104 protein-coding genes, 1 tRNA gene and 1 pseudogene (1 of these 106 cut by a window edge) are annotated in these 101,533 nt (G+C 64.4%); 57 read left to right on the top strand and 49 right to left on the bottom strand.

Annotated features, from left to right (window positions below):
- Positions 1–934 carry the 3' portion of a citrate synthase/methylcitrate synthase gene (locus tag HZB49_RS24900; RefSeq protein WP_291616209.1) on the top strand. 161 nt of this gene lie to the left of the window's left edge, so 934 of the gene's 1,095 nt are visible here — the last part of the coding sequence; its start codon lies beyond the left edge, outside the window; its stop codon occupies positions 932–934.
- Between the two features lie 112 nt (positions 935–1,046).
- Here the strand turns inward: HZB49_RS24900 and HZB49_RS24905 are convergent, their stop codons facing one another.
- The gene (locus HZB49_RS24905; protein WP_291616211.1) at positions 1,047–1,685 is read right to left on the bottom strand and encodes a DnaJ domain-containing protein; all 639 of its coding nucleotides are present in this window, start codon (positions 1,683–1,685) and stop codon (positions 1,047–1,049) included.
- Between the two features lie 104 nt (positions 1,686–1,789).
- Between HZB49_RS24905 and HZB49_RS24910 the strand changes: the two genes are divergently transcribed.
- From HZB49_RS24910 to HZB49_RS24920, 3 genes are all read left to right on the top strand, one after another.
- Positions 1,790–2,065: a BolA family protein gene (locus HZB49_RS24910; RefSeq protein ID WP_291616213.1), complete on the top strand. Its 276-nt coding sequence runs from the start codon at positions 1,790–1,792 to the stop codon at positions 2,063–2,065.
- Positions 2,066–2,218: 153 nt separating this feature from the next.
- Positions 2,219–2,659 (top strand): hypothetical protein, encoded by a 441-nt coding sequence (locus HZB49_RS24915; RefSeq protein ID WP_291616215.1) that lies wholly within the window; start codon positions 2,219–2,221, stop codon positions 2,657–2,659.
- A gap of 28 nt (positions 2,660–2,687) precedes the next feature.
- The gene (locus HZB49_RS24920; RefSeq protein ID WP_291616217.1) at positions 2,688–3,005 is read left to right on the top strand and encodes a hypothetical protein; all 318 of its coding nucleotides are present in this window, start codon (positions 2,688–2,690) and stop codon (positions 3,003–3,005) included.
- A 37-nt stretch (positions 3,006–3,042) separates the two neighbouring features.
- Here the strand turns inward: HZB49_RS24920 and HZB49_RS24925 are convergent, their stop codons facing one another.
- Together HZB49_RS24925 and HZB49_RS24930 are read right to left on the bottom strand one after the other, a co-directional pair.
- Positions 3,043–3,240, bottom strand: coding sequence for a Trm112 family protein (locus tag HZB49_RS24925; RefSeq protein ID WP_291616218.1), 198 nt, complete (start codon positions 3,238–3,240; stop codon positions 3,043–3,045).
- A gap of 55 nt (positions 3,241–3,295) precedes the next feature.
- Positions 3,296–3,841, bottom strand: coding sequence for a TetR/AcrR family transcriptional regulator (locus tag HZB49_RS24930; protein WP_291616220.1), 546 nt, complete (start codon positions 3,839–3,841; stop codon positions 3,296–3,298).
- Positions 3,842–3,945: 104 nt separating this feature from the next.
- Here HZB49_RS24930 and HZB49_RS24935 point away from each other — a divergent pair, with 104 nt between their 5' ends.
- Positions 3,946–4,296 carry a hypothetical protein gene (locus HZB49_RS24935; RefSeq protein WP_291616222.1) on the top strand — a complete coding sequence of 117 codons (351 nt, stop codon included), beginning with the start codon at positions 3,946–3,948 and terminating at the stop codon, positions 4,294–4,296.
- Between the two features lies 1 nt (position 4,297).
- On the opposite strand, the gene HZB49_RS24940 is transcribed toward HZB49_RS24935, so the two are convergent.
- A complete protein-coding gene (locus HZB49_RS24940) occupies positions 4,298–4,972 on the bottom strand; it encodes an LON peptidase substrate-binding domain-containing protein (protein ID WP_291616224.1) in 675 nt (224 codons plus the stop codon).
- Positions 4,973–5,006: 34 nt separating this feature from the next.
- Positions 5,007–5,927: a thioredoxin gene (gene trxA / locus HZB49_RS24945; protein WP_291616226.1), complete on the bottom strand. Its 921-nt coding sequence runs from the start codon at positions 5,925–5,927 to the stop codon at positions 5,007–5,009.
- Between the two features lie 272 nt (positions 5,928–6,199).
- Between trxA and HZB49_RS24950 the strand changes: the two genes are divergently transcribed.
- Positions 6,200–6,274 (top strand) — tRNA-Gly (locus HZB49_RS24950).
- Positions 6,275–6,405: 131 nt separating this feature from the next.
- On the opposite strand, the gene HZB49_RS24955 is transcribed toward HZB49_RS24950, so the two are convergent.
- A complete protein-coding gene (locus HZB49_RS24955; protein ID WP_291616228.1) occupies positions 6,406–6,594 on the bottom strand; it encodes a hypothetical protein in 189 nt (62 codons plus the stop codon).
- 456 nt (positions 6,595–7,050) lie between these two features.
- Between HZB49_RS24955 and HZB49_RS24960 the strand changes: the two genes are divergently transcribed.
- Both HZB49_RS24960 and HZB49_RS24965 read left to right on the top strand, forming a co-directional pair.
- The gene (locus tag HZB49_RS24960) at positions 7,051–8,310 is read left to right on the top strand and encodes a PQQ-dependent sugar dehydrogenase (protein ID WP_291616229.1); all 1,260 of its coding nucleotides are present in this window, start codon (positions 7,051–7,053) and stop codon (positions 8,308–8,310) included.
- 165 nt (positions 8,311–8,475) lie between these two features.
- Complete coding sequence (locus tag HZB49_RS24965; protein WP_291616232.1) at positions 8,476–9,060, top strand: c-type cytochrome; 585 nt, start codon at positions 8,476–8,478, stop codon at positions 9,058–9,060.
- A gap of 8 nt (positions 9,061–9,068) precedes the next feature.
- Here HZB49_RS24965 and xerD read toward each other — a convergent pair whose 3' ends face one another.
- Together xerD and HZB49_RS24975 are read right to left on the bottom strand one after the other, a co-directional pair.
- Positions 9,069–10,025, bottom strand: a complete 957-nt coding sequence (gene xerD / locus HZB49_RS24970; RefSeq protein ID WP_291616234.1) for a site-specific tyrosine recombinase XerD — start codon at positions 10,023–10,025, stop codon at positions 9,069–9,071.
- A 16-nt stretch (positions 10,026–10,041) separates the two neighbouring features.
- The gene (locus HZB49_RS24975; protein ID WP_291616236.1) at positions 10,042–10,188 is read right to left on the bottom strand and encodes a histidine kinase; all 147 of its coding nucleotides are present in this window, start codon (positions 10,186–10,188) and stop codon (positions 10,042–10,044) included.
- A 164-nt stretch (positions 10,189–10,352) separates the two neighbouring features.
- On the opposite strand from HZB49_RS24975, the gene HZB49_RS24980 reads away from it, so the two are divergent.
- The 3 genes from HZB49_RS24980 to HZB49_RS24990 all read left to right on the top strand — a co-directional run bounded on the left by HZB49_RS24980 (position 10,353) and on the right by HZB49_RS24990 (position 13,526).
- Positions 10,353–10,967, top strand: coding sequence for a shikimate kinase (locus HZB49_RS24980; protein WP_291616238.1), 615 nt, complete (start codon positions 10,353–10,355; stop codon positions 10,965–10,967).
- On the top strand, positions 10,964–12,106 hold the full coding sequence (gene aroB / locus HZB49_RS24985; RefSeq protein WP_291616240.1) for a 3-dehydroquinate synthase: 1,143 nt from the start codon (positions 10,964–10,966) through the stop codon (positions 12,104–12,106). The genes HZB49_RS24980 and aroB overlap by 4 nt, the downstream gene beginning before the upstream one ends.
- A 67-nt stretch (positions 12,107–12,173) precedes the next feature.
- Positions 12,174–13,526: a hemolysin family protein gene (locus HZB49_RS24990; RefSeq protein ID WP_291616242.1), complete on the top strand. Its 1,353-nt coding sequence runs from the start codon at positions 12,174–12,176 to the stop codon at positions 13,524–13,526.
- A gap of 35 nt (positions 13,527–13,561) precedes the next feature.
- On the opposite strand, the gene HZB49_RS24995 is transcribed toward HZB49_RS24990, so the two are convergent.
- Positions 13,562–14,800: a ubiquinone biosynthesis hydroxylase gene (locus tag HZB49_RS24995; RefSeq protein ID WP_291616243.1), complete on the bottom strand. Its 1,239-nt coding sequence runs from the start codon at positions 14,798–14,800 to the stop codon at positions 13,562–13,564.
- A 155-nt stretch (positions 14,801–14,955) separates the two neighbouring features.
- Between HZB49_RS24995 and tesB the strand changes: the two genes are divergently transcribed.
- Positions 14,956–15,819, top strand: a complete 864-nt coding sequence (tesB, locus tag HZB49_RS25000; protein ID WP_291616245.1) for an acyl-CoA thioesterase II — start codon at positions 14,956–14,958, stop codon at positions 15,817–15,819.
- A gap of 1 nt (position 15,820) precedes the next feature.
- On the opposite strand, the gene HZB49_RS25005 is transcribed toward tesB, so the two are convergent.
- A complete protein-coding gene (locus HZB49_RS25005) occupies positions 15,821–16,696 on the bottom strand; it encodes a DUF4339 domain-containing protein (RefSeq protein ID WP_291616247.1) in 876 nt (291 codons plus the stop codon).
- Between the two features lie 251 nt (positions 16,697–16,947).
- Here HZB49_RS25005 and HZB49_RS25010 point away from each other — a divergent pair, with 251 nt between their 5' ends.
- The 6 genes from HZB49_RS25010 to HZB49_RS25035 all read left to right on the top strand — a co-directional run bounded on the left by HZB49_RS25010 (position 16,948) and on the right by HZB49_RS25035 (position 23,674).
- Entirely contained in the window at positions 16,948–17,286 is a 339-nt protein-coding gene (locus tag HZB49_RS25010) for a P-II family nitrogen regulator (RefSeq protein ID WP_291616249.1), read from the top strand.
- Between the two features lie 84 nt (positions 17,287–17,370).
- Entirely contained in the window at positions 17,371–18,666 is a 1,296-nt protein-coding gene (locus tag HZB49_RS25015) for an ammonium transporter (RefSeq protein WP_291616251.1), read from the top strand.
- A 299-nt stretch (positions 18,667–18,965) separates the two neighbouring features.
- Positions 18,966–19,304 carry a P-II family nitrogen regulator gene (locus tag HZB49_RS25020; RefSeq protein WP_291616254.1) on the top strand — a complete coding sequence of 113 codons (339 nt, stop codon included), beginning with the start codon at positions 18,966–18,968 and terminating at the stop codon, positions 19,302–19,304.
- Positions 19,305–19,341: 37 nt separating this feature from the next.
- Positions 19,342–20,784 carry an ammonium transporter gene (locus HZB49_RS25025; protein WP_291616256.1) on the top strand — a complete coding sequence of 481 codons (1,443 nt, stop codon included), beginning with the start codon at positions 19,342–19,344 and terminating at the stop codon, positions 20,782–20,784.
- A gap of 257 nt (positions 20,785–21,041) precedes the next feature.
- Positions 21,042–23,258 (top strand): acetate--CoA ligase family protein, encoded by a 2,217-nt coding sequence (locus tag HZB49_RS25030; RefSeq protein ID WP_291616258.1) that lies wholly within the window; start codon positions 21,042–21,044, stop codon positions 23,256–23,258.
- Positions 23,259–23,272: 14 nt separating this feature from the next.
- Entirely contained in the window at positions 23,273–23,674 is a 402-nt protein-coding gene (locus tag HZB49_RS25035; RefSeq protein ID WP_291616260.1) for a GFA family protein, read from the top strand.
- Between the two features lie 134 nt (positions 23,675–23,808).
- Here the strand turns inward: HZB49_RS25035 and HZB49_RS25040 are convergent, their stop codons facing one another.
- The gene (locus HZB49_RS25040) at positions 23,809–24,594 is read right to left on the bottom strand and encodes a GGDEF domain-containing protein (protein WP_291616262.1); all 786 of its coding nucleotides are present in this window, start codon (positions 24,592–24,594) and stop codon (positions 23,809–23,811) included.
- A gap of 295 nt (positions 24,595–24,889) precedes the next feature.
- On the opposite strand from HZB49_RS25040, the gene HZB49_RS25045 reads away from it, so the two are divergent.
- The 4 genes from HZB49_RS25045 (at position 24,890) to HZB49_RS25060 (ending at position 30,485) form a co-directional block, all read left to right on the top strand.
- Entirely contained in the window at positions 24,890–26,116 is a 1,227-nt protein-coding gene (locus tag HZB49_RS25045) for an aminotransferase class I/II-fold pyridoxal phosphate-dependent enzyme (RefSeq protein WP_291616264.1), read from the top strand.
- Positions 26,117–26,136: 20 nt separating this feature from the next.
- Positions 26,137–28,584 (top strand): DNA translocase FtsK, encoded by a 2,448-nt coding sequence (locus tag HZB49_RS25050; protein ID WP_291616266.1) that lies wholly within the window; start codon positions 26,137–26,139, stop codon positions 28,582–28,584.
- A gap of 153 nt (positions 28,585–28,737) precedes the next feature.
- Positions 28,738–29,517, top strand: a complete 780-nt coding sequence (locus HZB49_RS25055) for an outer membrane lipoprotein carrier protein LolA (RefSeq protein ID WP_291616396.1) — start codon at positions 28,738–28,740, stop codon at positions 29,515–29,517.
- A 152-nt stretch (positions 29,518–29,669) separates the two neighbouring features.
- On the top strand, positions 29,670–30,485 hold the full coding sequence (locus HZB49_RS25060) for an exodeoxyribonuclease III (protein WP_291616268.1): 816 nt from the start codon (positions 29,670–29,672) through the stop codon (positions 30,483–30,485).
- 35 nt (positions 30,486–30,520) lie between these two features.
- On the opposite strand, the gene HZB49_RS25065 is transcribed toward HZB49_RS25060, so the two are convergent.
- Positions 30,521–30,964: a cyclic nucleotide-binding domain-containing protein gene (locus HZB49_RS25065; RefSeq protein ID WP_291616270.1), complete on the bottom strand. Its 444-nt coding sequence runs from the start codon at positions 30,962–30,964 to the stop codon at positions 30,521–30,523.
- Between the two features lie 50 nt (positions 30,965–31,014).
- Entirely contained in the window at positions 31,015–31,701 is a 687-nt protein-coding gene (locus HZB49_RS25070) for a response regulator transcription factor (protein WP_291616272.1), read from the bottom strand.
- Between the two features lie 236 nt (positions 31,702–31,937).
- Here HZB49_RS25070 and HZB49_RS25075 point away from each other — a divergent pair, with 236 nt between their 5' ends.
- Both HZB49_RS25075 and HZB49_RS25080 read left to right on the top strand, forming a co-directional pair.
- Complete coding sequence (locus HZB49_RS25075) at positions 31,938–32,507, top strand: L,D-transpeptidase family protein (RefSeq protein ID WP_291616273.1); 570 nt, start codon at positions 31,938–31,940, stop codon at positions 32,505–32,507.
- Positions 32,508–32,531: 24 nt separating this feature from the next.
- Entirely contained in the window at positions 32,532–33,317 is a 786-nt protein-coding gene (locus tag HZB49_RS25080) for a hydratase (protein ID WP_291616275.1), read from the top strand.
- 24 nt (positions 33,318–33,341) lie between these two features.
- Here HZB49_RS25080 and HZB49_RS25085 read toward each other — a convergent pair whose 3' ends face one another.
- Positions 33,342–34,028, bottom strand: a complete 687-nt coding sequence (locus HZB49_RS25085; RefSeq protein ID WP_291616277.1) for a YggS family pyridoxal phosphate-dependent enzyme — start codon at positions 34,026–34,028, stop codon at positions 33,342–33,344.
- A gap of 109 nt (positions 34,029–34,137) precedes the next feature.
- Between HZB49_RS25085 and HZB49_RS25090 the strand changes: the two genes are divergently transcribed.
- Positions 34,138–35,829 carry a diguanylate cyclase gene (locus tag HZB49_RS25090; RefSeq protein WP_291616278.1) on the top strand — a complete coding sequence of 564 codons (1,692 nt, stop codon included), beginning with the start codon at positions 34,138–34,140 and terminating at the stop codon, positions 35,827–35,829.
- Positions 35,830–35,877: 48 nt separating this feature from the next.
- On the opposite strand, the gene HZB49_RS25095 is transcribed toward HZB49_RS25090, so the two are convergent.
- Complete coding sequence (locus HZB49_RS25095; protein ID WP_291616398.1) at positions 35,878–36,870, bottom strand: GGDEF domain-containing protein; 993 nt, start codon at positions 36,868–36,870, stop codon at positions 35,878–35,880.
- Between the two features lie 307 nt (positions 36,871–37,177).
- On the opposite strand from HZB49_RS25095, the gene leuS reads away from it, so the two are divergent.
- The 3 genes from leuS to holA are packed head-to-tail and all read left to right on the top strand — an operon-like array spanning position 37,178 to position 41,374.
- Positions 37,178–39,802, top strand: coding sequence for a leucine--tRNA ligase (leuS, locus tag HZB49_RS25100; RefSeq protein WP_291616280.1), 2,625 nt, complete (start codon positions 37,178–37,180; stop codon positions 39,800–39,802).
- Positions 39,789–40,340: an LPS assembly lipoprotein LptE gene (lptE, locus tag HZB49_RS25105; protein WP_291616282.1), complete on the top strand. Its 552-nt coding sequence runs from the start codon at positions 39,789–39,791 to the stop codon at positions 40,338–40,340. Before leuS ends, lptE begins: the two co-directional genes overlap by 14 nt.
- A gap of 5 nt (positions 40,341–40,345) precedes the next feature.
- Positions 40,346–41,374: a DNA polymerase III subunit delta gene (gene holA / locus HZB49_RS25110; RefSeq protein ID WP_291616284.1), complete on the top strand. Its 1,029-nt coding sequence runs from the start codon at positions 40,346–40,348 to the stop codon at positions 41,372–41,374.
- On the opposite strand, the gene HZB49_RS25115 is transcribed toward holA, so the two are convergent.
- The 13 genes from HZB49_RS25115 to hemJ all read right to left on the bottom strand — a co-directional run bounded on the left by HZB49_RS25115 (position 41,375) and on the right by hemJ (position 54,674).
- Positions 41,375–42,022, bottom strand: a complete 648-nt coding sequence (locus HZB49_RS25115) for a class I SAM-dependent methyltransferase (protein ID WP_291616286.1) — start codon at positions 42,020–42,022, stop codon at positions 41,375–41,377.
- Entirely contained in the window at positions 42,003–42,140 is a 138-nt protein-coding gene (locus HZB49_RS25120) for a hypothetical protein (RefSeq protein WP_291616288.1), read from the bottom strand. The genes HZB49_RS25115 and HZB49_RS25120 overlap by 20 nt, the downstream gene beginning before the upstream one ends.
- Positions 42,133–43,899 (bottom strand): hypothetical protein, encoded by a 1,767-nt coding sequence (locus HZB49_RS25125; RefSeq protein WP_291616290.1) that lies wholly within the window; start codon positions 43,897–43,899, stop codon positions 42,133–42,135. Before HZB49_RS25125 ends, HZB49_RS25120 begins: the two co-directional genes overlap by 8 nt.
- Positions 43,900–43,915: 16 nt before the next feature.
- A complete protein-coding gene (locus HZB49_RS25130) occupies positions 43,916–44,686 on the bottom strand; it encodes a class I SAM-dependent methyltransferase (protein WP_291616292.1) in 771 nt (256 codons plus the stop codon).
- An 84-nt stretch (positions 44,687–44,770) separates the two neighbouring features.
- On the bottom strand, positions 44,771–45,832 hold the full coding sequence (locus HZB49_RS25135) for a glycosyltransferase (RefSeq protein ID WP_291616294.1): 1,062 nt from the start codon (positions 45,830–45,832) through the stop codon (positions 44,771–44,773).
- A 143-nt stretch (positions 45,833–45,975) separates the two neighbouring features.
- Positions 45,976–46,866: a ParB/RepB/Spo0J family partition protein gene (locus tag HZB49_RS25140; protein WP_291616297.1), complete on the bottom strand. Its 891-nt coding sequence runs from the start codon at positions 46,864–46,866 to the stop codon at positions 45,976–45,978.
- 145 nt (positions 46,867–47,011) lie between these two features.
- Positions 47,012–47,863 (bottom strand): ParA family protein, encoded by an 852-nt coding sequence (locus tag HZB49_RS25145; RefSeq protein WP_291616299.1) that lies wholly within the window; start codon positions 47,861–47,863, stop codon positions 47,012–47,014.
- A gap of 15 nt (positions 47,864–47,878) precedes the next feature.
- Positions 47,879–48,550: a 16S rRNA (guanine(527)-N(7))-methyltransferase RsmG gene (gene rsmG / locus HZB49_RS25150; RefSeq protein WP_291616301.1), complete on the bottom strand. Its 672-nt coding sequence runs from the start codon at positions 48,548–48,550 to the stop codon at positions 47,879–47,881.
- Between the two features lie 18 nt (positions 48,551–48,568).
- Positions 48,569–50,452: a tRNA uridine-5-carboxymethylaminomethyl(34) synthesis enzyme MnmG gene (gene mnmG, locus HZB49_RS25155; RefSeq protein ID WP_291616304.1), complete on the bottom strand. Its 1,884-nt coding sequence runs from the start codon at positions 50,450–50,452 to the stop codon at positions 48,569–48,571.
- 140 nt (positions 50,453–50,592) lie between these two features.
- Entirely contained in the window at positions 50,593–51,930 is a 1,338-nt protein-coding gene (gene mnmE / locus HZB49_RS25160; protein WP_291616306.1) for a tRNA uridine-5-carboxymethylaminomethyl(34) synthesis GTPase MnmE, read from the bottom strand.
- A gap of 245 nt (positions 51,931–52,175) precedes the next feature.
- The gene (locus tag HZB49_RS25165) at positions 52,176–52,748 is read right to left on the bottom strand and encodes a hypothetical protein (protein WP_291616308.1); all 573 of its coding nucleotides are present in this window, start codon (positions 52,746–52,748) and stop codon (positions 52,176–52,178) included.
- Positions 52,748–54,013: a transcription termination factor Rho gene (rho, locus tag HZB49_RS25170; RefSeq protein WP_291616311.1), complete on the bottom strand. Its 1,266-nt coding sequence runs from the start codon at positions 54,011–54,013 to the stop codon at positions 52,748–52,750. Before rho ends, HZB49_RS25165 begins: the two co-directional genes overlap by 1 nt.
- Before the next feature lie 238 nt (positions 54,014–54,251).
- Positions 54,252–54,674, bottom strand: coding sequence for a protoporphyrinogen oxidase HemJ (gene hemJ / locus HZB49_RS25175; RefSeq protein WP_291616313.1), 423 nt, complete (start codon positions 54,672–54,674; stop codon positions 54,252–54,254).
- Positions 54,675–55,088: 414 nt separating this feature from the next.
- On the opposite strand from hemJ, the gene HZB49_RS25180 reads away from it, so the two are divergent.
- From HZB49_RS25180 to dnaQ, 4 genes are read left to right on the top strand one after another with little or no spacing between them, the layout of a single operon-like run.
- Complete coding sequence (locus HZB49_RS25180) at positions 55,089–55,928, top strand: pyruvate, water dikinase regulatory protein (protein ID WP_291616315.1); 840 nt, start codon at positions 55,089–55,091, stop codon at positions 55,926–55,928.
- A 10-nt stretch (positions 55,929–55,938) separates the two neighbouring features.
- Positions 55,939–56,547 carry a Maf family protein gene (locus HZB49_RS25185; RefSeq protein WP_291616317.1) on the top strand — a complete coding sequence of 203 codons (609 nt, stop codon included), beginning with the start codon at positions 55,939–55,941 and terminating at the stop codon, positions 56,545–56,547.
- Positions 56,548–56,565: 18 nt separating this feature from the next.
- Positions 56,566–57,165, top strand: coding sequence for a dephospho-CoA kinase (gene coaE, locus HZB49_RS25190; RefSeq protein ID WP_291616319.1), 600 nt, complete (start codon positions 56,566–56,568; stop codon positions 57,163–57,165).
- An 18-nt stretch (positions 57,166–57,183) separates the two neighbouring features.
- Positions 57,184–57,906, top strand: a complete 723-nt coding sequence (dnaQ, locus tag HZB49_RS25195) for a DNA polymerase III subunit epsilon (RefSeq protein ID WP_291616400.1) — start codon at positions 57,184–57,186, stop codon at positions 57,904–57,906.
- Positions 57,907–57,908: 2 nt separating this feature from the next.
- On the opposite strand, the gene secB is transcribed toward dnaQ, so the two are convergent.
- Complete coding sequence (secB, locus tag HZB49_RS25200) at positions 57,909–58,394, bottom strand: protein-export chaperone SecB (RefSeq protein ID WP_291616321.1); 486 nt, start codon at positions 58,392–58,394, stop codon at positions 57,909–57,911.
- A gap of 421 nt (positions 58,395–58,815) precedes the next feature.
- Between secB and HZB49_RS25205 the strand changes: the two genes are divergently transcribed.
- Genes HZB49_RS25205 through HZB49_RS25215 form a run of 3 tightly spaced genes read left to right on the top strand, consistent with a single transcriptional unit; the run spans position 58,816 to position 61,602 of the window.
- Positions 58,816–59,517, top strand: coding sequence for a Tim44/TimA family putative adaptor protein (locus HZB49_RS25205; protein ID WP_291616324.1), 702 nt, complete (start codon positions 58,816–58,818; stop codon positions 59,515–59,517).
- A 55-nt stretch (positions 59,518–59,572) separates the two neighbouring features.
- Complete coding sequence (locus HZB49_RS25210) at positions 59,573–61,021, top strand: MltA domain-containing protein (RefSeq protein WP_291616402.1); 1,449 nt, start codon at positions 59,573–59,575, stop codon at positions 61,019–61,021.
- Positions 61,018–61,602: a Smr/MutS family protein gene (locus tag HZB49_RS25215; RefSeq protein WP_291616326.1), complete on the top strand. Its 585-nt coding sequence runs from the start codon at positions 61,018–61,020 to the stop codon at positions 61,600–61,602. Before HZB49_RS25210 ends, HZB49_RS25215 begins: the two co-directional genes overlap by 4 nt.
- Here the strand turns inward: HZB49_RS25215 and HZB49_RS25220 are convergent.
- The 5 genes from HZB49_RS25220 to hslV all read right to left on the bottom strand — a co-directional run bounded on the left by HZB49_RS25220 (position 61,599) and on the right by hslV (position 65,915).
- Positions 61,599–62,723 (bottom strand): hypothetical protein, encoded by a 1,125-nt coding sequence (locus HZB49_RS25220; RefSeq protein WP_291616328.1) that lies wholly within the window; start codon positions 62,721–62,723, stop codon positions 61,599–61,601. The genes HZB49_RS25215 and HZB49_RS25220 overlap by 4 nt on opposite strands.
- Before the next feature lie 197 nt (positions 62,724–62,920).
- Complete coding sequence (gene hslU / locus HZB49_RS25225; RefSeq protein WP_291616330.1) at positions 62,921–64,222, bottom strand: ATP-dependent protease ATPase subunit HslU; 1,302 nt, start codon at positions 64,220–64,222, stop codon at positions 62,921–62,923.
- A 41-nt stretch (positions 64,223–64,263) separates the two neighbouring features.
- Entirely contained in the window at positions 64,264–64,866 is a 603-nt protein-coding gene (locus HZB49_RS25230; RefSeq protein ID WP_291616331.1) for a DUF2585 domain-containing protein, read from the bottom strand.
- Positions 64,863–65,351, bottom strand: a complete 489-nt coding sequence (locus HZB49_RS25235) for a GNAT family N-acetyltransferase (RefSeq protein WP_291616332.1) — start codon at positions 65,349–65,351, stop codon at positions 64,863–64,865. Before HZB49_RS25235 ends, HZB49_RS25230 begins: the two co-directional genes overlap by 4 nt.
- Positions 65,352–65,357: 6 nt before the next feature.
- Positions 65,358–65,915, bottom strand: coding sequence for an ATP-dependent protease subunit HslV (gene hslV / locus HZB49_RS25240; RefSeq protein WP_291616334.1), 558 nt, complete (start codon positions 65,913–65,915; stop codon positions 65,358–65,360).
- A gap of 184 nt (positions 65,916–66,099) precedes the next feature.
- Here hslV and hisB point away from each other — a divergent pair, with 184 nt between their 5' ends.
- The 7 genes from hisB to coaA all read left to right on the top strand — a co-directional run bounded on the left by hisB (position 66,100) and on the right by coaA (position 70,803).
- Complete coding sequence (hisB, locus tag HZB49_RS25245; protein WP_291616335.1) at positions 66,100–66,693, top strand: imidazoleglycerol-phosphate dehydratase HisB; 594 nt, start codon at positions 66,100–66,102, stop codon at positions 66,691–66,693.
- Between the two features lie 25 nt (positions 66,694–66,718).
- On the top strand, positions 66,719–67,246 hold the full coding sequence (locus tag HZB49_RS25250) for a DUF2628 domain-containing protein (RefSeq protein ID WP_291616336.1): 528 nt from the start codon (positions 66,719–66,721) through the stop codon (positions 67,244–67,246).
- On the top strand, positions 67,243–67,893 hold the full coding sequence (gene hisH, locus HZB49_RS25255; protein ID WP_291616337.1) for an imidazole glycerol phosphate synthase subunit HisH: 651 nt from the start codon (positions 67,243–67,245) through the stop codon (positions 67,891–67,893). Before HZB49_RS25250 ends, hisH begins: the two co-directional genes overlap by 4 nt.
- Positions 67,881–68,630, top strand: a complete 750-nt coding sequence (gene hisA, locus HZB49_RS25260; RefSeq protein WP_291616338.1) for a 1-(5-phosphoribosyl)-5-[(5-phosphoribosylamino)methylideneamino]imidazole-4-carboxamide isomerase — start codon at positions 67,881–67,883, stop codon at positions 68,628–68,630. Before hisH ends, hisA begins: the two co-directional genes overlap by 13 nt.
- Positions 68,631–68,643: 13 nt before the next feature.
- Positions 68,644–69,420, top strand: coding sequence for an imidazole glycerol phosphate synthase subunit HisF (hisF, locus tag HZB49_RS25265; RefSeq protein ID WP_291616340.1), 777 nt, complete (start codon positions 68,644–68,646; stop codon positions 69,418–69,420).
- Positions 69,421–69,501: 81 nt separating this feature from the next.
- Positions 69,502–69,828 (top strand): phosphoribosyl-ATP diphosphatase, encoded by a 327-nt coding sequence (locus HZB49_RS25270; RefSeq protein WP_291616341.1) that lies wholly within the window; start codon positions 69,502–69,504, stop codon positions 69,826–69,828.
- An 18-nt stretch (positions 69,829–69,846) separates the two neighbouring features.
- Positions 69,847–70,803 carry a type I pantothenate kinase gene (gene coaA / locus HZB49_RS25275; protein WP_291616342.1) on the top strand — a complete coding sequence of 319 codons (957 nt, stop codon included), beginning with the start codon at positions 69,847–69,849 and terminating at the stop codon, positions 70,801–70,803.
- A 3-nt stretch (positions 70,804–70,806) separates the two neighbouring features.
- Here coaA and HZB49_RS25280 read toward each other — a convergent pair whose 3' ends face one another.
- The 3 genes and pseudogenes from HZB49_RS25280 to HZB49_RS25290 form a co-directional block, all read right to left on the bottom strand.
- Entirely contained in the window at positions 70,807–73,053 is a 2,247-nt protein-coding gene (locus HZB49_RS25280) for an ATP-binding protein (protein WP_291616343.1), read from the bottom strand.
- A 129-nt stretch (positions 73,054–73,182) separates the two neighbouring features.
- On the bottom strand, positions 73,183–73,650 hold the full coding sequence (locus HZB49_RS25285) for a hypothetical protein (RefSeq protein ID WP_291616344.1): 468 nt from the start codon (positions 73,648–73,650) through the stop codon (positions 73,183–73,185).
- Positions 73,651–73,745: 95 nt separating this feature from the next.
- A pseudogene (locus tag HZB49_RS25290) lies at positions 73,746–75,191 on the bottom strand (YifB family Mg chelatase-like AAA ATPase); the annotation flags it as partial.
- A 266-nt stretch (positions 75,192–75,457) separates the two neighbouring features.
- Between HZB49_RS25290 and HZB49_RS25295 the strand changes: the two are divergent.
- Together HZB49_RS25295 and HZB49_RS25300 are read left to right on the top strand one after the other, a co-directional pair.
- A complete protein-coding gene (locus tag HZB49_RS25295; RefSeq protein ID WP_291616346.1) occupies positions 75,458–77,086 on the top strand; it encodes a recombinase family protein in 1,629 nt (542 codons plus the stop codon).
- 20 nt (positions 77,087–77,106) lie between these two features.
- Positions 77,107–78,051: a ParB/RepB/Spo0J family partition protein gene (locus HZB49_RS25300; RefSeq protein ID WP_291616348.1), complete on the top strand. Its 945-nt coding sequence runs from the start codon at positions 77,107–77,109 to the stop codon at positions 78,049–78,051.
- Between the two features lie 803 nt (positions 78,052–78,854).
- Here HZB49_RS25300 and HZB49_RS25305 read toward each other — a convergent pair.
- The gene (locus HZB49_RS25305; RefSeq protein WP_291616349.1) at positions 78,855–79,070 is read right to left on the bottom strand and encodes a hypothetical protein; all 216 of its coding nucleotides are present in this window, start codon (positions 79,068–79,070) and stop codon (positions 78,855–78,857) included.
- Positions 79,071–79,287: 217 nt separating this feature from the next.
- Here HZB49_RS25305 and HZB49_RS25310 point away from each other — a divergent pair, with 217 nt between their 5' ends.
- Positions 79,288–79,854 carry a hypothetical protein gene (locus HZB49_RS25310; RefSeq protein WP_291616350.1) on the top strand — a complete coding sequence of 189 codons (567 nt, stop codon included), beginning with the start codon at positions 79,288–79,290 and terminating at the stop codon, positions 79,852–79,854.
- A gap of 256 nt (positions 79,855–80,110) precedes the next feature.
- Here HZB49_RS25310 and HZB49_RS25315 read toward each other — a convergent pair whose 3' ends face one another.
- The 4 genes from HZB49_RS25315 to rsmI form a co-directional block, all read right to left on the bottom strand.
- On the bottom strand, positions 80,111–81,094 hold the full coding sequence (locus HZB49_RS25315; protein ID WP_291616351.1) for an MBL fold metallo-hydrolase: 984 nt from the start codon (positions 81,092–81,094) through the stop codon (positions 80,111–80,113).
- A gap of 158 nt (positions 81,095–81,252) precedes the next feature.
- The gene (gene gshB / locus HZB49_RS25320; protein WP_291616353.1) at positions 81,253–82,200 is read right to left on the bottom strand and encodes a glutathione synthase; all 948 of its coding nucleotides are present in this window, start codon (positions 82,198–82,200) and stop codon (positions 81,253–81,255) included.
- 35 nt (positions 82,201–82,235) lie between these two features.
- Positions 82,236–82,619: a YraN family protein gene (locus HZB49_RS25325; protein WP_291616354.1), complete on the bottom strand. Its 384-nt coding sequence runs from the start codon at positions 82,617–82,619 to the stop codon at positions 82,236–82,238.
- Positions 82,606–83,559, bottom strand: coding sequence for a 16S rRNA (cytidine(1402)-2'-O)-methyltransferase (gene rsmI, locus HZB49_RS25330; RefSeq protein WP_291616356.1), 954 nt, complete (start codon positions 83,557–83,559; stop codon positions 82,606–82,608). The genes HZB49_RS25325 and rsmI overlap by 14 nt, the downstream gene beginning before the upstream one ends.
- Before the next feature lie 206 nt (positions 83,560–83,765).
- Here rsmI and HZB49_RS25335 point away from each other — a divergent pair, with 206 nt between their 5' ends.
- Positions 83,766–84,986: a penicillin-binding protein activator gene (locus HZB49_RS25335; RefSeq protein WP_291616357.1), complete on the top strand. Its 1,221-nt coding sequence runs from the start codon at positions 83,766–83,768 to the stop codon at positions 84,984–84,986.
- 106 nt (positions 84,987–85,092) lie between these two features.
- Here the strand turns inward: HZB49_RS25335 and hemW are convergent, their stop codons facing one another.
- From hemW to rph, 3 genes are read right to left on the bottom strand one after another with little or no spacing between them, the layout of a single operon-like run.
- The gene (hemW, locus tag HZB49_RS25340; RefSeq protein WP_291616360.1) at positions 85,093–86,247 is read right to left on the bottom strand and encodes a radical SAM family heme chaperone HemW; all 1,155 of its coding nucleotides are present in this window, start codon (positions 86,245–86,247) and stop codon (positions 85,093–85,095) included.
- Positions 86,237–86,872, bottom strand: coding sequence for an RdgB/HAM1 family non-canonical purine NTP pyrophosphatase (rdgB, locus tag HZB49_RS25345; RefSeq protein ID WP_291616362.1), 636 nt, complete (start codon positions 86,870–86,872; stop codon positions 86,237–86,239). The genes hemW and rdgB overlap by 11 nt, the downstream gene beginning before the upstream one ends.
- Before the next feature lie 7 nt (positions 86,873–86,879).
- On the bottom strand, positions 86,880–87,593 hold the full coding sequence (rph, locus tag HZB49_RS25350; RefSeq protein WP_291616364.1) for a ribonuclease PH: 714 nt from the start codon (positions 87,591–87,593) through the stop codon (positions 86,880–86,882).
- Between the two features lie 148 nt (positions 87,594–87,741).
- Here rph and hrcA point away from each other — a divergent pair, with 148 nt between their 5' ends.
- Both hrcA and grpE read left to right on the top strand, forming a co-directional pair.
- Positions 87,742–88,830, top strand: coding sequence for a heat-inducible transcriptional repressor HrcA (gene hrcA / locus HZB49_RS25355; protein WP_291616366.1), 1,089 nt, complete (start codon positions 87,742–87,744; stop codon positions 88,828–88,830).
- Between the two features lie 110 nt (positions 88,831–88,940).
- Complete coding sequence (gene grpE, locus HZB49_RS25360; RefSeq protein ID WP_291616368.1) at positions 88,941–89,567, top strand: nucleotide exchange factor GrpE; 627 nt, start codon at positions 88,941–88,943, stop codon at positions 89,565–89,567.
- Here the strand turns inward: grpE and pncA are convergent.
- Together pncA and HZB49_RS25370 are read right to left on the bottom strand one after the other, a co-directional pair.
- Positions 89,564–90,277, bottom strand: coding sequence for a bifunctional nicotinamidase/pyrazinamidase (gene pncA / locus HZB49_RS25365; protein ID WP_291616370.1), 714 nt, complete (start codon positions 90,275–90,277; stop codon positions 89,564–89,566). The two genes, grpE and pncA, sit on opposite strands and share 4 nt — an antisense overlap.
- 168 nt (positions 90,278–90,445) lie before the next feature.
- On the bottom strand, positions 90,446–91,387 hold the full coding sequence (locus HZB49_RS25370) for a hypothetical protein (protein ID WP_291616372.1): 942 nt from the start codon (positions 91,385–91,387) through the stop codon (positions 90,446–90,448).
- A gap of 432 nt (positions 91,388–91,819) precedes the next feature.
- Between HZB49_RS25370 and dnaK the strand changes: the two genes are divergently transcribed.
- From dnaK to HZB49_RS25410, 8 genes are all read left to right on the top strand, one after another.
- Positions 91,820–93,724, top strand: a complete 1,905-nt coding sequence (gene dnaK, locus HZB49_RS25375; RefSeq protein WP_291616373.1) for a molecular chaperone DnaK — start codon at positions 91,820–91,822, stop codon at positions 93,722–93,724.
- 142 nt (positions 93,725–93,866) lie between these two features.
- Complete coding sequence (dnaJ, locus tag HZB49_RS25380) at positions 93,867–94,997, top strand: molecular chaperone DnaJ (RefSeq protein ID WP_291616375.1); 1,131 nt, start codon at positions 93,867–93,869, stop codon at positions 94,995–94,997.
- Between the two features lie 97 nt (positions 94,998–95,094).
- A complete protein-coding gene (locus HZB49_RS25385; protein ID WP_291616377.1) occupies positions 95,095–95,697 on the top strand; it encodes an rRNA adenine N-6-methyltransferase family protein in 603 nt (200 codons plus the stop codon).
- Between the two features lie 50 nt (positions 95,698–95,747).
- Positions 95,748–96,326: an NAD(P)H-dependent oxidoreductase gene (locus tag HZB49_RS25390; protein ID WP_291616380.1), complete on the top strand. Its 579-nt coding sequence runs from the start codon at positions 95,748–95,750 to the stop codon at positions 96,324–96,326.
- A gap of 6 nt (positions 96,327–96,332) precedes the next feature.
- Entirely contained in the window at positions 96,333–97,040 is a 708-nt protein-coding gene (pyrF, locus tag HZB49_RS25395) for an orotidine-5'-phosphate decarboxylase (protein ID WP_291616382.1), read from the top strand.
- Positions 97,041–97,059: 19 nt separating this feature from the next.
- On the top strand, positions 97,060–97,362 hold the full coding sequence (locus HZB49_RS25400) for a DUF1330 domain-containing protein (RefSeq protein ID WP_291616384.1): 303 nt from the start codon (positions 97,060–97,062) through the stop codon (positions 97,360–97,362).
- Positions 97,363–97,428: 66 nt separating this feature from the next.
- Complete coding sequence (dapB, locus tag HZB49_RS25405) at positions 97,429–98,241, top strand: 4-hydroxy-tetrahydrodipicolinate reductase (RefSeq protein WP_291616386.1); 813 nt, start codon at positions 97,429–97,431, stop codon at positions 98,239–98,241.
- 23 nt (positions 98,242–98,264) lie between these two features.
- On the top strand, positions 98,265–98,888 hold the full coding sequence (locus HZB49_RS25410; RefSeq protein ID WP_291616388.1) for a 2,3-bisphosphoglycerate-dependent phosphoglycerate mutase: 624 nt from the start codon (positions 98,265–98,267) through the stop codon (positions 98,886–98,888).
- A gap of 94 nt (positions 98,889–98,982) precedes the next feature.
- Here the strand turns inward: HZB49_RS25410 and HZB49_RS25415 are convergent, their stop codons facing one another.
- A complete protein-coding gene (locus tag HZB49_RS25415) occupies positions 98,983–99,882 on the bottom strand; it encodes a bifunctional helix-turn-helix domain-containing protein/methylated-DNA--[protein]-cysteine S-methyltransferase (RefSeq protein WP_291616404.1) in 900 nt (299 codons plus the stop codon).
- A 110-nt stretch (positions 99,883–99,992) separates the two neighbouring features.
- Positions 99,993–100,517 carry a DUF2244 domain-containing protein gene (locus HZB49_RS25420; RefSeq protein WP_291616406.1) on the bottom strand — a complete coding sequence of 175 codons (525 nt, stop codon included), beginning with the start codon at positions 100,515–100,517 and terminating at the stop codon, positions 99,993–99,995.
- Between HZB49_RS25420 and nth the strand changes: the two genes are divergently transcribed.
- Positions 100,516–101,274: an endonuclease III gene (gene nth, locus HZB49_RS25425; protein ID WP_291616390.1), complete on the top strand. Its 759-nt coding sequence runs from the start codon at positions 100,516–100,518 to the stop codon at positions 101,272–101,274. The genes HZB49_RS25420 and nth overlap by 2 nt on opposite strands.
- Positions 101,275–101,533 lie beyond the last annotated feature (259 nt).

Here is a 101,533-nt window from a genome sequence, read left to right on the forward strand (position 1 = left end):
GCTGTGGAGCGGCGCCACCGGCCGCGTGACCGACGAGGCGCATGTGCGCGCCAGCCTGGGCGCAGCACGCGAGCGCGCCTTCGCCCGCCTGCCCGATCTGTTGCCGGCCACGCGCGGCATGTCCGTGGTCGACGGCTTTCGCGCCGCCATCGCGGGGCTGCGCGCCGAGAGCGGGCTCGAGCACGAGGCGACAATTGTCGGCGCGTTTCCTGTCATCGCCGGCGCGCTGGTGCAGCGAGCGAAAGGCGCCGATCCCGTGCCGCCTGATCCGAACACAAGTCACGCCGCCGATACACTGAAGATGCTGCACGACAAGCGGCCCGAGCCGCGCGAGGTCGCAGCCCTCGACGCCTATCTCGTCACCGCCAGCGATCACGGCATGAACGCATCGACCTTCACTGCGCGCGTGGTGGCCTCGACGCAGGCCGACCTGTTCGCGGCGATCACCGCCGGCTATTGCGCGCTGACGGGGCCGCTGCATGGCGGCGCGCCGGAACCGGTGCTTGAAATGCTGGACGCCATCGGCACGCGCGAGCGCATCAAGCCATGGGTCGACGATGCGCTGGCGCGCGGCGAACGCCTGATGGGTTTCGGCCACCGCGTCTATCGCGTGCGCGATCCCCGCGCCGATGTGCTGAAGGCCGCGATCGAGCGCCTGGCGGGCGAAGGCGCCGATCTTCCCTTTGCGGGCGAGGTCGAATCCTACATCCGCGCCGCGCTGCGCAGGAAGAACCCGGACCGGCCGCTGGAAACCAATGTCGAGTTCTTCACCGCGATCCTGCTCGATGCGCTGAAGATCCCGCGCCAGGCCTTCACGCCGATCTTCGCGGTCGCCCGCGCCGCCGGCTGGACCGCCCACGCGCTGGAGCAGCGGCGGACGGGACGGCTGATCCGGCCGAGTTCGTCGTATGTCGGAGCGAAGCCCGCGGCGTAGTGGAAGAAACGTAGGATGGGTAGAGCGCAGCGAAACCCATCATTTCGAGGCGAAGAGCGATGGGTTTCGCTTCGCTCTACCCATCCTACACATTACATTCGCGGTGAGGGGCTTACGCCTCCTTCACCACCGTCTTCAGATAATTATACGCCTTGATAATCTCGATCAGGCGGTCCTCGGTCGAGCGGTCGCCGCCATTGGCGTCGGGGTGATGCTGCTTCACCAGCGCCTTGTACTTGGCCTTGACCTCTACGATCGTTGCGCCCGCAGTGAGCCCCATCACCTGCAGCGCCTTGCGCTCGGCGTTCATCACCTTGCGCGTCTCGGCCTTGGCCTGCTGCGCGCCCGGGCGCCAGCGGCCGCGGCCGTTCAGCTCGGCGAACATCTGGAAGGGATCGGCGGCGCCGTCGAAGGTGCCCTCGCCCTGCCCCTTCGCACCTGAATTGGCGCCCATCTTCCAAGTCGGGCGATGGCCGGTCAGCGCATCCTTCTGGTAGCGCGCGACGTCCTCAGGATTCATGCCCTGGAAGAAATTGTAGGACTGGTTGTACTCGCGGACATGGTTGAGGCAGAAATGCCAATATTCGCGCGAGTTCTCGCGGCCCTTCGGCGCGCGATGCGGGCCCTTGTTCTGGCAGCCTGCCCATTCGCACATCATCGATTCTTCGCGGGCACGCGCCTGCGCCTTCGCGCTCAGCTTGTTCGGCTTGATGCGAATGGAGTCGAAGAACTTCGATGAATCGATTGCCATGACCGACTATGACTACGCAATGCGAGAGGCTTCAAGACTTGACATTGCGATTCCTTCGTATCCCGCCATTGACGAAACACGGGTACGGACGTAATGCCGCCTCCATGAGCACCAGGGACGCTATCATAAACAAGTTGCGTGAAGCTTTCTTGCCGGAAAGCCTCGACGTCGCCGACGAATCACATTTGCATGAGGGTCATGCCGGCCACAGGCCCGGCGGCGAGACGCATTTCAGGGTCTATATCGTGTCTCCCTCCTTCGAAGGGAAGAGCCGGGTGGAGCGCCATCGCATGATTAATGCGGCGCTCGCGGCGGAACTGGCCGGCTCGGTGCACGCGCTCGCCATTCATGCACAGGCTCCCGGGGAAAAACGGGGTTAACCGGCCAAGATCGGCAGAGACGGTTTGCCCGTTTTCATTTATGTAGGGAACGAGGCGACCGACGTAATTCCCGGATTTACTGGCGGGCAAGGGCCGGGCTGGCCCTGACATCGGCGCCGATTGATGGGGGCGTTCCCGATGCAAGTTGGGCCGTTGTTTCGAATTCGCCTGATCGCAGCCATTCTGTTTGTGGCCGGATTCGCCGGTGCGCCGTCTTCGGCTTCCGCGCAGGGCATGCCGAGCCCCTTCGTGCAGGAGGTGCTGGTCAAGAGCATCCTGGTGACGCTGTCGGATGCGGTCGCCTACGACAATTTCACCGTCCTTCACGCCAAGATCTCAAAGCCCTTTCGCGAGCAGTTTCCGCCGGAGAAACTGCGCGCCGTGTTCAAGGATTTGATCGACAAGCGCGCGGTGTTCGACGCCATCGTGGCCAAGCCGATCGTGCCCGACGGCGAGGCGAAGATCGACGAGAACGGCGTGCTGCGCCTGAAAGGCCGTTTCGAAACCACCCCGAAGCAGGTGAAATACCAGCTCGGCTTCATCCCGTCGGACGGCCTGTGGAAGCTGTCCGCCGTCACCATCGATATCGAATGACCTGCAATCAATGACCGAGGAATGACCCATGCGTAACCGCTTCATCGCCCTGTTCGTTCTCGCCTCCTGCGCTGCCGCCCAGGCGACATCGCTGTCGCCGGCCGACAAGGCGGCGCTGCTGAAGGGCACCAACGATTCCTGCCTCGAGAACCAGGTCAAGGACACCACCAACAAGGCGATGACGGTCGGCCAGTTGCAGACCTATTGCGACTGCTACGCGCGCGCCTTCTCCGACTTCATGCAGGTCGAGGACCTCGACAAGAACAAGGACACGCTGACGCCGGAGACCATGAAGAAGGCCGGCGAGTTCTCGCAGAGCTGCGCCGCGAACACGCTGAGGAAGTAGGGCGGGCGGGGCCGGATTCTGTCCGGGATGTCGAAGCTCAGTCGATCTTGCGCGCCTCTTCCGGCAGCATGATCGGGATGCCGTCGCGGATCGGATAGGCGAGCTTGGCCGAGCGCGAGATCAGCTCCTGTTTCGCCGCGTCGAATTCCAGCGGGCCCTTGGTCAGGGGGCAGACCAGGATTTCCAGCAGCTTGGGGTCGACGCTGGATTCGGAGCGCTCGGGCTGCGCGTTCATGAGACAGGTTCTCCGGTTCGCGGGCCACGCTCTAGCACATCCCGTTGCAACAGGGCTAGCGCGCGACGATCCGCAAGAGTTCGTCGAGCACGGCCTGCTGCCTGTCTGGCGGTAGCGGCTGGTCTGCCAGGGCATACCCGAAGAACGCCCAGAACAGGATTTGCGCCCGGGCGCGGGCGACGTCTTCGGCGAGGCCGGCGTGCCTGAGCAGTTCCTCGATATAGTCGAGCCGGCGGCGGTCGACCGCCACCACGGCGGCGCGCGCGCGGCTGTCGTTCGCGGCCCAGCTACGCACCGCCTTCTCCAGCACGAGCTTGCTGCCGAAGGTCAGCTTGAGCAGCACGGCGAGCGGGTCCTCGTCCTTGCTCCTGCCTTTGGCCGCCTCGACGCCGGCGATGATCTGCTCGGTGGCGACCTCGCGCCAGCGTTCGAGGATCGCCGCGTGGAAGGCGCCGATGTCGGCAAAGTGCCAGTAAAAGCTGCCGCGCGACACGCCCATCGCCTTGGCCAAAGGCTCGGCCTTCAGCGCCGTGAAACCGCTCCTGGCCAGCGTCTTCAGCCCCAGATCGACCCAATCCTGCGCCGAAAGCTGATCGGCCATGGTTCCCCGCCTCGCGACACCCCACCATACACAACTGTATTGACAGGCGCCAGCGCACCGTCCTACAACCATACAGTACTGTATGGTAACCGATGGAGGTTCCGATGCGCGATCTCTTGCTGCAGGGCGCCGGCGTCATTGCAATCCTCGTCAGCATCGCCCATGGCGTGATCGGCGAGACGAAAGTGTTCGCGCGCGGCACCGTCGAACCGCCGCGGCTGCGCACGCTGCTGCGGCTGGTCTGGCAGGCCGGCACCGTGGCATGGATCGCCTGCGGCGTGCTGCTGGTCGCCGCTCCCTGGATGGGATCGGACGTCGCGCGGCACTGGATCATCGCGACATCGGCGGCGGTGTTCGGCTTTGCCGCGATCGCCAATGCCCTGGCGACGCGGACGGTGCATCTCGGCTGGATCGGGATGAGCGCCGCGGTGGCACTGGCGGTCGCGGGCTACTAGCTCACTGCAGCCCCGGCTCGCCGCTGGTGCGCTTCTTCGCCAGATCCATCTCGGTCACCGCGATCAAGATCTCAGCGCGGGTCTTGAGGTCGGGGGCTTCCAGCATCGCCTGCTTTTCGGCGGGGCCGTAGGGCGACATCATCGCGAGCGCATTGACCAGCGCTTCGTTGGGCGCGCTCTCGATGCCCTCCCAATCGACCTTGAGGTTGTTGGCCTTCAGGAAATCGGTGAGCACGTCGAGCAGGGCCTGGCGGTCGACCGCCTCCTCGCCCTTGCGCGCCGTGAAGTCGTCGGCAAAGGCGAAGAAGTCGACCTTGCATTGCCGGTAGGGCGTGAGCACCGACAGTTCCTCGATCACCCTGAAGCGCGACACGCCCGTCAGTTCGAGGATGTAGCGGCCGTCGCCGGTCTCGGCGAGCTGGGTGATGCGGCCGACGCAGCCGACGCGAAACAGCGCCGGCGTCTTCTCGCTCGGCGAATGCGTGACGTCGGGCTGGATCATGCCGATCAGGCGGTGGCCGTCGCGGAAGCAATCGTCGACCATCGCGAGATAGCGCGGCTCGAAGATGTTGAGCGGCATCTGGCCGCGCGGCAGCAGCAGCGCGCCGGGCAATGGAAACACCGGGATCACTTCCGGCAGCTCGCCGGGTCCGCGATATTCGGCATTGATCGGCATGAGCGAGCAGTCCCCGGCGCTTTGCCCTTGAGTCTCAGGAGAACAGGATCGTCGACAGTCGCTTTCGTCCCTCGACGGTCGCCTCATCGGCGCCGCCCCACGCCTCGAAGAACTGCACCAGCTGCCTGCGCGCGCCGTCGTCGTTCCACTTGCGGTCGCGCTTGACGATCTCGAGCAGCTGCGCGGTCGCCTCGCTGCGCTTGCCTGCCGCGTTCAGCGCGGTGGCAAGATCGAAGCGCGCCTGATGATCGAGCGGGTTTGCGGCGACTTTCTGTTCGAGCTCGGCGACCGGGCCGACCGATTGGGCCTGTTCGGCAAGCTCGATGGCGGCCTGCACGGCCTTGACGCCGGCGTCGTTGCGCTTGGATTCCGGCACCATGGCCAGCGTCTGCTTGGCCTGCTCGATCGCACCCGTGGTGACGTAGCATTTGGCGAGGCCCGCAAGGGCTGCGATGTTGGTCGAATCGAGCGCCAGCACCTCGGCATAGATTTGCGCCGCACCCGCCGCGTCGCCATCGGCCAGCACCGCTTCGGCTTCGCCCAGGATCTCCGCGATGTTGGGTTCGCCCGCCGCCGGCACGCCCTTGGTCAGCTTGTCGATGAAGGCGTTGACCTGGCTTTCCGGGATCGCGCCCATGAAACCATCGGCCGGCTGGCCGTTGACGAACGCGATCACGGCGGGAATCGACTGGATGCCCATCTGGCCGGGGATCGCCGGGTGTTGGTCGATGTTCATCTTGACCAGCTTGACCCGGCCCTTGGCGGCACGGACCGCCTTTTCCAGGATCGGCGTGAGCTGGCGGCAGGGTCCGCACCACTCCGCCCAGAAGTCGATCAGCACGGGCTGTCGCTTCGACTCCTCGATGACGTCCCTCACGAAGGTCTGGGTGGTGGTTTCCTTGATGAGATCGGGCGCCGCCTGCGGCGCGCCGCCGCCCTGCTCCATGATGGTCACGATGTCCTCGCCTTGGTCTTTCGGAAGTGGGCCCCTTCTAGCACGGCCGGGCCCGATTAAGTGTGGGGTGGATTTGCCCTAATTGGAGCCGACCTTTGGTCTTTTCAATTGCCGGGAACCGGCCGAGGGTTGATTTCGGGGCATTTGGCGACCATTTCGCGATAAATTGCCTCATGGGGTGCGGATTTTAACGGTTCGCAGAACTGTTGCATTCACAGTGCGCATTTGGCATAGGTTCGCCGTTGCCGGCGACCAGTCGCCGCCATCCGGATGCGGGTGTAGCTCAGTGGTAGAGCACGACCTTGCCAAGGTCGGGGTCGAGGGTTCGAGCCCCTTCGCCCGCTCCAATCTCTTCAAACAAGCGCAATGACTTGGTCACTCCCTGCGGGGAGAACGGCTGTCGCATTTCGTGCGCGGGGTTGTTTCGCCGGGCCCTAGTAGGCGGACGCGCTGACGCGACCGCAAGGCGGATCCGGGACTAATCGGACGCCGCGCTATGGGCAGCCAAGACCGCTTTGCGATATTCGTCCCCTGCGCCGACGAGCGCGAGCGCTGAATCGGCGCGATGCCGCAACGTCGTTTTGCCATCGCGGTCGGCGATCAGGCGAGTGGTCAGCTTCTCACGGAAATCGTCAATGATCTTCCGGTCGTTCGGTGTCAGGGCCATGCGAATCGTCCTTGTCTGCGACAGCGGGAAATCCCGGTGCGGCGCAGATGTGGATCGAATCTGAAAAGCCCCGCCGCGATCGAGAGCCGCAGCATCAGCAGGCCGTAAAAGTCGCGCCCGGTCGCAAAACCTTCCGCGCGTCAGGCAAGGCCCGCGAAGTCCCACCAAGGGCGAGGACGTAAACGGGATCGTTCCTCTTGTGGCAGCACGCCCACTCGTGCGGGCATCATTATTGCGCTGCAATGCTTGCACCACAAAATTGTCTCAAAGCGAACTGCCGCGCCAGACTCAATTCAGTCTGGTCATCGCCGCGCAGCGATAGGCGAGCCTCGCGCTTCTCACGCGCTAGGGATGTGATAGGCTTTTGCGGTCTGACGCTCAGCCAGACCCACTGACGTTTCGTCCCGACTTCAAAACAATAACGCCGGCCTTCCGGCCGCACAGGGGAGTGACGCGATGAAATCGGCTATCAACGGATGTGTACTTGCGCTTGCGGCGGCCTTCACGGTCGTGATGGCCGGTGAGGCCACAGCCCAGCAAAAGGCGCTCAAGAAATACGAATCCGGCACCAAGGAATTCTGGGCCAACCCGCCGCCCGACTGGTTCCTCGGCGACGAGAACGAGGCGCAGAGGGGACAGGCGCCGCCCTCCGGTCCGCCGACCGGCGCCTCGGACGCGGAGCTCGCCAATATCGTCAAGAAGATCAAGCTGCCGGCCGGCTTCAAGATCGAGGTCTACGCCTCCGGCGTGCTCGCCGCGCGGCAGATGGCCTGGGGCGACAAGGGCACGCTGTTCGTCGGCTCCTTCGGTCTCGGCAATGTCTACGCAATCAAGGACAGCGGCGGGAAGAAAGAGGTCAAGACGGTCCTCAAGGGACTGAAGATGCCGACCGGGCTCGCCTTCCAGGATGGCGCGCTCTACGTCATCGATATCGACAAGCTGATCAAATACGAGAACGCCGAGGCCAATCTCGACAACCTCGGCCAGGGCAAGGTGGTGTATGACGACATGCCGTCCTATGTCGCGCATGGCTGGAAATACATCGCGGTCGACAAGGATGGCTGGTTCTATCTGCCGTTCGGCCCGCCCTTCAACATCGGCATCCCCCCGACCAGCGTGTCGCAGATCCGCCGCGTCGATCCCAGGACCGGCAACGCCGAAATCTGGGCGCTCGGCGTGCGCAACAGCGTCGGCGGCGACGTCGATCCGCGCAGCGGCAAGTACTGGTTCACCGAGAACGCCCGCGACTGGATCAGCGACGACATGCCGAGCGACAAGCTCAACATGATCAACCGGATCGGCGAACACTTTGGCTATCCCTATTGCCATCAGGGCAACATGCCGGATCCGAAATTCGCCATGGGGCACAAATGCTCGGAGTTCACGCCTCCGGTCGTCAATCTCGGCGCGCATGTGGCGCCGCTCGGCATGAAGTTCTACACCGGCAGCATGTTCCCGGCCGACTACAAGAACAACATCCTGATCGCCGAGCATGGCTCCTGGAACCGCAAGAAGTACCAGGGCGCGCGGATCAAGCGCGTCATCGTCGGCCCTGACGGCAAGAACCCGAAGTCGGAAATCTTCGCCTCCGGCTGGCTCGAGGGCGATACGGGCTATCTCGGCCGTCCGGCCGATATCGTGCTCGCCAAGGACGGCGCGATCCTCGTCGCCGACGACTGGGCCGGTGCGATCTATCGCATCAGCTACAGCAAGTAGGCGTGGAACCATCGGAGGCTGCGGTTGCTTGAAGGAGCAGCCGCGGCCTCTTGCTTTAGCCTGTCATTGCCGGGCTTGACCCGGCAATCCATCGTACTTCACGAGATTCTGACGAAGCAGGATGGATGCCCGGGCCATGCCCGGGCATGACGAGGAGAGTTTGAAATGCGCAGTCTGCCTTTCGGAATCGCCGTCGCGGCAGCAGCCTTCGTCGGCGCTGCTCCCGCCCGCGCCGCCGACATCGCGGCCGGCAAGGAAAAGGCGCAACTCTGCGTCGGATGCCATGGCGAGAACGGCATCTCGCAGATGGAGAACGTTCCGTCGCTGGCCGGTCAGCTCGACCAGGTCATCCAGTGGCAGCTGGTCTATTTTCGCGCCGGCGCGCGTAAGAACGAGCCGATGCAGCCGATCGTCGATCAGCTCAGCAACGAGGACATCCGCAATCTCGGCGCCTATTTCGCCTCGCTGCCGCCGCCGAAGCCGGAGCCGGACGATGACCCGGACCTGTCAAGGAAGGGGGCGCAGGCGGCCGCCGGCCGCCGCTGTGCGTCGTGCCACACCGACAGCTATGCCGGCGCCAAGGCGGCGGCCCGCATCGCCGGCCAGCGCGAGGACTATCTGCTGAAGGCGCTGCGCGACTACAAGAAAGGCGTGCGCTCCGGCGGCGGACAGGCGGCGATGGCCGAGGTTGCCTACCCCCTCAGCGAGGAAGAGATCGTCGCACTCGCGCATTATCTCGCGCATCTCTGAGGCGGAGACTATTTCTCTGCCAGCGGGTGCAGGTCGCGCACCAGGCTCTTCAGCCGTTCTTCCACCACATGGGTGTAGATCTGCGTGGTCGAGATGTCGGTGTGACCGAGCAGCGTCTGCACGATGCGCAAGTCGGCGCCGTTGTGCAGAAGATGGCTGGCGAAGGCATGGCGCAGCACATGCGGCGAGACCAGCCGCGGCGCGAGGCCTGCGGCGGCGGCCAGTTCCTTCAGGTCGCGGGCAAAATGCTGCCGCGTCAGATGGCCGCTCTCGCCGAAGGAAGGAAACAGCCATTTCGAGCCGGCGACGCTCTTCTTCTTCGAAGCAGGCAGCGCCTGCATCGCGGCGAGATAGTCCGCCATCGCCTGCCGCGAGGCGTCGTTGAGCGGCACCAGCCGCTCCTTGTCGCCCTTGCCGCGCACCACGATCATGCGCGCGTCGCGCCGCGAGGCCGACAGCGGCAACGATACCAGCTCGGAAACGCGCAGGCCTGTGGCGTACAGTACTTCGAGCAGGCAGTAGAGCCGCAGCGCGCGCAGCCGCTGCAGGCTGGAAGGGTCGGAGGCCTGGGCCAGCTCCCGCGCCCTGGTCAGCATCCGGTCGACGTCCGATATCGACAGCACCTTGGGCAGGCCGCGGCCGCGCTTGGGGCCGGACAGGATGGCGGCGGGATCGTCACTGCGGACCCGTTCGTTGAGCAGGAAGCGGTAGAGATGGCGCATCGCCGACAGCCGGCGCGCCACGCTCGAAGACTTGAAGCCGCGGGTGTCGAGGTCGGCGAGATAATCGCGCAGTCTTTGCGTGTCGGCGGCCACGAAGGTCTGGCCGGCATGGCCCAGGAATTCGGAGAAGTCGGTGAGGTCGCGGCGGTAGGCCTGCAGCGTGTTGTCGCCGGCGCCCTGTTCGGCCGCGAGCATGTCGAGGAACAGGGTAATCAGCCTGGCATCTGAGGGTTTGGTCCGCATCCCCCGATCCTAACCCCTATTTCTTGAGGAACCTGTCCGGCGGGATGGTGACCGTCATTTCCCGCGGCTTGGGGTTGACGAGATTAGCCAGCACAAACACCACCCCATAGCCGATCCCGGCGATGATGCCGACAACCGTCAGGAAACGGAACAGACTGGGCATTTCAGCGTCTCAGGCAACGAATTAACCATCAAGTCAGGCCGGGCGGGCCGGTCAGGCCTTACCAGCATGTTTCGCCCTTTCCTTGCAAGAGTCTCTGGCATGGGCATCTGCGGGGGTAGTATAGGTGGCGCCAAACGCGGCAATTTCGCGATACGAGCCGATTGATGTCTGAAACCGCCTCGCAGGCAGCCTCAAGCCTGTCCCATGACGCCGAGATCGCTGCGGCGCTGGGCAAGCGCTGCATTGTGCTGATCGGCATGATGGGCGCCGGCAAGTCGACCATCGGCCGGCGCATCGCGGCCCGGCTGCGGCTGCCGTTCACCGACGCCGACACCGAGATCGAGGCGGCGGCGGGCATGTCCATCCCGGATATTTTCGAGACCCATGGCGAACCGCATTTCCGCGACGGCGAGGCGCGGGTGATCGCGCGCCTGCTCGATAGCGGCCCTGCGGTGATCGCAACCGGAGGCGGCGCCTTCATGCGCGAGGAGACCCGCAGCCGCATCCGCGACAAGGCGGTGTCGATCTGGCTCAAGGCGGACGCCGACGTGATCATGAAGCGGGTACGCCGCCGCTCCGACCGGCCGCTGCTGCAGAATGCCGATCCCGAAGGAACCGTCAGCCGGCTGCTCGGCGAGCGTGAGCCGGTCTACGGAACTGCCGACCTGACCATCCTGTCGCGCGACGTTCCGCACGACAAGATCGTCGATGAATGCCTCGCGGCGCTGCGCGCAAAGCTTTGCGCCGCCACACCGGACAAGATAGACGCCACGCCATGACCGCGCCCATCAAGCACTCCGATCCCATCATTGTCGACGTCGCGCTCGGCGAGCGCGCCTATGACATCGTGATCGGCCGCGACGTGCTGCAATCGCTGGGGCCGCGCATCGCCGCGATCCGCCCGGGCGTGCGCACCGCCATCATCACCGACCGCACCGTGGCAAGGCACTGGCTGGCGCCGGCCGAGGCGTCGCTGGCGCAGGCGGGCATCCCGAGTTCGGCCATCGTGGTCGAGGAGGGCGAGGGCTCGAAGAGCTATGCCGGGCTCGAGAAGGTCAGCGAGGCGCTGATTGCAGCGAAGATCGAGCGCAACGATCTCGTGGTTGCGCTGGGCGGCGGCGTGGTCGGAGATCTCGCGGGCTTCGCAGCCGCGATCCTGCGCCGCGGCGTCGATTTCGTGCAGGTGCCGACGTCGCTGCTGGCGCAGGTCGATTCCTCCGTCGGCGGCAAGACCGGGATCAACTCGCCGCAGGGCAAGAACCTGATCGGCTCGTTCCACCAGCCGGTCCTGGTGATTGCCGACACCGCGGTGCTCGATACGCTGTCGCCGCGCCAGTTTCGCGCCGGTTATGCCGAAGTCGCCAAATACGGCCTGCTCGGCGACGAGGCCTTCTTCACCTGGCTGGAGAAGAACCACAACGATATCTTCGCCGGCGGCGCTGCGCGCGAACATGCGATCGCCACCTCGTGCCGCGCCAAGGCCGCGATCGTGGCGCGCGACGAGCGCGAGACCGGGGAGCGTGCGCTGCTCAATCTCGGCCACACTTTCGGCCATGCGCTGGAAGCGGCAACCGGATTCTCCGATCGCCTGTTCCATGGCGAGGGCGTGGCCGTCGGCATGGTGCTGGCCGCGGAATTTTCCGCGCAGCTCGGCAAGATTTCGCAAGGCGACGCCCAGCGCATCAGGCATCATCTCGCCGCTGTCGGCCTGCCCACCCGCCTGCAGGATATCGCGGGCTTCGCGCAGGAAGGCCTTGCGGACGCCGACGCGCTGATGGCGCTGATGGCGCAGGACAAGAAGGTCAAGCGCGGCAAGCTGACCTTCATCCTGCTCGAGGCGATCGGCCGCGCCGTGATCGCGCCCGATGTCGAGCCGGCGCCGGTGCGCGATTTCCTGCAGCAGAAATTGGCGGGATGAGCGCGATAGCGGCAGGACATATCGTGTCGGAAGCGCCGCGCGGAGCCGGATCAGTCGCGAGGCAGCCATGAGTTCGGTCGCGATCAATCTGACGCTGGCCATCCTCTTGCTTGCGGCCAACGCCTTCTACGTGGCGGCCGAATTCGCGCTGGTGAAGAGCCGCGGCTTCCGCGTCAAGGCCATGGTCGAGCAGAACCGCTTTGGCGCCCGCCTCCTGCAAAGCATGATGGACGACATCGAGGCCTATCTGGCCTGTTGCCAGCTCGGCATCACCATGGCTTCGCTCGGTCTCGGCTGGGTCGGCGAGCCGACGGTCTCCGCGCTGCTCGGACCGCTGCTCACGCCGCTCGGAATGTCGGAAAATGCCCTGCACTTCACCTCGTTCCTGACGGGGTTCCTGGTGTTCTCCTCGCTGCACATCGTGATCGGCGAGCAGGTGCCGAAGACACTTGCGATCCGGCAACCGATGCCGGTTTCGCAATGGATCGCCTATCCGCTGTATGCGTCCTATCTGGTGTTCTACCCGCTCAACTGGCTGCTCAACAGCGCATCGCGGGGTATCCTGCGCCTGTTCGGCGTGCAGGAATCCTCGCAGCACGAGATCCTGACCGACTCCGAGATCGAAGGACTGGTGGAGGAATCCGCCGAGCACGGCATCATCGAAAGCGGCGAGGCCGAGTACATCCACAATGTCTTCCGCTTCGGCGACCTCGCCGTTTCCGACGTCATGGTTCATCGCACCTCCATGGTGACGATCAACGCCGACATGCCGCCGGACGAGCTGGTGCGCGAGATGCTCGCCACCGAATACACCCGCATTCCGCTCTGGCGCGACAAGCCGGAGAACATCGTCGGCGTGCTGCACGCCAAGGACCTGCTGCGTGCGCTGCGCGCCAACGACGGCGACGCTTCGCAGCTCGACGTCGAGAGCATCGCGCTGCCGCCATGGTTCGTGCCGGAGATGCGGCCGATCTCGGACCAGCTCAAGGCGTTCCGCCGCCGCAAGACCCACTTCGCCCTCGTCGTCGACGAGTATGGCGAGGTGGAGGGCATGGTGACGCTGGAAGACATTCTGGAGGAGATCGTCGGCGACATTTCCGACGAGCATGACATCGTCGTTGCCGGCGTGCGGACGCAGCCCGATGGCTCGGTCGTGGTCGACGGCTCGGTCCCGATCCGCGACCTCAATCGCGCCATGAACTGGCATCTGCCGGATGAGGAGGCGACGACGGTGGCGGGCCTCGTCATCCACGAGGCGCGCTCGATCCCCGACCGCGGCCAGAGCTTCACGTTCCACGGCTTCCGCTTCCGCGTGCTGCGGAGAGAGCGCAACCGCATCACGGCGCTGCGCATCGTGGCGGTGCCGCGAGAGCCGGACGCGCAGGAGCCGAGGCCGAAGCGGGCGGGGACGTCGTTCTAATCTAGCCTGATGCCGGGGCTCCCCGAGGGTCAGCCCTACAGCGCCTCGCCCTTCAACAGCTTCGGTATTTCGCCGGTGAGGCCGGCGGCCTGGCGGATGAAAAGGTTCTTCAGCGGCGGGGCGCGGTCGACGAGACCGAGCCCGATGTCGCGCACGGCGCGCAGCAATTTCGATTCGTTGGAGAACAGCAGGTTCAGCGAATTGGTGGCCACCCCCATCGCCATGGTGTCGAAGCGCCGCCAGCGCTGGTAGCGCTCGAGCACGTCGGCCTGGCCGATATCGATGCCGAGCCGGGCCGCGTCGACGACGACCTCGGCAAGCGCTGCGACATCCTTCAGGCCCATATTGAGCCCCTGGCCGGCGATTGGATGGATCACGTGCGCGGCGTCGCCGACCAGCGCAAGGCGCTCGGCGATGAAGGAGCGCGCGACGAAATAGCCGAGCGGGAAGGCGCGCGGCTTGTCCAGCGCCTTGATCTCGCCGAGATGCAGACCGAAGCGCTGCTCGAGCTCGGGATGGAAATCCTCTTCGCTCAGGGCGGTGATCCGCGCAGCCTCGGCGCGCGTCTCCGTCCACACCAGCGAGGAGCGCTTTCCCGTCAGCGGCAGGATCGCAAAGGGACCGGCAGGGAGAAAGTGCTCTTCGGCGCGGCCGTGATGATCGCGCTCGTGGCCGACGGTGACGACGATGCCGGACTGATCGTATTCCCAGCCATGGGTCGCAATCCCCGCCCGCTCGCGCAATTTCGAGCGTGCGCCGTCGGCGGCAACCAGCAAGCTCGCGGCGACGGTCGAGCCATCCGCCAGCGCGACGTCGATGCCGTCGGCGCTCGCCGCGTAACTGTTCACCGCGGTCGCACGCAGATCGACGCCGGCGGCCTCCGCCCGCGCCGCCAACGCATCGATCAGGTTGCGGTTCTCCACCATATGCGCGAACGGCTCGCCGGGCTCGACCTCGCCGGCAAATGTCAGGAACACCGGACGCGTGGCGTCGGCCAGCTGCGAGTCGGTGACGACCATGTCGAGGATGGGCTGCGCGTTCGGCGCCACCTCCTCCCAGACGCCGAGCGCCTCGAACAGCCGCCGGCAGGCGGCAACGATGGCGGTGGCGCGCGGGTCCCGGCTCGGCCGCATGCCGAGCGCCGGATCTGCCACGATGACGGGAATATCCGGCCCCAGCCCCTGGCGCAGCGCGAGCGCCAGCGCCAGTCCGGCAAATGCCCCGCCACAAATGACAATACTTCGCTGTGCCGTCATGGAATCCTGCGTACTCATACTCTTGCCCCCGGACTATAGCTGGGCGAAACAGGTTCACCAAACAAGGGCCGGGCCGTCATTCCGGGACGATACGTCAGTATCGAACCCGGAATCTCGACGTTCGGCTCCAGATTCCGGGTTCATGCTTCGCACGGAATGACGAAGGGAAGCTTATGTCCAAAGGCCTGATCGACCTGATCTCCATCCTCGACCTCGAACAGCTCGAGGTGAACCTGTTCCGCGGCAACAGCCCGAAGACGAGCTGGCAGCGCGTGTTCGGCGGACAGGTGATCGGGCAGGCGATGGTGGCGGCATGCCGCACCGTGGAGGGCCGCCTGCCGCATTCGATCCACTGCTACTTCATCCTGCCGGGCGATCCGCAGATCCCCATCATCTACCAGGTCGAGCGGCTGCGCGACGGCAAGAGCTATTCGACCCGCCGGGTCACTGCGATCCAGCACGGCAACGCGATCTTCTCCATCATGGTGTCCTTCCATGCCGAGGAGGAAGGCGTCTTCAATCATCAGGAAAAGATGCCGGACGTGCCGCCGCCGGAAAAACTCACCGCGGAGGAAATTTCCAAGCAGCCCTTGTTCAAGGAAATGCCGGAGTTCATCCGACGCTACTATGAATCCGATCGCCCGATAGAATTGCGCCCGGTCGAACTCGGCCGCTATTTCGGCCAGAAGATCGACGACGGCCGCATCCATGTCTGGATCCGAACCGCGGCAAAACTCCCCGATGATCCGGCGCTGCACATGTGCGCACTGGCCTATGCTTCGGACTTCTCGCTGCTCGATGCCGTGATGGCGCGCTACGGCCGCACGCTGTTCGACCGGCGCATGATGCCGGCGAGCCTCGATCACGCGATGTGGTTTCACCGCGCGTTCCGCGCCGACGAATGGCTGCTCTATGCCCAGGATTCGCCGAGCGCGCAGGACGGCCGCGGGCTGACCCGCGGCCTGATCTTCAAGCCCGACGGCACGCTGGTGGCGTCAGTGGCGCAGGAAGGCTCGGTGCGCCAGCGCAAGCTCTAGCTTATGCGAAGGCCGCCCCGCGCGGTGCCAGCGCGAACTGCGAAATGTACCAGTTCATGTACCAGCGCAGCATCCACGGGATCGGGATGATCAGCGAGCAGAGCAGCGCCAGCACGATCGAGCGCCACAGCACCTGCAGGCCGGACCCGTTGAAGACGATCTCGCGCCGCGTGCCGCCGATGTTGCGGCAGATCCAGCGCATCATGGCGGTGATGACCCAGGCCCAGCCGATGATGGTGATAAAGGAGACGATCAGCAGGACCTGCCAGCCGATATAGCCCCAGATGCTGCCGTTGAAGACCGCGGGAATCTTCAGGCCGTTCGAGGCGAGGTTGCCGACCGCCCATCGCAGGACAAACCAGGACACCACGGCTTGCAGCACGACCGCGATGATCTGGTAGGTGGGATCGTAGGCGCCGACCAGGCCCAGCAGGGCCAACAATATGAATGCCCACCAGATATCGCCGACCTGGCCGGTGAACGAGAAATTGGGCCGTCCCGGCACCTGGATGCGTGAGACGAACCAGCGATAGAACCAGACTGCAACCCAGGGCGCCGGAATCACCAGCAGCATGCCGATGATGTAGGCCAGCGAACGGCCGAGCAGGCCAAACAGCGGCAGGTCGGCCGCAAGCGCATTGCCCGGCAAACCAGCCGCACCCGCCATCGGCGGCGGCCCTCCCATCGGGAGCACCGGCGGACCGCCGGCAGGCATCAGCCCGGGAACTTGGGCGGCCTTCTGCCAGCCCGCCATGCCTTCGGTCCACACCAGCGTGTCGGGCCTGACCGAGCCGGTGGCGATGAGATCGCGAAACTGGGCTTCCGGATAGGGTCCCTGCTGCTGGCCGTTGGCGGCATAAAACCATTGGTTCGACATTGGCGTCTCCTCGGGAATTTCTGGCGGCGGGCCGGGAGATGGGCGGGCGAGACGTCCCGGCCGGGAAAGGATGCATTCTGACGGACGACCCGGCCGCCTGTACAGAGACGGGCACGTTCAGCCCCAAATGATTCCACTTACCCCTGCAAGTTTTTTGTGCCATTTGCACAGAAAGATGCCAGAAATGGATTGGCAAACGCCGCCGAACAGCCAAACTGCCCAAAACATGATGGAATGAAGGCTCCCCGCCCATGAAGCTCGTCGTCGCGATCATAAAACCGTTCAAGCTGGACGAGGTCCGCCAGGCGCTCACCGCCATCGGCGTCCACGGCATGACCGTGACCGAGGTCAAGGGTTATGGCCGCCAGAAGGGCCACACTGAAATCTACCGCGGCGCCGAATATGTCGTGAACTTCCTGCCCAAGCTGCGCATCGAGGTCGCCGTCGATTCCGACGTCGCCGACAAGGTGGTCAACGTCATCACGCAAAGCGCGCGCACCGGGCAGATCGGCGACGGCAAGATCTTCGTCACGCCGATCGATCACACCGTGCGCATCCGCACCGGCGAGACCGACAGCGACGCACTCTGAGAATTCACCTTCAAGAACGCGCCCGGCCGCGACGGCCGAAGGCGCGGACAAGAATTGCAAGTTGGTAATGCCGGGGAGCACATCATGGGGGCTTACTCACGCGCCGTGAGGCGATTGACGTTTGTCGGATCTTTCGCAAGCACGACGCCCGCGCTGGCCGACACTTCCACCATCAACGCCGCCGACACCGCCTGGATGATCACAGCCACCGCCCTGGTGCTGATGATGACCGTCCCGGGTCTGGCGCTGTTCTATGCCGGCATGGTGCGCAAGAAGAACGTGCTTGCCACCATGGCGCAGAGTCTTTCGGCGGTGGCGCTGATCTCGATCCTCTGGGTTGCCTACGGCTACTCGCTCGCCTTCGTCGGCGACGGCAGCTGGATCGGCACGCTCGACCGCTGGTTCCTGTCGGGCATGACCATGGAGTCGGTCAATCCGGCGGCGAAGACGATTCCCGAGGCCCTGTTCATGCTCTACCAGATGACCTTTGCGGTCATCACCGTGGCGCTGGTCGCCGGCGCCGTAGCCGACCGCATGCGGTTTTCGGCCTGGCTGTGGTTCGCGGTGGGCTGGTTCACCTTCGTCTATGTGCCGCTGGCCCACTGGGTGTGGGGCGGCGGTTTCCTGCAAACCATGGGCGTGCTCGACTTCGCGGGCGGCCTCGTCGTGCATCTTTCCGCCGGCATCGGCGGCCTCGTTGCGGCAAAGGTTCTCGGCAATCGCCACGGCTATGGCAGCGAGAACCTCGCGCCGTACGATCTGTCGCTGGCGATCATCGGCACCGGCATGCTTTGGGTCGGCTGGTTCGGCTTCAACGGCGGCTCGGCGTTAACGGCAAGCCCGCGCGCGGTGATGGCGATCACCGCAACGCATCTGTCGGCCTGCGCCGGCGCGCTGACCTGGGCCGCGCTGGAATGGTCGACGCGCCGCAAGCCTTCCGTGCTCGGCATGATCTCCGGCGCGGTCGCAGGGCTCGGCACCATCACGCCGGCCTCGGGTTTTGTCGCACCCTGGGCGGGCATCCTCATCGGCATTGCCGCCGGCCTGATCTGCTTCTGGGCCTGCACCTCGCTCAAGCAGCGCCTCAACTACGACGATTCGCTCGACGTGTTCGGCGTCCATGGCGTCGGCGGCATCACTGGCACGCTGCTGTGCGGCGTGTTCGCGGCCAAGGCGATCGGCGAAACGGCGGGCCTGCTCGAGGGCAACCCGCAGCAGCTCCTGACCCAGTTCTATGGGGTCGCCATCACCCTGGCCTGGACCGCGATCGTCACCTTCGTCCTGCTCAAGCTGGTCGGCGCCTTCGCACCACTCAGGGTGTCGATGCAGCAGGAGCTCGAGGGCCTCGATATTTCGCAACATGGCGAGGCACTGCAGTAGTCCCGCTATCCAAATACCGCTTTCCTGCACGTACGATGGGCATGATTGTGTCGAGACACCGTCATGCCCACGCTTTGGGCAGTACTGACTAGACTTTAGGCGCGACGGTTTGGCGCACTCCCGGCCTGTGCCACGAAACCCCGAAAACGTCCGGATTCATAAACCGTTAGGGAATGCCGCCGTTCTGGCACGGCATTTGATTCTACGGGGCCAGGCTGTGCCCGCGTAGTGAAATCTCTCCGCGTGGTGACGTCAGTCCAGATCGCCCGGAGCGCCGGGCCCAAGCGGGGATGAACCCAATGAAAATTGTTATGGCGATCATCAAGCCATTCAAGCTCGAAGAAGTCCGTGACGCCCTGACCGCCATCGGCGTTCACGGTTTGACGGTGACCGAAGTCAAGGGATATGGCCGGCAGAAGGGCCACACGGAAATCTATCGCGGCGCCGAATACGCCGTGAGCTTTCTGCCCAAGATCAAGATCGAAGTCGCCGTCAATTCGGATCAGGTCGACAAGACCATCGACGCGATCACATCGGCTGCCAAGACCGGCCAGATCGGCGACGGCAAAATCTTCGTCATCAACCTCGACCATGCGGTTCGCATCCGCACCGGCGAGGCCGATGCCGCAGCCCTCTGATTTCGCGCTCAACCCTACCACTCAGGAGTAAGACAAAATGACGTTCAAACGTCCCTATAGCGCGGGATTGGCGGCCCTCGCAGTCGGCCTTTTCGCTGCGACCGCAGCCTATGCCGAGCCAACCGTCAACAAGGGCGACAACGCCTGGATGCTGACGTCGACGGTTCTCGTGCTGTTGATGACCATCCCGGGCCTGGCGCTGTTCTACGGCGGTCTCGTCCGTGCCAAGAACATGCTCTCGGTGCTGATGCAGGTATTCTACACCGTCTGTATCGTCACCATCCTTTGGGCGCTCTACGGGTACAGCCTCGCCTTCACCGGCGGTTCCGACTTCATCGGCGGCTTCTCCAAGGCCTTCCTGATGGGCGTGACGCTGGAATCCAAGGCCGCTACATTCAGCGTCGACGCCAACATCTCGGAGCTGATCTACATCTGCTTCCAGATGACCTTCGCGGCGATCACGCCCGCCCTCATCGTCGGCGCCTTTGCCGAGCGCATGAAGTTCGCGGCGGTGGCGCTGTTCATTCCGCTCTGGGTCACCCTGATCTACTTCCCGATCGCCCACATGGTCTGGTACTGGGCCGGTCCGGACGCGATCACCGACGCCGCCAAGGCGCTGGCTGCTGCCGGCGATGAGGCTGCCAAGAAGGCGGCGCAGGCCAAGCTCGACGAAATCATGGCCGACGCCGGCTGGATCTTCAAGAAGGGCGCGATCGACTTCGCGGGCGGCACCGTGGTGCACATCAACGCCGGTATCGCCGGCCTCGTCGGCGCGCTGTTGATCGGCAAGCGCACCGGCTACGGCAAGGAACTGATGGCCCCGCACTCGCTGACCCTGTCGATGGTCGGCGCTTCCCTGCTCTGGGTCGGCTGGTTCGGCTTCAACGCAGGTTCGAACCTCGAAGCCTCCGGCGGCGCTGCGCTCGCCATGACCAACTCCTTCGTCGCAACGGCGGCGGCGGCGCTGGCCTGGATGTTCGCGGAATGGATCGTGCGCGGCCATCCCTCGATGCTCGGCGTCATCTCCGGCGCCGTGGCCGGCCTCGTCGCGGTCACGCCTGCTGCCGGTTACGCCGGCCCGATGGGCGCGATCGTGCTCGGCCTCGTCGTCGGCGTGGTCTGCCTGTTCTTCTGCACCATCGTGAAGAACTCGCTCGGCTATGACGACTCGCTCGACGTGTTCGGCGTGCACTGCATCGGCGGCATCATCGGCGCGCTGGGCACCGGCATCCTGGTCAACCCGGCCCTCGGCGGCACCGGCGTGATGGACTACGTCACCGGCAAGGTCGGCGACTACGACTTCGTGGCGCAGATGACTTCCCAGGTCTGGGGCGTCGGCACCACGCTGGTCTGGTCCGGCGTCGGCTCGGCGATCCTCTACAAGGTCGTCGACGTGATCGTCGGCCTGCGCGCCACCGTCGAGGTGGAGCGCGAGGGTCTCGACCTCACCGACCACACCGAGCGCGCTTACAACATGTAAGTTCTCCCACGGGCACGGCGCCTGCGGGCGCCGCGCCCAGAACTCCGGTTCGGGCACATACCCGGCAATGCCCTGACCGTTGAGGGGCTCCAGCGCAAGTTGGAGCCCCTTTCTTTTTGTTCCTTCCTGCGAATCCGGAAGCCCGACAGGCGGCGTGCGCGTGTTGACGCCGGGCGAAATGACCGGTTTGCTTCCATCCCAATCAAGAGAGCGGAAATTCCGTCTCGCAAAACAAGATACGGGGTGAGAGAACGCCTATGGATGCCCACGCCGCTACCGGCTCGGCCGGCAAATGGTCGCCCCCGAAAAACGCCAGCGCCATCGTGAAAAGCGTGCATGCGATGCTGCACCCCCGCAACATCGTGCTGGTCGGCGCCACCGACAAGCCCGGCAATTATGCCGAGCGCATCTGGAACAACCTGGTCAAGTACGGCTACGAGGGCGGCCTCTATCCGGTCAACGCCAAACGCGAAACTATCTGGGGCGTCAGCTGCTACAAGGATTTCGCGAGCCTTCCCGAAAAGCCCGACCATGTGCTGGTGCTGGTGCCCGCGCGCTTTGCGGTGCAGGTCATCCGCGATGCGGCGGCTACCGGCGCGCGCTCGGCAACCATCGTCACCTCGGGCTTCTCCGAGTTGCAGGATGAGGAGAGCCAGCGCCTCGCCGAGGAGCTGAAGCGGGCGGTGCAGGAAACCGGGCTTGCGGTGACCGGCCCCAACTGCCTCGGCAATCTCAGCGCCGGCGAGAAGCTCTTCACCAATATCGACGACCGCATCGTCACCATGGAGCAGGGCGCGGTCGGCATAGCCGGCCAGTCCGGCGCCATCGTGATGGCGATCCGCCAGGCGCTGGAGGATCGCGGCGTCGGCGTCGGCTACATGGTGACGACGGGCAACGAGGTCGGGCTCGAGACGCCGGACCTGATGGCCTATTTCGCCGCCGATCCCTCGATCCGCGTCATCGTGGTCTATCTCGAGGGCGTGCGGAACACGAAGGCCTTTCGCGACGCCTGCAAGGCCGCGCGCGCCGCCGGCAAGCCGGTCATTGCACTGAAGCTCGGCGCTTCCGAAGGCGGACGCGCGGCTGCCATGGCGCATACCGGGGCGCTGGCCGGCTCGATCGAAACCTTCGATGCGATCTCGACCCGCGAGGGCGTGATCCGCGTCCGCGGCCTCGACGAGCTGATAGAGACCACCGAATGCTTCGTTCATGCCGACACGCCGAAGGGCAACCGGCTTGCCGCGGTGTCGCTGTCCGGCGGCAAGCGCGGCTTGCTGATCGACACCTTCTATGCCGCCGGCATGAACTTCGCGCCGCTCTCGGTCAACGCATCGGAGCAGCTGGCAAAGATGCTCGGCCCCGGCAGCATCGTCGGCAATCCCCTCGACGCCGGCTTCGCCGCCGTGGTCGATCCCTCCGTCTACATGAAGTCGATCGAGATCATGATCGAGGATCCCGACACCGACATCGTCATCATCGACGCCGAGCTGCCGAAGGCGCCGCATGAACTGCGCGAGCGCAACCTGCGCATCGTCAACGAGATGGCGGGCAAGGCCGGCAAGCCCGTGATCTACATCAGCGCCATGTCGATCGGCTTCACCGAGCACACCAAGTCGTTGCGCAAATCGATTCCGAATGTCGCGGTGCTGCAGGGCCTCGACCGCGCGGTCGGCGCCATCAAATCGCTGATCGAGTATGCGAGCCTGCGCAAGGAGGTGCCCGACATCGTCTCGAGCTCGAAGGCGTCCGCCCGCGCGGCGCTGGAGCGGGCCTTGAAGAACACCAGCGGCGCCGCCGCGCTCGACGAGGTGGAATCGAAGAAGCTGCTGAAGGCCTACGGCATCCCGATTTCGCAAGAAGCAATTGCGCAGACCTCGGCCGAGGCTGTGAAGATCGCAAGGAAGATCGGCTTCCCGGTCGTGGCAAAGGTCGTCAGCCCCGACATCCTGCACAAGTCGGACGTCGGCGGCGTCGTGCTCAATCTCGGCAGCGCCGCCGAAGTGAAGAAGGCCTTCGACGATATCGTCAAGCGCGTGAAGAAGCTGAAGAACAAGCCCAGGCTCGAAGGCATCCTGATCGCGCAGCAGGTCAAGGCCGATCTCGAGCTCGTGGTCGGCGCCTCCCTCGACGCCGAGATGGGTCCGGTGGTGCTGTTCGGCACCGGCGGCGTGGACATCGAATTGATGAAGGACGTCGCACTCGCCGGCGCCCCGATCGATGCGGCCGAGGCGAAGCAGCTGATCGCCCGCACCAAGGCCGGCGTGAAGATGAAGGGCTATCGCGGCCGCCCCGCGCTGCACGAGGCTTCCGCCGTGAAGGCACTGGTCGGTCTCTCCAACCTGATCGCGGATGCCGGCAACCGTATCGCCTCGATCGACGTCAATCCGTTCCTGATCAACAGCAAGGTCGGCGTGGCCGTTGACGGGCTGATCGTTCTCAACAACGAGGCAGCGCGCAAGGCGGCGAAGCACTAGCGGAGGGAATAGCCATGAAACTGACAGGCGGATGCTATTGCGGCGCGGTGCGCTATGAGGCCGAAGGCGAGCCGATGATGATGGCGCAGTGCCATTGCCGCGAGTGCCAGTACATCACCGGCGGCTCGCCCAACGTGTTCGTGGCCATGTCACCGGACAGCTTCAGATACACAAAGGGGGCACCGAAGCAGTTCGCTCGCAAGGATCTGGAGAATCCGAGGACGCGCGAATTCTGCGCCGAATGCGGCACCCATGTCGTGACGCGCCCGCCGCGGCCGGTCGTCATCATCAAGGTCGGCACGCTGGATGAGCCCGGCCGGATCATGCCGCAGGTCGCGATCTACACCATCGACAAGCAGCCGTTCCACCACGTGCCGGAAGGCATGCCGGCCTTCGAGCGGCTGCCGCAGCAGTAGCGATCTTCTCTATCGGTCGTCATGGCCGGGTTCGTCCCGGCCATCCACGTCTTTCTCTCAAATGGCGCCAAAGACGTGGATGCCCGGCACAAGGCCGGGCATGACGAAAACCCCGAGAGCAGTGGGACTCGATCTTACGCCGCCGCCAGCGCCATTTCGTCGGCGCGCACGACGCGGTCGCGGCCCTGGCGCTTGGCCATGTAGAGCGCCTGGTCGGCGACGCGCATGACCCTGGCGAGATCGATCTCGCCGCGTGTCACGGTAAAGCCGATGCTGATCGTCATGCGCTCGCAGATGTCGCCGCTCCGGATCTCGCGAAGCGCACAGGTGCGGCGAATCTCCTCGGCATACATTTCAGCCTGCTCGCGCGAGAGGCCGATCATCAGCGCGGCGAACTCTTCACCGCCGTGGCGCGCCACCAGTCCGCCGCGGGCCAGCGAGAACTCGCGCAGCACGGCGGCGATCTCGATCAGCGCCTTGTCGCCGAACTCGTGGCCGAAACGGTCGTTGATCGATTTGAAATGGTCGATGTCGGCCATGAAGACGACCGCCGGCAGGCCGGCCTGCTGCGCCGAGCGCAGCGCCAGCATTGCGGCTTCGTCGAAGCCGCGGCGGTTGAGCAACCCCGTGAGCTGGTCGGTCTGCGAAATGCGCGACAACTCGCTGCGCGTCAACGTCAGTTCCTGCAGCAGCCGTGCCGAGCGGTAGCTCAGGATGCCGGAGATCACCGCGGGAATGATGGTGGCCGCGCACATGCTGAGGAGCATGACGTCGCCGACACGGATCAACGCATCCGGATTGCTGCCCAGGCTCATCGCCAGCGTCGTCGCGGCCATCATGACGCTGATGCCGGTCGAAAAGGCCATGCGCCGGATGGTCTGGCGCACGACATCGGTGTCGGTGATAATCTGAAGGCTCATGGTCCGCTCGGTTCGGACCATCCCTAACACCGCTGCGCACACGAACTCCTTAAACCAAAGTGTGATCCGTCAAGCGCGGTAAAGGGCACCCCACGCAGTCTGCTAAAATGCCTTGCATCCGCCGGGCAGCGTCGGGGCAATCCGGCATTTGCCGCGCTCGATTTTGGGTGTCTGGACGGCCGGCACGGCCGATGGTTAATCGCGTCTTAACCTCGCCGTATCTATGGTGATTTGATCGGGTCTTTCGGCCGGCACTTCCCTGCCCGGCTGCATTGAAAGTGCTGGCGTTTCAGACATGGCAATGACCGCCTCTTCCGGCCTGGCACAAGGTGCCGGCAATGTATCGGCTGCCGGTCAGGCCGAGCGCTCCCCGTTTGTCCGGACAACCGAGCTGCTGGCACCCTATCAACCCGGTAAGCCATTGATAACATTGTCATTGGGCGAGCCGCAGCACCCGGTGCCTGACTTCGTCGGCCCGGTCCTGGCCAGGCACATCGCCGATTTCGGCCGCTATCCCATGGCCAAGGGCATCGAGCCGTTTCGCCACGCGGTCGCCAACTGGCTGTCGACACGATTCAGCCTGCCTCGCGCCGTCGATCCCGAAACCGAAGTGCTGGTGCTCAACGGCAGCCGCGAAGGCCTGTTCTTCGCCGCCATCACTGCCTCGCGCCATGTCGGCAATCGCAGGGGCCGCCCCGCCATCCTGATGCCGAATCCGTTCTACCCGGCCTATGGCGCCGGTGCGCGCGCCGCCGGCTGCGAGCAGGTGTACCTGCCGACCACCGTCGCCAACGGATTCCTGCCTGACCTGGATTCGCTCAATGATGCGCTGCTGGCGCGCACGGTAGCGATGTTCATCGCCTCGCCGGCCAACCCGCAAGGCTCGGTCGCCACGCGCGATTATTTCACGCGGCTGAAGCAGCTCGCCGACCGCTTCGGCTTCTTCATCCTCAGCGACGAGTGCTATTCGGAAATCTACACCAGGGAAGCGCCGGGCAGCGCGCTGGAATGCGCGGGCCCCGACTTTTCCAACGTCGTCGTGTTCCAGTCGCTGTCGAAGCGCTCGAACCTGCCGGGCATGCGGGTCGGCTTCGCCGCCGGCGACAAGAAATTCCTCGCTGCCTTCCTCGAGCTGCGCAACGTCGCCGCACCGCAGGTGCCGGTGCCGCTGCAGCATGTCGCGGTCGCCGCCTACAGCGACGAGGCGCATGTCGAGGAGAACCGCAAGCTCTACCGCATCAAGTTCGATCTCGCCGACCAGATCCTCGGCAGTCGCTACGGCTACGTCAGGCCGGCCGGCGGCTTCTGCGTCTGGCTCGACGTCTCCGGCCGCGGCGGCGACGAGGCGGCATGCGTCAAGCTCTATCGCGACGCCGGCGTGCGCGTGATCCCCGGCAGCTATCTGGCGCGAATGCAGGATGACGGCAGCAATCCCGGCGCGGGCTACATCCGGCTGGCGCTGGTATCGGACTCCCAATCTACGGCCGAAGCGTTGCATCGGCTGGTCGAAACTCTGGATTAATCGCAAGGCGCGCTACGAGCATGGCAGCGATCGAACGGATAATTCCACTGGTGAGCCATCTGCCGCCGTCGATCCGCGACGCGCTGGCGCGGCGCATTCGCGAACTGGTTGGCCTCGGCCTGATCGTGCTGTCCGGTGTCGCAGCCGCCGCGCTGATGACCTGGTCGGTGCAGGATCCGAGCCTGAGCCACGCCACCTCGCGTGCGATCCGCAATGTGCTCGGCTATCCCGGCGCGATCGGCGCCGATCTGTCGATGCAGATCCTCGGCCTCGGCGCCATCATGCTGATCCTGCCCATTGCCGTGTGGGGCTGGCGCATGCTGACCCACCGCACCTTCGACCGCGAGGCGTTGCGGCTCGGCTGCTGGCTGCTGGCAACCGTACTCGCGGCGGGTTTCGCCAGCTGTTTCCAGCATGGCGGCGCATGGCCGCTGCCGACCGGACTCGGCGGCGTGGTGGGCGATGCCCTGGTGCGCGCACCGGCGGTCGTGTTCGGCCCGGCCGGGCTCGTCTATCGCCTCGTGCTCGGCACCATCCTGTTCGCCGCGATGAGCGCCGCCTTCCTGTTCGCCTCCGGCTGGGGTTCGCGTCCGCGCGAGGACGAGGAACTGACGCCGATAGAGGATGACGACGAGCCGTTTGTCGAGGAGAAGGAGAGCCGCAGCTCCGTGTCGCTGGGTTTCCTGTTCCACGCCATCATGAGCGCTAAGGCGCGGATCGGCTGGTTTTTCTCGACCGCCTACCGCTCGCTGGTTTCCTCCAGCCCGGCACCGCGGCTTTCCTTCGACCGCCAGGAGCCCAATCTCGACGGGCGCCGCGTGCCCTCGCTGGCGCCGCGGCACGATGAGGAAGAGGAGTTCGAAGACGAGGAAGAGGAGGACGAAGAGCCCGTCGCCCGCGCGCCGCGCAAGAAGCCGGCCCCGCGTCAGTCCTCGCGCAAATCTTCCGACAAGTTCGAGCTGCCGTCGGTATCCGTGCTGACGGCACCCAAAGCGTCCGACCGCCAGCCGCTTAGCAAGGCCGAGCTGGAGGCCAATTCCCGTTCGCTGGAAAGCGTGCTCGGCGATTTCGGCGTGCGCGGCGAAATCGTGAAGGCCCACCCCGGACCGGTCGTCACGCTGTATGAACTGGAGCCGGCGCCGGGCATCAAGTCTTCGCGCGTCATCGGCCTGGCCGACGACATCGCCCGCTCCATGAGCGCGCTGTCGGCGCGCGTCGCCGTCGTTCCCGGTCGCAATGCCATCGGCATCGAATTGCCGAACGCGCATCGCGAGAAGGTTTACCTGCGCGAACTGCTGACCGCCAAGGAGAGCGGCGACTCCGTCGCCAAGCTGCCGCTCTGCCTCGGCAAGACCATCGGCGGCGATCCCGTCATCATCGACCTCGCGCGCACGCCGCATATGCTGATCGCCGGCACCACCGGCTCCGGCAAATCGGTCGCCATCAACACCATGATCCTGAGCCTCGTGTACCGGCTGCGTCCGGACCAGTGCCGGCTGATCATGGTCGATCCGAAGATGCTCGAGCTTTCCGTCTATGACGGCATCCCGCATCTCCTCACGCCCGTCGTGACCGACCCGAAGAAGGCGGTGGTCGCGCTGAAATGGGCCGTGCGCGAGATGGAAGAGCGCTACAAGCGCATGGCCAAGCTCGGCGTCCGCAATATCGACGGCTACAATGCGCGCCTCGGCGAGGCCAAGGCCAGGGGCGAAGAGCTGACGCGCACCGTGCACACCGGCTTCGACAAGGAGACCGGCAAGGCGATCTACGAGGAGGAGAAGCTCGAGCTCGACCCGCTGCCCTACATCGTCATCATCGTCGACGAAATGGCCGACCTGATGATGGTCGCAGGCAAGGACATCGAGGGCGCGGTGCAGCGCCTGGCGCAGATGGCGCGCGCTGCCGGCCTGCACGTCATCCTCGCCACCCAGCGTCCCTCGGTCGACGTCATCACCGGCACCATCAAGGCGAACTTCCCGACCCGCATCGCCTTCCAGGTCACCTCGAAGATCGACAGCCGCACGATTCTCGGCGAGATGGGCGCCGAGCAGCTGCTCGGCCAGGGCGACATGCTCTACATGGCCGGCGGCGGCCGCATCAGCCGCGTGCACGGCCCGTTCGCTTCCGACGAGGAAGTCGAAAAGGTCGTGCGTCATCTCAAGACGCAAGGCCAGCCCGAATATCTCGAAGCGGTCACCGCGGAAGAAGAGACCGACGAGGACGGCGGCGCAGTGTTCGACGGCACCAGCATGGGCGGCGAGGGCGGCGACCTGTTCCAGCAGGCGGTCGCGATCGTCAAGCGCGACCAGAAGGCCTCGACCTCCTACATCCAGCGCCGCCTGCAGATCGGTTATAACCGCGCCGCGTCGCTGATGGAGCGCATGGAACTGGAAGGCATCGTTGGCCCGGCGAATCACGCCGGCAAGCGCGAGATCCTCGTGGGCGAGGAAGAAGGCGGCGGTTACTGACAAAAGGGCCGCTTTTTGCGGCAAAACCTCACGGAAAAACGATATCTCAGCAGGCCAAAATCGCGCTAAAAGTGGCCGCCAACAAAGCGGGATGATGCGTTGAACGGAAGTCTTGAAGTTCGCATGACAAAACACCAGTACCCCATCCGCGCGCTGGCGCTCCTGATCGCGACATCGCTCGCGGTCTTCGTCACTGCATCTTCCGCGCAGACCGTTCCGGTGCCGAAACCCGCGCCGAAAGCCCGCGACCGTGACAGTGCGCAGAACCAGATGAGCGCCGCCGAAAAGGCGCCGTTGACCACCGCTACGACACAGCAAGCGCCGCCGACGCCCGTCATTCCCGATCCGCGCCGCAACGTGCCCGCCAATATCTTTGCGACCTTCGATGCCAACCAGAAGGCGCAGGCCGCAAGGGTCTCGACCTATCTGTCGTCGCTGCAGCAGCTGAGCGGCAGCTTCGTCCAGGTCGGCCCCGACGGCAGCAAGACCAAGGGCGATTTCTACATCATGAAGCCCGGCAAGGTGCGCTTCGAATACGATCCGCCGACGCCGATCGCGATCATCGCCGACGGCTCTTCGCTGGCGGTGCGCGACCGCAAGCTGGCGACCCAGGACATCTATCCGCTGTCGCAGACCCCCCTGCGCTTCCTGCTCTCCGACCGCATCGACCTCCTGAAGGACACCAACGTCGTCAGCGTCACCGCCGACGACGTCTTCATCAGCGTCACCATTGAGGAAAAGCAGGCGCTGATCGGCACCAGCCGCCTCATGCTGATGGTCGGCACCAAGGACGGCCAGCTCAAGCAATGGACCGTCACCGACCCGCAGGGCTACGACACCACGGTCGCCGTCTATAATCTGGACGCGAACAAGAAGGTCGATCCCGGCCTGTTCAAGATCGACTTCACCAACTATTCGACCCCGCCGGGCTAGCGCCAAGCACCCTCGTAGGGTGGATTAGCCGAAGGCGTAATCCACCATCTTGCCTGGGATTCGGTGGGTTACGCTGCGCTAACCCACCCTACGCACCTCCGCTGTGGACAAGGATTCGCGCGGTTCCAATCCATGCTAGAACGCACTCCCCCATGCGTTTCTCCCTGACAACCTGGAACATCAATTCGGTGCGGCTGCGCATCGACCTCGTCGCCAAATTCCTCAAGGCGGTGCGGCCGGACGTGCTGTGCCTGCAGGAGACGAAATGCATCGACGATGCATTCCCGCTGAAGCGATTTCGCCGGCTCGGCTATGAGCATGTCGCGCTGAACGGGCAGAAGGGCTATCACGGCGTCGCCATCGTCTCGAAGCTGCCGTTCGACAGCAGCGATGTCAGGACCTTCTGCGACAAGGTGGATTCCCGCCATATCTCGGTTTCCTTCGGCGAGAAGGCGCAGCTCGCAAAGCCGCTGGTGCTGCATAATTTCTACGTACCGGCCGGCGGCGACATTCCCGATCCCGCGCTCAACCCGAAATTCGATCACAAGCTGAAGTTTCTCGACGAGATGAAGGCGTGCGAGCCGCTGCATCCGCGCGGCGACGACCGCCACATCCTGGTCGGCGATCTCAACGTCGCGCCGCACGAGAACGACGTCTGGTCGCACCGGCAGCTGTTGAAAGTCGTCTCGCACACGCCGATCGAATGCGAGAAGCTGCTCGCCGCCCAAACCCATGGCGAATGGATCGACGTCGCGCGCGAAAGATTTCCGATGTCGGAGAAGGTCTACACCTGGTGGAGCTACCGCGCCGCCGACTGGACCGCCGGCGACCGCGGCCGCCGGCTCGACCACATCTGGGTCTCGCGCGCGCTGAAGGACAAGGTCGCCGACTTCCGCATCCTGCGCGACGCCCGCGGCTGGGCGCGTCCGTCGGACCACGTGCCGGTCACGGCGGTGCTAGAGGTCTAGCTCCGTCGCCGCGACTCACACCCTCACCGTGAGGATCAAGTACTGAGCTTCCCGCCAGCCATCAGGATATCGCTGGCGATCTGGCTGGTGCGGGTGGCGAATTCGTCGCGCAGGCGGCGCGCGGCGGCCGGATCGCTTTCCAGCACGCGCGCGAACAGGCTGCGCGGAATGCGGATCACGGAGGAATTGTCGAGCGCGATTGCCGTCGACGGCCGCTTCATCGCCACGACCAGCGCGAGCTCGCCGATCAGCGCCGTGGGACCGGCGACGATTTCGGCGGAGACACCGTCCTCGATGCGGAACGCGCCGCGCTGGACCACGAAGCCGGCATCGGCTTCCTCGCCGGCGTTGAACAGCACGTCGCCGCGGCTGAAATTGCGCTGTTCGGAGCCGATCGCGAGCATACGCAACGACGCCGATCCCAGAAGCCTGAGAGTCGGCACGCGCTCCAGCAGGGCTACATCATCTTCGATCGACATCGAGGACCGGCTGACTCAGCCTGAAATACGAATCGTATGAGTGAAACGTATCACGGCACCAGCTTGTAGCCACCGGCTTCCGTCACCAGGATCTCGGGGTTAGCCGCATCTTTTTCGATCTTCTGGCGCAGCCGGTAGATGTGGGTTTCCAGCGTGTGGGTGGTGACGCCGGAATTGTAGCCCCAGACCTCCTGCAGCAGCGTCTCGCGCGACACCGGCTGCTGGCCGGCGCGATAGAGGAAACGCAGGATTGCGGTTTCCTTTTCCGTCAGCCGCACTTTTCGCGCATTCGCCGCGGTGAGCATTTTCGAGCCGGGCCGGAAGCTGTAGGGGCCGACCGAGAACACCGCGTCCTCGCTCGCCTCGTGCTGGCGGAGCTGGGCGCGGATCCGCGCCAGCAGCACGGCGAACCGGAACGGCTTTGCGACGTAATCATTGGCGCCGGATTCCAGACCCAGGATGGTGTCCGAATCGGTGTCGTGCCCGGTCAGCATGATGATCGGCGCCTTGAAGCCGCCCTTGCGCAGGCTGCGCACCACTTCGCGGCCATCGGTATCCGGTAACCCCACATCCATCAGCACGAGGTCGGGCGAATCATTCTTGGCGGCCGTGGCCCCTTTGGCGCCGGTATCGACGGCGGATGCTTCGAACTCGTCGTGCAGCGACAACTGCTCGACCAGCGTGTCGCGCAAATCGGTGTCATCATCCACAATCAAAATCTTGCGGGCATTGGGCATCGGTACGATCCTTGAGGCGGCAGGCAGCGGCCGCAAGCGGGGAAGCCTAGGCCGTTACGCAACTAGAAGGGTAGCTGGCCAGAGACCAGCTCGTTTTGAGGTAAGCGGCGGTTACAGATTCTCAAGCCGAGGGGCAGTCTACTCCAGATTCCCCGGCCTTTTTCGATCATTGTGTTCGGGCGGCGTGAAATAGAGCAATTTGCCGCGGCGTGGCAACCCGGGATTTGTCGATTCGCATGGGAATTCCTGATATTTCAAACACTTATAGGACAGCCACGCGTGATCGGCCATTGTTGGCGATTCGCGTTCGCCCCTCGGCCGGCAACCCTCGCCGGGGCTGGCTCACGGCGGCAGGCTGGACCATACCGGTCGCGCTCGGACGTGGCGGCATCAAGGCCAACAAGCGCGAGGGCGACGGCGGCACCCCCCGCGGCGTCTTCCGTCCGAGGCGGCTGTGGTGGCGTGCCGACCGCCATGTCCGCCCCCGGACGCACCTCGCCGTCCGCCCGATCCGTCCCGAGGATGCCTGGTGCGAAGACCCGGCCGACCGCCACTATAACCGGGCGATCCGGCTCGCGCGCGGCCGGGCCGGCGACCGGCTGACCCGCGAAGACCATCTCTATGATTTCATCGTCGAGATCGACCACAACACGCGCCCTCGCATCGCCGGACGCGGCAGCGCCGTATTCCTGCACCTGGCGCGCGCGAACTTTTCCCCGACCGCAGGATGTGTTTCGATGACGCGTTCGGCCATGTTGCGATTATTGCGAAGGATGGGTCCGCGGACGCGGATCGTGATTGGATGAAGCACCTTTTGGGGACCAGGCATTATGCTGGAGAAAAATCAGGTCGCCGCGGCGTCGCAGACACTGCATGAGCACTGGCGCGCGGGAACCAAGCTCGCCGCGCTGGAAGACTGGCACCGCCCGCAGAACCGCGCCGACGGCTACGCGATCCAGGCCGCGATCGAGCGCTATTCCACCACGCATCTGTTCGGTTGGAAGATCGCCGCCACCAGCGAGGCCGGGCAGAAGCACATCAACGTCGCCGGCCCCATGGCCGGAAGGATTCTGGCCGAGACCGTGATCGCCGACGGCGGAACGGCGCCGATGGCCGGCAACGAGATGCGCGTCGCCGAGCCTGAATTCGCCTTCCGCATGCGTGTCGACCTGCCGGCGCGCTCGACGCCCTACAGCGTGCAGCAGGTGCTGGACGCCGTCGACACGCTGCATCCCGCCATCGAGATTCCGGATTCGCGCTTTGCCGATTTCGTCGGCGCCGGCGAGGCGCAGCTCATCGCCGACAACGCCTGCGCGCACCTGTTCGTGCTCGGACCTGCGACATCGGCGGACTGGCGCTCCATGGATATGATCGAGCACCGCCCCGTGATCACCATGCGCGGCGAAGCTTTCACCGGCCACGGCAGGAACGTGCTCGGCGATCCCCGCCTCGCGCTGGCCTGGCTCGCCAATGAGCTGCGCCAGCTCGGCATCAACCTGAAAGCGGGCCGGGTGGTCACCACAGGCACCTGCCACAAGCCGCTGCCGATCCAGGCCGGCGATTTCTGCGCGGTGGATTTCGGCGCACTGGGCAAGGTGTCGGTGGGATTCGCGTAGATCGACATCACCGTCGTCCAGCTATCAGCGATGCCCGAAAATCGCCGAGCCGACGCGCACATGCGTGGCGCCGAACTGAATGGCGGTGGCGAAGTCCGCGCTCATGCCCATCGAAAGGTTCTTCAGTCCGTTGCGCGCCGCGATCTTTGCAGCCAGCGCGAAATGCGGCGCCGCCGCCTGGTCGACCGGCGGGATGCACATCAACCCCGCGATATCGAGCCCGTATTTGTCGCGGCACGCGGCGATGAAGGCATCGGCCTCCTGCGGCGCCACGCCCGCCTTCTGCGGCTCCTCGCCGGTATTGACCTGCACGAACAGTTGCGGGTGACGGCCCTGCGACCTGATTTCCTTCGCCAGCGCTTCGCAAATGCTCGGCCGGTCCACCGAATGGATGGCGTCGAACAGCGCGACGGCTTCCTTCGCCTTGTTGGATTGCAGCGGGCCGATCAGATGCAGCACCAGGCCGGGATGCGCCGCGATCAGCGCCGGCCATTTCGCTTTCGCTTCCTGCACGCGGTTTTCGCCGAATACGCGCTGGCCACTCGCAATCACGGGCAGGATGGCGTCGGCGCCGAACGTCTTGGATACCGCAATCAGCGTCACCGCGGCGCGGTCGCGGCCATGCTCCTTGCAGGCGCGCGCGATCTCCTGCTCCACGGCGGCAAGGCCGCTTGGTAAAGGCGCGGTTACTACGGGCGTTTCGCTCGCCATTGTCTCGCTCGCAGGCCCCGCAAACGGGCGGGATTTCCTTGAATTTTACCAAGTTCGGGAAAGGCTTTTTGAACCCTTGCCTTTACCCTGTCCGGGGGTAGGGACGAAAATGTCGCGCATCACTTTCGGCCGCAACAGGGTGAAACTCAAGAAGCTTCTGGGCATCCGCTTGCGGCTTGCCCTGCTGGCGCTGTTGCTGGTCGCTCCCCTGATGCTGGAACGCGCCCGTTCGCTGGAAGAGGCACGCGGCAAGCAGCTCGCGCAGGTGACCCAGGAATTCCGCGATCTCGCCGAACGCACCGCCGACACCCAGCGGGAGGTGATCGAATCGGTCGCCACCGTCCTGAAATCGACCGCCTATATCCGTTCTGCCGGCGGCATCGCCCGCAGCTGCGACCTGATGCGCGCGAGCCTTCCGCTCAACCTGCCCTGGATCCGCAACGTCATGGTGGTGGGCGCCGACGGCCGCGTGCAATGCTCGGTGCTCAATGCGCCGGTCGGGCTCGACATCAGCGACCGGCCCTACTTCAAGAAGGCGCGCGAGACCCGCGACTTCGTGTTCAGCGATTTCCTGACGGCCAGGATGATCGACAAGCCGATGGTGATGGCGGCCTATCCGGTATCGGCCATCAACCCCGACCAGGATTCCGTCGTGGTCGCCGGCATCACGCTGGACTGGATGTCGAAGAGCATGACCCGGCTTTCCGGCCGTTCCGGCTTCACCGCGGTCATGATCGACAGCAAGGGCACCATTCTCGCCGCGCCCGACGATCTCGCCAGCCTGATCGGCCGGCCGATCGATGCGCTTTCCCTGATATCGGCGATCGCCGACAAGGCGCTTTATTCCGAGCAGCCGGAAGGCTCGCTGTCCTTCACTGCCTCCGACGGCGCCAGGCGCGACCTGAGCTTCATGCGCATCCCCGGTACGGAAGCGCGGCTGGTGATGAGCGTCGACGAGAGCAAGGTCACCGGCGCGATCAACCGCGACATCCGCACCGCCTATCTGCAGCTCGGCTTCGTTTGCCTGTTCGTGCTGCTGGGAGCGTTGATCGGCGCGGAAAAGCTGATCATCGAACCGATCGAGATGATGACGGCCGTCGCCAGGCGCTTCGGCGAAGGCGACTGGTCGGCCCGCGTCGCGCGCAGCCGTCTGCCGTCGGAGTTCGTGCCGCTGGCGCGCGCCTTCAACGCGATGGCAGCCCAGCTCAGCCAGCGCGAGCGCGAGATGCTGGCGACCAACGACCGACTCACCGTGATGGCCTCCATCGACATGCTGTCCGGGCTGGCCAACCGCCGCGGCTTCCAGAGCCGGCTCGATTTCGAATGGATGAAGGCGCAGCAATATGGCAGCGAGCTGTCGCTCCTGATGATCGACGTCGATCACTTCAAGCTCTACAACGACACCTACGGCCATCCCGAGGGCGACGCCTGCCTGACCAGGCTCGGCGAGACGCTGGCCGGCATCGCCGCCGACAATATGGGCTTTGCGGCGCGCTACGGCGGCGAGGAATTCTGCCTGCTGCTGCCCAACACCGGCGCCCAGCGCGCCATGGAAGTCGGCGAGACCGTGCGCGCCACGATCCGCTCGCTCGATCTGCCCCACGCGACCTCGAGCCACCAGGCCGTCACCGTCTCGATCGGGGTTGCCTGCACGCTGCCCGGCGACAATGGCCGTCCCGGCGACCTGATCGAGGCCGCCGACGCCGCGCTTTACGCGGCCAAACACCGCGGCCGCAACACCGTCGTCGAGCACGGCTTCATCCGCCTCGTCGACGAAGCCGGCATGGCGCTGGCGGGGTAGTCCGCAGACGTAGCGCCAAGTTTCTTCTCTGTTGGCAACGCCGGCGCGTCACCCCGCCGCGCGCTCGGGCTCGGGCTCGAGCTCCTGCTCCGTCACGACGCAATTGCGGCCGCGCTTCTTGCCCTGGTAGAGCGCACGGTCGCAGCGGTCGATGAGATCCTCCATGGACTCGCCGGGCTGAAACTGGCCGACCCCGATCGACACGGTAATGCCGGGCAGCTCCTGACCGGTGGAACGGCGGGTGATCTTGCAGTCGGCAATCGCGCGACGGATGCGCTCGGCGGTCGCGCTGCACACCGCGATATCCGCGCCCGGCAGGATGGCGATCAGCTCCTCGCCGCCATAGCGGGCCGCCAGATCGTTCTCGCGCACGCGATCGCGCAGGACTTTCGCGACCAGCCGAAGCACCTGATCGCCGACGCCATGGCCGAAATTGTCGTTGAATTTCTTGAAGTGGTCGATGTCGATCAGGAGCACGCTGAGCGGCTGGCCCCGCTCCATGGAATCCTCCTGCGCGGCGCGAAAGAATTCTTCCAGCGCCCGGCGGTTCGGGAGTCCCGTCAGCGTGTCGGTCCTCGCTCGTTCTTCCGACTGCGACAACGATTGGCGGATGATGTCGAGCTCGCGCGATTTCTCGACGAACTCCGCCTCGAGCTTGGTCGAGCGCTTCGTCGCCTTGGCAAGCTCGTTCATCAAGGTCTCGACCAATACCCGCGGATCGGCGCCTGCCTCGGTGCGGTCGGCGACCTCGCTGATCGCCTGCATGTGCGTACGGTTGTCGGTAATAGCCGTCGACAGAAATTGCTTCGCGGACGCCAGAACGGTGTGCAATTGCTGCGAGACCTGATGGGCGACCGCTTCGTCGGTGCCCCTGGAGCCGACATAGGTCGTGTAGAGGTCGCGGTTGGTCGAGGCGTCGAACTTGCGCTTTTGGGCGATCAGGATGTCGATGGTTCGCTTCAGCGCGACCGGGTTGCCCAGCGCATATTTGAACCAGACGTGGAAATTATGCGGGGTCGGCGGAACGCGCTGCGCCGCGATCGCTCCCATGGCCTTCTCGGCCACCCCGCTCACGTACTCGAAGTCCAGCTCGTCGAATGCGTCGGCCAAGGGGATTCACTTGTTTGCTGCGGGGTCCGTGTTTTCTTGTTGTTTGGGTGGTGAAGGTCTCATGAATTGGTTAAGTGCCCCTCAACTTGCCCGTTTTGCGAGCAGTTCGCGACAGTGCAACAAGATTCCGCCGGAGCCGTTGCCGAAGGTCCCAACCCGTTGACCCCCCACGGTCTTTTATGGCCTAGTCCGCCGTCCTCTGGACTGGACCCGAATCCGAGAAAACCCCAGCAATTTCATGACTCCCGACCGCTATAACGCCCGTGAATCCGAGCCCCGCTGGCAAGCCGCCTGGAACGAAAAGGCGATCTTCGCCTCCAGGAACGACGATCCGCGGCCGAAATATTACGTGCTCGAGATGTTTCCCTACCCGTCCGGGCGCATCCATATCGGCCACGTCCGCAACTACACTCTGGGCGACGTGCTTGCCCGCTTCATGCGCGCCAGGGGATTCAACGTGCTGCACCCCATGGGCTGGGATGCCTTCGGCCTGCCGGCGGAAAACGCCGCCATCGAGCGCAAAGTGGCGCCGAAGGCCTGGACCTACGACAACATCGCCGCGATGAAGAAGCAGCTGCAGTCGATCGGCCTGTCGCTGGACTGGAGCCGGGAGTTCGCGACCTGCGATCCCTCCTACTACAAGCATCAGCAAAAGATGTTCCTGGACTTCATGCGCGCGGGGCTGGCCGAGCGCGAGAAGCGCAAGATCAACTGGGATCCCGTCGACATGACCGTGCTCGCCAACGAGCAGGTGATCGACGGTCGCGGCTGGCGTTCCGGCGCCGTCGTCGAACAGCGCGAGATGAACCAGTGGGTCTTCAAAATCACGAAGTACTCGCAGGAACTGCTGGACGCGCTCGACACCCTGGACCGCTGGCCCGACCGGGTAAGGGTGATGCAGCGCAACTGGATCGGCCGCAGCGAAGGCCTCTTGATCCGCTTCGCGCTGGATGCCGCGACCTCCCCCGCCGGCGAGACCGAGCTGAAGATTTTCACGACACGCCCGGACACGCTGTTCGGCGCCAAGTTCATGGCGATCTCGGCCGACCACCCGCTGGCGCAGGCGGCGGCGGCGAAAAATCCAAAGCTTGCCGAATTCATCGCCGAGGTGAAACGCATCGGCACCGCGCAGGAACTGATCGATACCGCCGAGAAGCAGGGCTTTGACACCGGCATCCGGGCGATCCATCCGTTCGATCCGAGCTGGAAGCTGCCGGTCTATGTCGCGAACTTCGTGCTGATGGAATACGGCACCGGCGCGATCTTCGGCTGTCCCGCGCACGACCAGCGCGACCTCGACTTCGTCAACAAGTACAATCTCGGCAATATTCCGGTGGTCTGCCCCGAAGGCCAGGACCCCAAGACCTTTGTCATCACCGACACAGCCTTTGACGGCGATGGCCGCATGATCAATTCGCGCTTCCTCGACGGCATGACCATCGACCAGGCCAAGGAAGAAGTGGCGAAGCGGCTGGAGACGGAAACGCGCGGCAGTGCGCCGGTCGGCGAGCGGCAGGTGAACTTCCGCCTGCGCGACTGGGGCATTTCACGCCAGCGTTTCTGGGGCTGCCCGATCCCCGTGATCCATTGCCCGAAATGCGATGTCGTGCCGGTGCCGGACAAGGATCTGCCGGTAACGCTGCCGGAGGATGCAACCTTCGACAGACCGGGCAATGCGCTCGACCATCATCCGACCTGGAAGCACGTCAACTGCCCCAAATGCGGCGGCAAGGCCCAGCGCGAAACCGACACCATGGACACCTTCGTGGATTCGGCCTGGTACTTTGCGCGCTTCACCGATCCCTGGAACGAGAAGGAGCCGACCACGCGCGCTGTGGTGGATCGGTTGATGCCGGTCGATCAGTATATCGGCGGCATCGAGCACGCGATCCTGCACCTGCTCTACGCGCGCTTCTTCACGCGCGCGATGAAAGCCACCGGCCACATCGCCTTCGACGAGCCCTTCGCCGGCCAGTACGCGCAGGGCATGGTCGTCCACGAAACCTACCGCAAGGCGGATGGCACTTATGTGACCCCGGCGGAGGTGAAGATCGAGACCCTCGGCAACGAGCGCCGCGCCATCATGATCTATGGCGGCGACGAGGTCACGATCGGCCCGATCGAGAAGATGTCGAAGTCGAAGAAGAACACGGTCGACCCCGACGACATCATCGCCACCTACGGCGCCGACGTCGCGCGCTGGTTCATGCTGTCGGACTCCCCGCCCGACCGCGACGTGATCTGGAGCGACGAGCGCGTGCAGGGCGCATCGCGCTATGTGCAGCGGCTGTGGCGGCTGGTGAACGAATCGGCGGTCGTCGCCAGGTCGGCACCGGCGGCGCGGCCGGCGGCGTTCGGTCCCGAAGCGCTGGCGCTGCGCAAGGCCGGTCACGGCACACTGGACAAGGTGTCGACCGGTATCGAGCGGCTGCATTTCAACGTCTGCCTCGCCCATATCCGCGAGTTCACCAATGCGCTGGCCGACGTGCTGGCCAAGGGTGGAACCGCCCCGCCCGACCTCGCCTGGTCGGTCAAGGAGGCCGCGGTCATCCTTGTTCAACTGATTTCGCCGATGATGCCGCATCTGGCCGAGGAGTGCTGGCGGGTCCTGGGCCAGTCCGGGCTGATTTCGGAGGCCGATTGGCCCAAAATCGAACGCGATTTGCTGGTTGAAGACACCATGACCCTGGTCGTCCAGGTCAACGGCAAGAAGCGCGGTGAGGTCACGGTGCCGAGCGAGGCCGAAACCAAGGAAATTGAGGGTGCCGTTTTGGCCCTTGATGCGGTAAAATTGGCCTTGGGCGGCAAACCCGTCCGGAAAGTGATCGTTGTGCCCAAGAGGATCGTCAATGTGGTCGGCTAGGACCCGCATCGCCGTCAGGTTGTTGGCCGTGGCCGCCCTGGCCGGGCTCACGGCCGGCTGCTTCCAGCCGATGTATGCCGAGCGCACCGACGGCACGCCGGGCCTGCGCGAAAAGCTGATGGGCGTCGAGCTGCCCCCGGTCGACAAGCAGAACGCCTCGCGCGAGGCCCGCATCGGCGTCGAGATCCGCAACGCGCTGGCGTTCAAGCTTTACGGCCAGGCCACCGGCGTGCCGCCGACGCACAAGCTCGTGCTGCGCTTCACGACCAGCCGCTCGTCACTGATCCTCGATCCCAACACCGCGCTGCCGTCGTCCGAGAACTACGGCATCGACGCGCAGTACAATCTGATCGAGCTCGCCTCCAACAAGTCCGTCATGACCGGCTCGACCTTCTCGCGGGTGTCCTACGACATACCCGGCCAGATGCAGCGCTTCGCCCGCGCCCGCGCCTTCCGCGACGCCGAGGACCGCGCCGCGCAGGAGATCGCCGACAACATCCAGACACGCCTGGCGTCCTATTTCACCGCCGGCACCTGACGCCGTTGGTCGCGCTCCGCGGAAAAGAAATCGACAGCTTCCTGGTCCGGCCCGATCCCGGCCGCCCGATCATTTTGCTCTACGGTCCCGACGCCGGCCTGGTCCGCGAGCGCGCCGACGCGCTGATGGCCTCGGCGGTCGACGATCCCAACGATCCCTTCTCGCTGGTGCGCCTCGACGGCGACGAGCTCGCCGCCGAACCCTCGCGCCTGGTCGATGAGGCCATGACGGTGCCGCTGTTCGGCGGCCGCCGCGCCATCCGCGTCCGCGCCGGCTCGCGCAATTTCGCCAGCGGCGTCGACACGCTGGCAGAGACACCGATCCGCGACTGCCGCATCGTCATCGAAGCGGGGGAACTGCGGCCGGAATCGCCGCTGCGCAAGGCCTGCGAGCGCGCCAAGAATGCGGTGGCGATCGGCTGCTATCCCGACACCGAGCGCGACCTGGCGCGGCTGATCGACGACGAGCTGAAGCCGTCGAATCTGCGCATTGCCCAGGACGCGCGTTCGACCCTGATGGGCCTGCTCGGCGGCGACCGCCAGGCGTCACGCAACGAGTTGCGCAAGCTCGCGCTCTACGCCCATGGCAAGGGAGAGGTGTCGCTCGACGACGTCATGGCCGTCGTCTCCGATGCCTCCGACCTGAAGCTCGACCCGATCGTGGACGCCGCCTTTGCCGGCAACGCTGCCGTCGTCGAAAGCGAATTTGCGAAAGCGATGGTGGCCGGCACCTATCCCGGAATCATCATTGCCGCCGCCCAGCGCCAGGCCGCATGGCTGCACAAGTCGGCGCTGTCGCTTGCCGACGGCACCCCGCTCTCGGCCGTGCTGGACGGCGGCTTCCCCCGCCTGCATTTCTCGCGCAAGGGCGCAGTCGAAACCGCGCTACGCAATTTCAGCCCGCAACGCCTGGTCGGAATCATCGACCAGCTTGCGACTGCAGCCCTCGACATGCGCAAGCAGACCTCGCTGGCGTCCGCGATCGCGCAGCGCACGCTGCTTGCGATTGCCGCCAACGCCAAACGGCGAGGGTGATCAACGCCCTTGCGCCTGCCAGACCACCGCATGCTGGGTCAGCACCTGCGGCCACAGGGTGGCGGCATGCCGCAGCGTGCCGAGCCCGTCGCCGGCCTTGACGATCTCGGCGGGCTGCAGCGGCCGCTCGTCGGGAAAGGCCCATACGCCGATCGTCTCGGCCGCGCCGCGCACGGTGCGATAGAGCCAGGTCGGCGTCGGCGCCGTGATGATGACGATGCCTCCGGGCTTGACGCAGGAAAAATGCCGCCGCGCCACCTCCCGCGTTCCCTCCGGCGAGAAATGCTCGATCAGGCCGACCGAATAGACGATGTCGGCCGGCTCCAGCGCCGGTACCTCCTTAAGGAGGTCCGCCCGGTGCGCCGCCGTCCTCACCGTCGGGACCTCGCGCCCCTGCTGCTCGAAGAGGGCAAGGCTCTTGGCGTTGAGATCGACGATCTCGTAGCGGGCGATCGGCAGCGCCTGTGTCAGCCCCTTGAAGAAGCAGCTGTTGCCGCCGCCGAACTCGACGACGCTGAGCGCCGGCTTTCCCGCCGTGAAACGCCGCATCATGGTCTGCAGCCAGTGCGCCGTATACCGCCGCGTCAAATGCGCGGTCGGGGCCGGGCGGTCGTAATACTGGTCCCAGTCAGTCGCGAGTGGGGTCATCGGCCCTTCCAAACACAAAGTCACGCAGGAACAGGAAATTGAACACGAAGACCGGCACCTCCGCCATTGCAGCAACAGGCCGATCGTTACCCAGAGGACGCATGTCCATCTTATTCATCTGGATCGAATCTCCCCGGGGAAGCATATATCAACCAATCCAGTTTCGAAGCCCTGCGAAGGCGTCCGACAGCTTCCTGTGATGCAAGAAGCTGTCGAGCGGCTTCAGTGAGTGTGGGCGCAAGTATCACAATTGCAGAGCAGCTGTTCGACAACACGGGACGAAGGTCGATCTCATCAACCTTTATCGGGCTGAACCCCACAAGTCTCTTGCCTGGCAGCTTTTCCATCGCGTGCTGGTAGAACAGGTCCGAGTTGTTGGTTCCTATCCAGCAACCGTCTTTCGCGGCAGCGATGACCATCGTATTGATCTGGGTACCCAGTCCGATTGCTTGATTGTCTCTCAGGAATGAACGCCGGATATCATCATCGGACTTCATCAGCGGAAGCGTTGCGATCAAGACAACCAGCGCGAACGCGAGCAGGGTCACCACGGGAGGGACGGGGATCTTTCGGTCGGCGGGCAACACGAGGCGCTCAGCCAAGGTCTGGAGAATCCCACGATCACGCATCGTCTTCGCCACAACGCAGACGCCAAGCAAGGTGGAGGCAATGACAAAGGGCAGCACGTTCCTCAAGTCGTAGGACGCTGTTCGCGCCCATATCGCAAATCCGCCCGCGCAAGCGACGGACAACGGCCAGACGCTGGGGTTGAACGCTGTTGCGCCCAGGCCCCAAACCGACAGAAACAGAAAGACCGGAAAGACCGCCTTCCCGACAAACTCGGCCCCGTAAACCAGCTGACCGGCAAAGGTCGCTGGTCTTGGCGCGGGAAGGACGACTGCGTTCCTGACCTGGACGTAGTACGCCATGAACGTGGCCACGGCCAGGCCGATGGCGAAAAGCTGCACCACGACGGAGCGATTCAAATCGGTTCGCGATGACCGGAAGCGGAGAAGAGCGGTTGAAACAAGAACGGCCAGCGAAAGCAGGCCCGCCAGCGGCTTTATCGAAGCAGCCGCACAAAGATAAATCTGCGCTGTCGTGAGGGCGAGCGAGTCGTCGCTCTGCCTTGAGGATGGGTCTAACAATCTGGGGCCGGCGATGACCATGGCGGATGCAACGAAGGACACCACGAGCCAGTCCGGAAAACTCGCCAACAATGTGCCGCCAAGCCATCCTCTGAAATGCACAACGAAGGCGCCGTATATGCCGACCATCCAGAGAGCCAGGATCGGATTCCGTTCCCCCGACCACATCGCAGACGCAGCCGGTGGCAATATGAGAAGCAGGACGAACAGGTACGTCGGGCCGTACTGGATTGAGTCACCCAGCCAAACATAGGTCGAACCCCAGATGGCCGGCGCAAGCTGGGGGTATCCGTAGGCGAGAGCTGGTATCCGCCCGGCTGCCCATTCCCTGGCCCAGGTGTTCCACGAAGCGACGGTGTCGGAGCCGAGAAAAACCGCCGGCGTTTGTCTCCAGAAGACCCAGAAACAACCGATGAGAATGACGCCGGCAATCAAGCCGGCAGCCAGAGCTCTCAGACTGTAGATGTGGGCAACCGCCTCGCGTGGCTTCACCACATCATACAGGATCGCCAACCCAGCCAACACCATGACACAAAGAAACGCAGCAAAGGCAGGGAGCCCGAACAGAGCCGAGTATGTCACGATCAGGTAGGTGCAGGCCACACTGGCGACGATAATGACCGCAGGCCTCGAATTCGCCGATCCGTCGATGATTGGCATGCGAGCGAGGACAGAACCGGGAATCGCCAAGGCAAAGATCAGCGATAGCCAAAGACTCAAATACAGCATCGCCTACCCTGCCGGACTATTCGATCGACAACTTCTTCGCCTGATCGAAAGGCTTTCGCCCGTGGAATGCATAGAAGAAATTCAGGTCCATCGATGCGATACGAAACGGCCACCAGCGCTTTGCGCCATCGGGAAAATAGTACTCAAGAAGCGCCACGAGGTTGTTGACGGGATTTACGTGCTCGAGGGCCATGAAATAATCGTAAGGCAAACCCTTCTTCAGCACCGCCGGTCTCGTGCCAAAGGCCCTGCCGATCCGCCATGCCATGCCGGGATCGGTCGGAATCAGTATCGACATCAAACCGCCGGGCCGCAGCACCCTGTTCCACTCTCGCAGTACGGCATGCGGACGATACACGTGCTCCAGCACGTGGGTAGCGATCAATCGATCGACGGATTCGTCCTCAAACGGGAGGCTTTCTACCTCGCCAAGCCTGTATTGGATGTTTCGTTTCTCGTCCTGATACTTCTTCTGCGAAAGCTCGATCATGGCCGGGTTGCGATCGAGCATCCAGTAGGCCTCGAAATCGTGCTTGACGAACTGGAGATGCTCGCCGGTGCCCGAGCCCACTTCCAGAACGTTGGCGAAGCTTGGCTCCTTGATCATATCTTCCAGCAAGACATGGCCGGCGCTCATCAGCCGTCCGCCGGCGTGCTTGCCATAGTTCAGCTCGCCATAAAACGAAGCGAGCATCGCCTCCCATTCCTGCCAACTTGGATCGTCTCGCATCGGTGCTAATTCCAGACGCCGTGAGGGGTCATCAATTGGGTTGGAACGATCGGCCAAAGAATCTCTGTGCGCAATAGGAACGCCCCGAGTCCGTCAGCCGAGGCTGACGGAAGTGGCCGCTTGCAACAACGGTTTCGCGCTTCATTCTCCATGCCGGCGCCTGCGGTTTGCGAAGACATAATCACGCTGAATGATGAAGTTCGCGAAAAACAGCAGGCTTTCGACGAACAATTTTGCCGAGACCGCAGAAAAACCGTTGGCCGTTCGGATCGATACAAAGATCACGGACAGACAGAAAAAGGCGGCCACTACGCCCAGGTACCGTGGCAGGACCTGACGCAGGTCGAGCGCAGAATAGAAGACGAACTTCCTCAGCAGGATGAAATTGAGGGGCACCGTCAAACATCTCGCGAGAAATTCCGCGTACATCACGTCGGTCGAGGCCTGGAGAAGCGAAAGAAAAATGAGGTTGTCGACGATGGCCGAGACCAGCGCGACCGTCATGAAGCGAAGCAGGACGACATAAATCCTGACGGAGTCGATTAGAGGCCGAAAATGCGACGTCTTGTTTCCGGCGGAATAGACCGTTTCGATCTTCTGCTCGATAATCTGGATCCGCATGTGGCGAGCGATAACAAGCATCTCAAGTTCAAATTCGTAGCCGTTGCTTACTAAATGGAGGAGCTTTTCGGCAAAGGAGCCAGGCATCGCGCGAAGGCCCGTCTGAGTGTCACTGACCCGGAGTCCAACCAGGGCGTGAACGACAACTTTCGTGAACTTGTTGCCCACGAAACTTCGAAGCGGCGTTCTGTGATAGCCGAGGTCCCGGACCCCGAGAATGAGAGCTGAAGAATGGTGCGCGGCCGTTTGCGCAACTGCCTCCAGGTCCTTGACCAGATGCTGTCCGTCCGCATCGAGCGTGAGTACTGTGATGTCGCGGCCAAACTTGCTCAACGCATAGTTCATTCCTGTCTTCAGCGCCGCACCCTTTCCGAGGTTTACAGCGTGAGTAAGGACGGTCACCCGTTCGGACGAAAGCGCCGTGAAGATCGGTTTTTGGTCAACTCGCGTGCCGTCATCCACGACCACGACGTGCCAGTGTGGTCGCTGCAGCACCTGCTCGACCAGATCAACAAAGACCGGCGGAGGATTGTAGGCAGGTATGATAACGACCTGCGCTGTGGTTCCCGCCACCCCCATCATGTTGGTCCTGTTACCCGCCGGTCCGGAATTTGGAGGCCCCAGAGGACCGCTTATTAGCTCCCCACCCTACCGGCAACAAGGCCGCCCGTTTTGCGGGCACATTTCGAGGCCTTTGCAGCTGCCGATCGTCCCGTCGCATCAAATCACGCCGAGCGCGCCAGCCGCCGCATCACCTCGTCGAGCTGCTCGAGGCTCTTGTAGCTGATCTGCACGGAACCGCCGGGATCGCGGTGGTTGACCGTCACGGTGAGGCCGAGCGCGTCGCTGACGCGCTTCTCCAACGCCAGCGTGTCCGTATCTTTCTGCCTTGCTGCGCCGCCGCCGGCGCGCGGCTTCTGCGGCTTGCGCTCCGGCACGCCCTCCTCGTGCGCCAGCGCTTCGGTCTGGCGGACGTTGAGACCTTCCTCGACGATGCGCTTGGCGGCAGCCAGCGGATCGGGCACGCCGATCAGCGCGCGGGCGTGGCCGGCGGAAAGCTGGCCGGAAGAGATGTAGGCCTGCACCTCGGCGGGCAGTTTCGTCAACCGCATCATGTTGGCGACATGGCTGCGGCTCTTCCCGACGATCTTGGCGATGTCTTCCTGGTTGCGTTTGAACTCGTCGGCCAGCGCATGATAGCCCTGCGCCTCTTCCATCGCGTTGAGGTCTTCGCGCTGGACGTTCTCGATGATGGCGATCTCCAGCGCGTCGCTGTCGCTGACATCCGCCGGCACGATCGGAACTTCATGCAGGCCGGCGATCTGGGAGGCGCGCCAGCGGCGCTCGCCGGCGATGATCTCGTAACGGTCATGCGCGCCCTTCACCGGGCGGACCACGATCGGCTGGATCACGCCATGCTGCCTGATCGAGGAGGCGAGCTCGTTGAGCTCGGCGTCGGAGAAGGCGCGGCGCGGGTTGCGCGGATTGGGCTTGAGGAATTCGATCGGCACCTTGCGCTGGTTGCGCGGCCGATCGACATGCGCGGCCTCGCCGCCGACATCACCGATCAGACTTGCAAGACCGCGGCCCAATCGCGAACGCGCTTCGTCGGCCATCGTCGCCAGCTCCCTTGGATTCACTCACAGCACTCCAGCATCAGAAACTTCAATTTTCGTAGGATGGGTTGAGCGCAGCGAAACCCATCGTTCTTCACACACAGTGATGGGTTTCGCTGCGCTCAACCCATCCTACGGCTCGGGATCAATGCGCGCGCAGCTCGCGTTCGCGCTGGATCACTTCGGTTGCGAGCTTCAGATAGGCTTCGCTGCCGACGCATTTGAGGTCGTAGACCAGCACCGGCTTGCCGTAGGACGGCGCCTCGGAGATGCGCACGTTGCGCGGGATCATGGTGTTGTAAACCTTGCTGCCCATGAACTGCCTGACGTCGGCGACGACCTGGTTCGACAAATTGTTGCGGCTGTCGAACATGGTCAGCACGATGCCGTGGATCGACAGGTTCGGATTTAGCGTGGTCTTCACCTGCTCCACGGTCTGCAACAGCTGCGACAGACCTTCGAGCGCGAAGAACTCGCACTGCAACGGCACCAGGATCGCGTCCGATGCCGCCATCGCATTCACGGTGAGCAGGTTGAGCGAAGGCGGGCAGTCGATCAGCACATAGGTGTAGTCGGTATCCGGCGTTGCGTTGTGGTTCAGCGCCGCGATCGCGTCGCGCAGGCGGAAGGCGCGGCCGGGCGTGGTGCCGAGCTCGAGCTCGAGACCGGAGAGATCCATGGTGGAGGTCGCGATGTGCAACCGCGGCACGGCGGTCGGCACGACGGATTCGCGCAAGGGCGCTTCGCCGACCAGCACGTCATAGGTCGAGGTGCTGCGGCTGCGCCGGTCGATGCCGAGCCCGGTCGAGGCGTTGCCCTGAGGATCGAGGTCGACGATCAGCACCCGCTCGCCGATCGCGGCCAGCGCCGTACCTAGATTGATCGCGGTCGTCGTCTTGCCGACACCGCCCTTCTGATTGGCCAGCGCCAGGATACGCGGGTGACCCGCCGGTTTCGGTGACCTATCCTCTTGATATATCTTGTCAATTACATCCATGGCCGGCCGTCCCCGCTAGTCCGCGGAAGCGTTGCGCCGCTCGATGCGATCGAGTTCGACGATCCAGCCCTGTCCGCCCGTGCGGCTGGAATGAAGCTTTGGCTCAATCTTCCAATATTTAGTAGCCTCGGTCAATTCAGCCTCTACATCTTGGCCCTTGAGAAACAAGGCCTTAGCGCCTCGTTTCACCAGCGGCTCTGCAAAGCCGACAAGCTGATGTAGCGGAGCCACCGCGCGCGCCGTAACGCAATCGACGGGGCCCGCGAATCTTTCCACAGTATCCCCGATGTCAGCGAGATGCACAGCCCCTGGCGAACGCGTCACGCGAAGCGCCTCGCGCAGAAAGGCGGCCTTCTTGGCGATGCGTTCGACCAGATGCACCATCGCGCCTGGGGTCTCAGCCAAGGCGCAGGCGAGCACCACGCCGGGAAAGCCCCCGCCGCTGCCGAGATCGATCCATATCTTGGCCGAGGGTGCGAGGCTCAGAAGCTGCAGCGAATCGGAGATATGACGCGTCCAGATATTCGGAAGCGTGGAGGGGGCAACCAGGTTGGTCTTGGCCTGCCATTCCAGGAGCAGCGCGACATATCTGTCGAGCCGGGCCTCCGTTTCACGTGAAACAGGGGTGACGGCAAGCGCGGCAGCCTTGTCGGCAGCGAGGTCAATTTTCTGGGAAGCGCGGGCCATGATGTTTCACGTGAAACGCTAGGCCGTCGCCTTCAGATTTTTCCGCCGAGCCTCGCGCCGGAGATAGGCGGCCAAGATACCCAGCGCCGCCGGCGTCATACCGTCGATCCGGCCGGCCTGTCCCACGGTCCGGGGCTGATGGGCGCGCAGCTTGGCGCGAGCCTCGTTGGAAAGACCGGGTACCTCGTCATAGTCGATGCCGGTCAGGACCAGGCCTTCGTCGCGGCGGAAGGCGTCGACATCGGCGGTCTGGCGCTTGAGGTAGACGTCATATTTGGCATCGATCTCGAGATGGACGGCGATGGTGGGATCGACGGCCGACAGCTCCGGCCAAATGCCCAGTAGCATCCCCCACTCCACCTCAGGATAGGCCAGCAGCTCGAAGGCCGAGCGGCGGTTGCCATCGCGATTGAGAGCGAGCCCATGCCGCGCCGCTTCATTCGGGGTGATCGCCAGCGACTTTGCCAGAGCCTTCGCGGCTTCCAGCGCCGCCATCTTGGCGGCATGGCGCTGTACCCTCGCCGCCCCGACACATCCCAAGGCAATGCCCTTGCCGGTCAGGCGCTGGTCGGCATTGTCGGCCCGCAACGTCAGCCGGTACTCGGCCCGGGAGGTGAACATCCGATAGGGCTCGGTGATCCCGCGGGTGACGAGATCGTCGATCATGACCCCGAGATAGCCATCCGCCCGGTCGAAGACGATCGGGTCGGCACCGCTGGCGGCCAGCGCGGCATTCAGCCCTGCGACGATCCCCTGCCCGGCAGCTTCTTCGTAGCCCGTGGTACCGTTGATCTGACCGGCCAGGAAAAGACCCGCCAGGCGCCTGGTCTGCAGGGTCGACTCCAACTCCCGGGGATCGACGTGATCGTACTCGATCGCGTAGCCCGGCCGGACCATCTTCACCCGCTCAAGACCCGGGATCGAAGCCAGGATGGCGAGCTGGACCTCCTCGGGAAGCGAGGTGGAGATGCCGTTGGGATAGACCGTGGTGTCGTCGAGGCCCTCAGGCTCCAGAAAGACCTGGTGGCCGTCGCGATCGCCGAAGCGGACGATCTTGTCCTCGATCGAGGGGCAATAGCGCGGCCCGGTGCTCTTGATCTGGCCGGAATACATCGGCGAGCGATGGACGTTGGCGCGGATCACCTCATGGGTGAGCGCCGTTGTCCGAGTGATCCCGCACTGGATCTGGGGCGTGGTGATGCGGTCGGTCATGACCGAAAACGGCTCCGGCGGGTCGTCGCCGGGCTGCATTTCAACGGCGGACCAGTCGATCGTGGTCCCATCAAGCCGTGGCGGAGTCCCGGTCTTGAGCCGGCCCAGGGCGAAGCCCGCCCGCTCGAACGAAGCCGACAGGCCCAGCGCCGGCGCCTCCCCGACCCGGCCGGCCGGCCAATTCTTCTCACCGAGATGAATCAGGCCGCGCAGAAAAGTGCCGGTGGTGATGACCACGGCGCCAGCGGAAAACTCCTGGCCATCAGCCAGGCGGATTCCGGTAACCCGGCCACCCCTGACGATCAGCTCGTCCGCCTCGCCTTCGATGACGCTGAGATCGGCCGTCTGGCGGATCGCCGCCTGCATGGCCGCGGCGTAAAGCTTCCGATCCGCCTGGGCGCGAGGTCCTCGGACGGCCGGACCCTTGCGGCGATTCAGCATCCGAAACTGGATGCCGCCGGCATCCGCCACGCGACCCATCAGGCCGTCCAGGGCATCGACCTCGCGCACCAGATGACCCTTGCCGAGACCGCCGATAGCGGGATTGCAGGACATCGCGCCGATGGTCGAAAAGCGATGGGTAACCAGCGCTGTCTTCGCACCCATGCGGGCAGCGGCGGCCGCGGCTTCGCAGCCGGCGTGGCCACCGCCAATGACGATGACATCGAAGATTTGCGAGGGCGCGGTCATGGGCCGGACTTCTATCGCGGAGCGGTCAAACCCGGAAGCGGTAAGTGGGGCGACGAGGTGGGATGTTTCACGTGAAACGGCAATTCCCGCCTACCCTGTTTCACGTGAAACATTTCGTTAATCGGTTGAACGAAGGATTATTACTTTCCAACACAGAATTCCCGGAAGATCACGTCGAGGATGTCCTCGACATCGACCCGGCCGAGCAGCCGGCCAAGGGAATAGGCCGCGGCCCGCAGCTCTTCGGCAGCAAGTTCCTCGCCCTTGCCGATGACTTCGATCGCCCCGCGCAACGAATCCGCCGTGTCCTTGACCAGCATCCGTTGCCGTTCCCGCGCGATCAAGCCCCCCTCGCTTCCGCCAAAATAGTTTTGCGCGAAACCCACCAGGGCGGCGATCAGCTCGGGGACACCCGCACCGCTCCGGGCGGAAATCCGGAACTCGGCCATTGGCCGACCCTGACCATCGACCGCGGCGGCGGCCGGTCTGACGAGATCGATCTTGTTGCGAACGAGCCAGACAGGCGCCGTGCCGTGATGCTCGATCGGCGCGCCCACGGCATCGGCAAGCCACAGCACGAGGTCTGCTTCCCCTGCCCTCACCCGCGCGCGGCGCACGCCCTCCTGCTCGACAGGATCTTCCGTCTCGCGGATGCCCGCGGTGTCGATGACGGTCACGGGGTAGCCGTCGAGATCGAGCTGCACTTCGATGATGTCGCGCGTGGTGCCGGCATGCGGCGAGACGATCGCGACCTCGCGGCGTGCGAGTTGGTTGATCAGCGTCGACTTGCCGACATTCACAGGCCCCGCGATCGCGACCACGAGACCATCGCGCAGGCGTTCGGTCTGGCCCTGTGCGCCAAGCACATTCTCTATCTCGGCCAGCAGCGCTTTGATCTTCGCCAGCGCCGGCGCGATCAATTCAGTGGGCACGTCGCTTTCGTCGGAAAAGTCGATCCCGGCCTCGAGCAGCGCGGAAGCCTCAATGATCTGCGCGCGCCAGTCGCGCGCCTTGTTTCCGAGCAGGCCTTTCAGCTGGCGCAACGCCTGACGGCGTTGCCGGTCGGTGTCGGCATGGATGAGATCGTCGAGGCCTTCGGCCTCGGTGAGATCGAGCTTGCCGTTTTCGAAAGCGCGGCGGGTGAACTCGCCGGGCTCGGCGGGACGAACGTTCTCCTTCGCCGACAGAGCCGCAAACAGCGAAGCCAGCACGGCACGCCCGCCATGGACATGGAATTCGGCGACGTCCTCGCCGGTGGCGCTGGCAGGGTGCGGAAACCAGAGCACGACTGCGTCGTCCATTGGCTGACCATCGGCCGTCTTCAGCAACACCCGCGTGGCAATCCGGGGTGCCGGCATTTTCCCAGCCAGGGAGAGCAGCGCCTTCCTGGCTTCCGGCCCTGACACGCGCACAACGGCAATCGCGCTTGGCGCCCGGCCGGAAGAAAGTGCAAAGATGGTCTCGTCCCGCGGATGCATCGCTTAATTGTCGCGGCGCCCGTGAAAAGGCAACGCGGTCGGCCGGTCAGTCACGTCGCCGGCCAAGGGGCGGGTTTGCTGCAGCAAAGGTGCAGCAATTCATGCTGCGCGCGAGCAGGGCGCCTTCCCCGCCCTCGCGGCCGCGCAGAATAGTTCAAGATATATCAATCGCTTATAGGTATAGCGGCCGCCGAGGCCCGAAATTTCCTTGCTGCACCCGCGCCGCAGCAAAACCGCAGCAGGTCTTAGCGCAGCAATTCGATCCAGGCCTGCACAAAATCAGTCGCATCCGCTCGCGACAGCGTCCCTTTCGGCCCGGTCATCCGGATCTTGACGAACTTGTTGTTCCAGGAGGACAGGCAAAGGTAGCTCTCGACGTCGATATCGACGCGCTCACCGCGCAAATAGCCGAAGCTCGTGCAGATAAAGCGCGGCTTGCCCGTGGCGGGCACCGTGAAGTCGCCCTTGTCGGCGACGTTGGCATAGGTGCCGCGCTTGCCGAGCTCGAACACGTCGCCCCTCGCCTGCGCCAGCTGATTCCGGACCGCGTCCGATTCCGCATCTGCCGGAATCGTCTTCAGGCCGACATCATAGAGATAGACGTCGACCATCAAGCCGGGCTTGCCCCCGAAGCGAAGCGCATAACCAAGCCCGGGCGACTTCGATTCGAAATCGACGGTCCGCACATAGACAAGGCTGCCGACCCGGTCAGGGATCGACAGCCCGTAGACAACTCGTGAACTCTCTTGCGCGAACGCGGCGGCTGCCGACACCAGGACGGTAACAACCGCCAGGATGCCCGTGCCGATCTTGCGCATCAGGTGTTCATCGACTCGAAGAATTCCGCGTTGTTCTTGGTGTTGCGGAGCTTGTCGAGCAGGAAGTCGATCGCATCCATCGTGCCCATCGGATTGAGGATGCGGCGCAGCACGTACATCTTCTTCAGCACCTGCGGATCGGTGATCAGCTCTTCCTTGCGGGTGCCGGAGCGCGAGATGTCGATCGCAGGGAAGGTCCGCTTGTCGGAAACCTTGCGGTCGAGGATCAGTTCGGAGTTACCGGTGCCCTTGAACTCTTCGAAAATCACTTCGTCCATGCGGCTGCCGGTATCGACCAGCGCGGTGGCGATGATCGTGAGCGAGCCACCTTCCTCGATATTGCGCGCGGCGCCGAAGAATCGCTTCGGGCGCTGCAGAGCATTGGCGTCGACGCCGCCGGTCAGCACCTTGCCGGAGGAGGGCACCACGGTGTTGTAGGCGCGGCCCAGACGCGTGATCGAGTCGAGCAGGATCACGACGTCGCGGCCGTGTTCGACCAGGCGCTTGGCCTTCTCGATCACCATTTCGGCGACCTGGACGTGGCGCACCGCGGGCTCGTCGAAGGTCGAGGATACGACCTCGCCCTTCACCGATCGCTGCATGTCCGTGACTTCTTCCGGACGTTCGTCGATCAGAAGCACGATCAGGTAGCATTCGGGATGGTTGGCGGTGATGGAGTGCGCGATGTTCTGCATCAGCACGGTCTTGCCGGTGCGGGGCGGCGCCACGATCAGCGCGCGCTGGCCCTTGCCGATGGGGGCGACAATGTCGATCACCCTTGCCGACAGGTCTTTCCGCGTGGGGTCGTCGATTTCCATGCGGAACCGCTGGTTGGGGAACAGCGGCGTCAGGTTGTCGAAATTGACCTTGTGCTTGGCCTTTTCCGGATCCTCGAAATTGAGCGTGTTGACCTTCAGCAGCGCGAAATAGCGTTCGCCTTCCTTCGGGCTGCGGATATGGCCTTCGATGGTGTCGCCGGTGCGCAGGCCAAAGCGGCGGATCTGCGAGGGCGAGACGTAGATGTCGTCGGGGCCGGGCAGGTAGTTCGCATCGGGCGAGCGGAGGAAGCCGAAGCCGTCGGACAACACCTCGACGACGCCTTCGCCGACGATGTCGGTTTCCGCGATTGCCAGCTGCTTGAGGATGGCGAACAGCAGCTCCTGCTTGCGCATGGTGCTGGCATTTTCGACCCCGTTCTCTTCCGCGAACGAGACGAGCTCGGCCGGCGTTTTAGATTTGAGGTCCTGAAGTTTGATTTCCCGCATGGGGGTCGTCCTGTGGAGCGTTCTTGGTTTGGAAGGGATGCGAGACGGCTTGGAGGAAAAGCGGACGCGAAAAAGGAAGGTCCGCAGGTCTAAGCAAGGAAAGCGCCGGAGAGGCTTCAAACCTGATGCGGCGGCCGGTCCACTGAAGAAACCGGAACGCAACCACATCCGCCTGCGTGGGGTGGGATGTCCTCAATATAGAAAATCGATCGGCGATCCGCAAGCAGGCAGGCAGTGATCAAAACGGTTTGACGATCACCAGAATCACGATGAAAATCATCAGAACCGTCGGTACTTCATTGATAAGACGGTAGAATTTTTGGCTTCTTGTATTCCGGTCCGCGCGAAAATCCTTCACCCAGCGCGAAAAGAATCCATGCACGCCCGACAAGGCTATGACGAGCACGAATTTCGCGTGAAACCAGGGCGAGGTGTACCAGGGCGCCGCCCAGGCTAGGTACAGCCCGGCGAGCCAGGCGACGATCATCGCGGGATTGATGATCACTCGGAGGAGCCGCCACTCCATCACCTTGAAGGTTTCGGACTGTTTCGAGCCGGGCTCCGCTTCGCAGTGATAGACGAACAGCCGCGGCAGATACAGCATGCCGGCCATCCAGGAGATGACCGCGATCACGTGCAGCGCCTTGATCCACTCGTACATTGCGAAGTCTCGATCATCGTCCCTGAAAAGCGTGGGACGAATTCATATCCGCAAAGTTGCTCTTCCCTAAACAAATAAATTTATGAATCTTAAGGTTTAAAGAGTCTGGGACGTTGATAGGACTCACACAATTCTATCCGGCCATCGCGAAGTACTTGTTCACATACCCAGAGATCTCTAACCCTGTTGCCTTCGATCCGGATAATGCGTCTTGAGTCAGGGTCTTGGCCCGGTCTGTAGTCAGCATATAAAGAGACAAATCCACATCTTCTTACTATCATCGCGATCAGGCTCTGGACTTGTCCTTCCGCGAGGCCCTGTGAAGAAAGAGGCGGGTTATCCCGGGGCAGGGGCGTGATGGGCCCTCGCTGCGGATAAGTTCCACAGCGACTCACAGGTTACACAGGGGTTTTGGTGCCCACCTCAGGCAATTATTTTCACCTTCATCTCGTCTCGGATTCGACCGGCGAAACGCTGATCACGGTGGCGCGCGCGGTTGCCGCGCAATACGCCAATGTCAGTGCTGTCGAGCATGTCTATCCGCTGGTGCGTAGCCAGAAGCAGCTCGACCGCGTGCTGAACGAGATCGAGGAAGCGCCGGGCATCGTGCTGTTCACGCTGCTCGAGAAGGATCTGGTTCATCGCCTCGAAGCCAAGTGCAGGGAAATGAACGTTCCAAGCCTGTCGATCATCGGGCCGGTGATGCAACTGTTCGAGGCCTATCTCGGCGCGGCCACGACGGGCAAGGTTGGCGCGCAGCACGTGCTCAATGCCGAATATTTCCGGCGCATCGATGCGTTGAACTACACGATGATTCACGATGACGGCCAGCATGTCGAAGGCCTCGAGGAGGCGGATGTGGTGCTGGTCGGCGTGTCCCGCACGTCGAAGACACCGACCTCGATTTACCTGGCCAACCGCGGCATCCGTACCGCCAACGTGCCGCTGGTGCCGGGCATTCCGCTGCCCCATCAGCTCGAGACGTTGAAGAAGCCCCTGGTGGTCAGTCTGCATGCGACACCGGAACGGCTGATCCAGGTGCGGCAGAACCGGTTGCTCAGCATGGGCGCGACGCCATCGAACGAGGATTACATCGACCGCCAGGCGGTGGCCGACGAGGTTGCCCATGCCCGGCGGCTCAGTGCCAAGTTCGACTGGGTGCAGCTCGATGTCACCAGGCGCTCGATCGAGGAGACGGCCGCCGCCGTGATGAAGCTCTATGCGGACCGGCTCAAGACACGGCACGCCGAATGAACGTGTGGGCATGACGATCTGGCGCGGCAAGGATCCGCTGGTTCTGGCGTCGCAAAGCCGCGCGCGGCAGATGCTGCTTGAAAATGCCGGCCTTACTTTCGAAGCCGTGCCGGCCGATATCGACGAGCGTGCCATCCAGCAGAAGTCCGGTTTGCAGAAGCCCGGCGAGATCGCCGCGCTGCTGGCGCAGGCGAAGGCGCTGTTCGTTTCGGCAAAGATGCCAGACCGCTACGTGGTCGGCGCCGACCAGACGCTGGCGCTGGGCCAACGTCTGTTCTCCAAGCCGGCCGGACGCGCGCAGGCGCACGAGCAGTTGTGCGCTTTGGCCGGGAAGACGCATGAGCTGCACTCCGCCGTTGCGGTAGTGCGGGGCGAAAAAATACTATCGTCCGAGGTTTCAATTGCGCGCATGACCATGCGCCGGCTGAGCGATGACGAGGTGGAAACCTATCTCGACGCGGCCGGCGATCGTGTGACGACCAGCGTCGGCGCCTACCAGCTGGAAGGACTGGGCGTGCACCTGTTCGAGCGCATCGAGGCCGACCATTTTACGATCCTTGGTCTGCCGCTATTGCCCTTGCTTGCATTCCTGCGCGGGCAGGGACTACTCGGTGTTTGAAGCAATGCGACGGGAAAAATGCTGATTCTAGGACTTACCGGTTCGATCGGGATGGGCAAATCCACGACGGGAAAACTGTTCGTGGAAGCGGGCGTGCCGCTGTATGACGCGGACGCCGAGGTCCACAAGCTGTACGAGGGGGCGGCGGCCCCCGCGATCGAGGCGGCCTTTCCCGGCACGACGGCGAACGGCAAGGTGGACCGCCAGAAGCTCAGCGAACGCGTGGTCCACGATCCCGCCGCCATGAAGCGGCTCGAGCAGATCGTCCATCCCATGCTCGGCGCCGGCCGGCAGAAATTCTTCGACGATGCCGAACGGGCCGGCGTTCCGGTCGTGGTGGTGGATGTGCCGCTATTGTACGAGACCGGCGGCGAAAAACGCGTCGATGCCGTCGTGGTGGTGACGACCTCGCCGGAACTGCAGCGCGAGCGGGTGCTGGCGCGCGGCACCATGGATGGCGCGAAACTCGATTCCATCATTGCGCGGCAGACGCCCGACGCTGAAAAGCGCAAGCGCGCGGATTTCGTCGTGGATACCTCGCACGGGCTCGACCCCGTGCGCGCGCAAATCAAGGACATTCTGGCGGCGGTTGCTAAGATGCCGAAGCGGCGGGCTTGATTCGCCGCTTCCAGGGCAATCCGGACCATGCGCGAAATCGTTCTCGACACCGAAACCACCGGCCTCGATCCGCTGCGCGGCGACCGCCTGGTCGAGGTCGGCTGCATCGAGCTGTTCAACCGCATGCCGACGGGACAGAGCTTTCACCGCTACATGAACCCCGAGCGGGACATGCCGGCGGAAGCCTTTGCAGTCCACGGCCTCTCCACCGAGTTCCTCGCCGGCAAGCCGCTCTTCGTCGAAGTGGTGGAGGAATTTCTGGCCTTCATCGGCGATGCGCCGCTGGTGATCCACAACGCGTCCTTCGACATCAGCTTCATCAACGCCGAGCTCGACCGCATCAAGCGCACGCCGATCGGGAAGGACCGCCTGGTCGATACGCTGCTGCTCGCCCGCCGGAAACATCCGGGCGTGTCGAACCGGCTGGACGATCTCTGCTCGCGCTATGCGATCGACAATTCCCACCGCACCAAGCACGGTGCACTGCTCGACGCCGAGTTGCTGGCCGAGGTCTATATCGACCTGATCGGGGCACGGCAGTCGCAACTGATCCTGGCCGCCGAGAGCGTCGATATCAGGGCTCGCGCCGGTGGGGAGACGTCGCGGCGGCAGCGTGAAGTTCCGCTTGGCCCGCGCGTGACCGACGAGGATCGGCTGGCGCATCGCGCCTTTGTCGCCACGCTCGGCGACAAGCCGATCTGGAACGAGTTCCTGCCGCCGGCGCCGCCGGCAGCCGGCTAGAATCAGCTCGGCTTGGCTTGGGCGGCTGCCGCGGCCTGCTGACGCTCCATGTTCTGGCGATAGAGCCCGACGAAATCCACGGGATCCAGCATCAGCGGCGGGAAGCCGCCGTCGCGTACGGAAGTCGCGATGATCTCGCGCGCGAACGGGAACAGGAGCCGTGGGCACTCGATCATGACCAGCGGATGCAGGTTTTCCTGCGGCACGTTGACGATACGGAACACGCCGGCATAGGCGAGGTCGAACGAGAACAGCACCTTGCCGTTGTTCTCGGCCTTGCCGTCGACGTGCAGCGTCACCTCGAACTCGTTCTGGGCGATGTTGTTGGCCTGGACGTTGATCTGGATATTGATCGCCGGCTGCTGTTGCTGCTGCTGCAGGGAACCGGGGGCGTTCGGGTTCTCGAACGACAGATCCTTGGTGTACTGCGCCAGAACGTTGAGCTGGGGAGGGGCTCCCTCCTGCGGGGCGCCGTTGCCGTTGGTCATGAAAATCTCTCCTGGAGCGGGCGGGGGCCTAAAGACCGGTTTCAGGCCACAATTCGCTCATGAGGTTGCGAAAATGCCCGGATCGGCGCGAGTGGCTATCATAGGCGCGCGCCCCTCCACAAGGAGGAGGATGGCGATGGCGTGCGGAATGGCCGCGGATGCGCACAAGGGTGCCTCGCCGCGCAGTCCAGGGTTACCGTAAATTATTGAAGATGCGCGATTTCCGGCCACGATCGGGTTTCCCCTCGCAGCCAAAACGCGCTACAATGGCTGCGCCAAAACGTGCCATTGGCCGGGCATGATTTCATGCCTACATGCTGCGGACTCAATCGGTGATGTAAAGTTGGCCGTTCCCCGCCTGACGGGAACGCTCTGCCGCCGGACCCGTTGCCGGCTTAAGAACCAGAAAGCGAACTGCGACGTGGATATCTACACCATCATCTTCCTGGCGCTGGCCGTGTTCATCTTCCTGCGCCTGCGCAGCGTTCTCGGGCAGCGGACCGGGCATGAGCGGCCGCCGTTCGAGCGCTCGCCGCGCAACGTCGCGCCGGGTGCGCCGGATAACGTCGTGCCGATACCGGGTACCGTGATCGACCAGGCGCCGCTTGCGCCGACCGCTGATGTCGCACCGGCGGCCGACCGCTGGAAGGGCATTGCCGAGCCGGGCACGCCGCTGGCGCAGGGGCTGGATGCGATCGTCGCCCAGGATTCCTCGTTCGATCCCCGGCATTTCCTTTCCGGCGCCCGCAGCGCCTACGAGATGATCGTGCTGGCCTTTGCCAACGGCGACCGCCGTGCGCTGCGCGACCTCCTGTCGAGCGATGTCTACGAGAGCTTCGACACCGCGATCCGCGATCGCGAGAAGCATGACCAGAAGACCGAAACGCGCTTCGTCTCGATCGACAAGGCCGAACTCGTCAGTGCGGAAGCGCGCGACCGCGCCGCGCAACTCACCGTTCGCTTCGTGTCGCAGATGATCTCCGTGACTCGCGACAAGAACGGCACCGTGGTCGATGGCACTCCCGACAAGGTCGCCGATATCACCGATGTCTGGACGTTCGCCCGCGACACCGCCTCACGCGACCCGAACTGGAAACTGGTTGGCACCGGAAGCGCCGGCTAGACCACACGGGATTCGATCTCGTGCTGTGGGCTGGCTGATCGCGCTGGCGTTGGCGATGCTGCCGGCGAGCGCGGATTCGCGCGCCGTCCATTCCCGTTATCATCGCGCCGAACCGCAGCCGAAGCAGCGGCCGCTGCCTTATCCGGCGCTCGAACTGCCGCTGGAAATCCCGAACAGCCAGTATGTGCCGCTCGCCTGGAGCGACGTCATCGGCTGGCGCGATGACGATCATCTCGCCGCCTACAAGGCGTTCCGCACCAGCTGCCAGCCGATCGTGGCGCAGAATGGACCCGCGCCGGATTCCAAGGCGCTGGGCACCTCGCTACGCGATCCCTGCCGCATCGCCCGGGCACTGGAACCGTCCGACGGTGCGAAGGCCAAGGCCTTTTTCGAGGAAAATTTCCTGCCGCTGCGGATCTCGCGTCTCGGCGAAGGCGAGGGATTTGTCACGGGCTATTACGAGCCGGTGATTGAGGGCTCGCGCACGCAGAACGAGGTCTATCCCGTTCCGGTTTACCGGCGTCCCTCGAATCTGTTCGTCAAGGGGCAAACCCAGGCTTCGGTCGGCCTGCCGAACAAGGGAGCGGTCTATCGCAAGATCGGCCGCCGCAAGCTCGTGCCCTATTACGACCGCGCCGAAATCGAGGACGGCAAGATCGAAGGCCGCGGGCTGGAGATCGCATTTCTGAAGAACCAGACCGATCTCCTGTTCGCGCAGATCCAGGGCTCCGCGCGCATCGAGCTGCCGGACGGTTCGACGGTGCGCATCAACTACGATGCCCATAACGGCTACCCCTATACGCCGGTCGGCCGCGTCCTGATCGACCGCGGCATCATCCCGCGGGAACAAATGTCGATGCAGAAGATCCGGGAGTGGATGGAGCAGAATCCCGATGGCGCCGGCGAGTTGCGGCGGCAGAACCGCTCCTATGTCTTCTTCCGCGAAGTGAACCTCTCGGACAAGGACGAGCCGGTCGGTGCCCAGGGCGTGCCGCTGACGGCCGGCCGCTCGATTGCGGTCGACAAGGCCCTCCATGTCTACGGCACGCCCTTCTTCATCGAGGGCGACCTGCCGATCGAATCGGAGCGCGCGAAGACGCCGTTCCGCCGCCTGATGATCGCACAGGATACCGGCTCGGCCATCGTGGGACCTGCACGCGCCGACCTCTATTTCGGCGCCGGCGCGGAAGCAGGCAGGGTGGCCGGACGGCTGAAGAACAATGCACGCTTTGTCATGCTGATCCCGAAGAGCCTCGATCCCGCAGCACGCGGCCGCAAGCTGCCGGTGCCGGATGAGCGGCCATCGGCAAAGATCGCAAGACTATTTCCGCAGATTGCTCCCAAGGATCCGCCCAAGGAAACCCCGATGCCGGCTTCTCCTGCGGTCGCGGCAGCCGCCACGCAGGCTGCGTCTGCGCAGGCCTCGATCCCCCTGCCGGTGGCGCGGCCGAAGGAGGCCCCTGTTCGCGACGACAAGCGTCGCCGGCCGTCGCGCGACCGATGAAGCGCCGGCCTCCCGAAATTCCCGATCTGCCGGCAGGCCTGCGGCGCAGGCGTGGCCTCAGCGACGAAGAGCGCAGGCTTTGGGAGAGCGTGGCCAAACAGGTCAAGCCGCTGCGCAAGAGCCCGCGTCTTGCCCGGCCGCACGCGGTTGAGGCTGAGAGCCCGGCCGTCGCGCCCGCGGCTTCGCCGCGCCCTTCGTCGCCGGTGAAAATTTCCCCGCCGCAAAAGCCGCAGGCGCCGCCGCTGGCCCCGATCGGTCGTCGCGAACGCGCCAAGCTCTCGCGCGGCAAGCAGGAAATCGACGCCCGCATCGACCTGCATGGCATGACCCAGACCCGCGCGCACCGTGCGCTGCTCGGCTTCCTGCAGCATGCCCATCACGAGGGCTTCACCTTCGTGCTCGTCATCACCGGCAAGGGAAAGATCGGCGTGGAATCCGAGCGCGGCGTGCTGCGCCGCCAGGTGCCGCAATGGCTGGCGTTGCCGGAATTCCGTGCGCTCGTGGTCGGCTTCGAGGAGGCCCATATCGGCCATGGCGGCGAGGGCGCGCTTTATGTGCGGGTGAGAAGGGCGCGCTATTAGAACGGCCTGACGATTCCGACGCGCGGGATCAGCGTGACGATGGCGCCGAAGATCGTGGTCTTGGTGTCGTCGGACGGGATCAGCGGCGTCTGGCGCGAAGCCGGCAGCGTCTTCACCGCATGCAGGATCAGGAACATGCAAACCGCCCAGTTCGATACCCAGCGTGAATAGTCGAACACGATGGCGAACATCACGAGATATCCGGCACTGACGATCAGCAGCGCCGAGATGACGATACGGCGGTGCATGTCGCTGGCCAGCGCGCGGATCAGGCCGGCGAAATAGCGCCACAGCGGCGTATGCAGCCAGATCAGGAGCGCGAATACCGGCACGCCCAGGATGTTATGCGGCAGCCGTGCCCAGGTGTCGGCGATCTCCTTCGACAACGGCTGGTACCAGATGTAGGCAAAGCTCAGGAGGTCGGCGCGCGAGGGATCGGCCATCCGGCTCTGCAGATGATCGACAAAGGCTTGTGGCGGTACATCGACCGTGCCGTAGAACTGCGCGGCGATGAAGAGCGGCCCGCTGATGGCCAGCGCGACCATGCCCGCAAGCGCATTCCGCCGGGTGATGCCCTGCGGCAGGTAATGGCGCAGCACCACGATGGCCGCGATGGTCGGCACATACATCAGCACATGGATGTGATGGATCAGCACCAGCACGACTGAGAACGCCGCCGCCAGCAGGACATAGGCGACGGATCGCGCCGGGATCAGCAGCAGGCAGATCGCAAGCAGGCAGCCATAGATGTCGAAATGGCCGAGCGTGTGCATGAAATTCTTCAGGAAGAACGGCGAGCCGGCCATGAACACGAACAGCGGCAGATGCCCTTGATGGAAGCCGAAGGTGCGCCGGAACAATTGGACAAACAGCCCGAGCGTGGCCAGCCAGGCGATGCCGGCAAGCGCGAACACCAGCCAGACCGGGACCTTCGCAGTGAACAGCGCCACCGCCGCACCGATCAGCGCACGTTTTGTGAAGCCGAAATGGTAGTCGACGAGGAGATGGATGTAGGGGACGAACGGCGGCAGCGCGATCTTGTGCAGGAAGACACCGACGAAGACGGCGGCATTGACGGCCAGCATCAGCCGCCAGGGATTTTGCCAGAGCCGGAGATTCATCGCCCACCTGAAGAGATCAGGCGGGCGTTATCACATGACGGATGGGGAGGCGCAACGCACTCCGCTGTCGTCCCGGCCAAGCGAAGCGCGAGCCGGGATCCATAACCACCGTAGTTGATGTCGCGAAGGCTGGAGCCACAGCTCGCTTCAACAACAACGGCCTGTGGTTATGGGTTCCTGCTTTCGCAGGAACGACATCAGAGAATAAACCGGCTCAAATCCGCGTTCTTGGCGAGATCGCCGACATGCGTCTGCACATAGTCGGCATCGACCTTGATGGTCTCGCCATGGCGGTCGGGCGCGGCGAAGGAGATCTCGTCGAGCACGCGCTCCATCACGGTCTGCAGCCGGCGCGCGCCGATGTTCTCGACCGTCGAGTTGACGGCGACCGCGACGTCGGCCAGCGCGTCGATGGCGTCGTCGGTGATGTCGAGCGTCACGCCCTCGGTCTTCATCAGCGCGACATACTGCTTGATCAGCGAGGCCTCGGGCTCGGTCAGGATCCGGCGCAAGTCGTCGCGGGTCAATGCCTGCAGCTCGACACGAATCGGCAGCCGCCCCTGTAGCTCCGGCAGGAGATCGGAGGGCTTTGCGATGTGGAACGCGCCCGACGCGATGAACAGGATATGGTCGGTCTTGACCGCGCCGTGCTTGGTCGAGACCGTCGTGCCTTCGATCAGCGGCAGGAGGTCGCGCTGCACGCCCTCGCGCGAGACGTCGCCGCCGAGGCGATTTTCGCGCACGCAGATCTTGTCGATCTCGTCGAGAAACACGATGCCGTTGTTCTCGACGGCGCCGATCGCCTCCTGCACCAGCTGGTCGGTGTCGAGCAGCTTGTCGGATTCTTCGGCAACCAGTGTTTCGTGGGAGTCGGCCACGGTCAGCCGGCGCGTCTTGGTACGGCCGCCGAGCTTGCCGAAGATGTCGCCGATCGAGATCGCGCCCATCTGCGCGCCGGGCATGCCCGGGATCTCGAACATCGGCATGCCGCCGGACGACTGCGTCTCGATCTCGATTTCCTTGTCGTTGAGCTCGCCGGCGCGCAGCTTCTTGCGGAAGGACTCGCGGGTCGCGGCGCTGGAGCCGGGGCCGACCAGCGCGTCGAGCACGCGCTCCTCGGCCGCAAGCTGAGCGCGGGCCTGCACGTCCTTGCGCTTGCGCTCGCGGACCTGGGCGATGGCAACCTCGACGAGGTCGCGGACGATCTGCTCGACGTCGCGGCCGACATAGCCGACTTCGGTGAATTTCGTCGCCTCCACCTTGATGAACGGCGCGCCGGCGAGCTTGGCCAGCCGCCGCGCGATCTCCGTCTTGCCGACGCCGGTCGGCCCGATCATCAGGATGTTCTTCGGCAGCACTTCCTCGCGCAGGGAGCCGGTCAGCTGCAGGCGCCGCCAGCGGTTGCGCAGCGCGATGGACACCGCGCGCTTGGCGTCGGACTGCCCGACGATGAAGCGGTCGAGCTCGGAAACGATTTCGCGGGGAGAGAAGTCGGTCATGGGTCCTAGCTATGTCGGAACAAGGCGATCGGCAAGCCGGATCAGAGGATCGGCGGGCCGCTTTGCCACTGCTTGATCGCCTCGAAAGGATAAAGCAGCATGATGATATTCAGCGTCAGATTGTCGCGAATGTGCAGCAGCAGCGCGAGCTCGAACAAGATCCCGAGCGCTACCGTCGCGGCTACCGGCAGCTTCCTGGCCAGCAGGAAGCCTGCCACCATCGAAAGCGTGTCCGACACCGAGTTCACGATCGTGTCGCCGTAGTAGTCCAGCGAAATCGTGCCGGCGCGATAGCGTTCGATGATCCAGCTCGAATTTTCGACCAGCTCCCACGCGCCCTCGACCAGCATGGCGATGATGAGGCGGCCGGGCCAGGCGAGCTTCGGGAAGGCGAGGAACGCCGCGCCATAGAACAGGAAGCCGTGCAGGATGTGCGAGAAGGTGTACCAGTCGGCGATCTGCTGCGAGTTCTCCGAGCTCTGCACCACGCCGTGCCAGAATTTCACATAGCCGCAAGCGCAGATCGGCAGCCGGCCCGCGGCATTGAGGATCGCCGCCTGCAATGCGAGCAGCGCCGCCGCGATGGCGAACCACTGCCAGGCCGGGACTGCGGTAGCGAAGGCAGGCTTCGGTGAGGAGGTCATGCGTCACGTACCATCAGGAGAGCGATGCCGTCTGGTGTATCGACCAGCCGATCCCTTGCAAAGCCCGCCTTCTCATAGGCGCGAATCGCTCGCGCATTTTTCGGGTCGGGATCGGTCACCATGCGCGGTACACCGGTGGCGAGCTTTTCGTCGACAAAGGCGCGGATGAATGCCGCTCCGTGGCCGCGGCCGACCATGTCGGGCTCGCCGATGAACTGATCGATGCCGCGCGTGCCTTTGGGATGTTCGCCGAAACCGGAATTCCAGGCGGTCAGGTCATAGCACTGGATGTAGCCGAAATCGCTTCCGCCGGCCGCGACGAGGAACTGATCCATCGCGGTCTCGTCGAGGTCGCCGCTGACGAGCGCAAACTGCTGCGCGGGCTCGCCCCACCATTCCCGCACATGCGGCAACGCCAGCCAACGCTTGATCATCGGCAGGTCGGCCGTCGTCATCGGTCGGAAGACGTAAGGGGACGGCGTCACCGATCGCTATTCCTGGAGAGTCTCGATCGTGACGTTGCGGTTGGTGTAGACGCAGATGTCGGCGGCGATGTCGAGCGAGCGGCGCACGATGGTCTCGGCATCCTTGTCGCTGTCGATCAGGGCGCGCGCCGCGGCGAGTGCAAAATTGCCGCCGGAGCCGATCGCCATCACGCCGGCCTCGGGCTCCAGCACGTCGCCGGTGCCGGTCAAGACCAGCGAAACGTCCTTGTCGGCGACGATCATCATCGCCTCGAGTCGGCGGAGATAACGGTCGGTCCGCCAGTCCTTGGCGAGCTCGACGGCGGCCCGGGTCAGCTGCCCCGGATATTGCTCGAGCTTGCTTTCCAGCCGCTCGAACAAAGTGAAGGCATCGGCGGTGGCGCCGGCGAAGCCGCCGATCACGTCGCCCTTGCCGAGCCTGCGGACCTTTTTGGCATTGGACTTGATGACGGTCTGGCCGATCGAGACCTGGCCGTCGCCGCCGATCACCACCTTGCCGCCCTTGCGGACCGTCAGAATCGTGGTGCCGTGCCAGACCGCCGGCTCCTGGGGGGATGCTTGCATGAAATACCTCGCGTTCCCGCCAGATTTAGGGGTTTGGGGCAGCGGTTACAATCAGGTCAAAGGGGGCCTGATTCCGGTCACCATAGGCCGAACTTCAGCCGTCTGAGCGTCATCCCGCAGTAGCGAAGGCGGTATCAGCCTGTTAAAAGACCCGCGTTTTCGATAGGGGAAAGCGGCTTTTTCCATGCGCACGGCAACCATCAAGCGCAAGACCAAGGAGACCGACATTGAGGTGGCGGTCAATCTGGACGGCACCGGTGTGTCCAGGGTTTCGACCGGGATCGGCTTCTTCGACCATATGCTCGATCTGCTGGCCCGCCATTCGCGCATCGATATCACGGTCAAGGCCGATGGCGACCTCCACGTCGATCATCACCACACCACCGAAGACGTCGGCATTGCGCTGGGCCAGGCGGTCAAGCAGGCGCTCGGCTCCATGGCCGGCATCACCCGCTATGCCTCGATCCACATGCCTATGGACGAGACGCTGTCGCGCGTCGTCATCGACATTTCGGGGCGGCCGGTGCTGGTGTTCAAGGTCGATTTCCCCCGTGACAAGGTCGGCGCCTTCGACACCGAGCTGGTGCGCGAGTGGTTCAACGCCTTTGCGATGAATGCCGGCGTGACTTTGCACGTCGAGACCTTATATGGCGAGAACAGCCATCATATCGCCGAATCCTGTTTCAAGGGTCTGGCGAGGGCCCTTCGCGCCGCCGTCGCGATCGATCCGCGCGCGGCCGGCGAGGTGCCATCCACCAAGGGCTCGCTCGGCAGCTGAGCCAGTTTCTGCTTCGGAGAGTGCGATGCCGGTCTATACGGTGCATGCCCCGGTGACTGACGGCGCCGACCTGACGGCGACCGACAGGTTCGCTTTCGTGCGCGACGGCTTCCATTTCTGGGCCGCAGTCGCCGGCGTGATCTGGCTTGGCTGGCATCGGCTGTGGCTGGCGCTGATCGGCTCGATCGTCGTGATGCTGGCCGTCAATTTCGGGCTCGCGTGGCTCGGCGCCGGCGCGCGCACCATCCTGGCGATTGACGTGGTGCTGGCACTGCTGCTCGGCTTTGAAGCGGCCAGCCTGCGCCGCTGGACGCTGTCGCGGCGCAAATGGCGCCAGCTCGATATTGTCGTTGCCGATGACGAGGAGGCTGCCGAGCGGCGCTTCTTCGATCGCTGGACCGCGCGTCATCGCGTTTACAACGATCCTTATTCGGTCGAACGCGGCGGGCCGCCGCCGACCCGCCACATTCCGGGCCAGCCCTTCTCGAAGCCGCCGCCGATCCCGCAAGGCGGCATCATCGGTTTGTTTCCAGAGCCAGGAGGATCGCGATGACGGTTGCCATCATCGATTACGGCTCCGGGAATCTGCATTCCGCCGCCAAGGCGTTCGAGCGCGCCACGCGCGCCTCGGAAAATCCCCAGAAGATTTCGGTGACGCGCGATCCCGACGCGGTGTTCCGCGCCGACCGCATCGTGCTGCCGGGCGTCGGCGCCTTCGCCGATTGCCGGAGAGGCCTCGACGCACTCGACGGCATGGTCGAGGCGATGACGGAAGCCGTGCGCGACAAGGCGCGCCCGTTCTTCGGCATCTGCGTCGGCATGCAGTTGATGGCGACGCGCGGCAAGGAGCATGTCGTCACCGACGGCTTCAACTGGATCGAGGGCGACGTCGAGAAGATCCAGCCGCGCGACGAGAATCTGAAGATCCCGCACATGGGCTGGAATACGCTCGACATGGTGCAGGAGCATCCGGTGCTGGAGCGCCTGCCGCTGGGACCGAAGGGCCGCCACGCCTATTTCGTGCACTCCTATCACCTCAACGCCGCAAGCGAGGCGAATGTGCTGGCGCGCGCCGATTATGGCGGGCCGGTCACCGCGATCGTTGGCCGGGACACCGCCATCGGCACCCAGTTTCACCCCGAGAAGAGCCAACGCTTCGGGCTGGCGCTGATCTCCAATTTCCTGAAGTGGAAGCCGTGATTCTCTTTCCTGCGATTGACCTGAAAAACGGGCAGTGCGTGCGCCTCGAGCAGGGCGACATGGCGCGCGCGACCGTGTTCAATCTCGATCCGTCGGCGCAGGCGCGCTCCTTCGCCGCGCAGGGGTTCGAGTACCTGCACATCGTCGATCTCGACGGCGCCTTTGCCGGCAAGCCTGTCAATGCGCTGGCCGTCGAGGCCATGCTGAAGGCCGTCACCATGCCGGTACAGCTTGGCGGCGGCATCCGTGATCTGCGCACGGTCGAAGGCTGGCTGGAAAAGGGCGTCGCGCGCGTCATCATCGGCACCGCAGCGGTGCGTGACCCTGATTTCGTCAAGGCGGCCGCGAAGAAATTTCCCGGCCGTGTTGCCGTCGGGCTCGACGCGCGCGACGGCAAGGTGGCGGTCGAAGGCTGGGCCGAGACCTCGCAGGTGACGGCGCTTGAAATCGCGCAGCGCTTCGAGGATGCCGGCGTTGCCGCGATCATCTTCACCGACATCGCCCGCGACGGTCTGCTGAAGGGCCTCAATCTCGATGCGACCATTGCGCTGGCCGATCGCATCTCCATTCCCGTGATTGCGTCGGGCGGTCTTGCTTCGATCGAGGATGTGAAAGCGATGCTGACGCCGCGCGCCAGGAAGCTTGCCGGTGCCATCGCCGGGCGCGCGCTGTATGACGGCCGGCTCGATCCCGCCGCAGCGCTGGCGCTGATCAAGAGCGCCCGCGCGGCCGCCTAGAAGAGAGACAGCCATGTTCAAGGTTCGCGTCATCCCCTGTCTCGACGTCAAGGACGGCCGGGTGGTCAAGGGCGTCAATTTCGTCGACCTGCGCGATGCCGGCGATCCCGTGGAAGCGGCGATCGCCTATGACGCGGCCGGCGCCGACGAACTCTGCTTCCTCGACATCACCGCCACCCACGAGAACCGCGGCACCATGATGGACGTGGTGCGTCGGACGGCGGAAGCCTGCTTCATGCCGCTGACTGTCGGCGGCGGCGTGCGCACCATCGACGATATCCGCATGCTGTTGCGCTCCGGGGCCGACAAGGTCTCGATCAATAGCGCCGCCGTTGCCCGCCGGGAATTCGTCAGGGAGGGCGCGGAAAAATTCGGCGAGCAGTGCATCGTCGTCGCCATCGACGCCAAGCGGGTCAGCCGCGGCGGCGGCTCCGACCGCTGGGAAATCTTCACCCATGGCGGCCGCAAGGGCACCGGCATCGACGCGGTCGAATATGCCCAGGAAGTGGTCTCGCTCGGCGCCGGCGAAATCCTGCTGACGTCGATGGACTGCGACGGCACCCGTCAGGGCTTTGACCTGCCGCTGACCCGGGCCATCGCCGACAGTGTCCCCGTACCGGTAATCGCATCCGGCGGCGTCGGAAATCTCGACCACCTCGTGGACGGTATCCGCGAGGGGCACGCCACCGCGGTGCTGGCGGCGTCGATCTTCCACTTCGGGGAATTTACCATCCGGCAGGCCAAGGAGCACATGTCGCAGCGGGGCCTGCCGATGCGGCTCGATCCCTGACGACTCCCGGTCACAAAAGTGCTAAGTGACGTCGAGACGGCGCCGGGACGAGTGGCGCGGGCGCTTTATTTGGTTTGAGTGATGTCGCGTTTTACGGTTCACGACCTGGCCGCCACCATCGATGCCCGCGCAGCATCCGGCGGGGAGGTGTCCTATACCCGCAAGCTGCTCGACAAAGGCGCGGAGCATTGCGCCAAGAAGCTGGGCGAGGAAGCGGTCGAGACCGTGATCGCGGCGATCGAAAATGATCGCGGCCAACTGATCGCCGAGAGCGCCGACCTGCTGTTTCATCTGCTGGTGCTGCTGAAAGCGCGCGACATAAAGCTCGAGGACGTCGAGGCGGCGCTGGCGCAGCGCACCGGCATGTCCGGACTGGAAGAAAAGGCCTCGCGCAAGCGAGAAGGGTGAGACCAAGAGGCGGCTGCCATGGATATTCGGGCACCAGAGCAACAGTATAATCCCTACCGCATCTTCACGAGGGATCAGTGGGCGCGGCTGCGCGACGATACGCCGATGACGCTGGAGCCGGGCGAATTCGAGCGGCTGCGCTCGCTGCACGACCGGCTCGACCTCAAGGAAGTTGAGGACATTTATCTGCCGCTGTCGCGCCTGTTGTCGATCTACGTCGATGCCACGGCCCGGCTGTTTCAGGCGCAGCGCCAGTTCCTGAACATCAGGGATCGCAAGGTACCCTACATCATCGGCGTCGCCGGTTCGGTCGCGGTCGGCAAATCGACCACCGCGCGCGTGCTGCAGGCGCTGCTGGCGCGCTGGTCGCCGCGGCCCAACGTCGAACTCGTCACGACGGACGGCTTCCTGTTTCCCAACGCGGTTCTGGAACGCCAGGGCATCATGCAGAAGAAGGGCTTTCCGGAAAGCTACGATCTGCCGACGCTGCTGCAGTTCCTCTCCGACATCAAGGCGGGGCGCCGCCCGGTGCGTGCGCCGGTCTACTCGCATCTCACCTACGATATCGTGCCGAACGAGTGGGTCACGGTCGACCAGCCGGATATCCTCGTCGTCGAGGGCGTCAACGTGCTGCAGACGGGCCGGCTGCCGCGCGACGGCCAGGCGGTGCCTGTCGTCTCCGACTTCTTCGATTTCTCGGTCTATATCGACGCCGACGAACCGGTGCTGCGCGAATGGTATGTGAAGCGCTTCCTGGCGCTGCGTGACACCGCGTTCGCCGATCCGCGGTCCTACTTCCACCGCTACGCCGTGTTGTCGGACGACGAGGCGACCGCAACCGCGATCGCGATCTGGGAGCGCACCAACCGCGCCAACCTCGAGGACAACATCCTGCCGACGCGGCCGCGGGCGACGCTGATCCTCAAGAAGGGCGCCGACCACGTCGTCGAGCAGGTGGCGCTGCGACGACTCTGATCTTCAGGCGGCGATGTGGTGGCCGGCGGCCAGTCCCGCCAGGGCGTCCACCAGTTTTTCCCGGTCGAGCGGCTTGATCAAGAATCCGTCCATGCCCGCCTCGAAGCAGGCATAGCGATCCTCCACCAGCGTGTTGGCGGTCAGTGCGAGGATCGGCGTGCGGCGGCCGGGCTCGCTCGCTTCGAGGCTGCGCAGGCGGCGGGTGGTCTCGATGCCGTCGAGCCGCGGCATCTGGATATCCATCAATACGAGATCATAGGGCGTGCCGGCGGATTTCGCCGCCTGCCAGGATTCCAGCGCCTCTTCGCCATTGGTGGTGATGACGGCGCGGTGCCCGAGCCGGCCGAGTAGCGAGCGCATCAACAGCGCGTTGATCTCGTTGTCCTCGGCGACGAGGATGGAAAGGCCAGACGTTGAAGGTGGCGGCGCGGCTTGCTCCGCAACTTCCGCCGGAGCCTCGGCGGCAATGTCGGGCGCGGCGACTTCCGGCGGAGCGGCAAGCCGCGCGGCGAGCGAGGCTGATCGCAGCGGCTTGACCAGATACCCGGTGAAGGCGGAGCCGACCGCGAGCTGCAGCTCCTGCCGGGTCGACGGCGTGAACATGACGATGCGGTGGCTGGCGTGGGCGCGGGCGCGCTCGCCGAATTTCGCGATGGTTGCCGCGCCGTAGGCGTGATCGATCATCACAGCGTGCCAGGCGCGTTCCGGCAGCAAGGTTTCCGCCACCTCGATGTCCGAGACCAGGCAGGTCTGGCCGCCCCAGCGCTGCAACCGCCGTTCGGTCAGCGAGGCGCCGATGCTGGACGGCGTCACCAGCATGACCGATTGGCCGGCGAGATCGGGCGCGGCGAATGCCGGCTGCAGGCTCCAGTCGGCCGCGGTGAGCGGGATCGACACTTCGAAGGTCGAGCCTTCGCCGGGTTTGCTCTCGAGCGTGATCCGCCCGCCCATGCGGCGGACGATGCGTTCGCTGATGGAGAGGCCGAGACCCGTGCCGCCATAGCTGCGTGCGATGCCGTCACTGGCCTGCTCGAACTCGCGGAAGATGCGGCTCTGCGCTTCCGGCGCAATCCCGATGCCGGTATCGCGCACCAGGAAGGAGATCTCGTTGGGCCAGATGCCGGGCTCGACGATCAGCGCGACGCCGCCCTCTTGCGTGAACTTGATGGCGTTGCCGGCGAGATTGAGCAGCACCTGGCGCAGCCGCGCGGCGTCGCCGACCACGTCCTTCGGCAGGCGGTCATCGACATAGGCGGCGATCTCGATCTGCTTGGCCTGCGCGCGCGGCGCCAGCAATTCGGTGATGTCCTCGATCAGCGTGGCGAGCGCGAAGGGACGCGCTTCGAGGTCGATCTTGCCGGCCTCGATCTTGGAATAGTCGAGCAGCTCCTCGATCAGCGCGAGCAGCGCGTCGCCCGAGGTCTTCACCGCCCGCGCATAGGTCGCCTGTTCCGGCGTCAGCGGCGTGTCGAGCAAGAGCCCGCTCATGCCGATGATGCCGTTCAAGGGTGTGCGGATCTCGTGGGAGGCCATTGCCAGGAAACGGGACTTGGCGCGGTTGGCGGCGTCCGCGAGATCGCGGGCCTCGGCCAGCGCCCGCTCGCTCTCGGTGCGGTCGGTGACGTCGCGGCCGACGCTCTGCATTTCGGCCGGGCCGCCGGCGTCGTTGCGCACGAGACCCTCGCGCCAGGCGATCCAGCGCGGACCGAAGCTGGTGCCGATCTGCTGGTCGTGGACGCGGGTGCCGTTCGGCTCCAGCGCGGTGTCGCCCTGCTCGATGACATCGAGCGTCGCCGTGCTGCCGATCAGCTTTTCGCGCGGCATTCGCGCCAGTTCGCAATAGGCGTCGTTGGCGAAGGTGATGCGGCCTTCCGCATCGCGCAGCACGATCAGGTCGCCCTGCGATTCGAACAGGCTGCGGGCGCGCGCCTCGGATTCCTGCAGCTCCCAATTGCGGTCGGCCATCGCCTCGTTATGCATCGCGATCTTGCGCACCTTGCGCCGCATCAGCCGGATGCGGATGCCCTGCGTGACGATCCACAGGCAGGCCAGCGCGAACAGGAAACTCGCGCCGATCGCGAAAGCATGGGGATCATAGCCGGCAACCGGCGAGGTGCTGCCGGCGATGAAGCCATAGGCGCCGCCGAACGCGGCGGAGAAGATCATGAAGGAGCGGGCGACGGCGGTAAGCCACGGATGCCGGCGCGAGAAGCGGCGAAGGTGCATCTTGATCCGGAAGGTCCGTCCCATCGCCGAATTCCCCGAAATTTTCTTGATCGTCGTCCGCTGCAGCGCCGTCACGATGCGTCGCAGGCCGTTGCAAAGTGCTTGAGGCCGCAGCGCGACCGCAGGCGCGATACAAACATGGTTGATGAAAGGTTAAAGCGAGGCGGACTGGGCCCGAGGATGTGCGCCGCGGGCGCCGACGATCAGGGCTGCGGCATCGAGCATCGAGAAGGTCTTCGACTGCACGAAGATCCGATAGTCGGCCGGGCCGTCCTGGGTCAGGTAGATGACGGGATCGGAGGCGGAGAAGCTCCGCGAAATCGACACCAGTTGCGGCGGCCGGTTGCCCTGGCAGGTGCCGCCTTCCGCCGAATCCGGACCGTCGATGACGGCGAAGTCGGCGGCTTCGGCGCTGTCGATGATCTGCACCCGCACGCTCGCCTTGGCCGGATTGGTGGTGAAGCTGACATGGAGGGCGGATTGCCAGGGCGCCGAGGTCAGCTGCACCGAGGTGTCGGCCACCGCGATGCAGGGGCGCGTGTCGGCAAACAGCTCGCCGCGCGCGAGGAAGGCGGTGACCGCCAGGGGAACGACCGAGGCCAGAATCCGGAAACGCAACATGGAACACCCGCTAGCCTGACCCGCGAAACGCGCGAGCCTTATGGTTTGTGGAGTGTAAAGAAGAGTGGTTACCGCCGCGTTGACGCCGCGTAGTTCTACGCCGCCCGGCGCAGATCGTCGGCCAATGCACGATAGGACAGCGCTTCGGCCAGGTGCAGACGGCCGACCTTGTCGGCGGCGTCGAGGTCGGCAAGCGTGCGCGCCACCCGCAGCACCCGGTGATAGCCGCGCGCGGTGAGACGCATGGTCTCGGCGGCGTCGCGCAGGAGTTTTTGGCCCGTCGCATCCGGCTGCGCGATGGTTTCGAGCAGCGATGCGGGCGCCTCGGCATTGGTGCGGACGGTGGGCATGCCGGCCGCGGCATAGCGCGCTAGCTGGATGGCGCGCGCGGCCGCGACTCGGGCGGCGACTTCGGCGGAGCCTTCGGACGGCGGCGGCAGGATGAGATCGGCCGCCGTCACCGCCGGCACTTCGATGCGCAGGTCGATGCGATCCATCAGCGGGCCGGAGATGCGCATCTGATAATCGGCCGTGCAGCGGTCGACACGTCCGCGCTTGCAGGAATAGCCGGGTTCATAGGCATGGCCGCAGCGGCATGGGTTCATCGCCGCGACCAGCATGAAGCGCGCCGGATAGGTGACGCGGTGATTGGCGCGGGACACCGCGACTTCGCCGTTCTCCAGCGGCTGGCGCAGCGAATCCAGCACGCGCGGATCGAACTCCGGCAATTCGTCGAGGAACAGCACGCCGTGATGGGCGAGCGAAATCTCGCCGGGCCTGGCGCGCATGCCGCCGCCGGTGAGCGCGGCCATGCTCGCGGAGTGATGCGGGCTGCGGAACGGCCGCCGCGCCGTCAGTGCGCCGTCGCGGATTTCGCCGGCGACGGACGCGATCATCGAGACTTCCAGCAGTTCCGACGGCGACAGCGGCGGCAGGATCGAGGGCAGCCGCGCCGCCAGCATAGACTTGCCCGCGCCGGGCGAGCCGATCATCAGCAAATGATGGCCGCCGGCGGCCGCGATCTCCAGCGCGCGCTTGGCGCTTTCCTGGCCCTTGATGTCGCGCAGGTCGAGCTGCGTCTCGGCGATCTCGTGCACTTTCGGCTGCGGGCGCGACAGTACCTGCGTGCCCTTGAAGTGGTTGGCGATCTGGATCAGCGATTTCGCCGCGACGATCTGGATGTCCGGGCTCGCCCATGCCGCCTCCGAGCCGCAGGCCGCCGGGCAGATCAGTCCCTCGTCGCGGGCATTGGCGCCGATCGCGGCCGGCAGCACGCCGGCGACAGGCGCGATCGATCCGTCGAGCCCGAGCTCGCCGAGCACGGTGAAGCCAGTGAGCGCGTCCGGCGGGATCGCGCCGATCGCCGCCATCAGGCCCAGCGCGATCGGCAGGTCGTAATGGCTGCCCTCCTTGGGCAGGTCGGCCGGTGCGAGGTTGACGATGATCCGCCGCGCCGGCAGCGCCAGCCCCGAGGCGATCAGCGCCGAGCGCACCCGCTCGCGCGCTTCCGACACGGCCTTGTCCGGCAGGCCGACGATGGCCATTGCAGAGTGTGAATGACCACGCTAGGGACGTGGGCATCACGGGAGACCTGCAATGAAACTGAGGAACTTCATCACCATACGGGCTCTGCGGACCACCGCAAGGCTGGGTTGGACAGTCGCTGGCTGGGCACAGAACCTGGCCGCGCTCGGGGTGCGGCTGGAAGAAGCCGTAGACCGGCATGCCGACAAACGCGGCATAGACGTCCACGAGGTACTTGAGCCCCTAGCGGCACGACGGGCTGCGGCCTAGCCGGGGACGACCCATGAACGCCCCTGTGCTCACCGAGGCCGCCCGGGCCTATTCCTACGTTCGCTTCTCCACGCCTCAGCAAGAGGCGGGGGCGAGCCTTCAGCGTCAGACCGAGAAGGCGGCCAAGTACGCCGCCGACCACGGGCTGGTATTGGACACTGAGATGGACATGACCGACCGAGGCGTGTCCGCTTTCAGAGGGAAGAACGCGCGCACAGGGGCGCTACGCAGTTTCCTTGATGCGGTTGAGCACGGTTACATCCCGCCGGGAAGCTACCTGCTGATCGAGAACATGGACCGAATGTCTCGCGACGGCATCATTGCGTCGCAGGGTCTGTTTAGTCTCTTGATCAGCAGCGGCATCAACATCGTCACTCTCACCGATCAAGAACTCTACACGCTGGACCGCTTCACGCGCGAGCCGGAAGCAATGTACAGGATCACCGCAGAGTTGATCCGGGCCAACCGGGAGAGCGCACGCAAGTCGCAGCTTATTGGGGACGCCAAAGCCCGAAAGAAGAAGCGCCTGATTGAGCACGGCTTGGAGGGCAAGCCCTACACCACAGTAACGCCAGCTTGGATTGCGTGGGACCCGAAGGCGCAGAAGTACACACTGATCCGCGAGCGCGCGAAGATGGTCCGTGAGATGTTTGAACGCGTGGACGACGGGCACGGTATTGATCGCATCGCACAGGAACTCAATGAGCGCGGCGTTAACACTTGGGGACGCGAGGGCGGACGGAAGGCGGATCACTGGCGAGGGAGTTACATTCGCAAGGTGCTCCGCAGCCCTGCACCGATTGGCACGTTTATCCCGCACACCACGCGATACGACGACGTCACGCGGGCACGCAGAGATGAAGCGATGGACCCCATTGAGAACATGTTCCCGGCTGCCGTGGATGCTGATCTCTATTGGCGTGTGAACCGCAGGCTCGACACAAGGGCACCAAGGGGACGCAACGTCGATAGGCAACAAAAGTCGATTGTCGCAGGCATCATGTTCTGTGCTGGCTGCGGCGGGGCGGTCACACGCATCTCAAAGGGCGAATACGTCTACCTGCTGTGCTCACGGGCCAACATGCGCGCTGGCGAGTGCGAGTATCAGGCTGTGCCCTATGACACGGTTGAGGAGGCCTTGCGTACCAACGCGCGACGGCTGGCAACCAAAGCGCCCCGAGGGAAGAGCACGGCCGCGCTGGAGCGTGAGATTGAGAAGCTACAGGCGAACGCCAATGAGGCGGAGCAGCGGACGTTCGATTTGGCGGACATTGAGGCCCGCGAGAAGAGCCCAGCAGCAACGCAGCGCCGCAGAGAGATGGAACGGCAGTTGCGGGAGTACCAGAAGGAACTGCGGGCCCTGCGAGCCAAGCGGGACACGATGACCACCGCGAGCGTGAAGGACCGGCTGAAGGCGGTGGAGCGCGTTTTGGCGAGCAACAAGGAAACCGTCACAGAGACAAACAAGACACTCAGGGACGCAATACGGCGCATTGTGATGGACCCGGTGCAGGGCAGGCTGTGGGTAAGGTGGCATCATTCCGAAGAGCCACAGGACATCCTGTGCGTCACGCGGCATACAACGTGGGAAGAAGGGGATATCACGCCACCAATGCAAGCCTTGTTTCCTGAGAAGAACTGAGACACGACGAAGCGATAGAGATGAAGCATCAACTGGGCAAGATACGCGTCAGCGACACCGCGAAGGCCTTAAGACTTGCGGAGCGGCAACTGAAGAAACCGCAGACCAACGGGGCCCCTGAGTTCGTGCAAGTGAAGCCACAGGACATTAAGACGCGCGTTGAATTGTTTCAGCCGCGACGCCCAGGTTGGGGCACGCGTGAACTCGACACGAAGCACGTGGGCAAGCTGGCGACGCGGATCGAACGCAAAGGAGAACTCGACCCGGTGCTGGTGGTGAGGCTCGGGGACCAGTGGGTCGTAGTTGATGGACACCATCGCGTAGCGGCCTATCTCAAGAAGAAACGGAAGGCGGCGATCAAGTGTGAGTGGTTCGCTGGCACCGTGCGGGAGGCAATGGACGCAGCCCTTGCCCGCAACGAAAAGACACACTTGGAAGTAGACCAAGGCGACAAGCACGAAGCAGCGTGGCTACGAACGCTGTTGGATTGGGACGGGGATACGTGGCGGACCAGCAAGCAGGCCGTAGTCCAGTTGACGGGCGCGGGAGAAGGCACCGTGGCCCAAATGCGTAGGTGCGTGCGTTGCCACGAGAACTACAACAAGAAGGAACAATCGACCGAGGACCGGCTGTTAGGAGAGAAACTCCACAACAAGTTCGGCGCAGACTTAACAAGACACACTTGGAGCGATGTGAACCGCGTGCGTCTCGACCTCACGCCTAAGGAATGGGACATCAACGACGCTGCCGCAAAGCTCGCCAAGAACCTTGTGACCCGGATGACCACGAAGCTCTCCGATGATCCCGAGGTGACCGCGCGGGCCCTGTGGCTCTACGACCGAGATATGTGCCCGAAGCTGATCACAGCATTGGAGGCGCAAATACGGAAGACCGAACAAGACGAGAAGGCCGAGGCGGGGCTGCAGGCTCTGGAGGCTATGGGGGCCATGGGAGGCCAAGACTAACCCTGGGGTGTGCATTTAGGACCCTAAGATGTCGGCCGGGACACCTGTGCAGATGCACACGCCCGTAGGGGATTAGTTTAAGCTCATGTGACAACTAAAAGGTGTGTCGGTTCAAACTAGCTACCAGAAGGAACAAGGCGGGTAAACGAAGCGCACGCCGCCACGTGTAGATGAGCAGATGCCGCCGCCTTTAACCCCGAGCTTTTGAAGCCGCCCAACCGGGCGCTTCCAGAACCGTAGGTCCGCCAGAAGGGGACCCCATGATCCCCACCCCACATAGAACGAAACTGGAACATTTATCCACAGAACCGTAGTATGGGGATAGTCCGGCGCGTTTCTCATGTTCTCATACCGCGCCGTGGTACAAGGCAAGGTCGGCATCACCGAGTCGGGTGTCCTGCCGGACGATCATCTGCGGGCACGAAAGCGCTTACCGGGGCGCGATTGTGCGGCCGGGGACCTGAGGCCCAATCCTCACGGGATCGTTCGAATGGCTCGTCCAACGACGTGTCCGATCCATCAACCTGTGCCGGTGCGTGACTATGTCCGCATTCGGTTCGGCAAGATGGAACAAGTACGAGCGCATTGCCGGAGCCTGCCCCGCCGATAAGGCAAAGCAGAACTCCAGCAAGCTCACCAAGAAGGCTCCTTAACGGGGTCGATTGGGGTCGCCGAGTGTCAGGCTTGGCGGCCCCTTTTATTCCGCGTGTGGCAGATGCTCCCCCTCCAGAGCCAAGAGGACGGTACGCTGATTTGGCCGGGCAGCGCAATCGCCATGACTTGAGGTTATGTCATTGAACTCGTTAACGCCGGCCTTCCTGGGCAGGTCCACGATCCACAAGGATTTTTCGTAGAACCTCGAACGGCCAGCGCGTCGCGGGCATGTCGCCAGCGAATGATTTTTGGCATTGACGTTTTACATGCGCGAAAGCCTGCAGGCCGGGCACGATCTGGACCTGCACGTCGACCGCGCGGGCCTCAATCCCCTCAAAGGCTACCGTGGAAACCCGCTGAACCATGCCGCTCCCTGCCGCAATCAAAGGTAGCGGAAAGACGAGATTTCGGCAAGAACGTTACAGGAACAGAACGAAAGCTGATTCACGGTCAGAACCGATAGCACCACCCGCAAGCATGCGTCATCTTGCCACATGAAGAAGACATGTATTTGTCTATCCAGACAGATTGACATCCATACATCGGACGAATACAACGTCCACGTACAACCGGACGATCAGTATGACCACCGCAAAAACCAGCCAAGGCGACCTTGTGGCCTTCCTCGACTACCTCGCCGACAAGGGTTTGATGAACGCTGCGACGGCGTCGGCACGAAAGGCTGCCGTGAGAACTTTGTTCAGCGCCCTCGATCCTTCTGAGACGGCGGACGTGACCACGCTCAATCTGGACGAAGTTGCCATGCGCTTCCTCAACAAGCGCGGTGGCGAGTTCAAGCCGGAAAGCGTGAAGGTCTACAAATCTCGTGTTGCCAGTTCGATCGCGGACTTCAAGAAATACCGAGCAGACCCGCTGAACTTCAAAGTGGCTATCACGCCGAAGGTGGTTGGCAAGACCGAGAAATCCAATGGTCAGCCGAAAGAACAGGCCGCCGGAACTCAGCCGTCACACGCGCAGCAGCAGCCCATAACGACATTCGTCAGCCCGTCCGAGATTGTGTTCCCCATCCCGATTAGGCCCAACGTGATTATCAAGATTATGGGGCTTCCGAGCGACCTCACTAGGCAGGAGGCCGCACGTATCGCCAACGTCATCCACGCCCTCGCGACCGTTGATGACCCCTTCTGAATTGCCGCCCCCTCCACAAGGGTAGGCATCTGCTGCACAGTCTCCCAAGGCCTCGCAGCAACGCTACCGTCGTCGGGTACGGTTTCCACCCCGTATCCGGCGACGGAGTCATATCACGAAACCTTGCATATCGACAAACTTGCCGGTGATGTCGGGCATTTGGGTGCGCTTGAGCCCGCTGGCAAAGCTCCCAATAGCGTAAAGACCAAACTTCCGGGGTTGGCCTGTGCAGGCCAGCCCCGAAAAGCATGCCGCATCAGAGCTGCATGTTCATCGGCTCGGGATAATAGCGAAAACCCTCGCCGGCCTTGGCGACGTGGCCGTAGCCCGGCCAGGCGAAGTGGTAGGCCATGACCGGGATCTTGTTGGCCGCCAGCATGTCGAGGAGCCTCACCCGCGTCGCGGCCGACTGTTTCGGATCGGTGTCGTAGGAGAATTCCATCCGCGGCTTTTCCATCAGCAGCACCGAATGGTGGGTGAGGTCGCCGAGGAAGGCAAAGGACTTGCCCTTCGAGGTCACCATGAAAATGGTGTGGCCGACGGTGTGTCCGGGCGCCGCGAGCGCCTGGATGCCCGGCAGGAATTCCTGGCCGTCCTTGACGAACACCAGGCGGTCCTTCACGGGCAGCAGATTCTTGCGGGCGTGGAGCACGAAATCCTTCAGCGGACTTCCGAGCTTGCCCTCGTCGATCCAGAAATCATAGTCGGCCTGGGAGATATAGACCTGGGCGTTGGGGAACAGCGGCTTGTCGTCGGCGCCGACGAGGCCGCCGATATGGTCGATATGGGCGTGCGTGCAGACGACGGCGTCGATGTCGGAAGCGTTGATGCCGGAAGCGGCGAGGTTCTTCTGCTGCTGGCCCGTGGTGGGCCCGAACATCTTGGAGGTGCCCATGCCGGTGTCGAACAACACCAGCTTGTCGCCGATGTTGACCACCGGCGAGTTCTGCTCGAGCACGACGCTATCGGGGTTCATGAAGTTGTCGACGAGCATCTTCTTCACTTCCTCTTTCGGCACACCCGTAAAGGTGCCGGAGGGATCCCCGAGCGGAAGCGGGCCGTCGGAGACGACGGTGACCTCGGCATCGCCGACAACGAAGCGGTGCCAATAGGGCGTTTGCGTGTTGAGTTTCGGCGCCTTGGCCAGCGCGGTGCTGCCGAGCATGGTCGACGCGCCAATGGAAGCACCAAGACCGGCGCCGAGTGCAAGGAGAGAGCGTCGCGATAGTTGGGTCGTCATTCGTTCCTCCACGTTCCTAGAGTTTCTGTTGCAACGGCCGACCTGCCGCCCGGACGGCGCGCGCATCAATATGCTGCGCTGGCCTGCGCAAGCTGGCAAGAAGAATTAGAAGCGGGGAGGGACTGAGTAGAAAATGAGCGCTGCTGCAACCGCAAAAACTATTTCGCGCCGCGCTTCGCCTCGATGGTATCCCAGATTTTCGCGGCGACATCCGGTCCGCCGAGCCGCGCGATGGCGCGGATGCCGGTGGGTGACGTGACATTGATCTCGGTGAGATTGCCGTCGATCACGTCGATGCCGACGAACAGGAGCCCGCGCTCGCGCAATGCAGGTCCGAGCGTGGCGCAGATTTCGCGTTCCCTCGCCGACAGGTCGGTCGCCTGCGCCGCGCCGCCGCGCACCATGTTGGAGCGCAGATCATCCGCCGCCGGCACGCGGTTGACGGCGCCGGCGAACTCGCCGTCGACCAGGATGATGCGCTTGTCGCCGTGCTTCACCTCGGGGAGGAAGCGCTGGATCACCCAGGGTTCGCGGAAGGTGACCGAGAACATGTCGAACAGCGAGCCGAAATTCATGTCCTGCGGCATGACGCGGAACACCGCCGCGCCGCCATGGCCGTGCAGCGGCTTCATCACGACCGCGCCATGGTCGCTGCGGAAGGCATTGATCTCGTCGAGATCGCGCGAGATCAGGGTCGGCGGCATCAGCTGCGGAAAATTCATCACGAACAGCTTTTCCGGCGCGTTGCGCACGCTGGCCGGATTGTTCACCACCAGGGTCTTCGGGTGGATGCGCTCGAGGAAATGCGTCGAGGTGATGTAGGCGAGGTCGAACGGCGGATCCTGCCGCAGCAGGATGACGTCAAAGGCGGTGAGCGCCTCGCGCTTCGGCTCGCCCAGCGTGAAATGATTGCCGACTTCGTCGCGCACGGTCAGGGCCTGCACCGGTGCCACCAGTTCCTCGCCGCGCAGCGAAAGCCTGTCCGGGGTGTAGTAGGAAATGAGGTGACCGCGCTTCTGGGCTTCCAGCAACAGCGCGAAGGTGGAGTCGCCGCGGATGTTGATGCGCGCGATGGGGTCCATCTGGACGGCGACGTTCAGTTTCATTTTCGGGGGTATCCGGCTCTCGTGGGCTGCTTGCTTCAGGGGCTGGCGTCGAAGGCTGCCAACAGATGGCGTGGCAGGCTCCTCGGCGCAATCAGCATGGCGTCGAAACGCATCTCGAATTCTGCATGCTCGGGATGCGCCATCAACCAGGCTTGTGCGGCATTGATGATGCGCTGCTGCTGGCGCGGCGTCACGGCCCAGGCGGCATCGTCGAGGCTGGCGCGGGCCTTGACCTCGACAAAGGCGATGAGGTTGCGCCGGCGCGCCACCAGGTCGATCTCGCCATAGGGTGTGCGGAAGCGCTTTGCCAGGATGCGGTAGCCTTTGGCGATCAGCCAGGCGGCCGCGCGGCTTTCGGCGGAAAGGCCGGTACGGAAGGCCGCGACACGTTCGGGTGAGGCGTTCTCAGTCTTCGCCATGCCCGCCCCGGCTTTCCCTGGCGAGCTCCAGCGCGCGCGCATAGACTTCGCGGCGCGGCCGGCCGGAAACCTCGACCGCGTGGGCCACCGCGTCCTTGACGCTGTCGCGCTTCAGCGACGCGCGCAGCACGCCGTCGAGCTCGTCTTCCGCCATCACCTTTGCACCGGCCGCAGGCGGGCCGATCACGAGCACGAATTCGCCGCGCGTTTCCAGCCCGTCCGCATCCTTCGCCAACTCGGCGATCGGCGCGCGCGTGATCTCTTCATGCAGCTTCGTGAGTTCGCGGCAGATCGCGGCTTCGCGTCCGCCCATGATTTCGGCGAGATCGGCAAGCGTATCCTGGACGCGGTTGCCGGACTCGAACACGACAAGCGTCGCGTCGATCCGCGCCAGCTCCGCCAGACGCGTGCGCCGCGCGGTCTGTTTCGACGGCAGGAATCCCTCGAAGAAGAAGCGGTCCGTCGGCAAGGCCGCGACCGACAGCGCCGTCAGCACCGACGATGGACCGGGCACGGCAATGACGGAGTGTCCGGCCGCGCAAGCTTCGCGCACCAGCTTGAAGCCGGGATCGGAGATCAGCGGCGTGCCGGCGTCGGAAACGAGCGCGACGGAAGCACCCTGCGCGAGCTTTTCGAGAATCTTCGGCCGCGCCGCCGCCGCATTGTGCTCGTGGTAGGGCGTGAGCTGCGCCGGGATCGCATAGCGCTCGGTCAGGCGATGGGTGATGCGGGTGTCCTCGCAGGCGATCAGGTCGACACCGGCCAGCGTCTCAAGCGCGCGCAGCGTGATGTCCGAAAGGTTCCCGATGGGGGTCGCCACCAGATAGAGGCCGGGAGCCGGCCTTGGCGCATTCAGGACCTGGCCGTGGATCGAAAAAGTCCGCAACGCAGAACCCGTTTCCCCCTCAGACCCGTATATTGAACTGGCTTTTGCGCGCATAATATCAATCTAGAGGGGGGACGGCGTTTACGCCATCCGGGAGACAGTGCAGCGCGGCGGCGAGGCAGGAGGGGTCCGCAATCGGCAAGGATGCCGTGGACCATCAACCTTTTGTTCTGGTTAACTATTCGTCGACAATATGCCTGAATCCCCGCCTCGCTTTGGGAGGGAGTCTGGCCGATTTCGGTCGGCCAGGAGAAGAGAAGATGAAGGGCCCGCACAACCGCAACCCCAATTCTTCGGGTAGCTCGCTCTCGGGCGCGACCCGGCGGAGCGCGATTGGCCTTCTCCTCGGCGCACCGCTGCTCGGGGCCTGCGCCAGCATGCAGCAGAGCCTGGGCCAGTTCTCGAGTCCCTTTGGCGGCGCGGAGCCGCCGGCCGGCCCGCAGCAGGAGCCGACCGCGGTCGGCAGCGGGCAGGTCAGGGTTGGACTGATCCTGCCGCTCTCGGCGGCCGGCAATGCCGGCGTCGCCGCGCAATCGATGAAGAGCGCCGCCGAAATGGCGCTGGCGGAGTTCCAGAACCCGAACATCCAGCTCCTAATCAAGGACGACAGCGGCAGCCCGCAAGGCGCCAACGCCGCCGCGCAGCAGGCCGTCAGCGAAGGCGCCGAAATCATCCTGGGGCCGCTGTTTGCGGCATCGGTGCCCGCGGTGGCGCAGGTCGCGCGCGCCCGCGGCATCTCGGTGATCGCGTTCTCGACCGATTCGAGCGTTGCCGGGCGCGGTGTCTATCTCCTGAGCTTCCTGCCGGAATCCGACGTCAATCGTATCGTCGACTACGCCGCCGGCACCGGCAAACGTTCCTTTGCCGCGCTGGTGCCCGACAACGCCTATGGCAATGTGGTGGAAGCCGCATTCAAGCAGGCGGCGGGCCGCAGGGGCCGCGTGATCGCCTTCGAGAAATACAGCGGCGATCGCGCCACACCCGCACGCGCGGTGGCGCAGATGCTCGGCTCCGCCGATGCGTTGATGATCGCCGACGACGGCGATTCCGTCGTGGCCACCGCCGATGCGCTGACCGCAGCGGGCTCGAACCTGCGCAACATCCAGATGCTGGGCACCGGGCTGTGGGACAATCCGCGGGTATTCGCCAGCCAGTCGCTGCAGGGCGGCCTTTATGCTGCGCCCGATCCGTCCGGCTTCCGCGCGTTCTCCGGCCGCTACCGCACCCGGTTCGGCCAGGAGCCGGTTCGCACCGCGACGCTCGCCTATGACGCGGTCGCGCTGATGGCGGCGCTGGCGCGCACGCAAGGCCCCAATCGCTTTGCGCCGGAAACGCTGACCAATCCATCCGGCTTCGCCGGCATCGACGGCCTGTTCCGCTTCCGCTCCGACGGCACCAACGAGCGGGGTCTTGCCGTGATGAAGGTGACGACCGGCGGCGGCGTCCCGGTTGCCGGCTCGCCGAAGAGCTTCGGGGCTTAGCGTAGGGCGCTCTACGAACGAGCGTCAGGCACTTCCTACTTTGCATGGGGTTGTTTTCGCGATTTTTGATCCGGCGCGCGAAGCGCCGGTCGTGCGCCGGGGAGAGCTACGCCGCCAGGTCCGCCACGACAGCATCGAGCACCGGAAACCCGGCCTGCGTCACCCGCAGCCGGCCGTCGGCATCGACCGAGATCGCGCCTTCCTCGCGCAGCAGCGCAATGCGGGCAGGGTCGAGCGGGCGGCCGGACAGCGCCTGGTAGCGGCGGGGATCGATGCCTTCGGTGAGCCGCAGCCCCATCAGCAGGAACTCGTCGGCACGCTCCTCGCTGTTGAGGATGTCGTCGGTGACGACGCCATGGCCGGAGGCCTCGACCCGCATCAGCCAGGATTCCGGGCGCTTCTCGGTGGCGATCGCGTGCCTGACGCCATTGATGTCGAGCCGGCCATGCGCGCCGGGGCCGATGCCGGCATATTCCTCGCCGCGCCAGTAGACGAGATTGTGCCGGCACTCGGCGCCTTCGCGGGCGTGATTGGATATCTCGTAGGCCGGCAGGCCGTGCTTCGCACAGACATCCTGTGTCACGTCGTAGAGCGCGCGCGCGGTCGCTTCGTCCGGCGTCTGCAGCTTGCCCGCGGCATGCAGGCCGAAGAACGGCGTGCCTTCCTCGATGGTGAGCTGGTAGAGCGACAGATGCTCGGCCGCCTCGCCGATCGCAAGCTTCAACTCGTCCGCCCACATTTGCGGCGTCTGGCCGGGACGGGCGTAGATCAGGTCGAATGAGTAGCGGTCAAACGCGCTGCGCGCGATGGCCACCGCATCAAGCGCCTCGCGCGCGCTGTGCAAACGGCCGAGCGCCTTCAGCGAGACATCGTCCAGCGCCTGCACGCCGAGCGATACCCGGTTGACGCCGGCTGAGCGATAGCCGCGGAAACGCGTCGCCTCGACGCTGGTCGGGTTCGCCTCCAGCGTCACCTCGACGTCGCCGGCCACGCGCCAGTGCTTGCCGATGGCATCGAGGATCGCGCCGACAGTCTGCGGCTGCATCAGCGACGGCGTGCCGCCGCCGAGGAAGATCGAGGATACTTCGCGCCCGGGCGCGCGCTGCGCCGTGGTCTCGATCTCGCGCGCGAAGGCGCGGACGAAGCGTTCTTCGTCGACGGGGGCATGGCGGACGTGGCTGTTGAAGTCGCAATACGGACATTTCGACAGGCAGAACGGCCAGTGCACATAGATGCCGAAGGCGTTTTGCTCAGCTTCCATCGAGGCAGATCTCCGCGAGCTTAACGAAAGCGCGGGCGCGATGGGAGAGGCCGAGCCCCAGCGGGGGCAGGCCGTGTTTCTCGACGCTGGTCATCTCGCCGAAGGTACGCGTGTGGCCGTCGGGAAGGAAGGCCGGATCGTAGCCGAAACCGGCGGTGCCGCGCGGCGGCCAGACCAGCGTTCCATCTGCGCGCGCCTCGACCTCCTCGACATGGCCGTCCGGCCAGGCGACACACAGCGCCGAGACGAAATGCGCTTTTCGGCGATCGGGCGCGGTGGCGCCGCGCTCCTGCAACAGGCGCTCGATCCGGGCCATGGCGGCGGCGAAATCCTTGCCGTCGCCGGCCCAGCGCGCCGAAAGGATGCCGGGCGCACCGTCGAGCGCATCGACCACGAGGCCGGAATCATCGGCAAAGGCCGGGAGCTGCGCGGCTCTCGCCGCTGCAATGGCCTTGATCGCAGCATTTTCGCGGAAGGTCGTGCCGGTTTCCTCTGGCTCGCCGAGGCCGAGTTCCCCCGCGGAGACCGCCTCCACGCCATGAGGCGCAAGCAACTCGCGCATCTCGGCGAGCTTGCCGGGATTGTGGGTCGCGATGACGAGCTTGCCGGTGATCTGGCGGTGCATGCTGGGATCAGGCCACCGCGATCTTCTGCAGGTCGACCAGCCGTGCCACGCCCTTCTTCGCCAGCGCCATCAGCGCCAGGAACTCGGTCTCGGAGAAGGGCGTCTTCTCCGCGGTGCCTTGCACCTCGATGATGCGGCCGTCGCCGGTCATCACGAAGTTGGCGTCGGTATCGGCCTCGGAATCCTCGGCATAGTCGAGATCGAGAACGGGCGTGCCCTGATAGATGCCGCAGGAGATCGCCGCGATATTGTCGCGCAGCACGTTCGTCTTCAGCATGTTGCGCGTCTTCATCCAGCCGATGCAGTCCGCAAGTGCGACCCAGGCGCCGGTGATGGAGGCGGTGCGGGTGCCGCCGTCGGCCTGGATCACGTCGCAGTCGATGGTGATCTGGCGCTCGCCGAGCGCCACGAGATCGACGGCCGCGCGCAGCGAGCGGCCGATCAGGCGCTGGATCTCGACCGTGCGGCCGCCCTGCTTGCCGGCGGCGGCCTCGCGGCGGGTGCGTTCCAGGGTGGCGCGCGGCAGCATGCCGTATTCGGCGGTGACCCAGCCGCGGCCCTGGCCCTTCAGCCACGGCGGCAGGCGCTCCTCCAGTGTGGCGGTGACCAGCACATGGGTATCGCCGAATTTCACCATGCAGGAGCCTTCCGCATATTTGACCACGCCGCGTTCCAGGGTGACGGGGCGCAGCTGATCGGGGGCACGGCGGCTGGGCCGCATGAGAAATCCTCCAAAATCGGGGCCAAAAGCTTGCGCTGCTTGTATGTGCGGGAAAGGTTACCGGCAAGCCTTGTTTGGGGCCGCGAATGCCTGCTTGTCAGGGGCACGCAGGATAGCCAAATTAGGAGCGATTGTGAGGAGTTAACACGTGGCCCACCACGATCCGATCGGCCTCATTACCCCGCATGCCGGGCTTGCCCAGCTCAACGAGCGCTCGCGGGACATTTTCCGGCAAATCGTCGAGAGCTATCTCGCGACCGGCGAGCCCGTCGGCTCGCGCAATATCTCGCGCCTGATCGCCGTTCCCCTTTCGCCGGCCTCGGTTCGCAACGTGATGTCGGATCTGGAGCAGCTCGGCTTGATCTACGCACCCCATACCTCGGCCGGCCGTCTGCCGACCGAGCGGGGCCTGCGGTTCTTCGTCGATGCGTTGATGCAGGTCGGCGACCTCACCGAGGCCGAGCGGATATCGATCCAGACCCAGCTCGCTTCCATCGGCCGCGGCCAATCGGTCGAAGGCGTGCTGGGCGAGGCGTTGACACGGCTGTCGGGCCTGACCCGCGCCGCGGCCGTGGTTCTGACGCCGAAGTCGAATCCGCGGCTGAAGCACATCGAATTCGTGCGGCTCGAGCCGGAACGCGCGCTGGTCGTGCTGGTCGGCGAGGACGGCCAGGTCGAAAACCGCGTGCTGAGCCTGCCTCCCGGCGTGCCCCCTTCCGTGCTGACGGAAGCCACCAATTTCCTCAATGCGCGAATCCGCGGCCGCACGCTGGCGGAATCGCGGCTGGAGCTGGAGACGGCGCTGACCCAGGATCGCGCCGAGCTCGACCAGCTGACGCACAAGGTGGTTGCTGCAGGCATCGCCAGCTGGTCCGGCGGCGACAATGACGCGCGCCAGCTGATCGTGCGCGGCCACGCCAACCTGCTGGAGGATCTGCACGCGCTGGAAGACCTCGAGCGCGTGCGTTCGCTGTTCGACGATCTCGAGACCAAGCGCGGCGTCATTGATCTCCTGGGCCGCGCCGAGAGCGCGGAGGGCGTTCGCATCTTCATCGGCTCGGAGAGCAAGCTGTTCTCGCTTTCGGGCTCCTCGACCATCATCGCGCCCTATACCGACGCAGCCGGCCGCATCGTCGGCGTGCTCGGCGTGATCGGGCCGACCCGGCTCAACTATGCAAGGGTGATCCCGACCGTGGATTATGCCGCGCGCATCGTCAGCCGGATGCTGGGTGGCTGATCTGCCCCGAAAAGGGTGCGGTTGTGCTTGATTTTCGGCGCTCAAAGCACGATATGCGGGCCTGAAACCCCGATAATTCAGATCGAAGCGATTTTTCGAAAAGGCCATCCATGACCGATCCCAACCGGCCCCAAGAGCGGCCCCAAGAACGGCCCTATGACGATCCGGCGAACCCGGCGCAGGCTGGCGAGCCCGTGGTCTCCAAGCCCTATGTGATGCCCGACGATCCCGAGCCCGGCTCGGTCGAGCTGCTGCAGAAGGAGGCGACTGAGGCGCGCGACAAGATGCTGCGCACGCTGGCGGAGATGGAGAACCTGCGCAAGCGCACCGCCAAGGAAGTTTCCGATGCGCGCGCCTATGGCATCACCGGCTTTGCCCGCGACGTGCTCGACATTGCCGACAATCTGCAGCGCGCGCTGGATGCGGTGCCGGCCGAAGCCAAGGCCAATGCCGATCCGGGCCTGAAGGCGCTGATCGAGGGCGTCGAGCTCACCGAGCGCTCGCTGCTCAACGCGCTGGAGAAGCACGGCGTCAAGAAGTTCGATCCCTCCGGAGAAAAGTTCGATCCGAACTTCCAGCAGGCGATGTACGAGGTGCCGGATCCCTCGGTGCCCGCGGGCACCGTGGTCCAGGTCGTGCAGGCCGGCTACATGATCGGCGAGCGCGTGCTGCGGCCGGCCCTGGTCGGCGTCGCCAAGGGTGGCGCAAAGGCCGCGCCGGTCTCGACGGAAGCTTAAGTCGCAATATCGCTCGACTGGATGCGCTTGACGCCGGCCTTGGTCATATCGGCCCAGGCCGCCGCAAGCGATCCCTGCGTGTCGATGCCGCGGCAGGCGTCCTCGATCACATAGGTCTCAAATCCCGCCTTGCGCGCGTCGATTGCGCTCCAGGCGACACAGAAGTCGGTCGCGAGACCCGCGAGGAATAATTTCTGGATGTCGCGCGCCTTCAGGTAGGCGGCCAGTCCCGTCGTGGTCTTGCCGTCGGCTTCGGTGAAAGCCGAGTAGCTGTCGACGTCCTTGCGGAATCCCTTTCGGATGACGAGCCCGGCATGCGGGATCGCCAGATCCTTCGAGAGCGCCGCGCTGTCGGAGCCCTGCACGCAATGGTCGGGCCACAGCACCTGCTTGCCGTAACTGAGATCGACGGTCTCGAACGGCTTCTTGCCGGAATGGCTTGACGCAAACGAGATGTGGCCGCCGGTGTGCCAGTCCTGCGTCAGCACCACATTGGAAAACAGCTTTGCAAGCTTGTTGATGACGGGAACCACCTGTTCGCCGTCCTTCACCGCAAGGCTGCCGCCGGGCAGGAAGCAGTTCTGCACGTCGATCACCAGCAGCGCGGACGCCTCGTCAGGCTTGATCGCCGCCGCCCACACTGCGCCGGGCAGCATCGCCGCAAGCGCCGTCGTTCCCAAACCAGATAGAATCTGCCTTCGGTCGAGCATGGTGCATCTCCGCTTTTCAGAGGATTTGCACCAGCAAATCAGGTCGCCATGAAGGCGTAAAGCCGCTTTTGCGTGCGATCGCGCGCCGAAATTTCCGGCAGGCGAGAGCATGATCCGGAAAAGTGTGAAGCGGCTTTCCGGAAAGATCATGCTCAAGACAAGACGATGTCAGCCGCGCGGCTGGATTCCATCGCGCACGGCGCGGAAGCGCGGAAATGCCCTGGCCCACTCATCGCGCGGCGAGCTGCCGATGATGCGCATCGCCGACTGCGAGCCGAAGCGCAGCCATTGCACGATGGTGACCGGCGTATTGTCCTTGCCGCTGGTCGCTTCGATCCGCGTCTCGTAACCGGGCTGGCCGTCGATGCGGACGGGCTCGGACATGGTGATGCGGCCGTCGCGGACGCCGGGAATCGTCGTTGCGATCTGCTGGGCCAGGCGCCCGCGATCGTCGGGCGACGCAGCCGTCTGGCCGATGATGCCGATGATCATGAAGGGCGCTGCTTCGAATCCAGTGGTCTCGTCGCCATCGGCGAGGATGACGGCAACGCCCGGCGCGAGCGTGCGGACGTTCTTGAACTCGCTGAGCTCGCGGACCTTGAACGAGAGCAGAGCGAGCTGTTCTTCGGCCGGCACTTCCTTGCGCACGACGGCGGAGGCAAACATCTGTCGCACGGCGTCGTCGCTATGGACCTTCCAGGCGTTTTCCGGGACCTGGACCGCGACATAGCCGGAGAATCCGATGCCCGGCACCATCATCGAATAGCGTTTGACGTTGGTGGCGCCGTCGCGGGCGGTTTCGACGGTGTAGTAGCCGAGCCCGGCGGGAGTCTCGATGCTCTCCGGCTTGATGCCGCCGACGCCGCTCGGGTTGCCCTTGAACGCGTTGGCGACCTCGGTATAGGCCTCGGCCGGCAGGTCGGCGATGACCACCTTGACGCCTTGGTCCTCGCTCTCGAAGCCGATGAAGGATTTTGCGCGGTTGAGTCCGACCAGCGGGACCATGCCGACCCGTGCCCCCGGCGGAAAAACGGGATCGGCGGCAGGCGCGGGGTTGGTCGCGGCGATCGTCAGGAGCGCGGCCGCGAGCAAGCGTCGGATCAAGATCATGAAAATTCTATCCGTTTGCATGGAGCCGTTCGGGAATCGGCAGGCCGCGGCCCCCTCGGCCCGGATACCCCGTTCGGTCGGCCCGCCTTTTAGCGGGTTTGTCGTCCCGGCAACAGGGTGGGCCGGGCCTTTGCCTTCTCGCGGCTGGTCGCGCTGGCGGTCCCCGCTCGGCCGGCCCAGGTTCAGGCAATGTTCTCCCTGACGCTTGCGCGGGCTGCGGCCGAATCCTTAACCGGTCGCCGTCGGGCCTGACACTATCTTTCAAACATCAGGCTTTTCATGGACTAAGGTTGTTTACGGTCCTTGCGGGCACAACCCCCCCTCCTATATGAGGCTCAACGTCGCAACATCGCGCGTATTTGAACTCCTGGGGGTTCGGTCCGGGGCGCCGTCAGGGCCCGACCAACCTGCCGCAGAAAAGAGGATAGAATCATGGGCAAGGTCATCGGTATCGACCTCGGCACGACCAATTCGTGCGTCGCCGTCATGGACGGCAAGACTTCCAAAGTCATTGAGAACGCAGAGGGCATGCGGACGACGCCCTCCATCGTTGCTTTCACGGACGATGGCGAACGCCTCGTCGGCCAGCCGGCCAAGCGCCAGGCGGTCACCAATCCCGAGCGCACCTTCTTCGCGGTGAAGCGCCTGATCGGCCGCCGCTACGACGACCCGATGGTCGAGAAGGACAAGAAGCTCGTCCCCTACAAGATCGTCAAGGCTTCCAACGGCGACGCCTGGGTCGAGGCCGACGGCAAGACCTATTCGCCTTCGCAGATCTCCGCCTTCATCCTGCAGAAGATGAAGGAGACCGCTGAAGCCCATCTCGGCCAGAAGGTCGAGCAGGCCGTCATCACGGTCCCCGCCTACTTCAACGACGCCCAGCGCCAGGCCACCAAGGACGCCGGCAAGATCGCCGGCCTCGAAGTGCTGCGCATCATCAACGAGCCGACCGCGGCTGCGCTCGCCTACGGCCTCGACAAGACCAAGACCGGCACCATCGCGGTGTACGATCTCGGCGGCGGCACGTTCGACATCTCGATCCTCGAGATCGGCGACGGCGTGTTCGAGGTGAAGTCCACCAACGGCGACACCTTCCTCGGCGGCGAAGACTTCGACATGCGCCTGGTCGGCTATCTCGCCGACGAGTTCCAGAAGGAGCAGGGCATCAACCTGCGCAACGACAAGCTCGCCTTGCAGCGCCTGAAGGAGGCCGCTGAAAAGGCCAAGATCGAGCTGTCGTCGACCACGCAGACCGAGATCAACCTGCCGTTCATCACGGCGGACCAGACCGGGCCGAAGCATCTGACGATGAAGCTCACCCGCGCCAAGTTCGAGGCGCTGGTCGACGACCTCGTGCAGAAGACCATCGAGCCCTGCCGCAAGGCGCTGAAGGATGCCGGCCTCACCGCCGGCGAGATCGGCGAAGTGGTGCTGGTCGGCGGCATGACCCGCATGCCGAAGGTCCAGGAAGTGGTGAAGCAGCTGTTCGGCAAGGAGCCGCACAAGGGCGTCAACCCGGACGAAGTCGTGGCGATCGGCGCCGCGATCCAGGCCGGTGTGCTGCAGGGCGACGTCAAGGACGTGCTGCTGCTCGACGTGACCCCGCTGTCGCTGGGCATCGAGACGTTGGGCGGCGTGTTCACCCGCATCATCGACCGCAACACCACCATCCCGACCAAGAAGAGCCAGGTGTTCTCGACCGCCGAGGATAACCAGAACGCGGTTACCATCCGCGTCTTCCAGGGCGAGCGTGAAATGGCAGCCGACAACAAGGTGCTCGGTCAGTTCGACCTGATGGGCATCCCGCCGGCCCCGCGCGGCATGCCGCAGATCGAGGTCACCTTCGACATCGACGCCAACGGCATCGTCAACGTCTCGGCCAAGGACAAGGCGACCGGCAAGGAACAGCAGATCCGGATCCAGGCATCCGGCGGCCTGTCCGAAGCCGACATCGAGAAGATGGTCAAGGACGCCGAGGCCAATGCGGCCGAGGACAAGAAGCGCCGCGAGGCGGTCGACGCCAAGAACCATGCCGACGCGCTGGTGCATTCCACCGAGAAGGCGCTGGCCGAGCACGGTTCGAAGATCGCCGAAGGCGAGCGCCGCGCCATCGAGGACGCCGTCAGCGACCTCAAGGAAGCGCTGAAGGGCGACGATGCCGAGGCCATCAAGGCCAAGACCAATACGCTGGCGCAGGCTTCGATGAAGCTGGGCGAGGCCATGTACAAGCAGCAGGCCGAGGGCGAAGCCGCGGCCAAGGGCGCTGCCAAGGATGACGTCGTCGACGCGGAATTCACCGAGGTCGACGACGACAAGAACAACAAGAAGTCCGCTTAACGAGCGGGTTTGCGATCATGACCCCCACGCCCGAGAGCGCGCGACACGTCTCGAAGGGTGGGGGTCATTTTTCGTTAAGCCGAACGCTGCATCTTTGAAACGCGTTCCCTGAGGGGAACGGCCGCGAATTCGGAACTGACCGATGTCCACGAAGCGCTGCTATTACGAGACCCTGGAAGTCGAGCGGAACGCCGACGATTCCAAGCTGAAGGCGGCCTTCCGCAAGCTCGCGATGAAATGGCATCCGGACAAGAATCCCGGCGATGCCCAGAGCGAGGTCAGGTTCAAGGAAATCAACGAGGCCTATGAGGTCCTCAAGGACGGCCAGAAGCGCGCCGCCTATGACCGCTTCGGACACGCCGCCTTCGAGCAGGGCGCGGGCGGCGGCGGTCCCGGCTTCGGCGCGGGCTTCGCCTCGTCCTTCTCAGACATTTTCGAAGACCTGTTCGGCATGGCCGGCCAGCGCGGCCGCGGCGGCCGCGAGCGCGGTGCGGATCTTCGCTACAACATGGAGATCACGCTTGAAGAGGCCTTCCAGGGCAAGACGGCGCAGATCGAAATTCCTGTCTCGGTCACCTGCGAGTCCTGCTCGGGCACCGGCGCCAAGGCCGGCACCAAGCCGAAGACCTGCTCGCATTGCGGCGGGCAGGGGCGCATCCGCCAGGCGCAGGGCTTCTTCACGCTCGAGCGGACCTGTCCGGGCTGCCAGGGCCGCGGCCAGATGATCGAGGACGCCTGCACATCCTGCTCCGGGCAGGGCCGAGTGTCCCGCGAGCGCACGCTCTCGGTCAACATCCCGCAGGGCGTGGAAGACGGCACCCGCATCCGCCTGGCCGGCGAAGGCGAGGCCGGCGTCCGCGGCGGTCCGCCCGGCGACCTCTACATCTTCCTGTCGCTCGTCGCGCACGAGTTCTTCCAGCGCGACGGCGCCGACCTGCATTGCCGCGTGCCGATCTCGATGGTGACGGCTGCGCTCGGTGGGGAATTCGAAGTCCCCACCATCGACAAGGGCAAGACGCGGGTGAAAATCCCGGCCGGAACGCAGTCGAACCGCCGTTTCCGCATCGCATCAAAAGGCATGCCGGTCCTGCGCTCGCGCCAGACCGGTGACATGTATGTGCAGGTCGTGGTCGAAACGCCGCAGAATCTGACCAAGAAGCAGCAGGAATTGCTGTCGGAGTTCGAAAAATTGTCGTCCGGCGCAACCCAGCCGGAATCCGCCGGATTCTTCTCCAAGGTCAAGGACTTCTTCGGCAATCGCGCCAATTCTTAGACCGTGCGCCCGCTTGACCGTAAGCCCTTCCACCTATACGTCTTTACGACAGTTTTCTGACATTCCCCGCTTAATTGCGGTCCCGCCTGGTAGCGAAATGCCTTTGCAGTCGTCCGCGCGTGCGTTGAAGAAGCCTCTCCGTCTCGACGATGAGGTCCGTTTTCTCCGTTCATGGATCGAAAAGCCGCTGCATGTCGGCGCGGTCATGCCGTCGGGCAAGCTGCTCGCCCGCACCATGGCGCAATATGTCGATGCTCACTCCGAAGGCCCCGTGGTCGAGCTCGGCCCTGGCACCGGTGCGATCACCAGTGCGCTGATCGACCATGGCATCGACCAGAAGCGTCTCGTTCTGGTCGAATACAATCCCTCCTTCTGCTCCTTGCTGCGCGACCGCTATCCGCAGGCGACGGTGGTGCAGGGCGATGCCTACGCGCTGCGCGACTCCCTGGGGGAGGTGCTGAAGCAGCCTGCGTCTGCCGTGGTGTCGGGCCTGCCGCTGGTCACAAAACCGATGATGATCCGGCTCAAACTGATCCGCGATGCCTTCGCGGCTTTGTCGCCGGGCGCGCCCTTCGTGCAGTTCACCTATTCCGTGGTGCCGCCGATCCCCAAATCGCTTCCCGGCGTGTCCACAGAAGCCTCCGAGCGGATCTGGATGAACCTTCCGCCCGCCCGGGTCTGGGTGTATCGCAAGCGTTAATTCGCCCGGCGCGGTCGCGACGGGCTTTGTCCCGATCGTGATTTCAAGAGATGCCCGCGCTGAAAATCCTCGTGATCCCGGGATCGCTGCGAACCGGCTCGCTCAATTCGAAGCTGGCCGCGACCATCGCGCATGAACTGGCGCAGGCCGGCGCCGAGGTCACCCGCCTCTCGCTGGCCGATTTTCCGCTGCCGATCTATGACGGCGATTTGCAGGCCAAGTCCGGCGTGCCGAAAAATGCCGTCAATCTCAAGCGCATGATGGGTGCCCACCAGGGCGTGCTGATCGTGACGCCGGAATACAATTCCTCGGTGCCGGCGCTGCTGAAGAACACCATCGACTGGATCAGCCGCGTGCAGGATCCGCACGAGACCCGCGGCCAGGTGTTTCGCGACCGCGCCTTTGCGATTGCCGCCGCCTCCGGCGGACGCCTCGGCGGCACGCGCGCGCTTTCGGCGCTGCGGCTGATCCTGACGGCCTGCCGTGCGACGGTGGTCCCGAACCAGCTGGCGCTTTCGTTTGCGGAAGACGCCTATGACGACAGGGATCGCCTGAAGCATGCCCACGATATCGAGGCGCTCAACGCCATGGTGCGGCAGTTGATCGAATTATCCCAACGCATGATGTGAGGTGACATGCAGCCAGCCAAGATCGCTCCCCGGGACCGCCTGATCGTGGCGCTCGACCTGCCCAGCGTCGAGGCGGCGGAAGCCATGATCGGCAGGCTCGGCGATAGCGTCACCTTCTACAAGATCGGCTACCAGCTCGCCTATGCCGGCGGCCTGCCGCTGGTCGGCCGGCTCGCCGACCGCGGCAAGAAAGTCTTCATCGATCTGAAACTGCACGACATCGGCAACACGGTTGCGCGCGGCGTCGAGAGCATTGCGAAGCTGGGGGCGACCTTCCTCACCGTGCATGCCTATCCGCAGACCATGAAGGCCGCGGTCGAGGCGCGGGGTCCGAGCCTGAAAATTCTCGCCGTCACCGTGCTGACCTCCTACGACGACGGCGACCTGCATGCCGCGGGCTATCGTCTCAACGTTTCCGATCTCGTCGAGGCGCGAGCGCAGCAGGCGCAGGTGCTTGGCGTCGACGGGCTGGTCTGCTCGCCGGAAGAGGCGGCTCACCTGCACAAGATCGTCGGTCACCAGATGTGCCTGGTCACGCCAGGCATTCGTCCTGCGGGAGCTGCGACCGGCGACCAGAAACGCATCATGACGCCGGGCCGCGCGATTGCCGCCGGCGCCGACTATCTCGTGGTCGGCCGGCCGGTCGTCGAAGCCGCCGATCCCAGGGCGGCAGCGGAAGCAATCCACGCCGAGATCGCGCAATCACTGGTTTGAACAGGGAAGGAACAACAAGATGGCAAAAGGCTACTGGATCGGACGCGTCGACGTTCACAACGACGAGGGCTACAAGGCCTATGCGGCGGCGAATCCGGCGATCTTCAAGAAGTTTGGCGGGCGCTATGTGGTGCGCGGCGGCACGTTTGCCGGCGTTGAAGGGCAGAGCCGCTCGCGCAATGTCGTGATCGAGTTTCCCGACTATGCGACCGCGCTCGCCTGCTACAACTCGCCGGAATACCAGGCCAACATCAAGGTCCGGCAGCCGCATTCGATTGCCGAACTCATCGTCATCGAGGGCTATGACGGCCCGCAGCCCTGACAACTGGGGCCAGCGTCGGTTGCCGGAACAGCCCGTGCCCGCTATAGGGCGGGGAGAGGTATTGCCATGGCCGATATGCGTTTGATCGTTGCAGGGGCCGGCGGCCGGATGGGCCGCGCGCTGACACGCGTCATTTCGGAAACAAAGGGTGCGGTCTTGACCGGCGCGCTGGAGGCGCCGGGCTCGCCGCTGCTCGGCAAGGATGCCGGTGTGCTCGCCGGCCTGCCCGAAAACGGCGTCAAGCTCTCCGCCGATCTGTGGTCGCTGTCATCGAATGCCGACGGCATCCTCGACTTCACTATTCCCGGCGCCACCATCGCCAATGTCGCGATCGCGGCCGAGCGCGGCCTCGTCCACGTCATCGGCACCACGGGCTTGTCGGGATCGGACGACGCCGTGATCAAGAGCGTGACCCAGCGCGCCATCGTCGTGAAGTCGGGCAACATGAGCCTCGGCGTCAACCTGCTGGCGGCTCTGGTCAAGCGTGTTGCGAAGTCGCTCGATCAGACTTTCGACATCGAAATCGTCGAGATGCATCACAGCGCCAAGATCGATGCCCCCTCGGGCACGGCCCTCATGCTCGGCGAATCCGCAGCCGATGGCCGCGGGATCAAGCTTGCCGATCATTCGGCACGCGGCCGCGACGGGCATACCGGTGCGCGCCGGCCCGGCGATATCGGCTTCGCGTCGTTGCGCGGCGGCACCGTCGCGGGCGACCACAGCGTGATCTTCGCCGGTCCCTCCGAGCGGCTGACGCTGTCGCATCATGCCGAGGACCGCATGATCTTCGCACATGGCGCGGTGAAGGCGGCGCTGTGGGCGCATGGCAAGAAGCCCGGCTTCTACACCATGGCTGATGTGCTGGGTCTCGCCGACTGAAATTCAACAAAACGGACATTAGAATGAGCGACCGACTTCTCGTGCTTGTGCGTCACGGCCAGAGCGAATGGAATCTGAAGAACCTCTTCACCGGCTGGAAGGATCCTGGTCTCACCGAGCAGGGCATTGCCGAGGCGAAGGCCGCCGGCCGCAAGCTGAAGGAGCAGGGCCTTTCGTTCGACCTCGCCTTCACTTCCGTCCTCACCCGCGCCCAGCATACGCTGGACCTGATGCTCGCCGAGATCGGCCAGACGGGATTGCCGACGCAAAAGAATCTCGCGCTGAACGAGCGCGACTATGGGGATCTCTCCGGCCTCAACAAGGATGACGCCCGCAAGAAATGGGGCGAGGACCAGGTGCTGATCTGGCGCCGCTCCTACGACGTGGCGCCGCCCGGCGGCGAGAGCCTGAAGGACACGCTCGCCCGCGCGCTGCCCTATTACGTGCAGGAGATCCTGCCGTGCGTGCTGCGCGGCCAGCGTGTGCTGGTCGCCGCCCACGGCAACTCGCTGCGCGCGCTGATTATGGTGCTGGAAAAGCTGACGCCGGAGCAGATCGTGAAGCGCGAACTCGCGACCGGCGCGCCCGTGATCTACCGGCTCAACGCGGATTCGACGGTGGCGTCGAAGCTCGATCTGGCGGCGTGACTTGTAGGTGGGTAGAGCGAAGCGAAACCCACCAATTCTCGCGCGGGACGATGATGGGTTTCGCTTCGCTCTACCCATCCTACGATCAACGATTTCAGTGCATTCCCACCTGTCCCGCTTCCCAGCCGAGCATCGCCTGCTTGCGGGTGATGCCCCAGTGATAGCCGGTCAGCGCGCCGCTCTTGCCGAGCGCGCGGTGGCAGGGCACCACGAAGGATACCGGATTGCGTCCGACCGCGGCGCCCACAGCGCGCGAGGCCTTCGGGCTCCTGATCTTGCAGGCAATGTCGGAATAGGACACTGCGCGCCCCATCGGAATCCTGAGCAGCGTCTCCCACACCCGCACCTCGAAATCCGTGCCGATCAGCACCACGCGCAGCGGCTGGTCCGGCCGCCACAGTTTTGTGTCGAAGACACGTCTGGCAAGCCCGGCCGTGCCGTCATTGTCCTGCACATAGGTCGCGTTGGGCCAGCGCCGCGTCATGTCGGCGAACGCCGCCTGCTCCTCGCCGGGATCGGCGAAGGCGAGACCCGATAATCCGCGGTCGGTCGCAATCACGATCGCCGTGCCGAACGGTGAGGGATGAAAGCCGTAGCGCAGCGTCAGCCCCGCCCCGCCGTTCTTCCATTCGCCCGGCGACATCGCCTCGTGCGTGACGAAGAGATCGTGCAGCCGGCCCGGCCCCGACAGGCCGGAGTCGAGTGCGGCATCGAGCACGCTGGCGGAATCGCGCAGCAGGCTCTTCGCATGGTCGAGCGTGAGCGCCTGCATGAAGGCCTTCGGCGTCAGCCCGGCCCAGCGGCGGAACAGATGGTGCAGCTCGTCCGGCGTGACGCCGGCGGCATCCGCCATCGCCTCGATGGTCGGCTGGGTGCGCCAGTGTTCGCTGATGAAGGCAATGGCGCGGCGCACGGAGTCGTAGTCGCGCAACGCCGCGGTGTTGTTGGGGCCCGGCCTGGCCAGGCGCTGGTCATGTATGGCGAGTGTCATCATGCTCTTTGATTTAGTGGGCATGCGACGTTCCAGCCACCCGATTCCCGATGAGGCGGAGCATGATCCCGAAAAGTGGGAACCGGTTTTCGGATAAGATCATGCTCAAACAATCACGCGATGGGGTTGTAGGTCGGCCCGCGCCTGGCCGCCTGCAACGCGGCCAGCAAGGCCTTGGCAAAGCTTGCTTTTTCGTCCGGGCCCAGGAAGCTGGCGATCGACACGCGGCGGCCGCCCGAGACCAGATAGAGCTTCTCGATGCCGAATTCGGGATCCTGCTTCTGGTCGAGCTTCACCCAGAGCGGATTGAGCACCCATTCCACGACATGGCCGCGATGGCTGGTCCGGCGCACCCGCAATTCCGACGGCGTCACCCGTATCTCCTCGAACGCCCTGGCGGTGCGGAAATTGACCCGGAACGCCCACCAGATCGCGAGCACGTCGAGACCGAAGAAGCCGAGCACCGGCCAGGCGCCCATCATCAGGAACGCCAGGCCGGCGATGAAGCTGATCGCGCAGACAAAGCCCATCAGCGCCAGAAAGCCGGTGCGGTTGAGCGAGCGGTGCGGCGTCAGCAGCGCGGAAAACAATTCCCGCTGTGGAAGCTCAGGTTCAAATGCGTTGCTGCCGTCGGCCATGGCCTGCCAGTATACAACGATCATGGCCAAAATCATCCGCAAGGCAAAAACGAAGACGGGAAAGCCCGCGGCAAGGAAGGCCGTCAAATCGAGGCCCGTGAAAAAGGGGCCCCGGCCGAAGCCGTGGACGCCGGCCGAGGTGTATGAAGCCTTCAGCCGGTTCCGCGAGGCGAACCCCGAGCCCAGGGGCGAGCTCGAGCATCTCAATCCCTACACGCTGCTGGTGGCCGTCGTGCTGTCGGCGCAGGCGACCGATGCCGGCGTCAACAAGGCGACGCGCGCGCTGTTCGCGGTCGCCGACACGCCGCAAAAAATGCTCGAGCTCGGCGAGGACAAGCTGCGCGACTACATCAAGACCATCGGCCTCTACCGCAACAAGGCCAGAAACGTCATCGCGCTGTCGGAGAAGCTGATCCGGGAATTCGGCGGCGAGGTGCCGCGCACCCGCGCCGGGATCGAGTCATTGCCGGGCGCGGGCCGCAAGACCGCGAACGTCGTGCTCAACATGGCCTATGGCGAGCACACCATGGCGGTGGATACGCACGTGTTTCGTGTCGGCAACCGCACCGGGCTCGCACCCGGAAAGACGCCGCTGGAAGTCGAGCTGGGGCTGGAAAAGGTGATTCCGTCCGAATTCATGCTGCACGCGCACCACTGGCTGATCCTGCACGGCCGCTACACTTGCCTCGCCCGCAGTCCGCGCTGCGGGCTTTGCCTGATCCACGATCTCTGCCGCTGGCCGGAGAAGACGGTTTGATCTTTACCTCTCCCCGCCTCTTGCGGGGAGAGGTCGGATTGCGAAGCAATCCGTGTGAGGGGCAAGTCTCTCCGCAAGACTGATGCATCGGAATTCGCGGTGGCAGCCCCTCACCCCAACCCTCTCCCCGCAAGAGCGCAGGGCTGTCCGGGGAATGATTCACTATGTCGCGGTGCATGCCCGGCGCGACCGAGGCAAATCGGTCATTTCTGGTTGTCGAGACACAGAAGGCCGAGCATGCGATTTCGCGATAGCATTT

Source organism: Bradyrhizobium sp. (assembly GCF_016219575.1).
Taxonomy (GTDB): domain Bacteria; phylum Pseudomonadota; class Alphaproteobacteria; order Rhizobiales; family Xanthobacteraceae; genus Bradyrhizobium.

Coding starts and splice junctions, on each gene's coding strand:
- pncA (WP_291616370.1), bottom strand. CDS start 90,277: ATGCTCGACCGAAGGCAGATTCTATCTGGTTTGGGAACGACGGCGCTT.
- hisH (WP_291616337.1), top strand. CDS start 67,243: ATGACGGTTGCCATCATCGATTACGGCTCCGGGAATCTGCATTCCGCC.
- HZB49_RS24920 (WP_291616217.1), top strand. CDS start 2,688: ATGCGTAACCGCTTCATCGCCCTGTTCGTTCTCGCCTCCTGCGCTGCC.
- hemW (WP_291616360.1), bottom strand. CDS start 86,247: ATGGAAGCTGAGCAAAACGCCTTCGGCATCTATGTGCACTGGCCGTTC.
- HZB49_RS25250 (WP_291616336.1), top strand. CDS start 66,719: ATGCCGGTCTATACGGTGCATGCCCCGGTGACTGACGGCGCCGACCTG.
- aroB (WP_291616240.1), top strand. CDS start 10,964: ATGACCGCGCCCATCAAGCACTCCGATCCCATCATTGTCGACGTCGCG.
- HZB49_RS25215 (WP_291616326.1), top strand. CDS start 61,018: ATGAAGCGCCGGCCTCCCGAAATTCCCGATCTGCCGGCAGGCCTGCGG.
- HZB49_RS25335 (WP_291616357.1), top strand. CDS start 83,766: ATGAAGGGCCCGCACAACCGCAACCCCAATTCTTCGGGTAGCTCGCTC.
- HZB49_RS25035 (WP_291616260.1), top strand. CDS start 23,273: ATGAAACTGACAGGCGGATGCTATTGCGGCGCGGTGCGCTATGAGGCC.
- HZB49_RS24940 (WP_291616224.1), bottom strand. CDS start 4,972: ATGCCGATCAATGCCGAATATCGCGGACCCGGCGAGCTGCCGGAAGTG.
- grpE (WP_291616368.1), top strand. CDS start 88,941: ATGACCGATCCCAACCGGCCCCAAGAGCGGCCCCAAGAACGGCCCTAT.
- HZB49_RS24905 (WP_291616211.1), bottom strand. CDS start 1,685: ATGGCAATCGATTCATCGAAGTTCTTCGACTCCATTCGCATCAAGCCG.
- xerD (WP_291616234.1), bottom strand. CDS start 10,025: ATGCGGACCAAACCCTCAGATGCCAGGCTGATTACCCTGTTCCTCGAC.
- HZB49_RS24965 (WP_291616232.1), top strand. CDS start 8,476: ATGCGCAGTCTGCCTTTCGGAATCGCCGTCGCGGCAGCAGCCTTCGTC.
- HZB49_RS25310 (WP_291616350.1), top strand. CDS start 79,288: ATGACCACCGCAAAAACCAGCCAAGGCGACCTTGTGGCCTTCCTCGAC.
- hslV (WP_291616334.1), bottom strand. CDS start 65,915: ATGCAAGCATCCCCCCAGGAGCCGGCGGTCTGGCACGGCACCACGATT.
- HZB49_RS24990 (WP_291616242.1), top strand. CDS start 12,174: ATGAGTTCGGTCGCGATCAATCTGACGCTGGCCATCCTCTTGCTTGCG.
- HZB49_RS25060 (WP_291616268.1), top strand. CDS start 29,670: ATGCGTTTCTCCCTGACAACCTGGAACATCAATTCGGTGCGGCTGCGC.
- HZB49_RS25420 (WP_291616406.1), bottom strand. CDS start 100,517: ATGGCCGACGGCAGCAACGCATTTGAACCTGAGCTTCCACAGCGGGAA.
- nth (WP_291616390.1), top strand. CDS start 100,516: ATGGCCTGCCAGTATACAACGATCATGGCCAAAATCATCCGCAAGGCA.
- HZB49_RS25165 (WP_291616308.1), bottom strand. CDS start 52,748: ATGCGCAAGATCGGCACGGGCATCCTGGCGGTTGTTACCGTCCTGGTG.
- HZB49_RS24910 (WP_291616213.1), top strand. CDS start 1,790: ATGAGCACCAGGGACGCTATCATAAACAAGTTGCGTGAAGCTTTCTTG.
- hisF (WP_291616340.1), top strand. CDS start 68,644: ATGTTCAAGGTTCGCGTCATCCCCTGTCTCGACGTCAAGGACGGCCGG.
- HZB49_RS25220 (WP_291616328.1), bottom strand. CDS start 62,723: ATGAATCTCCGGCTCTGGCAAAATCCCTGGCGGCTGATGCTGGCCGTC.
- HZB49_RS25125 (WP_291616290.1), bottom strand. CDS start 43,899: ATGCTGTATTTGAGTCTTTGGCTATCGCTGATCTTTGCCTTGGCGATT.
- rdgB (WP_291616362.1), bottom strand. CDS start 86,872: ATGCACCGCCAGATCACCGGCAAGCTCGTCATCGCGACCCACAATCCC.
- HZB49_RS25230 (WP_291616331.1), bottom strand. CDS start 64,866: ATGACCTCCTCACCGAAGCCTGCCTTCGCTACCGCAGTCCCGGCCTGG.
- HZB49_RS25010 (WP_291616249.1), top strand. CDS start 16,948: ATGAAGCTCGTCGTCGCGATCATAAAACCGTTCAAGCTGGACGAGGTC.
- HZB49_RS25385 (WP_291616377.1), top strand. CDS start 95,095: ATGCCTTTGCAGTCGTCCGCGCGTGCGTTGAAGAAGCCTCTCCGTCTC.
- HZB49_RS25185 (WP_291616317.1), top strand. CDS start 55,939: ATGACGATCTGGCGCGGCAAGGATCCGCTGGTTCTGGCGTCGCAAAGC.
- HZB49_RS25085 (WP_291616277.1), bottom strand. CDS start 34,028: ATGGCGAGCGAAACGCCCGTAGTAACCGCGCCTTTACCAAGCGGCCTT.
- HZB49_RS25045 (WP_291616264.1), top strand. CDS start 24,890: ATGGCAATGACCGCCTCTTCCGGCCTGGCACAAGGTGCCGGCAATGTA.
- HZB49_RS24960 (WP_291616229.1), top strand. CDS start 7,051: ATGAAATCGGCTATCAACGGATGTGTACTTGCGCTTGCGGCGGCCTTC.
- gshB (WP_291616353.1), bottom strand. CDS start 82,200: ATGAAACTGAACGTCGCCGTCCAGATGGACCCCATCGCGCGCATCAAC.
- HZB49_RS25050 (WP_291616266.1), top strand. CDS start 26,137: ATGGCAGCGATCGAACGGATAATTCCACTGGTGAGCCATCTGCCGCCG.
- HZB49_RS25075 (WP_291616273.1), top strand. CDS start 31,938: ATGGGAATTCCTGATATTTCAAACACTTATAGGACAGCCACGCGTGAT.
- HZB49_RS25005 (WP_291616247.1), bottom strand. CDS start 16,696: ATGTCGAACCAATGGTTTTATGCCGCCAACGGCCAGCAGCAGGGACCC.
- rsmG (WP_291616301.1), bottom strand. CDS start 48,550: ATGGCCCGCGCTTCCCAGAAAATTGACCTCGCTGCCGACAAGGCTGCC.
- hemJ (WP_291616313.1), bottom strand. CDS start 54,674: ATGTACGAGTGGATCAAGGCGCTGCACGTGATCGCGGTCATCTCCTGG.
- HZB49_RS25135 (WP_291616294.1), bottom strand. CDS start 45,832: ATGATGGGGGTGGCGGGAACCACAGCGCAGGTCGTTATCATACCTGCC.
- mnmE (WP_291616306.1), bottom strand. CDS start 51,930: ATGCATCCGCGGGACGAGACCATCTTTGCACTTTCTTCCGGCCGGGCG.
- HZB49_RS25285 (WP_291616344.1), bottom strand. CDS start 73,650: ATGTTGCGTTTCCGGATTCTGGCCTCGGTCGTTCCCCTGGCGGTCACC.
- HZB49_RS25040 (WP_291616262.1), bottom strand. CDS start 24,594: ATGAGCCTTCAGATTATCACCGACACCGATGTCGTGCGCCAGACCATC.
- HZB49_RS25305 (WP_291616349.1), bottom strand. CDS start 79,070: ATGGTTCAGCGGGTTTCCACGGTAGCCTTTGAGGGGATTGAGGCCCGC.
- HZB49_RS24935 (WP_291616222.1), top strand. CDS start 3,946: ATGCGCGATCTCTTGCTGCAGGGCGCCGGCGTCATTGCAATCCTCGTC.
- HZB49_RS25030 (WP_291616258.1), top strand. CDS start 21,042: ATGGATGCCCACGCCGCTACCGGCTCGGCCGGCAAATGGTCGCCCCCG.
- HZB49_RS25070 (WP_291616272.1), bottom strand. CDS start 31,701: ATGCCCAATGCCCGCAAGATTTTGATTGTGGATGATGACACCGATTTG.
- dapB (WP_291616386.1), top strand. CDS start 97,429: ATGGCCGATATGCGTTTGATCGTTGCAGGGGCCGGCGGCCGGATGGGC.
- HZB49_RS25315 (WP_291616351.1), bottom strand. CDS start 81,094: ATGACGACCCAACTATCGCGACGCTCTCTCCTTGCACTCGGCGCCGGT.
- tesB (WP_291616245.1), top strand. CDS start 14,956: ATGTCCAAAGGCCTGATCGACCTGATCTCCATCCTCGACCTCGAACAG.
- HZB49_RS25090 (WP_291616278.1), top strand. CDS start 34,138: ATGTCGCGCATCACTTTCGGCCGCAACAGGGTGAAACTCAAGAAGCTT.
- HZB49_RS25145 (WP_291616299.1), bottom strand. CDS start 47,863: ATGGATGTAATTGACAAGATATATCAAGAGGATAGGTCACCGAAACCG.
- HZB49_RS25120 (WP_291616288.1), bottom strand. CDS start 42,140: ATGAATAAGATGGACATGCGTCCTCTGGGTAACGATCGGCCTGTTGCT.
- HZB49_RS25390 (WP_291616380.1), top strand. CDS start 95,748: ATGCCCGCGCTGAAAATCCTCGTGATCCCGGGATCGCTGCGAACCGGC.
- HZB49_RS24980 (WP_291616238.1), top strand. CDS start 10,353: ATGTCTGAAACCGCCTCGCAGGCAGCCTCAAGCCTGTCCCATGACGCC.
- rsmI (WP_291616356.1), bottom strand. CDS start 83,559: ATGCGCGCAAAAGCCAGTTCAATATACGGGTCTGAGGGGGAAACGGGT.
- HZB49_RS25210 (WP_291616402.1), top strand. CDS start 59,573: ATGCTGCCGGCGAGCGCGGATTCGCGCGCCGTCCATTCCCGTTATCAT.
- dnaJ (WP_291616375.1), top strand. CDS start 93,867: ATGTCCACGAAGCGCTGCTATTACGAGACCCTGGAAGTCGAGCGGAAC.
- secB (WP_291616321.1), bottom strand. CDS start 58,394: ATGACCAACGGCAACGGCGCCCCGCAGGAGGGAGCCCCTCCCCAGCTC.
- rho (WP_291616311.1), bottom strand. CDS start 54,013: ATGCGGGAAATCAAACTTCAGGACCTCAAATCTAAAACGCCGGCCGAG.
- rph (WP_291616364.1), bottom strand. CDS start 87,593: ATGCGGCCCAGCCGCCGTGCCCCCGATCAGCTGCGCCCCGTCACCCTG.
- HZB49_RS25415 (WP_291616404.1), bottom strand. CDS start 99,882: ATGATGACACTCGCCATACATGACCAGCGCCTGGCCAGGCCGGGCCCC.
- HZB49_RS25300 (WP_291616348.1), top strand. CDS start 77,107: ATGAAGCATCAACTGGGCAAGATACGCGTCAGCGACACCGCGAAGGCC.
- leuS (WP_291616280.1), top strand. CDS start 37,178: ATGACTCCCGACCGCTATAACGCCCGTGAATCCGAGCCCCGCTGGCAA.
- HZB49_RS25280 (WP_291616343.1), bottom strand. CDS start 73,053: ATGGGACGGACCTTCCGGATCAAGATGCACCTTCGCCGCTTCTCGCGC.
- HZB49_RS24995 (WP_291616243.1), bottom strand. CDS start 14,800: ATGAGTACGCAGGATTCCATGACGGCACAGCGAAGTATTGTCATTTGT.
- dnaK (WP_291616373.1), top strand. CDS start 91,820: ATGGGCAAGGTCATCGGTATCGACCTCGGCACGACCAATTCGTGCGTC.
- HZB49_RS25025 (WP_291616256.1), top strand. CDS start 19,342: ATGACGTTCAAACGTCCCTATAGCGCGGGATTGGCGGCCCTCGCAGTC.
- HZB49_RS25065 (WP_291616270.1), bottom strand. CDS start 30,964: ATGTCGATCGAAGATGATGTAGCCCTGCTGGAGCGCGTGCCGACTCTC.
- HZB49_RS25015 (WP_291616251.1), top strand. CDS start 17,371: ATGGGGGCTTACTCACGCGCCGTGAGGCGATTGACGTTTGTCGGATCT.
- mnmG (WP_291616304.1), bottom strand. CDS start 50,452: ATGACCGCGCCCTCGCAAATCTTCGATGTCATCGTCATTGGCGGTGGC.
- HZB49_RS25400 (WP_291616384.1), top strand. CDS start 97,060: ATGGCAAAAGGCTACTGGATCGGACGCGTCGACGTTCACAACGACGAG.
- coaE (WP_291616319.1), top strand. CDS start 56,566: ATGCTGATTCTAGGACTTACCGGTTCGATCGGGATGGGCAAATCCACG.
- HZB49_RS25115 (WP_291616286.1), bottom strand. CDS start 42,022: ATGACCCCACTCGCGACTGACTGGGACCAGTATTACGACCGCCCGGCC.
- HZB49_RS25270 (WP_291616341.1), top strand. CDS start 69,502: ATGTCGCGTTTTACGGTTCACGACCTGGCCGCCACCATCGATGCCCGC.
- hisB (WP_291616335.1), top strand. CDS start 66,100: ATGCGCACGGCAACCATCAAGCGCAAGACCAAGGAGACCGACATTGAG.
- HZB49_RS25370 (WP_291616372.1), bottom strand. CDS start 91,387: ATGATCTTGATCCGACGCTTGCTCGCGGCCGCGCTCCTGACGATCGCC.
- HZB49_RS25295 (WP_291616346.1), top strand. CDS start 75,458: ATGAACGCCCCTGTGCTCACCGAGGCCGCCCGGGCCTATTCCTACGTT.
- HZB49_RS24925 (WP_291616218.1), bottom strand. CDS start 3,240: ATGAACGCGCAGCCCGAGCGCTCCGAATCCAGCGTCGACCCCAAGCTG.
- HZB49_RS25020 (WP_291616254.1), top strand. CDS start 18,966: ATGAAAATTGTTATGGCGATCATCAAGCCATTCAAGCTCGAAGAAGTC.
- pyrF (WP_291616382.1), top strand. CDS start 96,333: ATGCAGCCAGCCAAGATCGCTCCCCGGGACCGCCTGATCGTGGCGCTC.
- lptE (WP_291616282.1), top strand. CDS start 39,789: ATGTGGTCGGCTAGGACCCGCATCGCCGTCAGGTTGTTGGCCGTGGCC.
- HZB49_RS25410 (WP_291616388.1), top strand. CDS start 98,265: ATGAGCGACCGACTTCTCGTGCTTGTGCGTCACGGCCAGAGCGAATGG.
- HZB49_RS24975 (WP_291616236.1), bottom strand. CDS start 10,188: ATGCCCAGTCTGTTCCGTTTCCTGACGGTTGTCGGCATCATCGCCGGG.
- hslU (WP_291616330.1), bottom strand. CDS start 64,222: ATGACCGACTTCTCTCCCCGCGAAATCGTTTCCGAGCTCGACCGCTTC.
- coaA (WP_291616342.1), top strand. CDS start 69,847: ATGGATATTCGGGCACCAGAGCAACAGTATAATCCCTACCGCATCTTC.
- HZB49_RS25080 (WP_291616275.1), top strand. CDS start 32,532: ATGCTGGAGAAAAATCAGGTCGCCGCGGCGTCGCAGACACTGCATGAG.
- HZB49_RS25140 (WP_291616297.1), bottom strand. CDS start 46,866: ATGGCCGACGAAGCGCGTTCGCGATTGGGCCGCGGTCTTGCAAGTCTG.
- HZB49_RS25325 (WP_291616354.1), bottom strand. CDS start 82,619: ATGGCGAAGACTGAGAACGCCTCACCCGAACGTGTCGCGGCCTTCCGT.
- HZB49_RS24955 (WP_291616228.1), bottom strand. CDS start 6,594: ATGGCCCTGACACCGAACGACCGGAAGATCATTGACGATTTCCGTGAG.
- HZB49_RS24930 (WP_291616220.1), bottom strand. CDS start 3,841: ATGGCCGATCAGCTTTCGGCGCAGGATTGGGTCGATCTGGGGCTGAAG.